General features: G+C 63.2%; 102 protein-coding genes, 1 tRNA gene and 3 pseudogenes (1 of these 106 only partly in view). 54 read left to right on the top strand and 52 right to left on the bottom strand.

Annotated elements, in window-relative coordinates; genetic code table 11:
- Positions 1–219: 219 nt before the first annotated feature.
- From FHS94_RS04885 to FHS94_RS04870, 5 genes are all read right to left on the bottom strand, one after another.
- Positions 220–540 carry a hypothetical protein gene (locus FHS94_RS04885; RefSeq protein WP_184055219.1) on the bottom strand — a complete coding sequence of 107 codons (321 nt, stop codon included), beginning with the start codon at positions 538–540 and terminating at the stop codon, positions 220–222.
- A gap of 122 nt (positions 541–662) precedes the next feature.
- Positions 663–1,157, bottom strand: a complete 495-nt coding sequence (locus tag FHS94_RS19115; RefSeq protein ID WP_221234544.1) for a hypothetical protein — start codon at positions 1,155–1,157, stop codon at positions 663–665.
- A gap of 1,386 nt (positions 1,158–2,543) precedes the next feature.
- A complete protein-coding gene (locus FHS94_RS04880) occupies positions 2,544–3,797 on the bottom strand; it encodes a S41 family peptidase (RefSeq protein ID WP_221234543.1) in 1,254 nt (417 codons plus the stop codon).
- Positions 3,798–3,888: 91 nt separating this feature from the next.
- Complete coding sequence (locus tag FHS94_RS04875; protein WP_184055215.1) at positions 3,889–4,365, bottom strand: MarR family winged helix-turn-helix transcriptional regulator; 477 nt, start codon at positions 4,363–4,365, stop codon at positions 3,889–3,891.
- 177 nt (positions 4,366–4,542) lie between these two features.
- The gene (locus FHS94_RS04870; RefSeq protein WP_184055213.1) at positions 4,543–5,433 is read right to left on the bottom strand and encodes a hypothetical protein; all 891 of its coding nucleotides are present in this window, start codon (positions 5,431–5,433) and stop codon (positions 4,543–4,545) included.
- A gap of 398 nt (positions 5,434–5,831) precedes the next feature.
- Here FHS94_RS04870 and FHS94_RS04865 point away from each other — a divergent pair, with 398 nt between their 5' ends.
- The 3 genes from FHS94_RS04865 (at position 5,832) to FHS94_RS04855 (ending at position 7,398) form a co-directional block, all read left to right on the top strand.
- Positions 5,832–6,470, top strand: a complete 639-nt coding sequence (locus tag FHS94_RS04865; protein ID WP_184055211.1) for a hypothetical protein — start codon at positions 5,832–5,834, stop codon at positions 6,468–6,470.
- An 87-nt stretch (positions 6,471–6,557) separates the two neighbouring features.
- The gene (locus FHS94_RS04860; RefSeq protein ID WP_184055209.1) at positions 6,558–6,920 is read left to right on the top strand and encodes a hypothetical protein; all 363 of its coding nucleotides are present in this window, start codon (positions 6,558–6,560) and stop codon (positions 6,918–6,920) included.
- A gap of 115 nt (positions 6,921–7,035) precedes the next feature.
- Positions 7,036–7,398 (top strand): hypothetical protein, encoded by a 363-nt coding sequence (locus FHS94_RS04855; RefSeq protein ID WP_184055207.1) that lies wholly within the window; start codon positions 7,036–7,038, stop codon positions 7,396–7,398.
- 18 nt (positions 7,399–7,416) lie between these two features.
- On the opposite strand, the gene FHS94_RS19110 is transcribed toward FHS94_RS04855, so the two are convergent.
- Together FHS94_RS19110 and FHS94_RS04845 are read right to left on the bottom strand one after the other, a co-directional pair.
- On the bottom strand, positions 7,417–7,647 hold the full coding sequence (locus tag FHS94_RS19110; RefSeq protein ID WP_221234542.1) for a hypothetical protein: 231 nt from the start codon (positions 7,645–7,647) through the stop codon (positions 7,417–7,419).
- Between the two features lie 291 nt (positions 7,648–7,938).
- Positions 7,939–8,382: a hypothetical protein gene (locus FHS94_RS04845; RefSeq protein WP_343055165.1), complete on the bottom strand. Its 444-nt coding sequence runs from the start codon at positions 8,380–8,382 to the stop codon at positions 7,939–7,941.
- A gap of 325 nt (positions 8,383–8,707) precedes the next feature.
- Here FHS94_RS04845 and FHS94_RS04840 point away from each other — a divergent pair, with 325 nt between their 5' ends.
- Entirely contained in the window at positions 8,708–9,235 is a 528-nt protein-coding gene (locus tag FHS94_RS04840) for a DUF2059 domain-containing protein (RefSeq protein ID WP_221234541.1), read from the top strand.
- Between the two features lie 1,802 nt (positions 9,236–11,037).
- Positions 11,038–11,304, top strand: coding sequence for a hypothetical protein (locus FHS94_RS19105; protein ID WP_221234540.1), 267 nt, complete (start codon positions 11,038–11,040; stop codon positions 11,302–11,304).
- 534 nt (positions 11,305–11,838) lie between these two features.
- Here FHS94_RS19105 and FHS94_RS04835 read toward each other — a convergent pair.
- The 3 genes from FHS94_RS04835 to FHS94_RS04825 all read right to left on the bottom strand — a co-directional run bounded on the left by FHS94_RS04835 (position 11,839) and on the right by FHS94_RS04825 (position 13,413).
- Positions 11,839–12,303, bottom strand: a complete 465-nt coding sequence (locus FHS94_RS04835) for a hypothetical protein (RefSeq protein WP_184055199.1) — start codon at positions 12,301–12,303, stop codon at positions 11,839–11,841.
- A 188-nt stretch (positions 12,304–12,491) separates the two neighbouring features.
- Positions 12,492–12,692 (bottom strand): hypothetical protein, encoded by a 201-nt coding sequence (locus FHS94_RS04830; RefSeq protein WP_184055197.1) that lies wholly within the window; start codon positions 12,690–12,692, stop codon positions 12,492–12,494.
- A 193-nt stretch (positions 12,693–12,885) separates the two neighbouring features.
- The gene (locus tag FHS94_RS04825) at positions 12,886–13,413 is read right to left on the bottom strand and encodes an Imm26 family immunity protein (RefSeq protein WP_184055195.1); all 528 of its coding nucleotides are present in this window, start codon (positions 13,411–13,413) and stop codon (positions 12,886–12,888) included.
- Positions 13,414–14,331: 918 nt separating this feature from the next.
- Here FHS94_RS04825 and FHS94_RS04820 point away from each other — a divergent pair.
- On the top strand, positions 14,332–14,877 hold the full coding sequence (locus tag FHS94_RS04820; protein WP_184055193.1) for a hypothetical protein: 546 nt from the start codon (positions 14,332–14,334) through the stop codon (positions 14,875–14,877).
- 599 nt (positions 14,878–15,476) lie between these two features.
- Here FHS94_RS04820 and FHS94_RS04815 read toward each other — a convergent pair.
- Together FHS94_RS04815 and FHS94_RS04810 are read right to left on the bottom strand one after the other, a co-directional pair.
- Entirely contained in the window at positions 15,477–15,935 is a 459-nt protein-coding gene (locus FHS94_RS04815; protein ID WP_184055192.1) for a hypothetical protein, read from the bottom strand.
- 390 nt (positions 15,936–16,325) lie between these two features.
- Complete coding sequence (locus tag FHS94_RS04810) at positions 16,326–16,496, bottom strand: hypothetical protein (RefSeq protein ID WP_184055190.1); 171 nt, start codon at positions 16,494–16,496, stop codon at positions 16,326–16,328.
- A 772-nt stretch (positions 16,497–17,268) separates the two neighbouring features.
- Here FHS94_RS04810 and FHS94_RS04805 point away from each other — a divergent pair.
- Positions 17,269–17,730, top strand: coding sequence for an anthrone oxygenase family protein (locus tag FHS94_RS04805; protein ID WP_246348349.1), 462 nt, complete (start codon positions 17,269–17,271; stop codon positions 17,728–17,730).
- A gap of 197 nt (positions 17,731–17,927) precedes the next feature.
- Entirely contained in the window at positions 17,928–18,275 is a 348-nt protein-coding gene (locus tag FHS94_RS04800; RefSeq protein ID WP_184055186.1) for a hypothetical protein, read from the top strand.
- Between the two features lie 138 nt (positions 18,276–18,413).
- Here the strand turns inward: FHS94_RS04800 and FHS94_RS04795 are convergent, their stop codons facing one another.
- Positions 18,414–18,782, bottom strand: coding sequence for a DUF4304 domain-containing protein (locus tag FHS94_RS04795; protein WP_184055184.1), 369 nt, complete (start codon positions 18,780–18,782; stop codon positions 18,414–18,416).
- Positions 18,783–18,926: 144 nt separating this feature from the next.
- Here FHS94_RS04795 and FHS94_RS04790 point away from each other — a divergent pair, with 144 nt between their 5' ends.
- The 3 genes from FHS94_RS04790 (at position 18,927) to FHS94_RS04780 (ending at position 22,334) form a co-directional block, all read left to right on the top strand.
- Positions 18,927–20,051, top strand: a complete 1,125-nt coding sequence (locus tag FHS94_RS04790; RefSeq protein ID WP_184055182.1) for a hypothetical protein — start codon at positions 18,927–18,929, stop codon at positions 20,049–20,051.
- Positions 20,052–20,962: 911 nt separating this feature from the next.
- Entirely contained in the window at positions 20,963–21,775 is an 813-nt protein-coding gene (locus FHS94_RS04785) for a hypothetical protein (RefSeq protein ID WP_221234539.1), read from the top strand.
- A gap of 4 nt (positions 21,776–21,779) precedes the next feature.
- A complete protein-coding gene (locus tag FHS94_RS04780; RefSeq protein WP_343055164.1) occupies positions 21,780–22,334 on the top strand; it encodes a methyl-accepting chemotaxis protein in 555 nt (184 codons plus the stop codon).
- Between the two features lie 350 nt (positions 22,335–22,684).
- On the opposite strand, the gene FHS94_RS04775 is transcribed toward FHS94_RS04780, so the two are convergent.
- The 3 genes from FHS94_RS04775 to FHS94_RS19610 all read right to left on the bottom strand — a co-directional run bounded on the left by FHS94_RS04775 (position 22,685) and on the right by FHS94_RS19610 (position 27,019).
- Positions 22,685–24,370 carry a methyl-accepting chemotaxis protein gene (locus tag FHS94_RS04775; RefSeq protein ID WP_184055178.1) on the bottom strand — a complete coding sequence of 562 codons (1,686 nt, stop codon included), beginning with the start codon at positions 24,368–24,370 and terminating at the stop codon, positions 22,685–22,687.
- Positions 24,371–24,461: 91 nt separating this feature from the next.
- A complete protein-coding gene (locus tag FHS94_RS04770) occupies positions 24,462–26,447 on the bottom strand; it encodes a TonB-dependent receptor plug domain-containing protein (protein ID WP_221234538.1) in 1,986 nt (661 codons plus the stop codon).
- A gap of 56 nt (positions 26,448–26,503) precedes the next feature.
- The gene (locus tag FHS94_RS19610; RefSeq protein WP_184055174.1) at positions 26,504–27,019 is read right to left on the bottom strand and encodes a YfiR/HmsC family protein; all 516 of its coding nucleotides are present in this window, start codon (positions 27,017–27,019) and stop codon (positions 26,504–26,506) included.
- Between the two features lie 165 nt (positions 27,020–27,184).
- Between FHS94_RS19610 and FHS94_RS04760 the strand changes: the two genes are divergently transcribed.
- The 4 genes from FHS94_RS04760 (at position 27,185) to FHS94_RS19880 (ending at position 30,670) form a co-directional block, all read left to right on the top strand.
- A complete protein-coding gene (locus tag FHS94_RS04760) occupies positions 27,185–27,346 on the top strand; it encodes a hypothetical protein (RefSeq protein ID WP_221234537.1) in 162 nt (53 codons plus the stop codon).
- Positions 27,347–27,482: 136 nt separating this feature from the next.
- Complete coding sequence (locus FHS94_RS04755; RefSeq protein ID WP_184055170.1) at positions 27,483–29,105, top strand: sensor domain-containing protein; 1,623 nt, start codon at positions 27,483–27,485, stop codon at positions 29,103–29,105.
- Between the two features lie 26 nt (positions 29,106–29,131).
- The gene (locus FHS94_RS04750; protein ID WP_184055168.1) at positions 29,132–29,575 is read left to right on the top strand and encodes a BLUF domain-containing protein; all 444 of its coding nucleotides are present in this window, start codon (positions 29,132–29,134) and stop codon (positions 29,573–29,575) included.
- 216 nt (positions 29,576–29,791) lie between these two features.
- Positions 29,792–30,670, top strand: a complete 879-nt coding sequence (locus FHS94_RS19880) for a BLUF domain-containing protein (RefSeq protein ID WP_184055166.1) — start codon at positions 29,792–29,794, stop codon at positions 30,668–30,670.
- Positions 30,671–30,740: 70 nt separating this feature from the next.
- Here the strand turns inward: FHS94_RS19880 and FHS94_RS19100 are convergent, their stop codons facing one another.
- Both FHS94_RS19100 and FHS94_RS04740 read right to left on the bottom strand, forming a co-directional pair.
- A complete protein-coding gene (locus FHS94_RS19100; protein WP_221234536.1) occupies positions 30,741–30,971 on the bottom strand; it encodes a hypothetical protein in 231 nt (76 codons plus the stop codon).
- Between the two features lie 244 nt (positions 30,972–31,215).
- Positions 31,216–31,332: pseudogene (locus tag FHS94_RS04740) on the bottom strand (IS481 family transposase); the annotation flags it as partial.
- Positions 31,333–32,112: 780 nt separating this feature from the next.
- Between FHS94_RS04740 and FHS94_RS04735 the strand changes: the two are divergent.
- Positions 32,113–32,343: a hypothetical protein gene (locus tag FHS94_RS04735; RefSeq protein WP_184055164.1), complete on the top strand. Its 231-nt coding sequence runs from the start codon at positions 32,113–32,115 to the stop codon at positions 32,341–32,343.
- A 52-nt stretch (positions 32,344–32,395) separates the two neighbouring features.
- Positions 32,396–32,752, top strand: a complete 357-nt coding sequence (locus tag FHS94_RS04730; RefSeq protein ID WP_184055162.1) for a hypothetical protein — start codon at positions 32,396–32,398, stop codon at positions 32,750–32,752.
- 15 nt (positions 32,753–32,767) lie between these two features.
- On the opposite strand, the gene FHS94_RS19605 is transcribed toward FHS94_RS04730, so the two are convergent.
- Positions 32,768–33,130 (bottom strand): MarC family protein, encoded by a 363-nt coding sequence (locus tag FHS94_RS19605; RefSeq protein ID WP_343055170.1) that lies wholly within the window; start codon positions 33,128–33,130, stop codon positions 32,768–32,770.
- Positions 33,131–33,264: 134 nt separating this feature from the next.
- Positions 33,265–34,269, bottom strand: coding sequence for an MBL fold metallo-hydrolase (locus tag FHS94_RS04720; RefSeq protein ID WP_246348346.1), 1,005 nt, complete (start codon positions 34,267–34,269; stop codon positions 33,265–33,267).
- A 79-nt stretch (positions 34,270–34,348) separates the two neighbouring features.
- Here FHS94_RS04720 and FHS94_RS04715 point away from each other — a divergent pair, with 79 nt between their 5' ends.
- Positions 34,349–35,278: a LysR family transcriptional regulator gene (locus FHS94_RS04715; RefSeq protein WP_184055158.1), complete on the top strand. Its 930-nt coding sequence runs from the start codon at positions 34,349–34,351 to the stop codon at positions 35,276–35,278.
- A gap of 368 nt (positions 35,279–35,646) precedes the next feature.
- On the opposite strand, the gene FHS94_RS04710 is transcribed toward FHS94_RS04715, so the two are convergent.
- Positions 35,647–36,039, bottom strand: a complete 393-nt coding sequence (locus tag FHS94_RS04710) for an STAS/SEC14 domain-containing protein (protein WP_184055156.1) — start codon at positions 36,037–36,039, stop codon at positions 35,647–35,649.
- Positions 36,036–36,455: a hypothetical protein gene (locus FHS94_RS04705; protein WP_184055155.1), complete on the bottom strand. Its 420-nt coding sequence runs from the start codon at positions 36,453–36,455 to the stop codon at positions 36,036–36,038. Before FHS94_RS04705 ends, FHS94_RS04710 begins: the two co-directional genes overlap by 4 nt.
- A gap of 319 nt (positions 36,456–36,774) precedes the next feature.
- On the opposite strand from FHS94_RS04705, the gene FHS94_RS04700 reads away from it, so the two are divergent.
- On the top strand, positions 36,775–37,719 hold the full coding sequence (locus FHS94_RS04700) for a 3-keto-disaccharide hydrolase (RefSeq protein ID WP_184055153.1): 945 nt from the start codon (positions 36,775–36,777) through the stop codon (positions 37,717–37,719).
- Positions 37,720–38,078: 359 nt separating this feature from the next.
- Here the strand turns inward: FHS94_RS04700 and FHS94_RS04695 are convergent, their stop codons facing one another.
- Positions 38,079–38,477 (bottom strand): winged helix-turn-helix transcriptional regulator, encoded by a 399-nt coding sequence (locus tag FHS94_RS04695; RefSeq protein ID WP_184055151.1) that lies wholly within the window; start codon positions 38,475–38,477, stop codon positions 38,079–38,081.
- Positions 38,478–38,570: 93 nt separating this feature from the next.
- On the opposite strand from FHS94_RS04695, the gene FHS94_RS04690 reads away from it, so the two are divergent.
- The gene (locus tag FHS94_RS04690; RefSeq protein WP_343055169.1) at positions 38,571–39,179 is read left to right on the top strand and encodes an FMN-dependent NADH-azoreductase; all 609 of its coding nucleotides are present in this window, start codon (positions 38,571–38,573) and stop codon (positions 39,177–39,179) included.
- Positions 39,180–39,215: 36 nt separating this feature from the next.
- Positions 39,216–40,070, top strand: coding sequence for a dioxygenase family protein (locus tag FHS94_RS04685; RefSeq protein ID WP_184055149.1), 855 nt, complete (start codon positions 39,216–39,218; stop codon positions 40,068–40,070).
- Between the two features lie 154 nt (positions 40,071–40,224).
- On the opposite strand, the gene FHS94_RS04680 is transcribed toward FHS94_RS04685, so the two are convergent.
- The 7 genes from FHS94_RS04680 to FHS94_RS04650 form a co-directional block, all read right to left on the bottom strand.
- Positions 40,225–40,998 carry an alpha/beta fold hydrolase gene (locus tag FHS94_RS04680; protein ID WP_184055147.1) on the bottom strand — a complete coding sequence of 258 codons (774 nt, stop codon included), beginning with the start codon at positions 40,996–40,998 and terminating at the stop codon, positions 40,225–40,227.
- Between the two features lie 149 nt (positions 40,999–41,147).
- A complete protein-coding gene (locus FHS94_RS04675) occupies positions 41,148–42,323 on the bottom strand; it encodes a zinc-dependent alcohol dehydrogenase (protein ID WP_184055145.1) in 1,176 nt (391 codons plus the stop codon).
- A 239-nt stretch (positions 42,324–42,562) separates the two neighbouring features.
- On the bottom strand, positions 42,563–44,182 hold the full coding sequence (locus FHS94_RS04670) for a recombinase family protein (RefSeq protein WP_184055143.1): 1,620 nt from the start codon (positions 44,180–44,182) through the stop codon (positions 42,563–42,565).
- Positions 44,175–44,828: a DUF2924 domain-containing protein gene (locus tag FHS94_RS04665; protein WP_184055141.1), complete on the bottom strand. Its 654-nt coding sequence runs from the start codon at positions 44,826–44,828 to the stop codon at positions 44,175–44,177. The genes FHS94_RS04670 and FHS94_RS04665 overlap by 8 nt, the downstream gene beginning before the upstream one ends.
- Entirely contained in the window at positions 44,825–46,291 is a 1,467-nt protein-coding gene (locus FHS94_RS04660) for an ADP-ribosylglycohydrolase family protein (RefSeq protein WP_221234573.1), read from the bottom strand. The genes FHS94_RS04665 and FHS94_RS04660 overlap by 4 nt, the downstream gene beginning before the upstream one ends.
- Entirely contained in the window at positions 46,284–46,988 is a 705-nt protein-coding gene (locus FHS94_RS04655; protein ID WP_184055139.1) for an NUDIX domain-containing protein, read from the bottom strand. The genes FHS94_RS04660 and FHS94_RS04655 overlap by 8 nt, the downstream gene beginning before the upstream one ends.
- A 56-nt stretch (positions 46,989–47,044) precedes the next feature.
- A complete protein-coding gene (locus FHS94_RS04650) occupies positions 47,045–47,653 on the bottom strand; it encodes a hypothetical protein (RefSeq protein ID WP_184055137.1) in 609 nt (202 codons plus the stop codon).
- Between the two features lie 528 nt (positions 47,654–48,181).
- On the opposite strand from FHS94_RS04650, the gene FHS94_RS04645 reads away from it, so the two are divergent.
- Positions 48,182–49,093, top strand: a complete 912-nt coding sequence (locus tag FHS94_RS04645) for an endonuclease/exonuclease/phosphatase family protein (protein ID WP_184055135.1) — start codon at positions 48,182–48,184, stop codon at positions 49,091–49,093.
- Here the strand turns inward: FHS94_RS04645 and FHS94_RS04640 are convergent.
- The 3 genes from FHS94_RS04640 to FHS94_RS04630 are packed head-to-tail and all read right to left on the bottom strand — an operon-like array spanning position 49,035 to position 53,205.
- Complete coding sequence (locus FHS94_RS04640; protein ID WP_184055133.1) at positions 49,035–49,805, bottom strand: copper homeostasis protein CutC; 771 nt, start codon at positions 49,803–49,805, stop codon at positions 49,035–49,037. The two genes, FHS94_RS04645 and FHS94_RS04640, sit on opposite strands and share 59 nt — an antisense overlap.
- Positions 49,802–52,216 (bottom strand): GH92 family glycosyl hydrolase, encoded by a 2,415-nt coding sequence (locus tag FHS94_RS04635; protein ID WP_184055131.1) that lies wholly within the window; start codon positions 52,214–52,216, stop codon positions 49,802–49,804. The genes FHS94_RS04640 and FHS94_RS04635 overlap by 4 nt, the downstream gene beginning before the upstream one ends.
- Positions 52,213–53,205, bottom strand: coding sequence for an ROK family protein (locus FHS94_RS04630; protein WP_343055163.1), 993 nt, complete (start codon positions 53,203–53,205; stop codon positions 52,213–52,215). The genes FHS94_RS04635 and FHS94_RS04630 overlap by 4 nt, the downstream gene beginning before the upstream one ends.
- A 267-nt stretch (positions 53,206–53,472) precedes the next feature.
- Here FHS94_RS04630 and FHS94_RS04625 point away from each other — a divergent pair, with 267 nt between their 5' ends.
- From FHS94_RS04625 to FHS94_RS04590, 8 genes and pseudogenes are all read left to right on the top strand, one after another.
- The gene (locus FHS94_RS04625; protein ID WP_184055129.1) at positions 53,473–54,702 is read left to right on the top strand and encodes an ROK family transcriptional regulator; all 1,230 of its coding nucleotides are present in this window, start codon (positions 53,473–53,475) and stop codon (positions 54,700–54,702) included.
- A gap of 64 nt (positions 54,703–54,766) precedes the next feature.
- The gene (locus FHS94_RS04620) at positions 54,767–56,686 is read left to right on the top strand and encodes a glycoside hydrolase family 2 protein (RefSeq protein ID WP_246348343.1); all 1,920 of its coding nucleotides are present in this window, start codon (positions 54,767–54,769) and stop codon (positions 56,684–56,686) included.
- A 219-nt stretch (positions 56,687–56,905) separates the two neighbouring features.
- Entirely contained in the window at positions 56,906–60,073 is a 3,168-nt protein-coding gene (locus tag FHS94_RS04615; protein WP_343055161.1) for a TonB-dependent receptor, read from the top strand.
- Between the two features lie 89 nt (positions 60,074–60,162).
- A complete protein-coding gene (locus FHS94_RS04610; RefSeq protein WP_184055125.1) occupies positions 60,163–61,227 on the top strand; it encodes a glycoside hydrolase family 43 protein in 1,065 nt (354 codons plus the stop codon).
- A 100-nt stretch (positions 61,228–61,327) separates the two neighbouring features.
- On the top strand, positions 61,328–63,616 hold the full coding sequence (locus tag FHS94_RS04605) for a GH92 family glycosyl hydrolase (RefSeq protein WP_184055299.1): 2,289 nt from the start codon (positions 61,328–61,330) through the stop codon (positions 63,614–63,616).
- Positions 63,565–65,058 carry a glycoside hydrolase family 125 protein gene (locus FHS94_RS04600; protein ID WP_184055123.1) on the top strand — a complete coding sequence of 498 codons (1,494 nt, stop codon included), beginning with the start codon at positions 63,565–63,567 and terminating at the stop codon, positions 65,056–65,058. The genes FHS94_RS04605 and FHS94_RS04600 overlap by 52 nt, the downstream gene beginning before the upstream one ends.
- A 294-nt stretch (positions 65,059–65,352) precedes the next feature.
- Entirely contained in the window at positions 65,353–67,668 is a 2,316-nt protein-coding gene (locus FHS94_RS04595) for a GH92 family glycosyl hydrolase (protein WP_184055121.1), read from the top strand.
- Positions 67,669–67,874: 206 nt separating this feature from the next.
- Positions 67,875–68,063: pseudogene (locus tag FHS94_RS04590) on the top strand (glycoside hydrolase domain-containing protein); the annotation flags it as partial.
- Between the two features lie 101 nt (positions 68,064–68,164).
- Here FHS94_RS04590 and FHS94_RS04585 read toward each other — a convergent pair.
- The gene (locus FHS94_RS04585; RefSeq protein ID WP_184055119.1) at positions 68,165–70,552 is read right to left on the bottom strand and encodes a GH92 family glycosyl hydrolase; all 2,388 of its coding nucleotides are present in this window, start codon (positions 70,550–70,552) and stop codon (positions 68,165–68,167) included.
- A gap of 188 nt (positions 70,553–70,740) precedes the next feature.
- Between FHS94_RS04585 and FHS94_RS04580 the strand changes: the two genes are divergently transcribed.
- Positions 70,741–73,392 (top strand): glycoside hydrolase family 31 protein, encoded by a 2,652-nt coding sequence (locus FHS94_RS04580; RefSeq protein WP_184055117.1) that lies wholly within the window; start codon positions 70,741–70,743, stop codon positions 73,390–73,392.
- A gap of 262 nt (positions 73,393–73,654) precedes the next feature.
- Here the strand turns inward: FHS94_RS04580 and FHS94_RS04575 are convergent, their stop codons facing one another.
- Together FHS94_RS04575 and FHS94_RS04570 are read right to left on the bottom strand one after the other, a co-directional pair.
- Positions 73,655–75,961: a GH92 family glycosyl hydrolase gene (locus tag FHS94_RS04575; RefSeq protein ID WP_184055115.1), complete on the bottom strand. Its 2,307-nt coding sequence runs from the start codon at positions 75,959–75,961 to the stop codon at positions 73,655–73,657.
- A 235-nt stretch (positions 75,962–76,196) separates the two neighbouring features.
- Positions 76,197–78,728, bottom strand: a complete 2,532-nt coding sequence (locus FHS94_RS04570; RefSeq protein WP_184055113.1) for a TonB-dependent receptor — start codon at positions 78,726–78,728, stop codon at positions 76,197–76,199.
- A gap of 117 nt (positions 78,729–78,845) precedes the next feature.
- Between FHS94_RS04570 and FHS94_RS04565 the strand changes: the two genes are divergently transcribed.
- From FHS94_RS04565 to FHS94_RS04535, 7 genes and pseudogenes are all read left to right on the top strand, one after another.
- On the top strand, positions 78,846–79,568 hold the full coding sequence (locus FHS94_RS04565; RefSeq protein WP_184055111.1) for a response regulator: 723 nt from the start codon (positions 78,846–78,848) through the stop codon (positions 79,566–79,568).
- 47 nt (positions 79,569–79,615) lie between these two features.
- Complete coding sequence (locus FHS94_RS04560; protein WP_343055160.1) at positions 79,616–80,932, top strand: sensor histidine kinase; 1,317 nt, start codon at positions 79,616–79,618, stop codon at positions 80,930–80,932.
- A gap of 416 nt (positions 80,933–81,348) precedes the next feature.
- Positions 81,349–84,666, top strand: a complete 3,318-nt coding sequence (locus tag FHS94_RS04555; RefSeq protein ID WP_221234534.1) for a glycoside hydrolase family 2 TIM barrel-domain containing protein — start codon at positions 81,349–81,351, stop codon at positions 84,664–84,666.
- A 14-nt stretch (positions 84,667–84,680) separates the two neighbouring features.
- Positions 84,681–85,089, top strand: a pseudogene (locus tag FHS94_RS04550) (IS6 family transposase); the annotation flags it as partial.
- Positions 85,090–85,144: 55 nt separating this feature from the next.
- Positions 85,145–85,861 (top strand): IS6 family transposase, encoded by a 717-nt coding sequence (locus FHS94_RS04545; RefSeq protein ID WP_184055105.1) that lies wholly within the window; start codon positions 85,145–85,147, stop codon positions 85,859–85,861.
- 231 nt (positions 85,862–86,092) lie between these two features.
- Positions 86,093–86,473: a MerR family transcriptional regulator gene (locus tag FHS94_RS04540; protein WP_184055103.1), complete on the top strand. Its 381-nt coding sequence runs from the start codon at positions 86,093–86,095 to the stop codon at positions 86,471–86,473.
- Positions 86,474–86,623: 150 nt separating this feature from the next.
- Entirely contained in the window at positions 86,624–87,364 is a 741-nt protein-coding gene (locus tag FHS94_RS04535) for a hypothetical protein (RefSeq protein ID WP_184055101.1), read from the top strand.
- A gap of 117 nt (positions 87,365–87,481) precedes the next feature.
- On the opposite strand, the gene FHS94_RS04530 is transcribed toward FHS94_RS04535, so the two are convergent.
- Positions 87,482–87,558, bottom strand: a tRNA-Arg gene (locus FHS94_RS04530).
- 61 nt (positions 87,559–87,619) lie between these two features.
- On the opposite strand from FHS94_RS04530, the gene FHS94_RS04525 reads away from it, so the two are divergent.
- Positions 87,620–88,369, top strand: a complete 750-nt coding sequence (locus FHS94_RS04525; RefSeq protein WP_184055099.1) for a queuosine precursor transporter — start codon at positions 87,620–87,622, stop codon at positions 88,367–88,369.
- On the opposite strand, the gene purQ is transcribed toward FHS94_RS04525, so the two are convergent.
- Both purQ and purS read right to left on the bottom strand, forming a co-directional pair.
- Positions 88,366–89,034 (bottom strand): phosphoribosylformylglycinamidine synthase subunit PurQ, encoded by a 669-nt coding sequence (purQ, locus tag FHS94_RS04520; RefSeq protein ID WP_184055097.1) that lies wholly within the window; start codon positions 89,032–89,034, stop codon positions 88,366–88,368. The genes FHS94_RS04525 and purQ overlap by 4 nt on opposite strands.
- Complete coding sequence (purS, locus tag FHS94_RS04515) at positions 89,034–89,264, bottom strand: phosphoribosylformylglycinamidine synthase subunit PurS (protein ID WP_184055095.1); 231 nt, start codon at positions 89,262–89,264, stop codon at positions 89,034–89,036. Before purS ends, purQ begins: the two co-directional genes overlap by 1 nt.
- Before the next feature lie 167 nt (positions 89,265–89,431).
- Between purS and FHS94_RS04510 the strand changes: the two genes are divergently transcribed.
- The gene (locus tag FHS94_RS04510) at positions 89,432–89,581 is read left to right on the top strand and encodes a hypothetical protein (RefSeq protein ID WP_184055093.1); all 150 of its coding nucleotides are present in this window, start codon (positions 89,432–89,434) and stop codon (positions 89,579–89,581) included.
- Between the two features lie 3 nt (positions 89,582–89,584).
- Here the strand turns inward: FHS94_RS04510 and purC are convergent, their stop codons facing one another.
- The 3 genes from purC to FHS94_RS04495 all read right to left on the bottom strand — a co-directional run bounded on the left by purC (position 89,585) and on the right by FHS94_RS04495 (position 92,592).
- Positions 89,585–90,364 carry a phosphoribosylaminoimidazolesuccinocarboxamide synthase gene (gene purC / locus FHS94_RS04505; RefSeq protein ID WP_184055091.1) on the bottom strand — a complete coding sequence of 260 codons (780 nt, stop codon included), beginning with the start codon at positions 90,362–90,364 and terminating at the stop codon, positions 89,585–89,587.
- A gap of 129 nt (positions 90,365–90,493) precedes the next feature.
- A complete protein-coding gene (kynU, locus tag FHS94_RS04500; RefSeq protein WP_184055089.1) occupies positions 90,494–91,708 on the bottom strand; it encodes a kynureninase in 1,215 nt (404 codons plus the stop codon).
- Positions 91,705–92,592: an alpha/beta hydrolase gene (locus FHS94_RS04495; protein WP_184055087.1), complete on the bottom strand. Its 888-nt coding sequence runs from the start codon at positions 92,590–92,592 to the stop codon at positions 91,705–91,707. Before FHS94_RS04495 ends, kynU begins: the two co-directional genes overlap by 4 nt.
- Positions 92,593–92,665: 73 nt before the next feature.
- Here FHS94_RS04495 and FHS94_RS04490 point away from each other — a divergent pair, with 73 nt between their 5' ends.
- The 5 genes from FHS94_RS04490 to FHS94_RS04470 all read left to right on the top strand — a co-directional run bounded on the left by FHS94_RS04490 (position 92,666) and on the right by FHS94_RS04470 (position 98,945).
- On the top strand, positions 92,666–93,862 hold the full coding sequence (locus tag FHS94_RS04490; protein WP_221234533.1) for a glycosyltransferase: 1,197 nt from the start codon (positions 92,666–92,668) through the stop codon (positions 93,860–93,862).
- A gap of 140 nt (positions 93,863–94,002) precedes the next feature.
- Positions 94,003–94,578 (top strand): PEP-CTERM sorting domain-containing protein, encoded by a 576-nt coding sequence (locus FHS94_RS04485; protein WP_184055085.1) that lies wholly within the window; start codon positions 94,003–94,005, stop codon positions 94,576–94,578.
- 93 nt (positions 94,579–94,671) lie between these two features.
- A complete protein-coding gene (locus FHS94_RS04480; protein ID WP_184055083.1) occupies positions 94,672–94,914 on the top strand; it encodes a hypothetical protein in 243 nt (80 codons plus the stop codon).
- A gap of 60 nt (positions 94,915–94,974) precedes the next feature.
- Positions 94,975–97,230 (top strand): DNA topoisomerase IV subunit A, encoded by a 2,256-nt coding sequence (parC, locus tag FHS94_RS04475; protein ID WP_184055081.1) that lies wholly within the window; start codon positions 94,975–94,977, stop codon positions 97,228–97,230.
- Between the two features lie 44 nt (positions 97,231–97,274).
- Positions 97,275–98,945, top strand: a complete 1,671-nt coding sequence (locus tag FHS94_RS04470) for a putative bifunctional diguanylate cyclase/phosphodiesterase (RefSeq protein WP_184055079.1) — start codon at positions 97,275–97,277, stop codon at positions 98,943–98,945.
- Here the strand turns inward: FHS94_RS04470 and FHS94_RS04465 are convergent.
- The 4 genes from FHS94_RS04465 to FHS94_RS04450 are packed head-to-tail and all read right to left on the bottom strand — an operon-like array spanning position 98,864 to position 101,784.
- Positions 98,864–100,087, bottom strand: a complete 1,224-nt coding sequence (locus FHS94_RS04465; RefSeq protein ID WP_184055077.1) for a CCA tRNA nucleotidyltransferase — start codon at positions 100,085–100,087, stop codon at positions 98,864–98,866. The genes FHS94_RS04470 and FHS94_RS04465 overlap by 82 nt on opposite strands.
- Entirely contained in the window at positions 100,078–100,671 is a 594-nt protein-coding gene (locus tag FHS94_RS04460) for a CoA pyrophosphatase (protein WP_343055159.1), read from the bottom strand. Before FHS94_RS04460 ends, FHS94_RS04465 begins: the two co-directional genes overlap by 10 nt.
- Positions 100,668–101,234, bottom strand: a complete 567-nt coding sequence (locus FHS94_RS04455; protein ID WP_184055073.1) for a DUF1285 domain-containing protein — start codon at positions 101,232–101,234, stop codon at positions 100,668–100,670. Before FHS94_RS04455 ends, FHS94_RS04460 begins: the two co-directional genes overlap by 4 nt.
- Positions 101,235–101,271: 37 nt before the next feature.
- Positions 101,272–101,784, bottom strand: a complete 513-nt coding sequence (locus FHS94_RS04450; RefSeq protein WP_184055071.1) for a GNAT family N-acetyltransferase — start codon at positions 101,782–101,784, stop codon at positions 101,272–101,274.
- A 113-nt stretch (positions 101,785–101,897) separates the two neighbouring features.
- Between FHS94_RS04450 and FHS94_RS04445 the strand changes: the two genes are divergently transcribed.
- Entirely contained in the window at positions 101,898–102,269 is a 372-nt protein-coding gene (locus FHS94_RS04445; protein ID WP_184055069.1) for a dihydroneopterin aldolase, read from the top strand.
- 22 nt (positions 102,270–102,291) lie between these two features.
- Here FHS94_RS04445 and FHS94_RS04440 read toward each other — a convergent pair whose 3' ends face one another.
- Positions 102,292–103,158 carry a hypothetical protein gene (locus FHS94_RS04440; RefSeq protein ID WP_184055067.1) on the bottom strand — a complete coding sequence of 289 codons (867 nt, stop codon included), beginning with the start codon at positions 103,156–103,158 and terminating at the stop codon, positions 102,292–102,294.
- Positions 103,159–103,370: 212 nt separating this feature from the next.
- On the opposite strand from FHS94_RS04440, the gene FHS94_RS04435 reads away from it, so the two are divergent.
- The 4 genes from FHS94_RS04435 (at position 103,371) to FHS94_RS04420 (ending at position 105,948) form a co-directional block, all read left to right on the top strand.
- Entirely contained in the window at positions 103,371–104,048 is a 678-nt protein-coding gene (locus FHS94_RS04435; protein ID WP_184055065.1) for an energy transducer TonB, read from the top strand.
- Positions 104,049–104,131: 83 nt separating this feature from the next.
- Positions 104,132–104,932: a MotA/TolQ/ExbB proton channel family protein gene (locus tag FHS94_RS04430; RefSeq protein ID WP_184055063.1), complete on the top strand. Its 801-nt coding sequence runs from the start codon at positions 104,132–104,134 to the stop codon at positions 104,930–104,932.
- Between the two features lie 98 nt (positions 104,933–105,030).
- Positions 105,031–105,498, top strand: coding sequence for an ExbD/TolR family protein (locus tag FHS94_RS04425; RefSeq protein WP_184055061.1), 468 nt, complete (start codon positions 105,031–105,033; stop codon positions 105,496–105,498).
- 24 nt (positions 105,499–105,522) lie between these two features.
- The gene (locus FHS94_RS04420; protein ID WP_184055059.1) at positions 105,523–105,948 is read left to right on the top strand and encodes an ExbD/TolR family protein; all 426 of its coding nucleotides are present in this window, start codon (positions 105,523–105,525) and stop codon (positions 105,946–105,948) included.
- Positions 105,949–106,448: 500 nt separating this feature from the next.
- Here the strand turns inward: FHS94_RS04420 and dcd are convergent, their stop codons facing one another.
- The 5 genes from dcd to FHS94_RS04395 form a co-directional block, all read right to left on the bottom strand.
- The gene (dcd, locus tag FHS94_RS04415; protein ID WP_184055057.1) at positions 106,449–107,003 is read right to left on the bottom strand and encodes a dCTP deaminase; all 555 of its coding nucleotides are present in this window, start codon (positions 107,001–107,003) and stop codon (positions 106,449–106,451) included.
- A gap of 82 nt (positions 107,004–107,085) precedes the next feature.
- The gene (locus FHS94_RS04410) at positions 107,086–107,799 is read right to left on the bottom strand and encodes an SDR family NAD(P)-dependent oxidoreductase (protein ID WP_184055055.1); all 714 of its coding nucleotides are present in this window, start codon (positions 107,797–107,799) and stop codon (positions 107,086–107,088) included.
- Between the two features lie 15 nt (positions 107,800–107,814).
- Complete coding sequence (gene purF / locus FHS94_RS04405) at positions 107,815–109,284, bottom strand: amidophosphoribosyltransferase (RefSeq protein ID WP_184055054.1); 1,470 nt, start codon at positions 109,282–109,284, stop codon at positions 107,815–107,817.
- A gap of 216 nt (positions 109,285–109,500) precedes the next feature.
- Positions 109,501–110,856 carry an FAD/NAD(P)-binding protein gene (locus FHS94_RS04400; RefSeq protein ID WP_184055052.1) on the bottom strand — a complete coding sequence of 452 codons (1,356 nt, stop codon included), beginning with the start codon at positions 110,854–110,856 and terminating at the stop codon, positions 109,501–109,503.
- 18 nt (positions 110,857–110,874) lie between these two features.
- Entirely contained in the window at positions 110,875–111,141 is a 267-nt protein-coding gene (locus tag FHS94_RS04395) for a DUF6356 family protein (RefSeq protein WP_184055050.1), read from the bottom strand.
- A 110-nt stretch (positions 111,142–111,251) separates the two neighbouring features.
- On the opposite strand from FHS94_RS04395, the gene hisI reads away from it, so the two are divergent.
- The 4 genes in view from hisI to FHS94_RS04375 are tightly spaced (at most 32 nt apart) and all read left to right on the top strand, a layout consistent with a single transcriptional unit that may run on beyond the window.
- Positions 111,252–111,614, top strand: coding sequence for a phosphoribosyl-AMP cyclohydrolase (hisI, locus tag FHS94_RS04390; RefSeq protein ID WP_184055047.1), 363 nt, complete (start codon positions 111,252–111,254; stop codon positions 111,612–111,614).
- A complete protein-coding gene (locus FHS94_RS04385; protein WP_343055158.1) occupies positions 111,611–112,108 on the top strand; it encodes a hypothetical protein in 498 nt (165 codons plus the stop codon). The genes hisI and FHS94_RS04385 overlap by 4 nt, the downstream gene beginning before the upstream one ends.
- Before the next feature lie 32 nt (positions 112,109–112,140).
- The gene (locus FHS94_RS04380) at positions 112,141–112,563 is read left to right on the top strand and encodes a MerR family transcriptional regulator (protein WP_184055045.1); all 423 of its coding nucleotides are present in this window, start codon (positions 112,141–112,143) and stop codon (positions 112,561–112,563) included.
- Between the two features lie 5 nt (positions 112,564–112,568).
- On the top strand, positions 112,569–113,766 hold the 5' portion of the coding sequence (locus FHS94_RS04375) for an acyl-CoA dehydrogenase C-terminal domain-containing protein (protein ID WP_184055043.1). It continues 605 nt past the right edge of the window; 1,198 of the gene's 1,803 nt are visible here — the first part of the coding sequence; its start codon is at positions 112,569–112,571; its stop codon lies off the right edge, out of view.

Genomic DNA, 113,766 nt, shown 5'->3' with positions numbered 1-113,766 from the left:
CACCTGGGGAGCGCTAAACTGATCCTGAAGGGCCGACTTTGGGCGTGATCAGACGTCACGACCGCGGCGGAGACATCATCCGCCATGGTCGCCAAAGTGCAAGGGAAAGCGTGGTCTGAGAAGACTCGTTCGCGCCCGATACCCATGCGATACCCGCAATTTCCGGCTCCGGGTGGATATGCGATGGGCAGCTCTGGATGGCCGGAACAGGGCAATCGACTATGCTCGGACGAGCACAAATCCCTGTTCCGTCATCGTCAGGTTCCCCTCGTCGCGAAGTTCGTCCTTCAGCTCGTTGATCGAGGGCGCACCTGCGACGATGATCCGAGACCAATCCGGGTAGTGCTCTTGGACGTTCCAGATCGACCGCAGTATCGCTCCACGGCTGAGCTCTCCGCCCTCCGGGGTGAACACAGCACTCCCAGCATCAAGGTCGGATTGCCGGTCAAACCATCGACGATTTTCGTCAGTATCCATGATCCAAACTGCGCCTGTCGCCTGCCCCTGAAAAGCGGCGTCGAAGATGATCGAGACTTCCATGTCGGCAGTGTGCTCGATGTGCGGACGGGCGGCAACGGCAGGGGTCAGGCCTGGCGGATTGGCTCGGGAATGGCGGGAAGTGGGCGAGAGCTGCCGTCCCAATTGGGATCGTATTTTGGAATTTAGGGCAAGGACGGGTCGTTGGCGATCAACACCTTTCCAACGGTTGTCTTCAATCGGAGGGCTGGTGAGACGGTAGGGTTCGTTGGATAGCTCCGACCATCAAATCGCAATCTCGCTTCGTAACCTTTGATGATCCCACCACCCGCGACGGTGACGCCCAGATCGCGCCATCTGTGCGTGGTGGTCGGCAGGACCCGGATCGGCGCACGGGTGATGGGAATATCCGAGACTTGTCGATAGCCGGCTGGTGTCAGGGACAGAACATAAAGGTTGCAACCTCCGCTCCCGCAGAGGTCGGATTGCTGGCCCCCGGCGGACGTGGACATAGCGTATACCACTGCTTCGGGCCGGTTATCGCCATTCAGGTCAACCAATGCGACGCTGTACCGAGTGAGGTGGTGGTCCTTCACAAAGGCCGCTACGCCCGGCGCCATCGGGGTGTTCACAGATGCCGCACTGAGGAGAACCAATACGATTGGCGAAATCACGGCCACGACTTCCAGCAGTTGCGGTGTAGTTCATAGCACCGCTTTGCCGTCTCCGCTTCCCGCAAACGAAGGGCGATCAGGACCGGCGATGCCGTCTCAATTGGGATGGTATTTTGGGACTGTGCGGATTGGTCGTTAGCGGAAGCCAGCGCCGAGGGCTTCACTTCTCCTCTCTTTCGTCCGTCTTCTTGCCTGGCCCAAACTCAGCTCGCAGGCCCACACCGCCGCCTCGCTGCAGACCAAACGACACCCCAGGGGCCAGTTGGACCCGCAAGGGCCTCGACAGGAAACCGTCCTGCTTTGGCGGGGGAAGAGGGCGGAGGCGGTACTGCTCGTTATCTCTCGGCCCACACACCACGACGTCGTCATTGTCCGAGGGACCAGGACAGCCCGGCTTGGGAGCGGCGAGCAGATTGATCGTCTCAGGCGGCGCTTGCGCTGGTGCGACCTCGGCTTGCTGCACGTCGATCAACGCCGTCTCCTGTAACGGGCCGTATACTCCGGGAGCTGTCCTCTGCAGCGTTCCAGCGCCTGCACGTACCATGATGCATACTACGGCGCCTACAGCAGAGCTGACGACGCTTTGGGCATCGGGGTGGACCCAAACGTCTGAGGGTGGGTGGACAGCTGACGGTCGTGTCAGGTGCGATCGTTCGTGGGCGGTTTGACTGTGAGGACCGCCACCGACCCGCGATCAGCTTCGATCACGCGCAAACGTATTGATGTACCGTCTTTTCTCGCGCCCACAACGAGCAGCCCTTTAGCGACGACCTGATACCCTGCACGCCTAGCGTTCAGAACATACTGATCTCTGAAGACAGCCGCGCTTTGCGGGCTCCTCAGCCCATATACGGCTGACTCTCCGCGAGCGCGCGGCTTCACGGTGATGTCCATGTTAGCCAGCGTAGTGCCCGCGGGCGGCATTACACCCGCGAGGGCGGGTGCCTCATTTCCCACGCGCGGAACCGGCGCGGGTGGGACCGCACTGGCGGTGCCACCACTAATTAGCGTCATCATCAGCGTAGCGATTGCGATAAATGTCATTGGACTGCTCTCTCCAGAACTTGTCCGTGACGCAAGGAAGAGGCCGGGGCCAAAATGAGCGCCTGACCTCTCGCCTATACGCGTTGTCCGCAATGTTGATATCCGCAATTGGGCGTGAGCCGACCGGCCGCTCTTAGAAGCAGCGTCCCGTTTGGGATGGTGTGGGACTGTCCGGGTTTGTGAGCAGTCCGAGAAGGCTGGACGCCGATCGACAGAAGCGGAGCCCGCTCACGCCCTAAGCAAGAAACGAGCGAGGCTGAATGGCCGATCCTGGGCGTTTCGGGGAACGCTCAGGAATGGCGACATCGGGCCCAACAAGGTGAACGCACCTGGCCGAAGTCAGGGCAGTTAATCGCCCGGACTTAGCGGCGCCAACGATGAAGCTATCACGATCTTGCCGTCATCTCTCACAACGAGCGCCATTTTCCGTCGGCCATTTGCAAACGTCAGCTTGTACTCATCCCCGCCGAGGGCGTCGGGCTTATTGAAGTTGGCCGATTGCAACGCGCCGAGGCTGGCGAGTTCAGCGCGAAAACGGGGGAGCACGGCTTCAACAGCGGAGGCAAATTGCGGCACCACAATGCCTTGGATTGTTCGACCACTTGCAATCGCGGCTAACAGGTTGCGTAGCGCCGCCTCCGACCCGGGCAGGGGATTCGTCCGCGGACCGAAGACTCGCTCCGTTGATGCTGAGGCAATTTCAGCAACCGGCTTCAGCCCCGCTCTTGTGAGCGCCGCGCCGAGCGCCAAATTGGCGGGAACGGGAACGTCTGGCCGAACGCCCACACCTTCCCAATTCTTCTTGGTGATCGGGTTTTCGGCTCGACCAAATGGGATTAGGGCAGTGATGCCGTGTCCGATGTCGACCGGGCCGACCGGATTAGCGCCACCCCCGGTCGTCTCGCCAATCAAGGTTGCTCGCTTGAGCGCCTGAACATCGTAAGCGAACTCCTCGCCCCCCGAAAAGGTATCACCGCTAGTGAGCACATAAACAGGCACTTTGAGGAAAGAGACCGGAGTGCGAACGCTCCGGAAGCTCTGCCTGGTCAGATTGGTCGTTTTCGCTGTTCGCGACACGATATCGTTGATCGGGCGATCCGGCGGGATCAGGAAACTCACAAGGTAGGCGACTGCCTCCGGGTCACCGCCCCCGTTGCGACGCACATCAATGATAAGGCTGCGACTTCCAGACAACGCGGACATCGCCGTATCGAGCACTCGCTTCGAGAAGCTCAGCTCTGGGAAGCCGACCACCTCAATATAGCCTACGCCGCCAGCCAGCTTATCCGCCCGCGTCACTCCTGCCTCAGCGGAAGGCATCTCGCGTGGCTTGCCTTCGGGAGGGGGGGCACCCATCGAGACGACGTTCAAGTGCTTGTCATGCGTGACGGCGGACGCGGCCGCGGACAACTGGCTGGCGAGTTCTGCCGGTGTCTTGACGTCGTTGTATTTACCTTCCGCCAAAGCGGCGGTAATCTTTGACGCCACGAGCTCGCCGCGCTCAGGGAAGACATACTGATCGCGCATCGCGCGTGCGAACGCCTCTACGATTTCGCGGCGTGTAGCCGCATCAAGGGTAGAGCCTGCTGCCGCCGTTGCCATCTGAGCAGTCGCGGGAGGCGAGGGCATCGCTAGCAAGAGTAGCGGCATTAGGACGAGGTTGCGACGGCGAGACACGTGTTGCTCCTTCGGTTCAGATGAGCTTTGCGAGACGTTTTGAGATCGGTGTGGCATCGAGCGCAGCGTCAAATTGATCGAGGATTGAGCTCACGGGCGCACCGATCTCCGCAAACACGTCATCAAACATCGCGCCGATCTTCGAATTGAAGTCCCTGAGCGCGACCGCCTCGCGACGCCCCTTTTCTGTTGGGCTCAGGACCCGCCTCCTTCCATCAGACGGGTCGGAGTTTATGTTGACCAAGCCGCGCTCCTGGAACTCGCGCGCCATGCGAACGATGAGCGGGTGGGATAAGCGAAGATGTCGCGAGATCTCGACAACTCCGATCTGTCGCTGGTCATCGATCAGCAGCAGCATCGAAGCGCCTCTTGGAGGGACGTCGAGGCCCATCTCTGAAAGCATAGTACCAACCTGATCGACCACACGGTCCGACGAGCGGCGTAGCCGGTGCGCCAGGAATGCGTTGCCGTGTGACTCGATGTAGTCAACCATCCAAGTGCCATGTCCGTTACCTGTTACGTGCCTCGTTACACACCTCATCGATGTTGGCTAGCCATCAATCGACGCAGTCCCGAAAACGAACGGCAACCGAGACGGCCGGGGCAGTCCCGATTGGGATGGTATTTCGGGAATCCGGGTTTTTCGACAACTGGTTGAAGCGGATGATGATTATGCCGGCAGATAGCCAGTTGCCTTCAGGAATGCGCGAAGCGCATCGGGAAAGCGCCTGAGGTGCTCCCTTGGGCAGCGGCCGTTCGGCCAGGCTGACACCGGTACATCGCAATGCTGCCAAAGATCGCGATTGCGTTCGTAGTGTTTCAGCATTGCCGCCCAAGCCGCCTTGAAGTGACCTGCTCTCGCAGCATCGGCCACATAGGCAGCACAGGCGCCGTTGCGCTCGGGGTCCTTAGACATGCAGAGCGGTGCCAGCCGTCTCATATCCGCGGCAAACACGTGACGCAGTGCCGGATCGCGGCTTTCGTCGACGAGCTTACCGTCTTTAACCGCGAACAGCTTCGGAGGACGAGGAGTGCAAGCATTACAGCCAAAGCGGGAGTCGAAAGCGCCATCCTCCAATTTAAGATCGAGGACACCGTCTCCGGATAGATCTGTTGGCGTGTCCGCTAGTGCACCTTGTAGATGAGCTCCGTCGCGACGGTCGAATTCTATCGCTCGATAACCTTGTTCGCCCGGAACCAAGATCTGAGCCGTCATGTCACCACCTGAGCCGCCATATTGGCTTTCGACGATGAGACCCGGGCGGGGGTCGCTTCGCTGAAAACGAACGACCGCTACGCGCGCGTACGCGCTTTGCCGATCGGTGCTGACCGAAAAATTTGGTACGCCTGGCGCGGTCACAATCACTGCGGCCTGATTGTTGTATCCCTCATAGGCGCAGGTGCTGTCGCCAACGGGTTGGGAGGGACATGGCAGCGCCTCGACGCGCACGCTTACGCCTCCCGAGCTGAAGTCCAGCGGTGCTTTCTTGTAAGAGGACCAAGTCTGGAACCGGCCCTCGGGCACCTCGACTGGTGCCGCGCCCAGCAGCAGAAAAGCCATTGCCACTTTGCAAACGCGCATGATCGCCTGCCCTCTCGAGACGTGGCTCGGCGAGCATAGTGAGGCAGCAAACCTGCGACTGCAATCAGGTTTAGAACGGTTCGTCGACGTCGAGATTTAAGCGAATCCGACGGCTGCCTCTCTCCCGCAAAGGGGGAGCGAGACGGCCGGGACCGTCCCAATTGGGATGCTGTTTTGGGACGGCAGCTCTCGCCCACTTGTGGTCGTTCCGGTAAAAAACTTGCAGTCTCGAAAGCGGACACCCGTTCATCACGAGGATGCGAAGCCGGCCATTCCTGATGCAAGAATCAAAAGGTGTGCATCACGGCAGAGGTGCAAAGCAGTGAGTCGGCTATCGACCCATTGCAGGTACCCGAAGCTGTGTGCTGAATGCTAGGATGGCCAATTATCTTAAACGATTGGGAACCCGGTTCGCACTGCTGGCGGCAGTACCCGCGATCGTGGGGTTTGTGTCGTCATGGTCGGCAGGGTTGGGGTTTCTGCTTTTCATTCTTGCGATCCCGGCAGCAGCCCTGATCCTACTCACCTACGCTTTGGTTTCTTTTGTCAGAGGCGTTCAACTTGGGCGGCAAGTCGATCCCCCAAGGAGAAAGGTTTTAGTTGTTGCCGCTGCACCTGTTGGTCTCGTGTGCACATTAGCCCTAGCTTGGCCATCACTTGCGGCTGGTAGCTTCAGCGGAAGTCTTTCGCGGCTGCTCGTGAATAAGAGCCAATATGAAGCCATTATCAGAAAAGCTCAGTCTCACCCAAGGCCCGACTGGTTCGCAGAAGACGAGGGTGTCACTTACTCAGTTGATGTGGGACCTCCCGTTCGGGTTGCGTTCAATCCAGCAGGTATGCTCGATAATTGGTCTGGCATCATATACGATCCTACCGGTGATGTGACGCTTGCCAGAGGCTTCGATCCGAAGTCTGGTCGATTCCTCGCTCCTGACCGCATTACCAAATTGTTCAACGGAGATCTGGTAAGCTGTCGGCACCTTTGGGGTAGTTATTACGACTGCTCATTCACGTAAAGCCGGACAGTCCCGAAATAGCATCCCAATCGGGACGGCAACTCGCGCCCAATTGCGGGCGTTCGTAATCGAGAGCATGATTGGATCATGCCAGAGAAGCCGCCTCAAACTCCGCAGCAGAAAAAAGCGCTGAGCCTCGCTCGCGATTGCCGCAATACCTACGGCAACAATCAAAAAGCCGCTCGAAAGGCAATCCCGTTGCGGAAAGCGCTGGAGAGCCGGAAGGTTCGCCACAAGAACAATCAGGCAATTTCGCGCGCGGATCGCTTGGACGAAGCTGCCCTCGATTTGGCGGAAAGCTCTGCTCGGCATGACGTGCATCGGCTGGGCGGTTGGAAAAAAGGCGCTGACGAACCTCTTGGCCTAATCATCGGCCGGGCTTTGACGGCTCGTGAGGAGCGCGTCGGTCGCAAGGTGAGGTCCCGCTTTGCTTACGGGAAGGCCGGCTAATTATCCAAACCAGGACAGTTCCAAATCACCATCCCATTCGGGACTGCTGGCGAGGCCAGAAGCCGAGTAGCGGACATCGGCGGGGCGCCTTAGGGTTTACCGGCCTAAGGGCTAGATGATCGGCTGGTTTAGAAAACGGAGGGAGCATCTACAGCCCGAAGCACTGTGGGTCGTATCGGTTGAGCCCTACCACGTTCAAGTCACCGACGACGCGGGCCGTACAACCACATTGGCCAAGTCCGACATGATTGGAGTGGCAATCGAGACCAACGACACAGGTCCATGGAGTGCTGACGTGTGGTGGCTCCTGTTCGGATGTGAGGGACAGCTCGCGTGTGCGTTTCCGCAAGGAGCGACCGGGGAGAGCGGCGCGCTCGATTACTTCTCGCGGCTTCCCGATTTCGATCACGGGCAGATGGTGAAAGCGATGGGCTCGACCGCGAACGCCGTGTTTCCGGTTTGGACCAAAGCCCGCTGACGCCCCATTCGCGGCTATTCAGCCGAGCCGAGTTCGCGCTTCGGTTGCGACGCTCTCATCTGCGTCGGAAGCCAAACGCTCACGCACAGCAGTGGGTGTTTTCGCGTTCGATGCGATGCGCTGCCGCACGGTTGGCGACGGATCGCGAGACAGCTGGCTAAATAAGTCAGCCGTCAGCTTACCCTTCTGGGCCACGGCGATCCGTACATCCTCGTCCTGATCGGCAGCTAAAAGGTTGAGGACGGACATGGGTACCGTCTTATTGTGAGCGACCCAGCGGCGCATCTCTGGATACGCTTGGACTACCTCCAACCAAACGCTTTCTGGTGCCTCATCCATCGCTGCTCGACGATACTCGTCAGGCTCGTCGCTCGTCCTGAGCCGGACAAATTCGTCAGCCGATCCGATCATGACCGACTTCTAACAGCAGAGATGCTGAATGTCCGCCAGCAGCCAACCCCCGGACAGTCCCAAAATAGCATCCCAATTGGGACGGTGGCTATCGCCAATAGCAGACGACGTTGGGCGCATAAGCGGTCGCTAGAACCGGTGCTTGCCGACGCCCCTTCCTGCCGCAGCTATGGCCCAGAAGAGCGCGCCGCCAGCTGCTCCCGCCAACCCAATCCCGCCGACAAACTGGGCGTTCATGAGCCAGCCGTAAGCCGTGAAAGATCCATTGATGATAGTGGCGTGGTCACCGATGCTTGCTTGATCGGGAGCGCTCACCAACGTGAGGAAGAGCCATGGAAGCGCTGCGACGATCGGCGCTGCGAGCGCGCAACTAATCAAACGCGGCTCGAAGTGTCGGCGGAGCATGAAGTAAGCTGGAACACCGAGCACCAGTGCTGGGGGATATGCGCCCACCAGCCCGTAAACCAGCGTTGATCGCCAGACCCGTTCCGTCATCGTGGGGAGGCCAGCATAAAGCGGCATGGCGAGCGCGACCGAGAGCGCTGCGAGGGCCGGGATGAAAAGGAAGGCCACAGCAACTCGCCAGCGCGGCGGATAGGTTCGCTCGGGGAGGCTCCTATACATGGCGACACGCTAGCCTTAGGAACATGACTGTCCAAGTGGCGCTCTTACAAAGCGGCCGGACCGCCAACCATCCAACTGCGACAGTCCCGGAATATCATCCCAATCGGGACGGCAGATCTCGCCCAAAGTCCGTCGTTTCAGACCGACCTTTTCGGTCCTGAAATCCGCCATTGGTGATGCAGAAATCAAAAAGTTTTGCATCAGCCATGCTTGGCAAGCTGTCGGTCGGCATCGCCCGTTGCGGACCTTGGGTATTCCGGTCCAAATTGACGGCATGAGCTTCTTATTATTCGGTATGGCAGCGCTGATGTCGATACAAAGCACAGGACCGGCGGATAAGAATGCGCCAGTCTCAACAATTGCTGTTGCTGCGCAAATAGAAGCGACACCAAGCGCCGCCAAGCTGCTCCTAATTCGACGTTTCCTCCGAGCGATCGGGCGGCAAGATCAACTTGATACAGGCAGCTTTCTTGAGCGCTACGCTATGCTAGGGGGAGCGATGTGGCAGGTGCAATCTGGATCGCAGCTTACCGAAACCCTGAAAGAGGGTTTTGAGAAGCGTATGAGTGCCCTCAAGACAGCCTACGCAAAGCATCGTTTGGAATATCAGCAGGCCTATGAGAGCCACGTCAATTGGGAGTTCACCGAGAACGAGCTTGCTGATATTGTAACCTTCTTAGAGAGCCCGGTAGGTAAGCACTATCTTGATGGGCGCTGGCGTATGGAGGCTTACGTCGGGACTAATACTGAGGACCTTGAAGAGCAGATTGTCATAGAAGCACAGGCCAGCCTTACCAAATAGCTGGCACCTGCTATCATTCCATATGCGACATTATGCAAAACTCGAAGGTTTTGCATCGACCAAAGAACGCCAGAGAACCGCGCCGTCCGCCGATGCGAAACTCTGATGCGTCCCACGCGGTACCCAGTGGCGGCTTTCCGATGGCGAGGTCCCGAAAGCGGCCGGACCGCTCTCCCCCCAAACCCGGACAGTCCCAAAATACCATCCCAATCGAGACAGCTTTGGCGTCTCGCTCACCCTTCCTTTTCGGGAAACCCGCAACGAGCCGCTTTCAGCATGATTGCCGTTCCGCCGTCGCCCACTTGCGGACGTTCGCTGCTCGATTATCGTCGAAGCCGAGGGAGACATCCTGCGAATGATCCGCTGCCTAACGTCGTACTTAGCTATAGCCTTAATGCCGCTACCTACGACCAGTTGTGGTGGAGGAGGTAGCAGCACTCAATTGCCAGACAGCGCGCCATTTCGCTACTTCGACGAGACACTGTATTTTCAGGAGGGCACCGTCGACGCCCGTATCGAACAAAGCGCTTCGCGCGCCGACCTCTCTTTTAGAAAAGGCGAAAGCTCTACCGGATGGACTAACGCGTATGCTCGATTATTGCTCGATGCTCCTCAGGCGGGTAGTAAGGTGAGCTATTTCATCGATCTCGGGCGCCATACCACTGGTAAGAGTTTATATGGTAGCTATTGGATTGGGTTTTCTAGTTATCCCCGTGACTCTCGTCGTATCGCAATCGGCAACCGGTATGTAATGTACTGTTCGCCGCCTTCGATGCGCTCTCATGGCTGCGCAGTCTTGCTGCGAAGCCTGCCACTTGCGGCTTTGCAGTTCACCGAGACGCCAACCACCTCCGCGGAAGCGCTCGCAATAGTCATGAAGGCGGAAGGTTTTCTAACGCGGGCAAAAGACGGTCGGAAGCGGACCGTCGGCTAATCATCTACAACAAGACCTTCGCGGAGTGCCACTCGTTCCTATTTCGGCGCGCAGAACGAGTTTTGGTAAGCCGCGCTCGTTCTCACTGGCCGATTCCAATCGGGACGGCTTATTGGGCACGTCGCCTTCAATCCTCATCGCTGATCCAGAATCGACCCGTCAGCCGAGGACTTGCTGGGCCGCCTTGATCCTGCATAATTGATCGATGAAGGCCGCTCACTTCGCGTTGCTGACCTTGGGAATGGTTGTCGCTTTCGTGCTCGGCGTCCAGACCGCTAGACCAGATCCCCTATCGGAACCCACATCGCAGGAGATTGCTGAGGCTCAACAGATCGGTGACAGGCTTCTTCCGCGAATGTGGTCGGGCATGTTCCAGAATCAGGCATGGCTCAAGGCACTGAGGCGGCGTGGCTACATATACTGTTACCAGAACCGGACCATCAGCCCAGATTGCGCGCGAGCGCAGGACGAGGCCATCCAGAATGTCTTCTTTGCTCTGACAATCTCGAAAGCGCAGCAGAGTATGGCCAACCAAAGTGAGCTATCACCTCGGGAGTTCGAGGTTGCACGAAACCCGGAGCTGCGGTCCACCGTCATTCGATACTGCTCTCGCCTATATGCAGATCACGGCCAACAAGATGTCCGGGTTCTCGCGGCTTGCCTCGGCAACCTATCAGACTTCTCTCCGCTGGTTGCCGTCCCGGTTCCCTAAGGGAGTGCGAACCCGCTTGGCGGAAATGGCGCCGGGCTCAAGTTCACCAATCCCAAAACACCATCTCAATTGGGATGGCAGCTCTCGCCTACTAGTAGACGTATGAGATTGGGCTAAGCTGTTGCTCAGCCGGCTCCAGAGTTTCGAGGACTAAAGGTGAAGGTGCCACGGTGGTATGTCTGGGAGCTCGCGATCTGGCTCGTGACAGGTCTCCCATTCCAGTGGTTCTTTACCGCCTTTAACGGGCTGTCCTTCTTTTCACTGCTCGATGCGCCGGGACCGAACGGGCCATCGGTACCGCTCTGGCTGTTCGCGGTGGCCTTCTTGTATCACCCGGTCCTGTTAGCTCCGGCGGCAATTTGGTCCGCCCTTTCGCCACACAAACCGCTCGACAGGGTCCGGCGCCGCCCCGAAGGCGACTAGAGAGACAAGATCCGGACAGTCCCGAAATAGCATGCTGTTTTGGGACGGTCCGGGTTAGGGTGACAGCTGACATGCGGGGTCAACCGCTTCCTGGATTGATTGCGCCTCTCCACCCGCCGGGCAGAAGCCGCAGCCGACTTCCGTGCCGCGCGAGCCACGCCTTGAGACACGCTTGGGCAGATGGTTCAGGCTGTTCCTGAAGGAACAGTCGCGCCTCTCCTAGCTGCTCGCTGGGGTACATGGAGATGCGTAGTTCTGTGATGCGGCAGGCCTTTGCGGCGTGCAAAACTTTCACAATGCTCGCGAAAGGTCCGGCGGCTATTGGGGCTTGGGGGGCGCTGGCCTGCGCGACCAGAGCGAGCATAAGAAGGACCCTCATGTTGTGACGGCTCCAAGGCAAAGATCGACTTTGCCCTAAAGGTCACCGCCGCAGCAATTGTGTGACAGGCAGCGGCGCGACCAGGTGGCGCCCAAATACCGGAAATGGGTGGCAAGCGGTCCGGCTCCCGAGACGAAAAAAAGTGGAAGCGGGCGTTACCCGCCCAGCATTTCTACACGTTCGTCCTCTGTGCAGAGCGCTATGGCAGCCAGCGTATGCTGTCCTTTGGCATGGGCGATGACGGCCAGAGTACCCCTGACAAGAAGCTCATCCTGTGCTTGTCCGAGGTCTCGTAACGCCATCGGGAGTATAGCAGTCCAGGCGCGTTCGTAATCCTGTTCGAGTTCGGAAGGGATCGGCGGGCTCCCCTTTGCCAGGCGCCCATCCTCGATCGACGCCACCAATGCGTAGGCGTTCCAGTCGGGCGCGTCTTGGTCCTTCATCAATCGCACTATCTCGCCAACCGCTGCATACGAGGCGGAGTTGACGGTGCCCTGATGGTAAAGCTGTTCCCAGAGTTCGAATGAAGCCTCTGCGGCCCTTCCGGTGCGCCAAGCCTCTACCGCGGGCCGGGGGTCGTAGGGTTCGCCGTACGCGCTTAGCCAAGAATGGTCGGCCACATATTACTCCGCCTACGAGCGTCCAGTTGTAACGCCAAAGCGGAAGCCGCGGAAAGACTGAGACTGGGGCGTTAGCTGCCGTCCCAATTGGGATGCTATTTTGGGACTGCCCGGGTGTGGGTAGAAAGCGGTCATAGAGCAGCTAAGGTGCCACCATGGCGCAAGCTCTCCTGATCCTGCTCATGGTGTCACAGGGCACTGCCGTGGATGTTTGGACGGGTGGCGATGATGAGCTGACCCAGCGCTTTGCGCATGCGCTTCGAGCCGCCACTCACCACATCCCGCCCAGCGACAATGACCGCCAGATACGAGCCCTGGTCGAGCAGATCGAGCCGTTGCGAAGTCGTAGGCTCCGTGTCGTGGTAAGCTTCGAACGCAATGGTAGACACATCGGAACTAGCCGGTGCACCGCGCGAGAGGACGATCTTAGCCTCTGCGTGGCTCGTGCTTCTGCTGCCGCCAAGCGGCTACTTGTGAAGATCCGATAATGGGCGCTTCTGGCTCACCCGCTTGGGAAAGTCGGTCGCCCGCCTCTTGCATGATTGACCGGTGGGAGCCGGTCACACTGCGGACACACGGGAGTTATTGCCCCAAGCGTGTTGCCCGGACCTTGCTATATGCGGGTGTAAGCTTGTCGTGGGTCTGGTTCCAAGTCTGGAAACCGTGCAACGCCTCAAATGCATCTTGGAAGAGAAGTGGCGTGCGGCTGAATTGATAGTCGAGTAGCTCGATTTCCGCTTGGCTAGCTTCGCCGACGAATGCTCCAGTCACGTCTGTTACATAAATTCTTCCATCCTGCTCTACCTTGAAGTTCGGGAACGGAATGCTTGGCAGCGGCAGGCTGCGTGCGATCACATTCCAATGACCGTGGTAGAAGAGGGAGTCCAACGTCCAGCCTGCGAGAGCAACGTCATCACGAACCACCCAGTTAGGGTCTGGGCGGCCGGCATGAACAGAACCAAATATGGCGATATATGGGGCACCACCATTCTTCAGGATCCCACGCTTAACTATGATGCCATACCCGAGGCGTCCGTCAGGCACGACTAATTCGAAGAGGTCGCCTTCATTGAGTGAAATGCGCTTACGGCGCGTCTTTTCGTCCGACATGGTAAGCACGTACTTAGTTCGAGAATGTTCAAACTCCAATCAGGCCAGGCATTCTCAGGTAAGGATAGCCTTCGGCCGCGCGAGCGGCTGACTTTGGAAGAAATGCGGAATGGCAGATTTGGGTGCGAATGGGAGGAATGCGGTCCGGCCGCTTTCGGGCCGTGACCTGCGGGAAGCAGACAGTCGCTGGCCTCGAGTTACCCGGACGGGCAACGGCTTGCTGGAACCAACGTGATGTTCCGGTACGAGAGAGCACGCTGGACGTCGCCGTCGTCGGTATTGATCGTTGCCGCTCCTTTGAAAGTAGCAGGAACCCCGTTGCCAGGAGAGCCAGTGTCCGCGCGCTGCACCGGAGCAGTTAGCGTGACGAGTACAAACGTACGAAGCTTTCTGGGACTGCCGTGGTTGAACCAAGTGGCTCCTTGGCTCCCGCTCCCCTCGAGAACACCGTCCGGGGTGGCGCCGCTTCCCGCTTTGATCCACCAGCCGCTCGGAATACGGCAGATCGACCGAAATCTGACGCCCCAGGTCTGGACCGCGAAAGCGCTGACGCTTTCCGTGTTCCTGAGGGGTATCGTTCCGATCGACAGCAGGTAGGTCCGAGGGTGATCGACGGGTGCTGCACCGATTGTCAGCAATGCCACAGGGAGCAGAGACCTCATTCGCTCAACCTGAAGGAGTGACCACTATCGAGCAACCTTATCTGCCGTTCTTAGGGCAGAGTCTGGGCGGATGCGGAAGGGCCGCTTTGGAGGCGGCAGGCTACGAACCGTCCCAATTGGGATGAAGGCGCTGGAACGGTCAGGCCCGATGGCACTTGCTGAATCCAGCAAAGCGAAAGGTCTGCTTAAGCGCTGAGTGAGTAAGGCCGAGCGAGCTGAGTAACTCGCGGAACTCACTCGACGGAGTTGTAGTGCGTTGTCCTTCCTGATCCGATCTTTCTGGTACAAGGTCGCGCTCTGGTCACTTCTGTGGCTGGTCTTGATCGGCGGTGTTGGAGCGCTCTTCAACCTGAGCGACATCAGAGATGATCACCGGCGCGCTGACCTTGCGAAACATGGCGAGCGCACAACTGGCATCCTTTCCAGCAAGGACAAATCTACTGGAACGAGGAGCGGACGCCGCTGCGGGGGCAAAGGCTGGCATGCCGTTGTCCAGTTTGCCCCTGCCAACGAGAAAACTCGGCGTATCTGCGTAAGTGATGATCTGCCGGCCGAGTACACGAGGTGGATCTCCTCCCGTCCGATGCCCGACGCACGGATCGGCATCGTCTACGATCCTAAGAATCCATCGCTCTTCTTCGTCACTTCGCCATCTGGTGGTGTGCCCCGGCAAAACCTGGACGGGATCTGGGCTAGCTGGCTCACGCAGACCATGATCCTGTTCGCGATATACAGCCTAGGAACCGCGTTCTTTCTCTGGAGGGGCAGGAAGATGATCGATGGTGCGTCGAACGGCCGGTAACCGCTCAGTACGAGGTGAAGCGAAGTTTGGGTTGGAAGCCTAGTAGCCTCCGAAGACGCGCTAGCGGAAAGCCGCGCGTCCTCGAAAGGGCAGGGCGATGGAGACGGACGGAGCCGTCCCGCAAGGGATCGAGTTTCGGGACTCGGTACCTCATCGCGATCGGCAGGATAGCGACAGGCAGACGTTGAGCCTCTATGCGCGTTGGCGTCTAGCTGGATCCACATCGAGCGGCAGTTTGCGAACGAGCGATCCCAGGACGCCGCCCAACAAAAGTACGGCCACTATCCAAAGGAGAGGCGCGCTTTCGCCGCCTTTCAACAAGGTGTGTGCTCCAACAGCCGCAAGGTAACCAAGGTCGCTGTATAGAAGGAAACGCACAAACATGTGGAGGCGAGGCGGCAACCGGTTCAGCATGATCAACTCCCGTAGGGAGAACGTCATAGTTTTGTTCGAGGTCCGCAGGCGCCAGATTGGCCGCCCCGCTTCTTGATCGTACGAGACGCTCACCCACCGTCCCATTTGGGATCGAGTTTTGGAATCCCAAGCTGGTAAGGATCAGCCTGCGTTCTTAGCGCTGCACATCGCTGCCCGAGGAAAAACTAGGAGCTCGCTACCTTTCGATCGCTGTCACCCTCAAGGTAGTTGAATGCCTTGTCCAGCCAGTCACTTGAGAACTCCCGCTCAACATTTGCAAACCGATCGAAGATGTCGTTGAGATATTCAGGCGTAATATCGCCAGTAAGCTTACCGTCCTGCCGGTCGCTACCGATTGCTCCTGAGAGATCGACTAATCGGTCGGTGAGGGGCGAGTCAGGTGGGGGAGGGTTGCCATCGTCGTCGAGGATCATTGTCGCACCATTCAGGACGACCAGATTCCATCCTGTCATTGCCTTGAAGGTTTCCACGTCACTTTGCTTGTACGCATCTGTGAGCGAGGCTGGGCCGACTTGACCGGACGTGGCCTTTTCAACCTTGCCTGACGCATATTCTGCTTGCGACTTCTTAACTGCTTGATTGATCCAGTCTCGGGCAGATGGAGCCTTAGTCAGTCCATTCATATCCACCGCAGGACCGGCAGTGATGTCGAGTAGCGCGGTGAAGCTGCTCGGAGCTAACAGCCCTCCACCCCCACTTGCCTTGGCGGTTTCGGCTGAGGTGACTTTCGTGGAGGACGGCGAAGAGACACCCTCCGATCGCGGAGCCTCCCGGGCAACATTCAGCTTCGCAGAACTAATCGCGGCCGGAGTATGCTTAGCAACTGAGCCTATCGTCATTGCGTCCCTCGCCTCAATCGCCAGCGGCGATCACGCTGGATCGCCGGCTGAGCCAAGAGATCAGCAGGTCGCAGCCGCGCCTTCTACCCATTATAGGGTAATTAATGGCGTTCCGGATTTGGTGACCTGCTGCTGTTCGCTCGATCCGCTGCGATGCCGACTTACGGACAATCACTAGCCCTGCCCGTGCCATCCCGTTTGGGACGACGCCGAACCGGGCAGTCGCTGCCCGAGCCACGCGAAAACCCGTGATGCTTCGGGAACATCGACATGGGGTGCTAAGTGGATCGTCTCCGCGCCATAGTCGAAGCGTACCGCACCCCATTGCTGCTTAATGAAAGGCATATACTGGGCTCCGTCGATCCCGTCTCCGGTCCATTGACGTGCATCTATCCGTAGTTGCGCGACCAGGCCGGTCCGGTATCGCCATGTGCGGGAAAACGGGCCAGCACGCCTGACAATCACCAACTCTCCTTGACGCACTGTTACGATGTCTACGCCTATGAGTTGGCCGGCCAGCGAAACCGATGTCCCAACTAACACTAGCACCCAGATAGCCAGCCAGATTACTGTCGCAGGGTCATCGATATGGGCCATCGCTGCTCTACCGCCCGCCCAAGCCCAGAGGAGTAACCAAGCTCCTAGGAAGGCCGATCCAAACCACGTCCGTCGAGCAGGCAGCCGGAGCTGCTCGACGCCTGCTTCCCGATCAATGCGATACTTTGGCCTGCCTGTCTCTACCACGCCCATGCTGATCCAGTACGGTAAGTGTCTGCCTAAGCTGCAGCAGTTAAGGTGACGTGAGCGGGGGGTGACCGTTTCCTGCCGTCCCACAAAGGAAGGGCCAGAGAGACGGCCGAGGCCGTCCCGTTTGGGATGGTATTTTGGGACTGTCCGGGTTTGGGTGGATTGCCGACTGACTGCTCTAGGGCGATACTGCGAAATCGGACAGTCTAGCGCTCCAAGCGGAGGTGAAATGGTTTCGAGGCGGAGCGTCACCCGTGCGTTTCTCTGGCTTGCTGTTCTAGTTGGGGGACCACTGCTCGGCGCCAAGCTGTTCGATCTCATAGTTCTCGCTGGAGCCTGGAGTGCTCGACCGCCAGCCTCCCTTGCCATGATGCCCTACGGGAAGGCCTGGCCTGTCGACACGGGCTTGTTCTTCATTCCGTTTTCGGCCGCGATGCTGGTCGCGGGCTTTGGAGCGCTTATAGCCGGATGGCGAACACCGTGGCGCTATCGCTGGCTTCTCTGCTTGCCCTCGATCGGTATTTTGCTCTTGCTGGTTTTAACTGTGGTCGCGTTCTGGCCCATGAACGCCGCGCTCTATTATCACGGCACTGGCTCGCCCAAAGACACGATCACGGACGCGCAGTCGATCGCCATGGCCCAACGCTGGGTTACACTTGATTGGGTTCGGGTCGTGGGCGCGAGCGCAGCCTTCGTCGCCCCTCTTCGGGCTCTTACTGCTCCATGGCCTCAGGATACCGCTCCAGTCGATCCGCCCATCGTGCGGGTCATGCTGGCGCTAGTTCTCGCTGGCGTGGCCGCTTTTATCGTCTGGTTCGTCACGAACCTGTAGCGGCAATCAGGCGCTTTCGGCCATGCTAGTTGTCCCGATTGGGATCGAGTTTTGGGACGACCGGTACGCGATCCCGAATTTCGAGGTTGGGTGGAGACAGGACGTTCCGCCTAGACATATGCGCCTTACGCCGCCGCTGTCGGCGAAAGCTGCCGTTAGCAATCGCCGACTAGAATGCCTCATCGAGGGGATGATTGATGATCATGCTTGTGGGGCTCGCTCTCTTTTTACAGGCGCAGAGCTTAATGCCCCCAGCGCAGCGGCTAAGTGAGCGCCTCTTCTATGCGGGCTTGTATCAGCAGGGTGCTATCTCATGTGATCGCAGGATCGCAAAACGGCAGCAACGGGAGTTCGATCGCCGCTTTGGCACCCGTATCGCGGCATTGAAGCGGAAAGACACGGCCAAATGGGGCGCAGACCCCGGATTTGACGCAATTGCATTGGGCCAATGCTCACGACCCACTGAAAGCGTGAGCGCGAAGTTTGAGACCGCCCTCCAGAAATTTGCCCTCGATCTCTCTGCCATTGAGCGCGAGTACCCCTGACCAGAGTTCACTCAGGGCGAGAGCTACTGTCCCGCAAAGGAGCGGCGAGATGTTATAAGCTGTCTCGATTGGGATGCTATCTTGGGACTGTCGGCGCAGAGGGCGCGAACGTCGCAAAATGGGGGAAGCGGACGTTGCTCATCCGTCGAGAAGACGGCGCAGCTCCACGCTGACGAGGCCTGACACCGAACGAGCAGCAAGGGCCGCCCGCAGGTCCCGAAGCGATTGTAGTCGGTCTGCCGCGTCGAACAGCGCATCTGGATCAGCCGCGCCAAGGTCCTCGGCTCGGGTGCGGAACATCATCTTGCTTTCTGCGAGGCTCTTCGGCTCCCCGAGCGCTAGCGGCCACATTCCGAAGTTGAGGTAGGTTTGGCTGCTCGACCAAGCCGACCCTTGCAGGTTTACAAGCTGCACGAAGTCGTCGGTGCGGCGCATCCAGTATGTCTTGCCCTTACGTTGAAAGCCACGCCGTAATGCGGTTTCGTCGATGGCTTGGGCGTCGAACATTTTGCGATGCTACAAGTCCGCCCAATGTCTGCAAGTGGGCGCTTCCGGCCGCGCTAACAGTCCCGATTGGGATCGGCCAGTGGGAACGGCAGCGGCTTCCCAATACTCTTGACAATATACGGGGCTCGATATCGAGCTTCAGCCATGCTCAGTATCCTGTTGCTGCTGCCCCAAGTCGCCAAGCCAGTCTCGTCGCCTCCTAACGACGTCGTTGTTGTGGGGCACCGCGCGGAGGATGATTTGGCCAAATGTCTGGCCCGCGCCTGCTCGCCCGCCGAGGAGGTGGAGGCGTCGCTTCAGGCATCGGTCGAGCAGTTCGCGGACGGCCGCTATAACGATGCTCAGCGGACACTTCAGAGAGCGATCAGGCGGAACCGCGATCACCAAGCGGAACTGCCCGGCCCGGTATCCAGCCTGTACGCGACGCTGGCAACGATCGCGGAGCATCAGGGCGACGAGGAACTCTGGCTTTCATCAGCACGTAGCAATGTTCGGGTGCTGAGACGCCACCTTGGCGCGGGTAGTGATGCGACTCTTGAGCAGCGGCTGGCCTTTGCCGACACGCTGATCGGGCTGGGAAAGCGGGCAGCCGCAGATGACGTGTGCAAGGATGTGCAGAGAAGCGCGGGTGAGCGCGGCCGAACCGGCCTTGCATCTAGCGCGGCGTTCCGACGCGCTTGGCTGGCGCTGCTCGGCCAGCAGGATCGGAAGGCTTCGCGTCTTGCCGACGAGGCGGTCCTTATCGCTGGCAGCGCCGATCGGACCATGGCTGACTTGCGGGAAATTGTGCGTGCGCGGATCGCTATTCGTCATGGCGACGCCGGTGCGCTTGACGCGCTCGCGGCGCGGTTGCGCCAGTCGACGTCCAAGCCGCCCGTCCTGCTGTTCGCGCCGCCAATCGACGACCCGAACTCGAAGTTGCTTTTCGCGGACGACCCTCGAGTTCGATTTGCCGATGTGGGTTACTGGGTCCAACCAAACGGGAGGACCGCGGGGGTCGAGGTGCTCCGTACATCCGGCCTAGGCCAATGGTCGCGCACCATCCTGAAACAGGTAAGCCAACGGCGGTATGTCCCGCTTGATGCTTCCCCTGGCCAGCCGGGCATGTACCGGATCGATCGGTTCACGGTGCGTGGCTCGTTCGGTACGCCGACCGGTAGTCACGTTTCTCAGCGCACCGGCGAGCCATCGATCCATATCGTCGATCTGACCGAGACTGACGCGATGAGCGTGGCTCGTCGCCAGCACTCGGAAGAAGGACCCCGGTGAGCCGAAAGCTACCGTTCCACAAAGAAACGGCGATCGGGACCGGCGATGCTGTCTCGATTGGGATCGGGCTACAGGAATACTCAAGACGGCAGTCAGCGAGCCCCTACCGGACCAAACTCCTGTTCAAGTCTTCGTAGCGTCGTTCCGAAACGATCCAAGGCAATAGCATGGTCACGGTCTTGGCTTCGCCCGGACATCCGCGGTATTGTACAGCTTGATGTGACGATGAAGTCAGAATCAGGACCCACCGTTGCGTCATGAAATCCGAGTAGTCTGCGTACTCGCTCGCCGTAACGCTCGTTGAATTGCGCTGTATAGCGCGCGCTTCGGTCACGATCGCAAAGACGACTGCCTTTCGCCGCCAGACTAGCATGATACAGCGTTTCGGACAGGTTCACCCGCTTTTGGACCATAGGGGCGGCTGTCGCTTGGGCCAGCATCAAAGCTGCAAACACTAACATCTGAGCGCCTCCCCCATACGGTGGCGGCATCCTAGCCACTACGAAGAGCAATTCTACGGCGCTCGATGCCCGCGCCCTCATTCCCAAAAACGAAGGTCGAGCGAGACTGCCGGCTAGCCAAGGCAGGGCCTCTCAGCCTCCAGCGGGGGCGTTTCCCAAAATCTGTTCCCGATTGCTTCTTCCCACAACTGGCGGTGAGAGATGGAATTACGGGACAGCCAACGTGTTTCGAAATTCCAGATTTCTGCAACAGCGAGGGAGCGGAAGCCCACGGGATTGTCAAAGCTCGCTGGCCGCCTTGGAGGACGAACCTGACCTCGACCATTCTGACCCTATCAGCAGCTTAGCAAGCATCGGGAGGTTACAGCTCTCTCGATATTAGCGTGATGGAAATCATAAGGTGCGAGAACCACACGAGAATCGTTGAGCAAATTTCGGTGAGGACCCGCCATGACGAACCCTTCCATGACGCGGGAGGTGCCACCGTTCGGAGATGCAAGCGCGTCCATGGACCTGGGCGCGAGGCTTGAGATGTTCGGCTTTGGCGCTGACGAGATCGCCCTTTCGGCAAAGATCTGGGAAATCCTGCAACCCGAGGCACAGCACATTGCGGAGGCGCACTGGCAGCAATGGTTACGCACCATCGGCGAGCAAGAGCATTTCCTAGGTCTTGATCGCCAGCGCCTCGTGCAACTCGGGACCGACCACCTTTGTAATCGCTACACGCGCGTAGGTGGCACGGAGTGGGTGCAATTCGCAGAGCGCACCGTAGCCGCTGCCATCGCAAATGGCATACCACTCACTGTACTGCTTTCCATGACATGCGTCTGGGCGTCGGACACGCTTGAGATCCTCGGTCGATGCTACGAGTGCTCGAAAGAGGAGCGACACAGGCTCAATGACGTGTTTGTCCGGCTTCGCTCACTCGAGTGCGATGTCTATGCCAGCCTGTACGCCTGGTACGTGGACTTCGGGGCTCGCCGCGAGCGTGACCGCCTCAGTGAGGAGTTTCAGGACGGCATCGGGGCGACGGTCGCGGCCGCGTCTCGCGGCGGGAACGCCCTGAGCAGCAATGCAGCAGGAGCGTCCTCCTCTACGCGCGGCATGCTCGTGAAGGCTAATGACGTCGCGGTAGCAGCCGAGCAGTCCGCCATCGCGATGCGAGACGCAGCTTCGACTGCCGGGGGGACTGATTCAGGCGATCGAGAAAGCACGAACAGAGGTGGAGGCGTCGGCGGAGATTGCCGCGCGAGCCAGAAATGAAGCAGTGCAGGCAGAGGACGTGGTGACGGCGCTCTCTGCCCACGCGAAATCGATCGAGAGCATCCTGGGTCTCATCCGCGACGTTGCCGGTCAGACAAACCTGCTCGCGCTGAACGCAACGATCGAGGCCGCTCGCGCCGGCGACGCTGGCCGCGGTTTCGCAGTGGTGGCCCAGGAGGTCAAAAGTCTCGCAAGCCAGACGGCACGCGCGACTGACAGCATTGCCGCAACGATTTCCACGATACAGGCCGCAACCCGCGATGCCGTTCAAAAGAATGCATCAATCAAAGCGATCGTCGCCGAGGTTCAGGCCTCTTCGGAGCGGATCCGGGCGGCCATGGAGGTTCAGGCGCAGACCGTCACTGCTATCACTGCCGCAGTAGACGAAACCGCGCTCTCAGCCGACAGCATGGCCAACAACATCGCTTGTATCCGGGAAGACACCAAGGCTGTGGCGGCAGAGATCGATACGCTTGGCCATGGGTTCTCCGCTGTGAACGACCTGCTCGTCGGCCTGGAGGCCCGCGCAGTTGCTTACGCAACGAAGGTAGCTGCGTGATCCCGCCGCCTCCATGCCATCCCGCCATACGAAGCGCTTCTAAGCAGCTCGGTTGAATGTCTAATCGGCGATGCAGCCATGCCAGCGAGAGTGCCACGGTATCATGTCGCGAATGCCTTAAAGTTGCGAACGCCTCGAAAGTCGCCCTTTTAGCACAGACACGGCCATAGTCAGCGCTAGCCGACGGTCCTGTCTGGCAATGTGCGGAGCGATTGGCCCGCAACGAGTATGTGCCAGTGCTGCGCCAGCGGTCTGACATGTTTTCGAACAAGGCCACTCAATCCTGGTCGATACCGAACGACTGGAGCCAGTCGGAGAGTAGCCACGCTCGCTCAGGACGGTCCGGGCTTTTAGCTAGCCTTGAGCTGCCGAGTGAAGGACTGTGCGTCCAAAGCTAAGGCCTTTAGCATGCGATCTAGACTTGCGCTTGCCAGACGTAGCCGCTGAACCGCAGCCATATTGCCTTCGGCGGAAGTCTTGATGCTGCTGCTGGCCTCGGTGAGCGTTCGAGTACGCTCGTGCGCATCGCTCATCAGAGCGTCGAGACGATCCGTTCCCTTGGTCTGATCTCGTGACATCTTGGCTACACGGCCGCATGCATCATCCATGCTGGCTATGAGCGTATTCAGATTATCCGTGCTATGCACGACACGGCCGATCTGCTGCTGCACTGCTTCGATTTGGTGGCGCACGTCATTGGTCGAGGCGCCGGTTCGAGTGGCCAGCGACTTGACCTCAGCGGCCACGACCGCAAAGCCGCTTCCGTTCTGGCCGGCGCGCGCTGCCTCGATCGTGGCATTAAGCGCCAACAGATTGGTTTGTTGTGCCACTGCTGCGATCACACCAACGATCTGCTCGATCTCGGCTGCTCGCATCTGCGATAGGGTCACAGCTTCTCGCGCGATGCGGGCGTGGTCGTTGATCGCCCGTGCCGCTGCGCTGGTTCCGGCGACCTCGTGGTCGATCTGGGTGAACGCACCTGCGAAGGAGCGGGCAGCTATGCTTGCCTCCCGCATCTCGCGGGCAAGGGATCCGGCAACCGTGTCGAGTGCGGCGGCTAGCCTGCGGCTGCCCTCAGCCGTCGCGTCCAAAGCCACAGCATTGCCTTCCAGCTCGGCCATAGCCTGCTGTGCTTCGCGGATGACCGCTGCAAGCTTGGCGTCGAAAGACTGCGCCAGGGTGCTCAGCGTATCGCGGCGCTGTCGATCGGCATTTTGCCGGACATGTTCAACCTCCGTGGTACTTCGCTCCTGCTCCAGCTGTGCTTCGTGCTGAAGGTCCTTGGCGCGCTTATCCAGCGCCTGCGCTTCGTGTCTCTTTGCCTCAAACGCCTCAAGCGCGGCGACTACCCCTCCTAGTTCGTCACCGCGGCGCAGCGCGACAAGGTTGATGCTATCGCCCCGCATGACTCCGGCAGTCGCGTCCGCAATTTGCGTGACCGAGCGCACCGTCGTCCGGCCTACGGCATAGGCCAAAAACAGCCCGACCAGGGTTGCGGCCACGACCGCAAGTGCCAGAACAACCATGAACAGGTGAGTTCTGAACATCGTGCTGGCCGCGCTCGCATTGGCGTGCGCAATGCCTCGCTGGGCGACTTGCCTGATGCGGGCCTGAACCTGGCTGGCGTTAGCCCGGAACGGGGCCACCATGCTGGCACTGCTAGCGAAGTCGAGTTCCAGCATCGAGGTGACCACTTCGACGGCAGAAGCATAGCGCTCAACATCGACAATGGTCCTCGCCAGTGCTGGGCGCGATTGGTCGTCGGCGCGATCGCGCAGGGCCATCAACTCGCCTCGGACCGCCTGTAGTTCTCCTTTGATGAGTGCGGATCGTGCAGGCACGTCGGTTGCTGGAGAGACCGCCTTGGTGACGAGAAGCCGGTATAAGTCGGTTTCCGCCCGCTCGAAGCGTGATGCCGCTGCGTTTAGCTGCGCAACGTCGCGCATGTCGCGTTTGACGACGCGATCAATGCTGCTCGCCGTTGCTAACAGCCCCACCATGCTGAGCGCGGCCAAGATTGCGAAGAGCGCCAGCATCAACGCTGGAGCGGCCGCAACTTTGACCACAATCGGCCGATCCGCCAGCCGAACCCGGCGTTCGAGCGCGTCGGAAAGTCGGTTCAGCATATCACAGGGAGACCCGCAGCCCCCCTCTTACGCGACGATCGGCCGGAATCGGGGAAACGGCAGCGCCCCCTGCGAGGGTGAGGTTTTCGCCCGCGGCGAACAGCTCCAAGCCAGGGTGTACCTTAAAGCCCGCGCGTGCGTCCAGCGCTACCGCCTCGTTCACAGGGGTCAGCAAAAGCTGAGGGGCGGTAGTAAAAGCAAACTGCCGGGTGGACGATGTATACCGACCGATTGCCGTCGCATACCAGCGCCCCGCATCATAGCCGAGTTCCAGGTTTGCCTTGTGACGTGGTGTGGTGGATTTGGGAGAGAGCGCAAACGGAGCTGGCGCAGTAATTGGTGGTAAGGTTTGATCAGTATGGGTGTATCTGTAGTTCGCCCGCCAGGACAGCGGGCCGTAGCGCCCCGACACAGCAGCTTCGGCGCCGTAGGTCGTGTAGCTACCGACCGCTCTGATACGAGACACCAGGAGCGGCGCCGGGGTCAGCACCAGGTCCAGCTGCAACCCATCGCCGGGCGTGGCGATGGCGTCCTCGGTTCGAGTCCAGAACGCGGTCGTTTCGAGGCGAACCTCGCCAATGGCTCGGTTGTACCCGACCTCGGCACTCCACACGGGAACTGGACGTGTTTCAGGCCGGCCGGCGATAAACACTGGTACGGGCGAGGGAGTCTGGATCGGAATGCGTAGGCCGAAGTCTGCCAAAGGCGGCAGCTGATACCCGCGCCCACCGTTCAGCCGGAGCTGTCCCGTTTCGCCCATCCGGATCACCGTGGCGGCGTTGAAGCTGAACCGGGTGAGGTCGCGATCGAAGGCAGATGGGGCATCGAACGCTGGCTGGACAATCACGCCAGATTGGCTGAGCGACAATCGGTCAAGCCGACCGGCCAGTGTCACTGTTATCGCCTCGGCGGGGTGCAGGTCAGCCATCAGGTTAGCCGATCCTACATCATAGGACACCGTTTGCGAGAATTGGGCCGGCGAACGCAGGCGGTTGTTGCGGTATTCTGCGCCCACTCGGAGGGTGTTGTTGCCGTCCAAGCGGATGAGCGCGGAGCCCTGGGCGACAATGATCCGGTTCGCGAACTTTGTGGCAGCGGTGTTGTCGACGTCACGGGTAGGAGCAGCCTCGCTCAGGCCATAGTCAGCGCGGAGCCAATTAGCGTAGGCTCCAAAGCTCAGCCCGCCCCAATCGGTATCGTGCTTCAGGCCGGCTGAGGCGTGACCAATGCGATAGTGCTGGTTCGAGATATATTGGCTCGGGAGATATTCCGCTTGCCGGTTCTCCGCATAACCGCCGTCCAGCGTCACTTCGGTTTGATCGAAGCGGCCCGTTACCGAGCCTGCCACATGATCCGACTGGACGTCAGGCACCATCTCGGGCGCAAGCAAGGGCGCACGGATCGCGCGTTCGTCCTCACGCAGGCGGCCGGCCGACAGTTTGACACCGATTTGCTCGCTGATGGGCAGCTGCAAGGCTCCAGCAACGCGGCTATAATCATGTCCGCCAAGCTCTGCGCTGGCAGTCAGAGAAGCCTTGTCTGATGACCGGCGGGTGATGATGTTGACGACGCCGCTTGCAGCGTTGAAGCCGAAGAGCGCGCTTGCGGGTCCGCGTATCAGCTCGATCTGCTGGATGTCCTCCAAGGCAACGCCCAGGAGGTTCCAGTTGGTCATGCCGTAATGGTCCAGGTAGACCTGCCGGCCGTCCACCAGCACGAGCAGCCGGGCGTTATAGGTTTGAACCCCGCCCCGAACCGCCACGTCGCTCTGCCCAGCGGTCCACCGGTTCACATCAATACCGGAATAGGTTTGCAGCAGCCCTGGGATGTCACGCGCGGGAGATCGGGCAATCTGCTCACGGGTGATGATCACAGCGCTGGCCGGGAGTTCCGACGCGCGCTGGGGCTTGCCGATGACGCTGGTCGTGACGGGCTCACCCATCAGCTCGGCCAAAGCCGAGTAGTCTACGGTCTGGGCCGCGGCCATCGAAGGTGTTGTTGCGCTAGCAAGAAGCAGGGCAACAATAAGGGATCGGCGCACGCTCAAATCTCTTTCACGAGCATGAGGAAAGCACTGCCAAACCGCACATTGGCGGCTCGGGCGGCAGCACGGCTAACGGTGATCTGCACCCGCGGGGTGCTCGAAATGCCAACCACACAGCGCGCTGCCTGGACGCAGGCCTGGTCCGAGGTGATCGTCACAACCGATCCGCGGGCGGCCGCAGCCGCAATACCAGGTTGTTCGTCGCGTAAGCCCGCCGTTACGAAAGCGGCGCGGTAGTTGCCCAGCGTTCCCAACGAGCTGATCGGCACCCGACGAGTGCGAATGGACGCGCGACCGGCTGCCACACCCCCGCCGATCGCACGCTCGATCGAGGTGGCATCCGCTTCGGACACCGCATTGCCGGGCTGGAACACGATAGCAGCTTGCACCGCGCCATTCGGCGGTGGCTGCAGGAATGACACAACGCGAGCCGCAACCTGCACGTTCAGCTCCGCCCCGGCCTGCCATGGCAGGGCTAAGAGAAGAAGTCCGCCCAGTAGGTTGCGCTTTCTCACGAGGTACTCCCTTGGTTAGCGGCGGAGTAACCAGCGCGTGTCACCAAGGAGTTAAGATGCTGAGGGCGGGGGTATTCCGCCTTAAGCTGGTGGTCACCATGCTTGTAACATCGACGGCAAGCGGGGCCGGGGTAGAGCGGAAATATGCGGGGACAGGTTATCGAGATGGCGGCCGAGCTGGCCGATGAGGCGGAGCCGACCGTTGCGGCCGCGCTGGCAAGGTTTCAGCAGATTACACCCTGCACCGCTCTCGAAGCGCAGCTATGGGTATCTGTAGCATTTCTGATCCGACGGCATGAACAATTGGCAGCCGACCTCACTTCCTGATGCTCGCAGCGTGAGCTCGGTTGTGACGAGACCAAAGAAATACAGGCGCCCGGACCAAGAAGCGCCAAGTCGGACAGTAACGGTTTCTTTCCTCACAACATCGTAGGGCCCTGAGAAAGGCAGGGGCTCAAGGGCGATGAAGCAGGACGTCAGACACAATCCCGAACAGGCTGTGACGTCCTCCGCTCGCATCCTGGAGTCCTTGCAGCATCCGGTCCTGGTCCTCGATGCGGCAGGTGAACTGATCTACGCGAATGCAACCGCGGCCGGCAGCTTTGGGGGCTGGATCGTCGGGCTATCGCTAACCGACATCTTTCCCGACTACCTCCGCTCCCCAGCGGCTGGTGATCATCCGACTTCGCTCCGGCTGACCACGCAAAAGGGTGAGGCTTTCGAGGCGCTGCTGAGCCCGTTGGGAGAGGGCGAAACATGCGTGAGCCTGTGGCCTGCCGCAGCCGTTCTCGATGAGCGCACGCCAGAGCGGGCCGACGATCTGACCGGCCTCGCCCTGCGCAACCCATTCATGGCAGCACTGGACCATGCTCTTGCCGGCGCAGACAACCGGGCGGGCTCGCTAGCCGTCCTCTGCCTCGATCTCGACCGGTTCAAGGTAATCAACGACACGCTCGGGCATGGGATTGGCGACCAACTGCTCAAGAAGGTCGCGGATCGGTTGCGGACGGCATGCCGGCGTGAGGATCTGATCGCGCGCTTTGGCGGGGACGAGTTCGTGATCCTGCAGCGCGGCATCACCGGCGTTGCAGATGCAGAGAGGCTTGCTGCCCGCCTGGTGGACCTGATCGGGCGGACCTATGTCCTGAATGGTCACACTGTGAACGTAGGCGTTAGCGTCGGGGTCGCACTGCGAGATGCCGGCCTGCAATCGCGCGACCTCCTTCGAAACGCCGATCTCGCGCTATATGAGGCCAAGCGCGCCGGCCGTGGCCGGTATCGCTTCTTCGAGCAGGGCATGGACCTGCAACTGCATGAGCGGCGCGAACTAGAGATCGATCTGCGCCGGGCGCTCGCGCTCAAGCAGTTCGAGTTGGCCTACCAGCCGTTCCTGGACCTATCGACCGATGCTGTGATCGGGTTCGAGGCGTTGCTGCGCTGGAACCATCCGGTTCGCGGCAAGGTGCCGCCATTGTCGTTCATCTCCGTCGCCGAAGAGAACGGCCTGATCGTCAAGATTGGCGAGTGGGTGCTGATGACCGCGTGCATGGCTGCGGCGTCCTGGCCCGGTGATCTTATCGTAGCCGTCAACGTGTCGCCGCTTCAGTTCAAGGCGGACACGCTCCTGACGACGGTTTCGACTGCGTTGGAACGTTCGGGACTGGCACCCGAGCGCCTAGAGCTTGAGATCACCGAGGGCGCGCTGCTGGCCGACACGGACAACGTGCTGGCCACGCTGCACTCGCTGCGAGCCCTCGGCGTGAAGATCTCGATGGACGACTTCGGGACCGGCTATTCGTCGCTCAGCTACCTCCAGAAGTTTCCCTTCAACAAGATCAAGATCGATCGCTCCTTCGTGTCCGGTGGAGGCGCGGACAGCGAGGCCATCCTACGCGCGGTATCAGGGTTGGGCAGCAATCTTGGCATGGCGATCACGGCTGAGGGCGTCGAGACGGCCGAGCAACTGGGTCGCATTCGCGAACAAAGCTGCACGCATGTTCAGGGCTACCTGACCGGGCGCCCGATGGCGCCGGATCAGGTCGAGCTGTTCCTGCAAGAGCAGCCGATCGCTCAAGTCACCAACTGATCTAACTTCATCCTGAGGAGGCGCCGATGTCGGCATCCATCTATCGCCTGGTTTATTATAGTCGCAATCACGTCGCGCTCGATGAGGTCGCCTTCGCGGCTGAAGTCGACGACATCCTGGCTAAGAGCCGCGCCAACAACGTGCGCGATGGCATCACCGGGGCACTGATGTTCAATGCAGGCTGCTTCGCGCAGGTGCTGGAAGGTCCACTCGACGTGGTAGAGGCGGCGTTCGAGCGTATTCAGCAGGACGAACGCCATGGCGAAGTGTCATTGCTTACTCTGGAGCCGATCGAGCGCCGTAGCTTCCCGAACTGGGCGATGGGATTCGTCGGCATGTCTGACGAGACGGCAAGTCGCTTCGCAGGTGTTGCTGCGGCCAGCGGCTTCGACCCGGCACACTTCGACGGCAACGACCTCCATACCATTCTACGCAATCTTGCCCTCGAAGAAGAGCGGCAAGCGGCGTAGTCGCTTACCAGAGCCTGCCCTTCCGAAGGTCGTAGCTGACGCAGAGCGGCCACACAGCCGGGACAGGCGTGCATATTGCGCGGAGTCCAAAGGTTCACAGCTGGTCCGCTTGTTTTTTACAAGACTCTGCTAGCGGGAACTCAGGATCCGCTGTTCGGGTTCGATTAACCGGCAGATTGCTGCTGTCCCGCAACTCAGGAGTAGCCGAGCTTAACTATGGTCAGTAGCACTCACCAGATCGTCTATCTTAGCCGGGCGACCCAACGCTTTAGCGAGCAGGCCCTCGCCGACGTTGAACTCAAGGCAGCTACTAATAACAGCCATGACGGAATCACTGGCCTGCTCGTCTATGACGGCATCCGCTTTCTTCAGGCTATCGAGGGTCCTGAGCCGGTCCTTCGCCAAACCATGAAGCGGATCTGCGCTGATCCCCGTCATCACGCGATCGACGTCGTGACCGATCGCAAAGTCGATGCGCCGCAGTTCGGCGACTGGGGCATGGTCCTCCGGCGGGCGGAACCGGGTACCTGCTCCCGGCGGTTCATTGCCGATTTGCGGGGCGAAGTTGAGCGGCTGAACAATCCAGCGCTCCAAGCCGTGTTCATTGGCTTTGCCCTGTTGGGCTGCCGACCCGGTCAGGTCGCTCTCTATTCGATCGGTCTCGTTTCCAAACGCGACTGCCGGGACCGATCAGTCACGGTCGCGACTATGACGTGCAGCAACGGCTCGCACTGCTCGCTCTCGACCTCAACACGCCAGTGGCCCTCATCAGCGAAGCCGGGATGCTCTGCCAGGTACATACCGAGTTGTCGCACAGCTTCGTTGCGCGGCATCGACGTCGTCACAATCGATCATAAGCTCGTCACGCTCTCGCCCGGAGAAAACCAATCTGTACTTCGGCATTCGGGCTCTCTCTTCCTTATCGGCGCACTACGCCAATCGGAACGGTCGTTCGTAGAAGCGGATGCTTGTAGCCAGTCCGGCAAGACCGGCAAGGCGCGCAAGAATTGGACGACAAGGTACCCTGACTGCGGCCTAAGCTCGCTGTCAGCCGACCAGCAGCGTCGTACTGATGTAGCACACCGGCACCCCTGAGATGCTTGCAGTCAGCGCGAGTGCCCCGAGAATCATGTTGCGAATATCCTGAGTTCTGCAACAGCCCAGTCTAGGTTGGCTGCCGGCTGTTACGTTCGGCCAACTCGCTTTCGAGGCTGGCGATCGCAGCGCCAAGCGCTTCCGTTTGCGTGCATGCAGGGTCTTGTCGCAGGCGCCTGGCTTCCTGCACCAGGTCGCGCCAGTAAGTCAGCGTGTCTTGGTACACGGGATGGCCGCGCAGCCGGCGAGCGCTTGCGAGAGCATTGTTGAGGTTGTCGATGATTGACCCATGGAGTTCCATAAAACACCGATAGCCTAGGCAGATTTCAAAGGGGAAGTTTGCGAGCTAATCCAGTAGCAGCCGCAACCGGACCGGCCCGTCGGCTCAGCGGATATGCTCTACCTTCAGGTTCTTGGCTTTTACCTTCTTCCACTCTCGATCGGCGGTCAGGGCGGGCACGCCGAGCTGAATGGCTAAAGCCAGGCAAGAGCCGTCGCCAAGACCACGCCCAAACCCTCTCGTCTGCGCGTGCAATGCTGCGGCAGAGCGTGTGGCGCCGGAAGGCGACCACGACGGCTTCCTCCTCGATCGTCAGCGAGGATGATCTTGGGTCCTTCGGACCCGTTGGTAGATCGGTCGTCGACCGGCGCTTCTTCCAGCGGCGCCGTGCCGAATGTCCGGTGTTGGGTGGATTTCGGCCTGGCCGCTTTTGGGCGGACGACCGAGAAACCGGCCGCTTGTTCAGGAAGCAGGAAAGCGGGCTCGATCGCCTGCCGAGGGCGTAATCAGACTGGCTGGCTTGGAGCGGTGAAGCGCTTTAAACGACCATTGGTTTGCGCCGGCTTTTACGTCAGCTACGCGGCTCAACGACAGCATAGGAGCGCACGGCCGCTCATCTCTGGCGGGAACAGTTTGACGCGGGTTTGTGACACCCGTGACCCCGCGCGAAACCGTGCACCAATGCGCAGTGTCAGAACCGACCGGTTATGACACCTGCTAAACACCTGCTTTTCGCTATCCACGTAAAAGGCTGCCTGTCGGCAATCGGCCCACTTGCTGCCGCGCGACGCGCCTTGGATAGACGTCCGCTCTTGGGAAGCGAGAAATCGGCTGTGAGCGTCCGCAGCTGGGTCAAGCTACCCGACCGCCATGCTCAAAGCGTGAGCCAGCAATCTTACTTCCTGATACGCGCCGGACGACCTCTCTGATCGCCTATGCAAAGGCGAAGTAGGTCAGCCAAACGGGGCAGGGCAAACCGGAACCAACCATCGCCCTCGCAACCGACGCACCTCATTCTGAGCGGCAGCTATCTGGACGGAATGGCCGCGGAGCTAGCAGGGCGACTTTGAGCCGTCGTTCTTGACGAACTGCAGAGCCATTCCAAATTCTTCCATCGGCCCGAAGAGCCACGAGAAATAGCGACAGGAAAGGAGGAATAGCCGTGTCGCAGCCCGTCTCGCGTCTTACCAATCCCTTCGATGTTGCGCGCCACCCGACCCTCGAACCCGAGGTGAAGCGCGCCATACTCGCCTCCTGGGCATCCGATGCTTCGGCAGTGCCCGACCAACCGGCATTGCGGCGTCCGGCCGACCTCGGCCGGACAGTGCCCGTCGACGATGTATTGGCGGCCCTGCGCGTCCTGGACGGCGCTCCACAGGCAACCTGGCATTGATCATGGGCCTGCTGACTACAGCACGCAGCGCGCCAGATTTGGCGGTGGGTTGATGCGAGGTCTGTCACAGCGCTGGCGCGAGCGCGGCGGCCGCACCGTTCGTCTCGCGCTGGCATTCGACGACATCATGGAGATCGCACTCGCGCTGCTGGTCCTGTCTCCGGCCGAGCTCGAAAAACTCGGCTGGAGCTTCGCAGATCGCAAGCGGCTGCTTGATCACTTCTTGGCCTCCGGCAAGGCGGCGCAGCGCACCGAACGGGCGACGCTCGGCGGGACTCTCCTCGAGTTGCGGCTGCCGCTACGCGATGTGTCCCGGCTGAAGACCTTCGTCCGCCGTGACCTGCCCAAAGCCGCTACCAACGCCGCCGTGCTTGACCGGCTCGGCGCGGCTCTCAATGCGATATCCTGAATTTACTGCCGGTTCTCAGGCCAGGAATGGCGCGCTTTCGAGCCCATCGAAGATGAACTGGATGGCAAGACCGGACAGCAGCACACCCGAGATCCGGCGCACCACATCCGCGCCCGTCGCGCCTAGTACCGTCACGAGCCGCTCGGCCGCGCGCATCGCCGCATAGGTGAGCGCGAGACAAACGACGATCATCGAGATCACCCCCGCGCCCTCGCTCCATTCCGCGGTTCTCCCCATCAGCAGCACCGCCGCGCACAGCGCGCCAGGACCAGCGACCAGCGGAAAGGCCAACGGGAATACGGCGATGTCGCCGGCTTTCTGGGGCCGCGCAGGTGAAGAGGTCGCTCTCCAGGAAGGCGGGGGAGGCCCCTCGTCCACACGGCTGCGATCACGCCGGTTATGGGTGAGACCCACACTGCCGGCTTGACGGACGTCCGAAGACCAGTCCGAGCGGGGGGCACGCGCAATGAGGCTGCTTCTCAGCGCGCTGGCGGTCTTGGCTCCGGCACCCGTCAGCGGGAGGTGCTTAGAACCGGCTTGGCCTTCAGGTCCGGCGCTGCCGAGCCAGGTTGCCGGTCCGCGAATTCGACCGGGATCCAGCCGTAGCCCGCTCCGTCGTGCGTGACGTGTCCGATTCCAGGAAAGGCAATGTGGGGCGCGGCGAGCAGCACCTCGTCCGCTGCGAAGCGTGTCAAGGCCTCGCGCCTGACCGCACGGGCGCGGTCCTGATCCTGGTCGAAGGTGATGGTGACGGTCGGCTGGGGCAGCTGCACCGCCGCGGCATGGACGATGTCGCCGACGAAGACGATCCTCTCTCCCTTGCTGGTCAGGACGTAAAAGGCGCTTCCGGGCGTGTGGCCGGGGTGCAGTTCCGCTACGATGCCTGGAAGGATCTCGCCCGTGGCCTCGAACGGTCTGACCCGACCTGCGTCCACGTATGGCCCCAGCGTCTTGCGGGCCTCATCGAAGTACCGCTGGTCGTAGCCGGTGCGCTTCGCGTTGCCGGCGTCAAGGAAGAAGTCGACGTCGGGTCGTCCGGCATGCACGATCGCGTTCGGGAAGAGCATTCGGCCGTTCCTGACCAGGCCCCCGCTGTGATCGGAATGGACATGGGTGAGCAGGATGTCCGTGATCTGGCCGGGAGTTACCCCGACGGCGGCAAGGGCCTGGGGCAGTCTGCCGCCATTGCCGGGACCGAAAACGTCTCCCGCCCCGGCGTCGACGAGAATGCGGCGTCCGCTGAGCTCAATCAGGTACGCGTTAATCGACGCCTCGGCGGGATTCGTTTGAAAGTTTTGGCGGAGGAGGTCGTCGATGCGCTGCTCCGTCGTCCCTCGGAGCAGTTGGTGCAGGTCGATCGGCACCGTACCGTCGGATAGCGCGGTCACTCGCGCGTCACCGATCATGAGGCGGTAGTTGGCGGCCACCTGCGCCGTGGCGTGCAGCGGCGCGGGTTGGGCGGCCGCCGGCGGCACCGAGACGACCGCGGCGGCTAGGAGAAGGGGTAGCAGGTTCATCATTTCACTCCAGCGATTGGCTGGATGCGAGGTAGACCTGCGCGTTATGAGTATAATGGCAATCTGAGGCAGGTCACTCATGCGTCACATGCAACGGTCCGGCGGAGTGCGGCTTGATCAAATCGAGGCGTTCGTGGCGGTGGCGGAACAGGGCGGCTTCGCTGCTGCGGGCAGGCTGCTGGGGCGTGACGCGTCCGCCGTCTCGCGTCGGATAGACGCGCTCGAGACGAGGCTTGGCGTGAAGCTGCTCTCGCGTACGACGCGCCTGGTCGCCCTCACGGAAGCCGGTGCGCTGTACCTTGACCGGGTCAGGACCGGGCTTTCCGCGCTTGCGGTCGCCGAGAGCGAGGCCATGGAGGGAGCCGTGGTGCCCCGAGGCCTCATAAGGATCTCGACGTCTCTCACTTTCGCGCGCCTCTGGGTCATTCCCTGGCTGCCCGGCTTTCTCGAGCGGCACCCGCTTGTCGAGGTCGAGCTTAATCATGGTGACCAGTTCGCCGATCTGGTTGCTGGAGGGTTCGATCTGGCGATCCGGATCGGCGAGCTCCCGGACAGCTCCCTGATCGCGCGACATCTCGCCAGCTTCGAAACCGTCCTCTGCGCCGCACCCGGCTACCTCGCCGAACACGGCGCGCCGCGACGGCCTGAGGACCTGCCGAGCCACCGCTGCCTCGGCCTGACCCAACCCCATCTTTGGCCCGAATGGCGGATGCGACGTGGCGTGGAGCGGAGGTCCGTGCGGGTCCAGGGGCAGCTTCGCTTCGACGATGGTGGAGCGATGGTGCAGGCCGCGGTGGATGGTGGCGGCATCGTGCTCGCGTCGGAATGGTCGAGCTGCCGCGAACTCGCGGACGGGCGGCTGGTCCGCGTCCTGCCGGACTGGCGGTACGACCGCGAGGGGGCGGTCCAGATCGTTCGGCCGCCAGGCGGGCTGCTGCCGGCGAGGACGCGACTCTTCATGGACCGGGTAGTCCAGGAGTTCACCCCGTCGCCACCGTGGGCCAGGTGACGCGGCGGATGCGAGGGCTTAAGGGAGCGGCGTTGGCGTGGGCGGCGCGTCAGTCTCCCGAGTCCTCTCTCAAATGTTCTAGTCGCCGTCTGCCGATCTTAGGTCGGTTTTGATCGGCCTGGGCTGAACCAAGTTGACGGTGATGTTCCTGGGGCCGAGCTCCCGCGCCATGCTGCCTGTGGCGGGCAGCTTGTCGAAGCCGTCGACCAACTCCTCGCCGTATCTGAGCTGTCCGCCAGTCAACTTGTCAGAATCGTGTCTGTGATCAGGTTTACTTTACTCGACACAGTCAAGTACCAGAACAACCAGTTGTGGACCGGGAAGCGGATCATCGGGCGATCCTGTGCACCGTTCTGAACGTCCTCGGATCAACTCGTCTTTAATCCGAGCCAAGCCATTGCGGAGTCTTCATCGCTGAAGACCTTGTGATCGACAGGGGAGCCGATGCGCGAGGCCTGCATCTTGGCCAGCGCACCAGGCACGAGCAACGCACATCGGGTAGCGTGAAAAGGCTTCAACTCAGCCAGCTGCGCTTGCTGCCGTTCAGCAACAGCCAAGGACTGGATCTGAAGCTCTCGTGTGTCGACCAGAATCGATGTCTCGCCGCCCAGCAGCTTGTTGGCTCGCATCTGCTGCGCAAGGATCGGCTCGTATCGATCCAGAACAGCCTCGGTCCAGAAGCCCCGCAAGGTAATCCGCAGGAACCGAAGCTGCGTATCAAGGTCGAAGCGCCAGAGCTCGTCGGCCGTGGTTTTGATCATGGTCGTTGTCCGATTGCGCGCACTGAAGCTTGGGCTTGGTAGCCATGTCCATCATGTGCGGAGAGCCACGTATCGGCAGCAGTCGGAGAGACAAACCGGTTGACCTGTTTGTGTTTGGAGAATCGCGCGAGCTGAACCTTGGCCAGACTGGACTCGACAACAACGGCAATCCGGTCGTCATCCCGGGTAACGAGCTTCTCTTCCAGCAACATGAGCCTCTCGACCGAGGCGTTTGGCAATGGCCCGACCTGACGCGAGTCGATGATGAGGCGAAGGCGTCCGAGATCGGCCCGCGCTTGTGCTGCCGCCTTGAGCAGCCGGCTCTCATCCTCGGCTATCTCTCGTGGGTCACACACGCGATGTACCACGACCTCAACTCGGCCTGCTTGCTCGTTGATCTCGATGCGGTAGCTCACAAACGACCTCGGCTGGTTGTAAGCCCGCCATCGGCCTTTGATCTGGCGGACCAGTTAAACAACCGATCCTGTTCGAGTCTTCGCCGGTCAGATGGCCTTAGTTAGGTGCTGCACGACCATCGTGCGAAGCTTGTCTTTCGGCTCCTCTTCAACCGAGCCCAGCTTTGGCCGCAGCCTCATCATGACCCCGCCTCGCCGAGCGGCCCTGCCGCGAACGCTGATCGATGCAAAGCTAATCTACCTTGAGCCCGTCGTCCGCGACTATGCGCCGCAGAGAGCGGCCTATAGGATCACCGCTTAGTCAGTCGGGGGAGAGGTCATGACGATCCGTCAGGCGCTATCGGCAGCGCTCTTGCTGGTGTCAGGATCGGCGCTGGCGCAAAGCTCCACGGAGCAGGCGCGAGCGATAGCCGACGAGCCGGCACCAACATCGCAGCGCTTGACCCTTGTTGATGTGCCCCGACCGACAAGCAAGGCGACGCAATTGTTCGACGGCCGCAGCCTGGCCGGATGGACGCCGTGGCTCGGCTATGCCGACCCGGCAATCACATATCGCGCGACTGCTGCCGACAAGCCGATCGGAATTAGTCGCAGCACGTCGGGCGATTTCGCGGTGCGACAGGTGGATGGCGGCCCGGCGATCTGGGTGAACGGCCGGACCTGGGGCAGCCTGGTGCATCGCGCGGACCTGGCCAATTATCACCTGCGGCTTCAGTACAAGTGGGGAAAGCGAACCTGGGCACCGCGTGAAACCCAGCCGCCTAACAATGGCCTGCTCTACCACACGCATGGTCGGCCAGGCGAGGTGTTCGGGACCTGGCGGCCGTCCGTGGAGTTCGAAATCATGAAGGGATCAACCGGCATGATCGTGATGGTCGGCACCAAGACCCGGGCGCACACCGACGCGTCGTTCGACCCCTCGCTGATCGCGCCGCACCTGCGCTTTCGCGTCGGCGGGCGCACCGTGGATATGATCAATGGCACCCCGACGTGGAATGTCGAAGCTGCTACCGATGCTGAACGTCCCGCAGGCGAATGGAACACGCTGGACCTCTACGTGCTCGGCGATCGGGCAGTGCATGTCGTGAACGGCGTGCCGGTCGCGGAGGTGCGTGACCTGGCGACCATCGCGGCTGACGGTTCGCGCCGGCCGCTCACGCACGGGCAGATCCAACTGCAATCCGAGGGTGCGGAAACCTGGTTCCGCAATATCATCGTGGAGCCGATCCGCTCCTTGCCACGGATCGTAGTCTCAGGAACCTGAACAGCAGCGCTGTGTCCGCCCGGCGCTTGGGCGGGGTCAGCCCCGCCCCAGAGCTTAGCCGGCGAGCCGCTGCGCGAACCGCGTCCTGCCCAGCCTAATCAGCTTGCGGCACTTCAACCAGAACCGGGCGATCAATGTCGTTGCCGCCCTTGATCAAGCCACGCGGAGCCCTGGAGGGAAAGACACGATTAGCCGTTCAGCCCCTATGGGCGGCGGCTTTGGGCAGAGCGCGAGGCCGGCCAGGATGGCCTGATTGGGTCTCGACAGCATCTGACTGCGCCACGCTCCTGCGGCAGGTTCAGGTTGAGTCGCCAGTCCTCTGTCGCTCCCGAGCGTCCGATCAACAGGCGGCTACCGGTTCAAGTGTCAGGTGATTTGGCGTCGAACATCGCCTGTGCCGCAGCGATCCGTCCGAGATGCTCGAAGGCCCAATCCCCGAGTATCTTGACCGGCCCTGCAAGGGACCGGCCAATGTCCGTCAGCTCATAATCGACCCGTGGCGGGATCGATGGTGTCACCGTGCGGGTCACCAAGCCGTCGCGTTCCATGTTCCGCAGGGTCAGGGTGAGCATCCGCTGCGAGATGCCGTCGATACTCCGCTTGAGTTCGTTGAAGCGGTAAGCGCGCTCGCGAAGCAAGATGATGATCAAGACTGTCCACTTGTCACCGATACGACTGAGCACCTGAGTGATCTTCAGGCAGGAACGCGTATCGCGCCGTTCCGCAGGGGTATGCGCGGCAAGTTCGGTCACATCCATGTGCCTCCGGTTACAAAATTGTGCGTTCTTGTGGGCCCGATTGGGTGGGCACATACCATAACCGAGGCAACAATCGGAACTGGTCCCATGTAAATCCTTCACATCGACAGCAGCATCACCGGCGCACAGTCCGTGTCGCGCCAACTCTCCGCGGATGTCGTCGGACGGCTCGGCGGTACCGCCAAGCATGAGGTGACCTATCGCGATGTGGCGGCTGACCCATTGCCGCACTTCACCGCCGTAACTGCGCCTTCGGCTCACCCTTTGTCGCAGGCAGTGCCCGTGCTCGACGCCGCGCAGCAGGCACAACGGGCGACCAGCGACGCGATCCTGGCCGAGTTCCTGGATGCCGATGTCATCGTCATCGGCGTGCCCATGTACAACTTCACCGTACCGTCCGAGCTGAAGGCCTGGATTGACCGGGTAATCGTGCCGGGAACGACCTTCCGGAAAGGCGAGGCCGGACCCGAAGGCCTGGCAGGCAATAAGCGGGTCATCCTCGCGGTCGCTCGTGGCGGCGTCTATGCAGCCGGGTCCCCCTTCGCACCCGCCGAACATGCCGAATCGCTCCTGCGTTCGCTGCTGGGCTTCATCGGGGTGACCGAGATTGAGACGGTTGTGGCCGAAGGGCTCAACTTCCCCGAAGCCCGCAACTCCGCGATTGCCTCCGCGCGCGACGCAGCCCGGCAGCTCGCTGCCTGATCCCCGGCCGACACTTCTCGCATCAGGCAGACCGCAATGGCATCCCAACGACTTCCGACTTACTTTCTGTCGCACGGCGGCGGTCCCTGGCCGTGGATCAAGGATCTACGTCCGGGTGCGTACGATCAGCTCGAACAGTCTCTTCACCATGTTCGCGCGGAGCTTGGCGAGCTGCCCCGCGCGGTGCTGATGGTGTCTGGTCATTGGGAGGCCGACCGGTTCCTGCTGTCCTCGGCAGCCCGGCCGCCGATGGTGTACGACTATTCCGGCTTTCCCGAGCACACCTACCGCATCCGCTACGATGCGCCGGGCGACCCTGCGCTGGCCGAGACTGTTCGCGCTATGCTCGACCGTGGGGGCGTGCCAACCGGGCTCGATCCGCAGCGTGGATACGATCATGGTACCTTCAGCCTGATGCACACGCTGTACCCGGAGGCTCAGCTGCCGGTCGTGCAACTCGCGCTCAAGGCCGACTTCGTTCCTGCTGAGCATCTGCGGGTGGGCGAGTTGCTGGCGCCGTTGCGCGACCAGGGTGTACTGATCATCGGCAGCGGCTTCAGCTACCATGACGTGCGCGGGATCATGAGCGGCAGAGGCAAGCTCGCGTCAGCGACATTCGACGCTTGGCTCGAGGAGACGCTCATCCACTCGGCGCCTGAAGACCGCACAAAAAGGCTGATCGATTGGTCAAGCGCTCCGGCCGCTCGCGCCGCGCATCCCCGTGAGGACCACCTCATTCCACTGATGGTCGCCGCTGGTGCCGCAGGCCGGGATGCGGGCGCGCGTGTTTATCACGAGGAAGCCTTCATGGGTGCGATTACCGCATCGAGCTACCGGTTCGGTGACCTGGTGGTGGCTGCGGCAGCGCACGAGCTGGAAGGGGCGAACTGAACGTCCGGCGCCTTCATCGCTCCCGCGCGGCGGCTCGCTGGTCAGCGCTGCGGGAGGCGTGGCACACTTAGCGCCTGAATGTACGGCTGGTTCCGGGACCACCCAGATCCGGCCCAAATGACCGCTTGTGGGTCGGCGTTACTCCTCGCTATTATCACTGTGTAGCTCTGAGGATGACCTCGACAGTCTCCTCCGGCATGTCCCACATCGGAAAATGACCGCTGGACTCGAACCAGTGCAGCTCTGCGGACGGGAACGCAGCTTTTGCGCGCGCCGCCTGACCCGGCAGGCAGAGCCTGTCGTGCCTGCCCCATCCGATCACGATCCGGCCAGTGCTGTCGGCAGCAGGACCGGTTTGCTCGGGTCCGGTCGCAAGGTCATGAACCAGCGCATCGAACGTCGGGGTCGTACTGAGACCGGTCAGCTCGGTCGCCACCAGCTGCGGATCAAGCGCCCAGGGATGCGCGGACAATTGGGCGAGCAGGGCAGTGCGCGAGGCTGCGTTACGGCTCAGCGTCGGCAGGGCGGGCCGGATCGCCCCCAACAAGCGGCCCGAGACGCCGATCGTGGTCTTGAAGAAGGTGCGCTCCCAACCACGCCAGAACCCACCCGGGTCAAGTGCGACGACGTTGCCGACGACGCCACGCCTCGCAAGTTCGAGCACCATCCGCGCACCCATCGAGCTGCCGACAACGTCGATCCCGGTCAGCTCGTGTTTCACGATATAGCGCTGGACGCTCCCGACCAGGCCGTCGAACGTCCCACTATCGTGCTCCGCAGGGGTCGCGCCATGTCCGGGCAAGTCGATCGCGATCACCGCTCGACCGGCGCTGAGCGAGTCTAGGATGGGGCTCCATGATAGTGAGCTTCCGCCCAGACCGTGGACAAGCAGCAGCTTGCGGCCGGAGCCGCGGTTGATCTGGTGCATCTCGTTCCATTTCGGTTATCTGCAACGGCTCAACGAGCACCGTCCGTGCATGGCACAACTTAATCTGGGAGCTGCCGTGCGCCGGTCGTCGCGGCGCTCGATCCTCAAAGAGGAGTCGCACGCCGCCACGACGATGAGGGATCGGCAACTCAGCCGTGGGGACGCATGACCACCTTGATAACGCCGTCCTCCTTGTCGCGGAACTTCGCGTACATCTCGGGCGCGTCCTCAAGGCTGGCCGGATGGGTGATAACGAAGCTGGGATCGATCTCCCCGGCGATGATCTTCTCCAGCAGCGGCTTGGTATAGCGCTGCACGTGGGTCTGGCCGAGTTTGATAGTCAGACCCTTGTTCATGGCCGCGCCGATCGGCAGCTTGTCGCCCATGCCGACGTAGACGCCAGGCACCGACACCGTGCCGCCTTTGCGGCAGCTCATGATCGCCTGCCGCAGCACGTGGACGCGGTCGGTGGCGAGGAACATCGAGGCCTTGACCTTGTCCATGACGGCATCGGCCGCACCGTGGCCGGCGGCCTCGCAGCCGACGGCGTCAATGCAGCTGTCGGGCCCGCGCCCCTTCGTCCGGGCTTGAAGCTCGTCATAGACGTCGGTTTCGGCGAAGTTGATCGTCTCGGCACCGCCGGCTTCCGCCATCGAGAGCCGCTCGGGCACCTCGTCGATCGCGATCACGCGGCCGGCACCCATCATCAGCGCGGAGCGGATGGCGAACTGGCCGACGGGACCGCAGCCCCAGATCGCGACCGTGTCCCCGGGCTCGATCTGGGCATTCTCCGCGGCCATGTAGCCGGTTGGGAAGATGTCGGACAGGAACAGCGCCTGATCGTCGGTGACGTTGTCGGGGATCTTGATGGGCCCGATGTCCGCCATCGGTACGCGGAGATACTCGGCCTGACCGCCGCAATAGCCGCCCAGCATGTGGCTGAAGCCAAACAGGCCGGCGGGCGAGTGCCCCATAGCCTTGGCGGCCATTTCGGCATTCGGGTTGGTCCGGTCGCAGGCCGCGAACAGACCCTTCTTGCAAAACCAGCAGTCGCCGCAGCTGATCGTGAACGGCACCACCACGCGATCGCCGATTTTCAGGTTGGTGACCTCGGATCCGAGCGCCACGACCTCGCCCATATTCTCGTGGCCGAGGATGTCTCCCGCCTCCATCGTGGGCTGGTAGCCGTCGAGGAGGTGCAGGTCCGAGCCGCAGATCGCGCAGGCGGTGACCTTGATGATCGCGTCGCGCGGGTGCTTGATCTCGGGATCCGCGACGGTGTCGACGCGGACGTCTCCCTTCCCGTGCCAGCAAAGTGCGCGCATGTTTCTTCTCCGTGTGAGCAGGAGCTCTGCCAGGATCGGAAAAGCGACTGAACCACCTCAACGTCTCGTCGCACGGAACGGGCTCGCATTTATTAGTCTATGTGAACGGACTTCCGGTTTTAAGCAGGAGTGAACGACACTCGAACGTCCGCAACTGGGTCCTTGGTGCCGCAGACCGGTCGGGAAGCTGGGCCCCGCTAGTGGCCGCTCGGCCATCAACTCCGGCTGGTCGTTCTTGCTCAGGCGAGCTGGGCAAAGAGCGCCCGCTGCTCGGGCCAGCTGGTTGGCAACGGCAGCATGGTCTTGAGCCTCGCAAGGCTGAGCTCGCGCGGCTGACGGCCCTCCACGATCGCGGTGACCAGATCAGGCGCCAGGAACGCCGCCCCAATCATCTGGCGGACATAGGCCTCGTTGATGTTCTCGGCGGCCGCGATGCTGGCGAGCGTGGTCGTGCCTCCGCTCGCCACCTGCTCGAACCAGCTGCGTGCCTGCGCGACCATTCCGATGAGTGCCGCATCTGGTGCATGCTGCACCATTCCCGGCACCACCAGCGACAGCCGCGCGCGAGCGCGGCCGATGCTCGCGGAAATGGTCAGCGTGCCCGTGCCAGCTACGCCCAGTCCGGCTAGGTCGAGCGTCAGCGTAACCGCGTCGTCGGTGACGACCACGACCGAGATCATCTGCTCTGCCAGCTTACGCCGTTGCTTGGCGTCGGCTTGGCCAAGCGCGTGTGCTGTCTCGGCTGCCTTGGCGAGGAGGGCAGGGGTGAGGAGGTCGAGGCTGGGCAGCAGGGTGGCAAGCTTGGCTGGCGCGGCAAGATGCTCGCACAGGGCATAGGCGACCAGCTCTTCGAGCTCCTCGGCAGGAATGCGGAGCTTGGGTCCCGCATAATAGCGGTACCGCCGCTTGCCCTTTTGCGTGTGAGTCGCGGTCAGCCGCTCGCCATCGGCATCGCGGACCAGCCCCGAGAGCATTGGCGGGACTGTGGCGGTGGCCGGCCCCTTGCGCTTGCGCCGGTTGGTGTTGAGCAACGCCTGGACCGCGTCGAACAGCTCGGGGATGACAATGCCTGTGTGTTGGCCGGGGAAGCGCTTCCCCTTGTGCCCGACCTCGCCGACATAGATCGGGTTGGCCAGGATAGAGTACAGCGAACCTCGCCCCAGCGGCGTGCCGCCACTGGTTGCGCCAGCCTTGGTGGTGCGCAGCTTGGAGCGGATCTGCCGCTGGTCTGCCTCGGCGACGAGGTCATCGACCGACTTGAGCGCGAGGTAGCGCGTGAACAGCTGGCGTACCTGTGCCGCCTCGGGCTCGTTCACCACCAGCTGACGGTCAACCACGTCGTAGCCGAGCGGGACTGCGCCACCCATCCACATGCCCTTGGCCTTGGAGGCGGCGATCTTGTCGCGAATGCGCTCGCCGGTCACCTCGCGCTCGAACTGGGCAAAGGAGAGCAGCACGTTGAGCGTGAGCCGCCCCATGCTGGTGGTGGTGTTAAACGCCTGGGTGACACTGACGAACGACACCCCATGGGTGTCGAACAGCTCCACCATCTTGGCAAAGTCGGCAAGGCTGCGGGTCAGCCGGTGAACCTTGTAGACCACCACCGTGTCGATCAGCCCGGCGGCAACATCGGCCATCAGCGACTTGAGGCCGGGCCGTTCCATGCTGCCGCCCGAAAAGCCACCATCGTCGTACGGCGTCGGCAACAGCTGCCAGCCTTCATGCTTCTGGCTCGTGACATAGGCTTCGCAGGCCTCACGCTGTGCGTGGAGCGAGTTGAACGACTGTTCGAGCCCCTCCTCGCTCGACTTGCGGGTGTACACTGCGCAGCGCACCCGCTTCCCCACAAGCTCAGCCATGCTGAGCAGCCTTGCCGGGGTAGGTCTTGCGGCGGCGCAGGCCAAAGAAGAGCAGACCATTCCAGTGCGTGCCCGTGATGTGCTTGGCGATTGCGGAGAGGCTGGCGAACGCCGCGCCCTCATAGGCGAAACCGGTTGTGGTCACCTCGACGACATGGGTCCGGCCACCATGAGCTTTGACGAGTCTTGTGCCGGGCACGAGCTGGCTCGACGCAGGTGGCAGCGGGGCAGAAGCTGTACGTGGGCCTCGCGATCTGGTGCGTGGTGCAGCATGTGTACTCGCAGGCGAGATGTTGCATGGCGCAGCATCTGTTGCGCCATGCGTCAGCGAAGTGGGGCATGGTGCAGCGTTCGCGGCTGCCTCAGAGTCGGCCGAGAGGGGCGCCGGCGCGAGCACGCCCGATCTTGCCTGGCGTGCTTCGCTCACCTGCCGGGCGGCAATGGCGAGGTCGCGAGCAATGGCGGGCGCGACATCGCCCGATGCTGCCATCTGTTCCTGCCAGGCGACCGCCTGCTTGATGAGCCAGGTCGCCCGCGGCGGCTCGGTCCCGAACAGCACGCGCCACCGCTCCCGCACATCGGCACTGGTTGAGACGGTTCTCGCGTCTGGCGAGGGGGAGGGGAGCGCGCGAGCCTTGCGGCTCACGCGAGCAGTGCCTCGGCAGCATGGGTCAGCCGCTCGCGCCAGGCGAGCTTGTCCAGCCATTCAGGCGGGATGCCGCTTGCACCGTACAGTGCACCGGCGAGTTGGCCGGTGATGGCCGCGACCGTATCGGCGTCATCTCCAAGGTTTACGGCGAGCAGCACGGCCGAGCGAAAGTCGCCCGTGCGGCCCACGCACCAGAGTGCCGCCTCGAGCGAGTGGACCACATAGCCCGATGAACTGATCTGGTTCCGGCGCTTGCCGCGCCAGCTCCCATCCAGGATGGCAGCAATAGCGGGAGAGGAACTCGGGCGAGGGCGGGAGAGTAGCTCGTCCTTGCTCATCCCACTGATCGCGTCGGCGAGCATGTCGGCAAAGGCAATGCACGCGTCGACCGCCTCGGGTGCGCCATGGGTCGTGCGGCTCTGCCTGGCGGCGACCGCGGCCAATTGTGTGCGGTCACGCCAGTGCCGGATCGCCACCGGTGCGAGCCGCATCAGCGAGCCGTTGCCCGCGCTCATCGGATCGGCAGAGCCAGCAACACCCTCGCCGGTCGCTTCGAAGCGGGCGAGCGCCTGTCTCGTCGTCACGCCAATGTCGAAGCACTGCCCTGTGCACGAGTAGGTGCCGCGCCGGTGCCAGCCGACAAAGCGGCGCATGAGATCTGCTTCGCTAAGCTGTGGGTCGGCTGCGAGGCTGTCAGCCAGCGCTAGGGCCATCGCCGTGTCATCGGTCCACTCGCCGGGCTTGAGGCGGAACGGACCACCCCCGACCATGTCGTTGAGAGGTGCGCCGGCATCGCGGCGGGTGAACTCGAGCGTGGTGCCGACCGCATCACCCACTGCGAGCCCGAGCAGGCTGCCAAAGGCGCGGTCGCTGGTAGCGGCCTCGCTTGGATTAGGGTGGTGTGCGGGCAAGGCCGTGAGCGTCAAGACGTAGCGCTCTTGCGCTGGTGTCTCGACGGCGCCGGGGCGAGCCGCCCGCATTGCCGCGAGCGCATCGGCGGGTGACCAGCCGCAGTCGACGAGCAGCCGGGATGCCACCGTTCCTGCTCGTCCGAGCCCGCCCTTGCAGTGGACGAGCACGTCAAAGCCAGCCCGCAACCGAGACCGCAAACTCGGGCCAAGCTCGGCCCAAGCCGTTTCGAACGCCGCGGTCGGTACAGAGACGTCGCGGATAGGCAGGTGCAGCCAGTCCATGTGCCGGGCGCGGACAGCATCCCCGAGCCCCTCGACCGACAGGCTGGTGAGCTCATGATCCTCAACCAGCGTGACCACCGCCACCGCGCCCCAAGCTGCGATGGCGGCAACATCGGTGTCCAGATCGCGGTCCCAGCAGCCGGTGAAGGCCGATGGCTGCTTCTTGCCGGGGCAGAAGGTGATCCCGACCCGGCCCATGCCGGCCCCCGCTGGCACGGCCGCGATCAGGAGAGGATGGCTCACGCTCGTGCGCACGGTGTTACGCATCGCCACGGCTGTGCTCCTCCTTCACGCGGTAGAGCTCTGCGGGGCGAAAGCCCTTGCCGGTTTCCATCTCACCCGTGGGCTCGATCCAGCCGCTTTCAATGAGGCGTTTGCGAAACGCGGGCTTGTTGAGCGGCCGGCCGCGCACAGCTTCGTGCACCTGTTGTAGTTCGCGAAGCGAGAAGCTCGGCTCGAGCAGGCCATAGCTCCAGGCGCTGTGATCGAGATGCGTGCGCAGGTCCCACAGTGCAGCCGCGACGATCTCATCATGGTCAAAGGGCAGCGCAAGCTTGCGCCCATTCCCTCCGCGCCAGACCTCATCGCGCAATGTCGCCAGCTGATGATTTTCGTCTAGCAAAACGCCCGCCTGCTCCCCAGGCAGCAGGGCCATGTAGCCGATGCTGATCACGCGCATGCGCGGGTCACGGTCGACTCGGCCAAAGCTCCTGAACTGGCGCACGGGGGTGACCACGCTGACCTTGTTGCGCAGCGCGCGCCGGGCTGCGTCGTCGAGATCCTCGTTCGCGCGCACAAAGGTGCCGGGCAGCGCAAAGCGACCGCGTGCCGGATGCTCGCCGCGCCGGACCAGCATGAGCTGGAGCGCGCCGGCCACCACCGTGAACAGCACCACGTCCGCTGTCACCGCGAGCGGGGTGAAGGCGGAAGCGTCGTAGCCGTCGAGGAACTCATGCTCGGTCATCACAAGCTGCTTAGACGTCAGCAGCATATACGTCAACAACGTCTAAGGTGCCGCCTTCATCCCAGCTGCGACCTGATCTGGTCGAGCATCGGCCCATGTGCCTCTGCCCAGGTGCGGAGCTCGCGGTCGAACTTCTCGTTGTAGATGGTGATCAGGCCATTGTGCTGATGGAGCCGCGCGCGGACCTGGTCGAGCTGGTCGACGACGTGCTCCTTCATCGGGCTGGGATCCTCGCTTGGGAGCACATCCTTGATGCGTACACTGTTCTCGCCAATGCTGCCGTTCAACTGTGCATCGAAGGCTCCGTCGAGCAGCTGAAGCCAGAGCACCCAGCTGCCGCTATAGGGCACCTTCGCATAGGCTCTGTGCCCTTGCTTGAAGTTGGGGTCCTCGCTTCTGAAGGCGACGGCTTCGCATTCCACCTCGATCGAGAAAGGCTGCTCGATGGTGAGCGGGGTGAGCCAAATCGCTGCGACCAGCGTGTCCGCAATGCATGCGTCCGTGAGATCGGGGCGGTCGACCAGCAAACGCCGCGCGTTCTGCGGCACATTGTCGATTGCGCGTCGGTGATAATCGAACAGCGCGCTGCTGTTTGCGAACAGCTTGGGGCCAAGCTTCAGCGGCTTTGGATGGTGGCGTCTCGCCAGACTACGCCAGGATGTCACGTGTCGTCGCCTCTCGTTGTGCGACGGTCCAATTAGGGCATCACATCGGGATTGGCGAATGCCCTTGAACTCAAGCGTCGTTCAGGCGGGCAGGCGGGCAAGGCTGGTCTTTGCGAAGTCGCTGGCCAATTCAGGGCGCCACGGTCCGCAGCTGACTTAGCGCAGCTCTGAATTAGGCCAAACACATGGGCCTGATCGCCGCCTTCCACGCCGGTGGCGGCCAGGCCCGCAAGCGTCTCCTACTGTCACCAGCAGCTGTTGCTCTGTCGTCAGCGAAAACCGGAAGGTTTGTGGCGGATTGACGGCGGCTCGTCAGAGCGCGAGCGGCTTCTTCTCGATGCGTTTGGCTAGTGGTCGGCTGGCAGAACTCGTAACGAGGCTCGCCTCGCCAAGTGATCGTGATGACAACCTTGTGTTTGCATTCGACATGCTCGACGGAGTGGGCCGGGAACTGGCTCGGGATGGCGGCCGAGGCACACCGATTCGATCTCGGCAAAGCGCTCGAGCTAGGCACCGTGAGGATTGTAGATGTTACGGCTCTTCTCTCGACCCGCCGCTGTCCTAATACTAGGCACGCTTTCCGCTTGCGCGCCTTCTTTGCGGGTTATGACGTTTAACGTCCGATACGCGTCAGATGACGGCCCCCATAGCTGGAGCGAGCGTCGTCCCGTCATGGTATCGCTGATCCGGAACGCTCGCCCCGATATAGTCGGGACTCAGGAGCTCCTTCAGCGACAAGGGGACGACATAACCCGCGCGCTGCCGAAGTACGTGTGGTTCGGCCGTGACAGGCGTGGTGAGCACACCGATGAACACATGGGAATACTCTATCGGCCTGATAGAGTTCGGCTGGTAGATAGGGGCGATTTCTGGCTGTCGGACACGCCAGACAGGCCAGGGAGCATGAGCTGGGGCACTGACCTGCCCAGGTTGGCAAACTGGGGTGTGTTCGAAACGCTTGGTCATCACCGTCGGCGGTTTGTCTTCGTCGACACGCATTTCGCGCATCGTGACCAGGATGCACATGCCCGGCAGCAAGCCGCGTCATTGATCCTTGCGCGCCTACCACAAATAGCAGCTAATCTGCCGCTCATCTTGGCGGGCGATCTCAATGCAGCTCCGTCAAGCGCCGCTTATTCGTCTCTAGCAGATAACTTCACTGATGCTTGGGCCGCCAGCAAGAGTCGTCTAGGTCCCGACAAGACCTTCCACGACTTCACCGGGATAGCGCAGGAGCGGATAGACTATCTGTTTCTTCGCGGTTTCAGGCCGGAAGAGGTGGTGACCGATACGTCACACGTCGGCACGGTCTATCCATCTGACCACTTTCCGGTCCGAGCAAAGCTCACTTTCAGTCGTCAAGCCGGCCTGGCGCCGAATGCTACGCACGGCGCGAGAATTCGTTCTCGATCACTTGCCGCAAAGCTCCCACTTCGCTGACGTTCGTCTGGCGCGGCGGCGCGGGAAGTTGAAGCACGTTATAAGCATCGGGCAAAGCAGGTCGAGCACGGCTGGCCGATGCGTGAAGATCCTGGACTCCTGAGGCCAGGACGATGGCGGCGTTTTCAGCACGCAATCCCGCGCCTGCCATGATACGGCAACGATCTGCCGATCGTTCCACCATTCGGGCAATCGTCGCTACGCCGGCGGGCGCACTTGTTGCGCCGCCGGAAGTCAGAATATAGTCGAAGCCAAGATCTATGGCGACCTCGACGGCCCCGACAGGATCTTCGACTACGTCGATTGCCCTGTGAAGCGTCAGTCGAACCGTGGCGCTGGTCTCTCGGATCGCGCCGACCCAGTTTGCGAGGGCCCGTGCATCAATCTTACCTTCGCGTACTGCGCCGAATACCAGTCCATGGACGCCCACGTCGATCAGTGCGCGGGCCTCTTGGACCGCGAGGGCCAGTTCCGTCGAGTCATAATCGAAGTCGCCGGCGCGCGGGCGCACCATTGCGTGAACCTTGAGACCTGCGGGTACTGCTAAGCCTAAAGAGAACTCCACCAGCGGGGTTGACGGCGTCAGTCCTCCCGCTGCCAACGCGGAGCAGAGTTCAATGCGGTCTGCACCGCCGGAGAGGGCGGCAACCACTCCGGCTGGCTCATCAACACAAATTTCCAGTCCGGGCCTAATCCGACGGTCAACCGTCATCTGCGCTGCCGGGAGCTAGGACCGCGGCAGCCTTCCGGACATTGCTGTTGGAACGAGGGAGGCGCACTCTCTACGTCGGCTCCCCAATCCTTGTCTGGGGCCGTTGACAATGAGAACTGCAAATGTCCTCCCCGCTGGATGAAGCTTGCGTCAAGCCAGGGTCGCTGGCTTTCTCTTCCGTTCACGCGCAACGAATGAACGTACGGTGCGTCCTTGGCTGCCGCCGGCGCTTCAATTCGGATCGACGCACCCGGACGTTCGATCTTTATCGAGGGAAAAAGAGGGCTGCCGATGACGAGGTCTGCGCGGCCGGGATAGGCTGGATAAAGTCCCATCGCGGCCCAGATGTACCAGGACGACATCTCGCCGAGGTCGTCATTGCCGGATATGCCAGCAGGTGTATTCGTCCAGATCCTCAGCATTGCCTCGCGAACGGCCGCTTGAGTCTTCCAAGGCGCTCCCGCAAAGTTATATAGCCACGGTGCAGCGATGGATGGCTCGTTGTCGAGTTCTGCGTGGAGCGGACCTGCTTTGGTCACGGCCCAGCGACCGGCGCTGTCATGGAAAAGCGAGTCCAATTCAGTCAGCGCTTTATCGCGGCCCCCGATAGCCTCGAACAGGCCTGCGGGATCGAATGGTACCATCCAGCGGTATTGGGCGCCGCTGCCCTCCACGAATTCATCGTCAGCCGCTGGATCGAACGGCGGCCAACTTCCATCCGCGCGTCGCGGCTGAATGTAGCCCGATTGCGGGTGAACAAGATTGCGCCACCAGCCTGCGCGCTCAAGGAACCGGCGCTCGTTCGTTTTGTCACCTACCATGCGCGCGATCTGGGCTACGCCGAAATCGGCAGCCGCTAGCTCAAGCGTGTCAGCTGCGGACCCCCATCCAGGCGCGCCCACCGGCATGTAGTGCAGTTTGAGCCATTGATCGAGGCCGGGGCGCTGTCCGACACAAAGGACGGGGCAGCCGGTGCGGCTTAGGTCCTTGGCCGTCGGCGTGGTAGCGGCTCGCAAAAGCGAGCGGTAGGCACCGCGCAAGTCGAAGTCGCGACCGCCGAAAGAGTAGATCGCGGCAATTGCAGGTGCAGACGGATCTCCGTTCATCACGCCAGTTGCGCCGGTCAGGTGCGTCCAGCGATCCCAAACTCCATGATTCTGCGACGCTTGGTTGAATAGCGATTGGGCGATGTCGGAGCCGACTTTCGGGTTCAGCAGGGTCACGAGCTGAAGCTGCGACCGATACACATCCCACCCTGAGAAGTTCGCGTATTGTGCGAGCTGCCCACGGGCAAGCCGATGCACGGTCCCGTCCATACCCGGGTAGCGACCGTCCACGTCACTGATCAGGCTGGGATCAATCAACGAGTGATACAATGCGGTCGTGAACACAGTGCGGTCGTCGTCCGCTCCTCCCGTCACGGCGATCTGGCCTAGCTGTCTATTCCATGCCGCGCGGCCCGCAGCTTGGGTCGTCTCGAAAGCGGTACCACTCGGGTTTTCTAGACGAAGGTTGGCCAGCGCGCCGGCCTCGTCGACGTAGGAAATGCCGATGCGTGCGGTGATCGTGCGCGTCTTGGCTGGATCAAAGCTTATCCAGCCGCCCGATCCCTTGCCGGAAACAGGAAACCCGGTGTCACCGTACCCTGTGCCACCCCTTGCCGTGGTAGCTCCAGGTTTCACCTCGTGGTCAGTCCAGGTGCCGCCGACCATAAAGTCCTGATCGAACTGAGCGACGAAGTGGAGAGTATAGTAGCTTTGACGGCGATCCGATGAAAGATAACCGCAGAAGTTGCCGCTGGTCACGGTACCTGAGACGGTTCGATGTGCCGCGTCGATGCGGATTGAGGCATCGCTGGATCCCACCTGGGTATCCGACGTTCGAAACAGGACGTTGGCGGCCCCGTCCTTTGGGAAGGTCAGGCGCAGCGCCCCCGTGCGAAGCGTTGCCGCTAAATCAACGTCGACGCCGTTCCCGAGGTGGGCCGAGTACGTTCCTGGGCTGGCGCTCTCTTTTTCATGGTCGAGATAAGCAGCGTAAAGATTTGCGTTCGCGCCGTCAGAGGGGGACGTTTTCACCTCTTTGGTTATCGGCATGATTGGTACGTCGCCGCCCGCGCCGGCACAGCCGCTGCCGGAGACATGAGCGAGCCCGAAGCCACGTACTCCGTTGGAGCGCCACTCATAGCCTCCGGGCGCTGCGGTCACCAGGCCGCTGCCAGGAAGCGGCGCCTCTTCCGGGCTGAACGAGACCATTCCAAAGGGCAAAACCGCGCCTGGAAATTCGTTGCCGCCGTTGGTCGTACCGATGAACGGATTCACCAAGCTGGCAGGGTCTTCAGCTGGACGTTCTTGCCCTATGGCGGCCGAAGCGGTGACTAGCAGGGCTGTGAGGGCGATCGTGCGTTTCATGGGCGGATCATCTCCTGTTGAGCATCGGCTGGCCGCTGAGCTCGCGCGGCGCAGGCGTCGGCGGCGAGCGCGATGGATCCAAGCGGCCCGGCTAGCTCGCCGAGCTCTGGCGGAACGATGTATGGGCCGGGAGGCAGGTCCATATAGCCGTTGAGGCTGTCTAGAAGCGCCGCGTTAACGCGATCGAGCAGGTGCGGCTGTGCTGTGGGCACGCCACCTCCGAGCGCAATCCGCATCGGCCCGCTGTTGCAGACCAGAGCATGGGCCATGGAAGCCAGCGCGGCCACTATGGGATTCCACAGCTGATCGTCCGGCGCTACTTGGCCGAGCACCCTGTTACCGAGCCTAGCCAATAGCGCGCTACCTGACGCGAGCCCTTCGACACAGTCGTCGTGGTAACGGCAGACACTCGGAACTAAGTCGTTTTGAAGACGCGGCACTCGGATGTGCCCTATTTCGCTATGGCCAATGCCGCGTGTCGGGCGTCCGTGAACAAGTAGTCCTACGCCGATCCCGGTGCCCACTGTCACATACGCGAAGTCGTCCAGCCCTCGTCCACTTCCCCAACGCCGCTCCGCCAGTGCTGCACCGTTAACGTCGGTGTCGAACCCGGTTGTAAGCTCAAGGCCGCCTGACAAAGAGCCGAGGACGTCGGCGCCAACCCAGCCCGGCTTGTTGGTGGCTAAGATGTGGCCGTAATCAGAGGATGTGCGGTTCAAGGCGATCGGACCGAAGGACGCAATGCCCAAGGCTTCGATGCCGGTCCTTTCACTCCAGCTTTCCAGGATGGCGCGGATTGCCGGCAACGTCTCGCCAGGTTGCGTGGTCGGCACGGTGTGCTGCTCAATCAGCGCTCGCGGACCGTAGGCGAGAGTGGCGACGCATTTTGTGCCGCCAAGCTCGACGCCAGCAAAGGGGAGCATTGATTCGCTGGTCGACGCCGAAGATTGTATTGAAGAGGTGCCGGATCGAAGCGGGTGCGGCACCACGCCGGGCTCAGGGGAGTTGCGCACGCGAATCTGCTCTCCTTCTGGGGGCTGAGGGCACGACGCCGAGTAGCTAGCGTCCAGATGGAACGGGGTGATAATTCATAAAGACGATAAATCAATTCAGAGGTAGGATCACCGCAGAATGTATCTAGCTTAAGGATGCTGGACACGCAGATCGAAGGGTGATTGCGATCGCCCTCTGCAGACAGGAACGGACGGAGGGCCGAGTAAATTGACGATTGGTAGGGCAAAGAGAGTACGCACCCAATGAGGCGTGCAGCTACAGCGCGATCGCGGCCGCAGCTCTCGGGTACCAACCTGGTCCGTGCTGCCGACCACAACCAGCGCGTGACTCTCCAAGCTATTCGGGTTGGCGGTTCGCTTACCCGCGTCGAGCTTGCCACGATCACCGGCCTGACTCCGCCGTCGATCGCCAACATCACCAAGCGGCTCTTGCAGGACGGCCTGATCGAAGAGGCTGGCCAGCGCAGGGGCGGTCGGGGCCAACCTCCGACAAAACTCGTGATCCGGCGGGACGGTTGCTTCTCGGTGGGCGTCAATATCGACCGCGATCACGTCACATTCGTGCTTGTCGACTTTTCCGGACAAACGCTCGCCCGAGTTTCGGAGGAGGTGTCCTATGCGATGCCTGGCGACGTCCGTGCGGCTTACCGCCGTGCCGTGTCGAGCATGCTTCGGTCCGCCAAGATCGATCGTAGCAAGCTGGTTGGTGTAGGGATCGCCGTGCCTGACGACCTCAGCTCAGTCGATCTGCCGGGCCGTCCAGGTGCTTACTCAGCCTGGGGAGACGTGAACTTTGGCGAGATGTTCGCCAAGCCACTTGAGCTTCCGGTCTTCGTCGAAAACGACGCGGCTGCAGCAGCGATGGGCGAGATGCAACTTGGGCTAGGGCAACACCACAGCAGCTTCTTTTACATCCTCATCTCCTCAGGCTTGGGTGGCGGGTTTGTCGTGGATCAGGGCTACGTTCGCGGGGCAAATGGGCGGAGCGGCGAGCTGGGCTTCATGCTAGCAGAAGACGGAACCGGAGCGCGCGAGCAGGTACAAAAGCTCGTTTCGCTGTCCGGACTTGCACGACTTTTGACGGAAGACGGTTTTACATTGGCGGACGTCGTGGCGCCTGGCCCTTTATCCGCTTCAGTCGGTGCAACGGTAGAGAGGTGGATAGAGAACGCGGCACGCGCTCTGTGCACGCCGTTGGCGGCCATCGATTGCCTGATCAATCCGGCTACGGTGCTGATTGGGGGACGCCTTCCAGGCGTGTTGGTCGAGCGCCTGGCCGAACGCGCCAATGAACTGATGAGGGTGCAGGGCACCTATGTTCCCGCAATCGCGCCGGTAGCTCGTGCGGCGCTATCAGAAGATGCTCCTGCCGTTGGGGCAGCTATTCTGCCATTCAGCCACTTCCTGCTGCCCAAGCAGGGCGCGCTTTGGAAGGTCCCCTCGGGAGAGGACGCAATCAGCATCGCGATGTGAACGCGAGAGAAGAGAGGGAGGTATGCGGGTGCTACCAGTGAGATTGCTTGCATTGGCTGCGGCCATGGCCGCCAGCGGGCTTGCTGCCCAGACGACGCCCGCCCCAACGGCCCCGACCGACAAGGTCTATTCCAGCCTGACTACCCGCTGGGGGCGCCAGGTCACTCCCGCCAATGCATGGCAGAGCTATCCGCGCCCGCATCTGAAGCGGGCGGCGTGGAAAAACCTGAACGGGCTGTGGGACTATGCCATTGCGCCGGCCAACGCGCCCCGGCCTGCGCGTATGGACGGCCAGATACTCGTGCCGTTCGCGGTCGAGTCTCAACTGTCCGGGGTCGGGCGGCGAGTGACTCCCGATGACCGCGTCTGGTACCGGCGCACATTCACCGTTCCGGCGGAGTGGCGCGACAGCCACGTCATGCTCAACTTCGGCGCCGTCGATTTTGCCGCAACGGTGTGGGTCAATGGGGCCGTGGTTGGTTCTCACCAGGGTGGATCTGACTCGTTCGGCTTCGACATCGCGGCCTTCCTCCGCCCGGGCGAGAACGAGGTGGTGGTGCAGGTCGCCGACCCCACATCCGCCGGCAGCCAGCCCCGGGGCAAGCAGTCACTGACGCCGAACGGCATCTGGTACACCGCGACAAGCGGGATCTGGCAGACAGTGTGGATCGAGCCGGTGCCCAAGCTGCACATCGCCGATGTGCGCGCGACGCCCGACATCGACCGCGGAGTAGTTGAAGTCGATGTCGCGCTGAGCGGCTGGGCCGAGGACACGGACGCCGTGCGGCTCACCGCAAGCGCGGGCGGCAAGCGGATTGCGTCAACCGTGATCCGGGCGAACCGGCACGCCAGCCTCAGCATCCCCGCCGCGCGGCTCTGGTCGCCCGACGATCCTTTTCTGTACGATTTGACGGCCGAGTTGGTGACCGTGCGCGATCCCTATGCCGGGCAGAGTGAGCGAGACCGTCACGCCTATGACGCGCGATTTACGGAGCGGGAACGAGACACCTACTCGACGGCGCAGGTTTCAGGAGCGCCGCGGGATCGCGTTGAGAGCTATTTCGGGATGCGCAAGATCGCGGTCGGGGCCGGCCCGGTGCGTGGCCAGCCGACTCTCCTCCTCAACAACAAGCCCGTATTCCAGAACGGGACCCTGGATCAGGGATGGTGGCCAGACGGACTGCTGACGCCCCCCAGCGAGGAAGCCATGAGGAGCGACCTCGTGTTCCTCAAGAGCGCGGGCTTCAACATGGTGCGCAAGCACATCAAGGTGGAGCCTGCCCGGTATTACTACGATGCCGATCACCTCGGGATACTGGTCTGGCAGGACATGCCGTCTGGAGGAGGGGAGGACCAGTTCGTCACCGGCTCCAGCCAGTCTCAGGCGGTGATGTCGGCCGACATGATGGCTCAGAACCAGAATGAGCTGACCCGAATGGTCGGCCAGCTGCGTGGCTTCCCCTCCATCGTCATGTGGGTCGTCAACAACGAGGGCTGGGGCCAGTACGACTCGGCCACCCTTGCCCGGTACGTGAAGGGCATGGATCCGAGCAGGCTGGTCAATGCGGACAGCGGCTGGCTCGACGTTGCTCCGGGCGTGTCCGACGTCTTCGATCTGCATACTTACGAAGATGTGCCGCACGTTCCCACGCGGCAGAGCGCGCGGGCGATCGTCATCGGCGAATATGGCGGGATCGGCCTGCCGGTCGACGGTCATGTCTGGCGACCGGGCAAGCGAAACTGGGGATACCAGACTGCGACCGACCGGCAGGACTACCTCGCCCGGTACCGCCGCAAGCTGACGGAGGTGATCCGCCAGGCTCGCGAAGAGGGCCTCAGCGCATCGGTCTACACCCAGACCACCGACGTTGAGGACGAGATCAACGGGCTACTCACCTATGACAGGGCGGTATCCAAAGCACCCGCCGCAGATCTCGCACGCATCGCCGCGCCGCTCTCAGAAGGCCGGCTCGTCAGCAAGTAGCGAGCCCGCTCCGCCTAGATTCCGGACCCGAACAGAAAGATTCTCACTCGGCTGGACGAGGCAACGCGTCGGCCGAGCAAAAATACACATCGGTCGAATTGACAAATTACTTTTATTATTGCGAACTGTGTCCAGTCGCTGCGTCGACCGAGGGGGTGGTCGCAGCAGTAACCAAGGACGGGACGCCACGGAGCATCCCGAACAGGAGGGAGTGGAACCGTGCCACAGATCGATATCTGCCGCGTCTCAGGATCACCGCGCCGCCGGCTGCTGCCCGCGCTGCTACTCAGCACCGGCCTGTGCGTCGGCCTTAGCGGCGTCGCGCAGGCCCAGCAGACTGACCAAAGTTCGGTTCCAGCGCCATCTTCGGCCCAGACGGGCGCAGCCCCGGCGAGCAACTCAGCTACGAGCATTCAGCAGACCGGGTCGCAAGCCGCGCAACCGAATGGCGAACCTTCGGGCCAGGTATCGCCGGACGAAGTTCCCGCTCCGCAGAACTCAGCCCCCAGTGACACGGGCGGCGACGTCGTCGTCACGGGTTACCGCGCCTCGATCGAAAGCAGCTTGGCGCAGAAGCGCGACGCCAACGCGTTCGTCGACGTGATCACGGCGGAGGATGTCGGCAAGTTCCCCGACAAGAACGTCGCCGACGCTCTCCAGCGCGTGCCGGGCGTAGTGATCGACCGGAGCGGCGGCGAGGGCAGTCGGGTCAGCATTCGCGGCCTTGCTGCCGATCTGACGCTGACCGAGCTCAACGGAAATTTCATTGCGCCGGCCGGTGGGGAGCCCTCGCGCTCATTCGATTACGTCCTGCTGCCGGCCAACCTGATCGGCAGCGTCGAGGTGTTCAAGTCGCCTGAAGCGCGGCTGGACGAGGGCGGCGTCGGCGGCGTCATCATCAACCACACGCGGCGTCCGTTTGACCTGAAGCCCTGGTCGGGCAATCTTCAGGCCGAAGGCACCTATGCCGACGTGACCCATAAGGTTGAGCCGAACATCTCGGGCCTGTTGTCGTGGCACAACGAGGACAAGACCTTCGGTCTGCTTGGCGGTGTAACCTACCAGGAGCGTACCAATCGCACCTTGAGCGCCGGCACCGAAAGCTGGCAGTGGTGGTCGGACGATGACACCAAGACGCCGGCGACCGACGTCAACGGCAATACCTATGCCAACAACAATGCCGTCACCTACTGGGGTGAGGGCACAACCACCCAGAGCGGCAAGCACTATAGCGGCTACTGGGCGCCCCAGTCGGTGGACGAGTTCGCCTTCATCGAGAAGCGCAAGCGCCTCGGCATCCAGGCGACGGCGCAGATGCAGCCCTTTGAAGGCATGAACATCACGGCGAACTATTTCCGGTTTCAGCTGAACGCCAACAACGTCAACCACACTCTCAAGATTCCCGAGTGGGGTTACGGCAACTTCTTCACTGACGCCAAGTTCGATCCGAGCGGCACCATCCTTCAGTCTGCCACTTTTCAGGTGCCGGCCGAGGGAACGGGGTGCCGAACCGTCACGATCAGCCCGACGACTGGCCTGCCTTCCAATCCATGCACCATGGAAACGCCTGCGATGCAGAGCACCTATGTGCGCCAGAAGTTCGTGTCTAACACCTTCGACGTCCACGGCGACTACACGCATGACCGGCTCGATGTCAGCTTCACGCTCGGCAAGACGAAGTCTACGGGCGGCCCGTCGTTCCAGTTCTTCGTTCAGGCCAAGCCGCGCCTGGTTACCGGTCGCGGCGCTGCTGGAAACGTGAACGGCAACCTGCTCAGCCAGTGGACCTTCAACGGCCAGTCAGTCGACATGACCTTTTCGCCGGAACTGCAGCAGAACCTGCAAAATGGCATTTCGCAGGTGGACCTTGGCTCGACCGGCTCGGGGTTCGCCAACAGCGAATTGTCGCAGCGGTACGCCCAAGTCGACCTGACGCGCCATTTCGACAGCTTCATCGACACGATCCAGATTGGCGGCAAGTGGCGGGATAGCAATATCCATCGCGAGACTGGCCGGTTCGAGTGGTACTCGGACGCAGCCAGCAAGCTGCGATATCAGGACACTGCCGGCGCGGCCGTGACCAAGCCCGAGTTCTTCCTTAACCAGCCGATCGGCAACATCGCAGGCGGTTTCTCGACCAACGTGTTCCCGGCCTTCAACATGCCAACCTATCTCGCTTATCTGAACTCGACCTATGGCGATGCGGTCCGGGTGCCCGAGCCCGAAAACCAGTACGACATCCAGGAGAAGATCTGGGCTGGCTATGCCCAGCTGAACTACAAGAGCGGGCCGGTGCGTGGGAACATCGGCCTGCGCATGGCCCACACCAAGCAGGGCGGCGTGTCGACCGACGTCATCAGCTACGAGAACGACTATTGCTTCAATGGTCCGGCCGGCGCCTTGGATCCGAACGTGCCGGTCGGCCCGGACGGCAACTGCCTGGTGATCCCGCGCGACGGCGATCCGGCGCGGGGTGTCCCCGCCCGTGAGGTGCGGGTGTTCAGTCCCAACAGCGAGAGCAAGAGCTACACGAACTGGTTGCCGAGCTTCAACATTTCATGGGATGTCACGCCCAACCTGCTGGTCCGCGGCGAGGCGTCGAAGGTCATCGCGCGCCCCAGCTTTGGTGATCTTGCCGGCCAGCGCTCGTTGACGTTCAATTCCGATCCATTCGTGTTCGACCGCGCGCAGTTCGGCGCGCGTCCGGGCTGGTTCGGCGGCGGTGGTAACTTCGACCTGAAGCCGTTCAGCGCTTGGCAGTATGACGCTGGCGTCGAATGGTATTTCCACCGGGGTTCGGTGGTCGGCTTCACCGCCTTCCGGAAGGATGTGAAGGATTTCGTGGTTCCGCTCGTGCTCGACATCCAGAGCGAGGTCGCGGGCCAGCAGGTCACCGTGCAGCAATATTCGACGCAGGCGAACGGGTCCAAGGCCGTGTCGCAGGGCGTCGAGGTCTATGCCCAGCACACGCTGCCTTTCGGCCTGGGTGCGCAGGTGAACTTCACCTATAACGACACATCGGCGGCCGACGTGTCGCTGAACGGAACTAAGGTCGGGACCTCGCCGCTGGTCGGTAGCTCGAAGACGCAGGTCAACGCGTCGCTCTTCTACGAGAACAAGCGGCTGCTGGTGCGCGGGTCGTACAACCGGCGGGGCGAGCGGGTCGGAGGGCTTGTCTCGGGCCTGAATGTCTACTCGGACCCTTATGAGCAGTTCGACCTCAACGCGTCGTACAACCTGTTCGAGAATGTTCAGTTGACGGCGTCGGTCATCAACCTGACCAAGTCTGAGGAGCGTTCGCATCTGGGCAACGACACCAAGGACCGCTTCGTTGGTAACGAGTATACCGGCCGCCGCTTCTACGCCGGCGCCGCGTTTAAGTTCTGATTACCCGGATGATCCGTTGATGCTGGGGCGGCGCCTGCGCGTGCCGCCCCACTCATATGAAGCCGGGACGACCCGGAAGGGAGAGGGAGATGAGGTTTCGCTTTCGCAGGCTTCTGGGGCTACTGGCCCTCGTAGCGCCGGTGATGGCTACGGCGTCCAATCCCATCGTGCCGGGCTGGTATGCCGACCCGGAAATTCGGGTCTTTGCCGGGCGGTACTGGATCTACCCGACCTACTCCGCCGATGCGGGCGCGCCCGACCGGTCGGCCCATTTCACGCCTACGCAGGTCGAGTTTCGCAAGCGGCACACCGTGCGCCCGTCCTATGCGTATCAGACCTTCTTCAACGCCTTCTCGTCGCCCGACCTGGTTCATTGGACCAAGCATCCGCACGTCCTCGACGTCAGCGGTGTATCATGGGCGGCCTATGCGGTCTGGGCGCCATCGGTGATCGAGGCGGGCGGCAAGTACTACATGTTCTTCGGCGCCAACGACATCCAGAGCGACCAGGAACATGGCGGCATTGGCGTGGCGGTCAGCGACAAGCCCGGCGGCCCGTTCAAGGACGCGCTCGGCAAGCCGCTAGTTGATGCATTCCACAATGGCGCGCAGCCGATCGACCCATTCGTGTTCCGTGACACGGACGGGCAAGTGTACCTTTACTATGGCGGTTGGCGGCACTGTAACGTCGTGCGGCTCAGCAAGGACATGCGCCGCGTCCTGCCCTATCCCGACGGGTCGACCTGGAAGGAGATCACGCCGCCCGGCTATGTCGAGGGATCGTTCGTGATCAAGCGGCGCGGCGTTTACTACCTGATGTGGTCGGAAGGGGAGTGGACCGGCTCCGACTACCGTGTCGCCTATGCCACCGGCCCCAGCGCGATTGGCCCATTCAAGCCGCGAGGGATCATCCTGCAGGAAGATTTGCGGGTCGCACGCGGCGCGGGCCACCATTCGGTGGTCAACGTGCCCGGCACCGACCGCTGGTACATCGCCTATCACCGGCGTTCGTTGAGCGACGAAATCGGGGAGCATCGCGAGCTTGCGATGGAGCGGATGAACTTCAATCCGGACGGCACCATCCGTCCCGTTGTGCTGACCAACAAGGGCGTCCTGCCCGAGCGGCTCCGCGGCCCGAAAAAGCCGGCTGCCTGAGCCTAGATCAAGAAGAGGAACACTCGTGAGCATTCTGTCCGCTAGACCGTTGCGGGCCGGCATCGCCGCCCTCTTCGCTGCCGCGTCCGTCCTCCCGGCGATGGTGCCTGCGATCGCCCAAGGACCGTCCCATGGCGCGACGGCCCGGGCGGGGGCGCTGTCCGACCTGATCAACCCGCTGATGGGCACCGACTCCACCTACGAATTGTCATACGGCAACACCTATCCGGCAGTGGCCGTCCCCTTCGGCATGAACTTCTGGACGCCCGTGACCGGAAAACCCGGCAGCGGCTGGGGGTATATGTACCATGACAACAAGATCAACGGCATCAAGCAGACGCACCAGCCCAGCCCGTGGATGAACGACTACGCCGCGTTCTCGCTCATGGCGGAAACGGGCGCGCTAAAGATCAAGGAGGATGAGCGCGCCTCCTGGTACAGCCACAAGGCCGAGGAGAGCCACCCTTACAGCTACAAAGTCTACCTCGCCGACTATGACGTGACCGCGGAGGTCGCGCCGACCAACCGCGCGGCGCAGTTCCGCTTCACCTTTCCCAAGGCGGACGACGCGCACATCCTGCTCGACGGATTGCCCGGCGGATCGATGGTCACGGTCGACCCGCAGCGTCGCCGCATCACCGGCTATGTGCGTAACAACCATGGTGGCGTGCCCGGTAATTTCCGCAACTACTTCGTCGCGCAGTTCGACCATGACTTTGCGGTCAGCCGCACCTGGGATGACAATTGGCAACTGACGAGCGACCGGACGCGCGAGGGCGGGCATGTCGGCGCGGTCGTCAGCTTCGCGACACGCGCGGGCGAGCAGGTCGGGGTCAAGGTCGCCTCCTCCTTCATCAGCGCCGAACAGGCCGAGCGCAATCTGAGTACTGAGGTCGGCAGCGACAGCTTCGACGCGACACGGGCAAAGGCGAAGCAGGCCTGGGACCGGGAGCTCTCCCGGATCCAGGTAACCGACCCCAATCTGGAAAACCGCCGCACCTTCTACTCGGCGCTGTACCGGATGCTGCAGTTCCCGCGCATGTTCTACGAGATCGACGCGCGCGGTCAGCCGGTGCACTACAGCCCATATGACGGGAACGTGCATCCCGGCTTCATGTACACCGACAATGGGTTCTGGGACACATGGCGCGCGGTGTTCCCATGGTTCGCGCTAATGTATCCCGAGCGCGACAGCGAAATCATGCAGGGGCTGGCCAACACCTACAAGGAGGGAGGCTGGCTGCCCGAATGGGCGAGCCCTGGATACCGTGACGTGATGATCGGGTCGAACTCGACCAACATCATCGCGGATGCCTATCTCAATGGCGTGCGCGGCTTCGATGTCGAAGCGCTCTACCAGGCGATGGTGAAGAACGCGACGACCAGCCAGGGTCGGCCGGTGGACAAGCGCGGCAACGTCGTCGGCGCGGTCGGTCGCGAGGGCGCGGAGCATTACAACCAGCTCGGCTACGTGCCCTACGACGTCGGCATTAACGAGAACGCCGCGCGTACGCTTGAATATGCGACGGCCGACTTCTCGCTGTCGCGCCTGGCCGCCGCGCTCGGCAAGACGGAGGACGCGCGGCTCTATGCCACGCGCGCGCAGAACTACCGCAAGCTGTTCGATGCGCAGACCGGCTGGATGCGCGGGCGCAATCGCGACGGGTCATGGGAAACGCCGTACAACCCCTACAAATGGGGTGATGCGTTCACGGAGGGCAACGCGCTCCATTATAGCTGGTCGGTAATGCAGGACGTGCAGGGCCTGATCGACCTGATGGGCGGGGACCGCAAATTCGTGGACCGGCTCGACTCCGTGTTCACCACGCCGCCGATCTTTGACGACAGCTATTACGGCCAGGTCATCCACGAGATCCGCGAGATGCAGATCGTGAACATGGGCCAGTACGCCCATGGCAACCAGCCGATCCAGCACATGATCTACCTGTACGACTGGGCGGGGGCGCCGTGGAAGGCACAATATCATGCGCGCGACATCATGCGCCGCCTCTATGCTCCGACCCCGGACGGGTACCCGGGCGACGAGGATAATGGCCAGACATCGGCCTGGTATGTCTTCTCCGCGCTGGGCTTCTACCCGGTCACGCCGACGGTGGGCCAATATGCGGTCGGCAGCCCGTTATTCCGCAACGTCCGCCTGACCATGCCCGGCGGCAAGGTGCTGACCATCGAGGCGCAGAACAATGGGCCCGACAATGTCTACATCCAGTCCGCTACGCTGAACGGGCGCCCGTACGACAAGCCCTGGCTGTCGCGGGAGGCGCTGCAGGCGGGCGGCACGCTGCGCTTCAACATGGGGCCGACGCCGAACAAGGCATGGGGCGCCCGCAAGGCCGACGCGCCCTTCTCGATGAGTGCGGCAAAGTGAGCGGCATCGGCACGCCCGACCGCCGTACGGTGCTGGCCGGGGCAGGGGCGCTGGCCTTGTCAACTGCGCTCCCCGCCGAAGCATCCGCGCAAGCCTTTGTCAGCAAGCGTCCGCCGGCCGGGCAGCGCCGTTTCATCAGCAAGGCGGTGGAGGCGGAGATCCGCCGTGTGAAGGCGAAGGTCGCCGATCCCGAGCTCGCCTGGTTATTCGAGAATTGCTATCCCAACACGCTCGACACCACGGTTGAGGCGAGCACCCTCGCGGGCAGGCCCGACACCTTCATCATCACCGGTGACATCAACGCGATGTGGCTGCGCGACAGTTCGGCCCAGGCGCAAACCTATGTGCATCTGGCGGCGCGCGACGCCGATCTGCGGCGGCTTTTCCAGGGGCTGATCCAGCGGCAGGCGCGCTGCATCCTGCTCGATCCTTACGCCAACGCGTACATGAAGGACCCTGCAGCCAAGTCGAACCTCGAATGGTCGCAAGTCGACGATACCGAGATGAAGCCGGGCGTGGCTGAGCGGAAATGGGAGATCGACTCCCTTTGCTACACCATGCGGATCGCGCACGCATACTGGACCAACACGCGCGACAAGACGCCGTTCGACGACACCTGGTCACGCGCGGCGCGGTTGGCGGTGGCGACGTTCCGGGTGCAGCAGCGCAAGGACGGTCCAGGCCCTTATCACTTCCAGCGCAAGGCCGCGGCGCCGACCGACAGCCTGCCCATGGCGGGCTTTGGTGCACCGACGCGCAAGGTCGGGCTGATCCATTCGGGGTTCCGCCCGTCGGACGATGCCTGCGTCTACCCCTTCCTGATCCCGTCCAACCTGTTCGCCGTATCCGCGTTACGCAAGGTCGCGCAGGTTCATCGTGAGACGCGCGGCGACGACGCTGCTGCCGTCGAGGCAGAGGCGCTGGCGACGGAGGTCGACGCTGCACTCCGCGCGCATGCGCTGGTGCCGGACGGCCAGGGCGGGCAGGTCTGGGCCTATGAGATCGACGGCTTCGGCAATTGGATCTTCATGGACGATGCCAACGTGCCAAGCCTGTCGGGCCTGGCGCTGATCGGCGCGGCGGCGCGCGAGGATGCGCTGTTCCGCCGCACCGCCGCGCTCGCCTGGAGCGCGCGCAACCCGTATTTCTTCGCCGGAACAGCGGCGCAAGGGATCGGCGGTCCTCACATCGGACAGGACATGATCTGGCCGATGTCGATCATCACCCATGCCATGAACAGCGACGATGACGCCGTCATTCGCCAGTGCCTGTCGTGGCTGAAGGCAACCCATGGCGGGACCGGCTTCATGCACGAATCCTTCAACAAGGATGATCCGAAGACCTTCACCCGGTCCTGGTTCGCCTGGGCGAACGGGCTGTTCGGCGACCTGATTCTGGACCTTGAACGGCGCAAGCCCGCGCTGCTCGCGCAGCAATACTGACTCTTAGTTCGATGCAGTTCGTCATGACAACGACAGGAGTTCCGTCATGACTATCGCCGAGCACGGCCAGCAGTCGGGTGAGAAGGGCACTGCCGTGCTCGGCGCTACCCTGCTCGACGCGGCGAAACAGCGCATCCCGAACCGCTCAGGCCCGACCTGTTCGTCGGTAGCGGCAAACATAGTCATGTCTCATGAGCCTATGCCTGCTCGGCAAGCTGATCCTCTATCTCGAACGGCGCAAGCCTGCGCTGTTCACCCGACCATATCGATCTTCCGTTCAACAGGAGCTCCGTCATGACCACCGCAAGCAGGCGCGAGTTGCTGGTGGGGAGCGGATTGGCCGCGCTCGGCGCCACGCTGCCGGGGGATGCCATTGCGGCGCGTCCCGATCCGCTGCGACCGGACCTGTTCATCGGCACAGGCGGGCACGGGCACACTTACCCTGGGCCGACGTTGCCGTTCGGGATGGTGCAGCTTGGCCCCGACACCGACAACACGCGTTGGGACTCCTGCTCGGGCTATCACCAGGGTGACGGCTCGATCATGGGCTTCTCCCATACTCACCTGTCTGGCACGGGTATCGGCGACATGCTCGACGTGCTGGTGGTGCCGACGCGAGGGCCGCTGGAACTGCAGGCGGGCGTGCTCGGCAAGCCTGACGAGGGTTATCGCCAGCGCTTCTCTGAAGAGCTAGCCGAGCCAGGCTATTATCGCGTGCGGCTGGAATCGGGCGTGCTCGCCGAACTCACGGTGACGGAGCGGACGGGGCTTCACCGCTACACGTTCCCACAAGGGCCGGGGCACCTGCTGATCGACTTCGCCCATGCCGTGGTCGACACTTGGGATAAGGGCACGCTGGTCGAGCAGGCGTCGCTGACGCTGTCGCCAGATGGCATGCTGACGGGCAGCCGGCGCGTGAACCGCTGGGCCAAGGGACGGCACATCCACTTCGCCATGCAACTGTCGCGGCGGCCGGATCGGGTGCAGTTCTTCAGCGAGGATCAGTCCCAGCCTGCCGGCGCGAATACCGTTACGGGCAAGCGGCTGAAAGCGGCCTTGTTCTTCGACAATGCCGGCGCTGCGCCGGTCCTGGTCAAGACCGGCATCTCCGCCGTGGACCTGGCCGGGGCTAGGCAGGCCCTGTCGACCGAGGCGCCGGGCTGGACCTTTGACGCGACACGACGGACGGCCGCGCGAACCTGGGCGCAGGCGCTCGATTGCATCCGTGTCGAGGGCGGCACGCCTGCACAGCGCACGATCATGGCAAGCGCACTCTACCATGCGCTGCTGTCGCCGACCTTGTTCACCGATGTCGACGGCCGTTATGTCGGGCTCGATCGCCAGGTGCACAAGGCCGCGGCCGGTACGCCCGCCTACAGCACCTATTCGCTCTGGGACACGTATCGCGCACTGCACCCGTTGCTGACGCTGGTCCGGCCCGAGATGGCGGAGCGCTTCGCCCGCGACCTTGTCCGCCAGACCCAGGAAAGCCCGACCGGCCCGCCCGTCTGGCCGCTGCAAGGTGTCGAAACCGCGTGCATGATAGGCTGGCACGCGGTGTCGGTGATGGCGGAAGCATGCGCCAAGGGGATCAAGGCGGACTACGCTGCCGCCTGGCCGCAGATCCGCCGGCGTGCGTTCGATCGCGACTTCCCGGACATCGACAGCACGCTCGGCCGCGGCTTCTACTACGACCTGGGCTTCATTCCGGCCGACAAGGTGTGGGAGTCGGTCAGCCGCACCCAGGAATATGCCTATGACGATTGGGCCATGGCGGTGCTCGCCGACGCTGCCGGCGCGCGCGAGGACGCGGCAACGCTACGCAAGCGCAGCCTGAATTATCGTAACGTCATCAGCCAGGAAGTCGGCTTCGCACGCCCGCGTTTCGCGGACGGCAGCTGGTGGACGCCCTATGACCCGATCCAGCTCGGCCACAATCCTGAGAAGCAGCGCGATTATACGGAGGCGAATGGCTGGCAGGCGACCTTCCTCAACCAGCACGATGTTTACGGCCTGATCGAGTTGTTCGGGGGCGACGCCGCTTTCGAGCGCAAGCTCGACGCGCTGTTCACTGCGCCTTCGACGCTGCCCAGGAACGCGCCACCCGACATCTCCGGGCTGGTCGGCCAATATGCGCACGGCAACGAACCCGACCAGCACGCTGCATATCTTTATGCCTATGCCGGTGCGCCGTGGAAGACGCAGGCCATGGTTCGCCGGCTGCTGACCGAGATGTACAAGGCGGACCCGGACGGCGTGATCGGCAACGATGATTGCGGCCAGACCAGCGCGTGGTTCATCCTGAGCTCGCTGGGCTTCTATCCGGTCGATCCGGTCAGCGGCGTGTACGTGTTCGGCTCACCCTTGTTCGACGCGGCGGAGCTGGACCTTGGCGGCCGCAAGCTCCGCATCCGGACCACCGGCAACGGGCCCGATGCGCCCTACATTCAGTCGGTGCAATGGAATGGGCAGCCCTGGACGCGCGGCTGGATCAGCCATGCGGACCTCGCCAAGGGCGGCGAGCTGGTATTCGCGATGGGCACCAGGCCGTCGCGCTTCGGCGCGGCGAAAGCGGATCGGCCGCCGTCATACGGGCGCGGTCCCGCCTGAATACACGACCCCGGAATGTGCAGCGTCCTTCCAGGAGAGAGGCGCTAGCTTCGAAAACGACCAGCGGCGTTGGAAAGGCTCACAGGCCGAGGTCTAGACGGGGGGCGGCCTCGGCGCCGCTGCCCGAGGCACGGTTCAGGTTGGCGTGGATCGTCAGTACAAGCGTTGCGCCGTCCTTCACCGGATGAGCGGAAGGAGAGCGCAAGCTTATCGTCCGCCCCAGCGGCACCAGTCCCGATCGGCCCTATACTCAAATGGTGACCTGGAACGGCCGCCCCTGGACGCGCGGCTGGATCAGCCATCCCGACCTGGTCAAGGGCGGCGAGTTGGCCTTTGTGATGGGAACCGCGCCATCCCGTTTCGCGACGGCCAAGCCGGTCGTCCCGCCATCATAAAGGCGAGGTCTCACCTGAGAACAAAAACCCCGGAAGGTGCAACGACCTTCCGGGGGAGAGCCGCCGGTTTGGGGAACGGACCAGCGGTATCGGAAAGCCGTTCAGCGGGCCGAGGTCATGGAAGGCGGCGCTGCACCGGGCGCGCTGCCCCAGTTCGGGTTCGGCCTCGGTCCCATGGTCAGCACCAACGTCGCGCCGTCCTTCACATCGGCATGGCTGAACCACGGCTTGGTCCAGGGCCGGCCGTTCAGGGTCGCTGATTGGATGTAGGCGTTAATGGGCGAGTTATTGCGCGCGACGATCTCCAGCGCCTTGCCATTGCCCATCTGAAGCCGGACGCGGTCGAACAACGGGCTTCCGAGCACGTAGACGTCGCTCGATGGGTCGACGGGGTAGAACCCCATCGCGCTCAGCACATACCAGGACGACGTCGCGCCCTGGTCGTCCATGCCCGGATAGCCATAGCCCGATGCGTCGCTGCCATAGAGCGTGTCGAGGATGCGCCGCGACAGCGCCTGCGTCTTCCAGGGCTGCCCACTCCAGGCGTAATAATAAGCGGCCTGCTGATCGGGCTGGTTGCCCTGCACATACTGCCCGATCATGCCCGTGCAGTCGCGGCAGATGCCGGTCGGGCGATAGGGCGTCGAGAAGAACTGGTCGAGCTTCGCGTTGAAGGCGGCGCGCCCGCCCAACGCGCCCGACAGTCCGTCAACATCGTGAGGCACCAGCCACAGCGTCGACCAGCCAGACGCTTCCTTCATCATAAAGTTGTAATAGGGCTCCTGCGGATCGAACGGAGCGATCCATTTGCCATCGGTAGTGCGTCCGCGGATGAAGCCGGTCGAGCGGTCGAAAACGTTGCGCCAATTGGCCGCGCGGCGGCGGAAGAGCTGGGCGTCGTCCTTCTTGCCCAGCCGGTCCGCGAACTCGGCCAGGGCATGGTCGTCCCAGGCGTATTCCAGCGTGGTCGCGGCGCCTGCCTTGCCGTCGGCATAGGGCGGGCTGGGATTGCCGGCGGGCACGATGTCCGAGATCCAGCCGTTCTTTATGTACTCGGCGAGATAGCCGCGGGGCCCCTTCGGGTCGGTCGCGTTCTTGCGCAGGTATTCATAGGCTGCGGCATAGTCGAACGGGATGCCGCGCCGCATCGCGCCCAGGTACAGGAACACCGCGTTGTCACCGTGGAACGAGGTGTTCATGTACCCACGCTCACGCGCCATCTCGAGCTCGGATTGCATGATGTCCTGCACGACCTCGGGCTCCATCAGCTCGAGCAGCACGATCTGGTTGCGACCGGTATCCCAGAACGGCACCGGGCCATAACGGTCGTGCGTGGCGGTCTGGACCTTGCCATTGGTGTCCGCGAACGGCTCGCCCTTCTTGGCGATCAGCCGCGGGCTGGCAAACGACTGGAACAGCGTCGAATAGAACAGCATCCGCTGCTTTGCCGTGCCGCCGCTGACCTGGACCCGATCAAGCAGGTTAGCCCAGGCGGATCGCGCCCGACCCCGGACCTGGTCGAAGTCCCAGCCCGGATTTTCTTCCCGGATGCGGCGCTCGGCATCGGCATAGCTGGTGCCGTGCGCCATCTTCACCATCACCGCCTCGCCGTCGCGGGTAGTGAAGTCCAAATAAGCGCCCGCGAAACTGCCCTCCACGGTGTTCGCGCCAGGAAAGCTGTCGCTGGTGCCGATGCCATAGCCGCGGGCGTCGCCCGGCGATTTGCGGAAGGTGCCGTGGCTGCGGAACGGCTTGGAGAATTGCGCGACGAAATAGCTGCCGTCCGGCGCGTCGCGGTCGCCGCGCCGGGTCGCGACGCCGCGCACCGTGCGATCGCCGACCACCTCGACCGAGCCGCCCCGGCCTGGCAGGTTGAGCACCAGATGTGACTGTTCGCTGGCGGGGAAGGTGAACCGCATCATGCTGGTCCACTGCGTCGCGGTAAGCTCGGCGCGGGTGCGGAACGTATCGAGAAAAACCGAGTAGTAGCCCGGCGCCGCCTGTTCCTTGGCCTTGTCATACGACGATTGGCTGCCGCCCGGCGGCACCGTCCAGTTGCCGACCACGGGCATGATCATCGGCTGCGCCCGACCGCCATAGGTGGGCCCGCCGCCGCCAGTGAAGCCGATCATGGTGGGGTTGGGGTAATGGTACGGCGTTTCGACGCCGGTCGGATAGGTCAGCGCGATGTTGTTGTTGACCGGCGCGGCCTCAACCGAGCTGTGAGGCAGCCGCGCGCCGGGAGAGGTCTGGCCCGAGTAGAGCGGCTCGCCCGGCGGGGGCGCGTTGCCGATCAGTTCCGGGCGGTCGAGAGGTGCCGTGCCGACGAGTGGATTGGCTGTCTCGACCGGTTCGCCACTTGATTTCGCGGACTGCCCAAAGGCCACGGCGGACCCGCTCGCAGCCAACAGCGTTGCAGTCGCGAGTAACGCCATTCGCGTGTGCCGCCAGCCTGTCTGCTCGAAATCGGAGTTCGCCTGGTAGTTCATACATCCGCTCCTGATGTCGGCATTTTCGCAGAGCAGCCGATCACCTTCAGCAGGCAATAAACAAATCATTTTGTCAATTCTATTCAACTGCGACCTTCACCGATAGGGTGCGGACAATGAACCATGGTTCACAGTGCCTGCCCGACGACTAGTCAGCGGACCGGGGAGCCTGGATAGGCGAGGAGCGAATGAAGCGTATCAGGTCCTACCTGGCCGGGACGGCCATTCTGCTTTCAGCTGCCGCATCGCCGGCCCTCGCTGCGCCGCCGTCCGTTGTGCCGGCGATGCATGGAAAAGCGGCCGCGGGCGCGATCATACAACGTGGGCAGGTGCGCTTCACAGTGCTCACGCCCGAGATGATCCGAATGGAATGGTCGCCGGACAGCCGTTTCGTTGACCAGCCTTCGCAGGTTTTCATCAATCGCGAACAGCCGGTACCTCGCTACAGCGTATCCACGCGTGGCGCGCTGCTCGTCATCGAGACCGAAAAGCTTCGGCTTAGCTACCGGTTGAACAGCGGCCGGTTCACAAAGGCGAATCTGCAGGTGGGCTCGCGCGCAGGCGCGCCGGCGTTCATGTGGCGCCCGGGCGACGTCGAAACAGGCAATCTCCGAGGTACGGCCCGTACGGTTGACCGGTACTCTGGCGACGTTCAAATCGACAGCGGCAAGCGTTTGGACCTGGGGCAGGGATTGCTGTCCCGCGATGGTTGGCACGTCGTCGACGACTCCCGATCATTTCTGCTGGACGACAGTCCATGGCCTTGGGCCAAGCTGCGCGCCTGTCGCGACTGCCAGGACCTGTACTTTTTTGGATACGGCCATCGCTATGAGCAGGCGTTGGGCGACTACGCCAAGGTCGCAGGGCGAGAGCCGATGCCGCCGCGCTTTGCGTTCGGCTATTGGTGGTCGCGTTACTGGAACTATTCCGACGACGAAATGCGGGGCCTGGTCGCAGACTTCGAGCGCTACCGAATCCCGCTCGACGTCATGGTTATCGACATGGACTGGCATCGGACGGACGGGCTGAGCTGGGACTCGAAGTACGTGAAGCGCGACGTGTTCGGGGAGTCGGTGGGCTGGACTGGTTACACCTGGAACCGCAGCCTTTTTCCTGAACCGGATCGGTTCTTGAATTTCCTACATGCGCACAAGTTGAAGACCACCGTCAATCTTCACCCCGCGTCGGGCATCCCGGCTAATGAGGAGAGCTACCCCGCCATCTCCAAAGCCATGAAGGTCGCCGACGGCAATCCAGTCCCCTTCGAGGCGGCAGACAAGGGCTTCGTTGAACAGTACTTCAAACTCACGCTCGATCCGCTACGCGCACAGGGCATCGACTTCTGGTGGCTCGACTGGCAGCAATGGCCCGAGTCCAAGCTGGTACCAGGGCTGTCGAACACTTGGTGGCTGAACTACGTGTTCTTCACGCAGATGCAGCGCACGAGCGCGGATCGAGGACTTATTTACCATCGCTGGGGCGGGCTTGGAAATCACCGTTATCAGATCGGCTTCTCGGGTGACTCAGTGATCTCTTGGCCGTCGCTAGCCTATCAGCCCTATTTCACCGCCACAGCGTCGAATGTGCTCTATGGATATTGGAGCCACGACATCGGCGGTCATTTCTTTGCCGAGAGCACGCCCGAGAGCGACCGGCACATTGATCCCGAGCTCTACGTCCGCTGGATGCAGTTCGGAGCCTACAGCCCGATCTTGCGCACGCACTCATCAAAGGAGGCTGGCCTGCGCAAGGAACCCTGGCGTTTCGCGCCTGAGGTGTTCGCCGCACTTCGCCATAGCATCGAGCAGCGTTATGCCATGGCGCCGTACATCTACACGGCGGCGCGGCAAGCCTATGATGGCGGCGTCTCGATCATGCGACCGCTCTACTACCAATGGCCCGAACAGCCCGAGGCCTATAGCACGCGCGGCGAGTACATGTTTGGCGACGACATGCTGGTCGCGCCGGTGACCGAGCCGATGAAGGTCGGGGTGGCGAGCGCCTCGATTTGGCTGCCGCCCGGGCGTTGGTATGATGAGAATCGCGGCGAACTTGTTGAAGGTGGCCGTCGCATCTCCCGCGACTATACGCTCGACGAGGTGCCCGTGTTCACACGCGCTGGTGCGGTTGTGCCGCTCAACCCGCCGTCGGTGCAGAAGCTTCAGGACATGGACAACGGCAGCGTTGTGCTGCGAGTCAGCCCGGGCGGGAAGAGCGTTTCGCGGGTTTATGCCGACGCAGGCAACAGCGAGGGCTATCGCAACGGCGAGTACAGCCTCACTCGGGTCGAGAGCGAGCGCGACCTGCGCCGGGCCACGCTGGTCGTTCATCCGCGTGAAGGACGCTATCCCGGTATGCTTGATACGACCCAGGTCACAGTCGAACTCCCGAGTGCCGCAATCCCAGAGCGCGTCGTCGTCAATGGCCGAGCCTACTCGCGGTCCGACGACGGGCAGGAGGGCAGCTGGAGCTACGACGGGACGGAACTGACCGCGAGGATAAAGGTCCCGGCGCAGTCGGCGAGTGAACCGTTGAACGTATCGGTGGCATTCGGAGAAACGCCGCCAGGCTTCAACGCGTTATTGTACCGCATGAAGCGCACAGCTGCGGCAGTCGCCTGGCTGAAAGAGCGCTGGGAACCGCCAACACCTCTGCCCGACGATCTCGCGCTCGCTGCGCAGCTCGGCCGCTTAATCGACTATCACCCGGAACGGATGGCGGCGCTGGTGCGCCAGTTCGACGCCAGGATCGGTGCGCTCGTAGCACAGGTGAATGCGTCCCACGCGAAAGCTGAGGTGAAGAAGGGGTTTGCTGCAATGATGCAGTCTGTTCAGCGGTGAGGTGGCGAGCGGGCACGGTTGAAGAGAACGAGAAGGCCTGACCCATCGAGGAGACGAGCCCGGCCGGTCAGCCGGACTGGGCCGTGCGCCGATCGCCAAGGGGACACCTCTCGAAACGCTGACTGACCCAACAGATTGCCTCGCTTGCAGATGCAACGGTGCAGCGGTAGCAATCGAGTTGCTGAGGTCAGGGATGCTCTTGGTAGGCCGGAGCAGCGTCGAGCAGCGCGGCATCCGCCGAAAACTCCCGCCGCGTCGGAGATCATTCGCGCGCGCTGCTCATTGAGTAGGGCCGCGCTGATCGGGCCGTACCCCAGCGCTTGTTCGGCAGCTTTTGCATGACGAAGCGCAACTCGCCGCCCGCCATGATCTCGTCATGGGTGATGTAGCTGCGTGTCAGCGGCCGCCCCTTAAGCGCTACCTGACCGACATAGTCGTTGCCCGGTGCCATCCCGTCCGCGACGACGGTGAAGCGCTTGCCATCGGGCAGGTTCAGCACCGCGCGTTCCACGAACGGACGACCGATCGCGTATTGCAGGCTGCCCGGCGTCACCGGATAAAAGCCGAGCCCGGTGAAGAACAGCCAAGCCGACATTTGGCCCAAATCGTCATTGCCCGACAGGCCATCGGGCGTCGGCTTGTACTGCGAAGCGACGATCTGCGTCAGCCGCGCCTGTGTCCGCCACGGCGCGCCGGCATGGTCGTAGAGGTAGGCGACGTGGTGGCTCGGTTCGTTGCCGTGAATGTACTGGCCGATCAGCCCGGCGATATCCTCGGCATGGCTGTAGTCGAGCTTGGAATTGTCGTAGTCGAACATCGCGTCGAGCTTGGCGACGGCCGCCTTGTCGCCGCCCATCGTACGGAACAACGCCTCCTGATCCTGCGGCACGAACCAGCTATACTGCCAAGCGTTGCCCTCCGTGTAGTCGGAGCCATAGTTGATCGCGGTAGGGTTAAAAGGCGTGCGGAACGCGCCCGATGCCAACCGGGCGCGGACAAAGCCGGTCTTCGGGTCGAAGCTGTTGCGCCAATTGCCTGCGCGAGCCTCGAACTGCTTGGCGACGTCAATGCGGCCCATCGCGCGTGCCATGCGGGCGATAGTCCAGTCGTCATATGCATATTCTACGGTCTTGGACGCTGCCTCCGGCTCGCGGTCGATCGGGACGTAGCCGAGCCGCTGATACTCGCCGAGGCCGCCGTACGGGGCATAGGTCGCGCTCGCGACCATGGCGTCGAGCGCCGCGTCGGCATCGAAGCCGCGGATGCCCTTCAGGTACGCGTCTGCGATCACCGGCACGGCGTGGTAGCCGATCATGGTCCAGGTCTCGCGTCCCTGAAACTGCCAGACGGGCAGGATGCCGTCGGGGCTGTAGCGGCGGCTGTCGATCAGCGATCGGACGATCTCGCTCGTGGTCTGCTGTGGTTGGACCAGGGCCAGCAGCGGATGCTCGGCGCGAAAGGTGTCCCACAGCGAGAAGGTGGAACGGAAGGTATAGCCGTCCGCCCTGTGGACCTGATTGTCCGGCCCGCGAAAGCGCCCGTCCGCATCCCCCGCGACCGAGGGTGCGAGCAGGCTGTGGTAGAGCGCGGTATACAGGCTCTTTGCCATGGGCGCGGGCGCCTGCAGGTCGACCGCGCCCAACGCCTGCGTCCAGGCCTGTCGGGTTGCGGCACGGATCTGGTCAAAGCCGCCCGCCTCGCTGTCGAGATTGGCTAGCGCGCCCGCTTCATCGACCGAACTGAGCGCGACCTTCACCTCTAGTGGCTGCGAAAGCTGTCCGAAGTCGAGCCGCGCCACCAGTGCCCGCCCGGCCCGCTCAGCGAGTGCGTCGCTGCCCCGGCCCGGTCCCTGAAAGCCCTTGTAGGTGACGTCCTTCTCCGTGCTGACGAACGCATGGCCGGTCAGCGGCGCCGAAAAGCGGATCGCAAAGAAGAGCTGCCGGTCGGGTGCCCAGCCGCGGGTCTGGCGCGTGCCGGTGAGGGTGCCGTCGGCGTGCAGCCGCAGCGACGACCACAGGATCTTGCCCGGGTAGTTGTAAAGCGAGGAACGCAGGTCGAGCACCAGATGCGCCGCCTTGCCTGCCGGGAACGCATAACGATGGACGCCGACACGGGTCCCCGCCGTCATCTCCGCGCGCACGCCCGCATCCGCCAGCGTCACCGCGTAGTAACCAGGTTGCGCGACCTCGTCGGCGTGGTTGAAGCGCGACCGGTAGCCCGATTCTGGCACCTTGGGGTCGCCCGGCTCCAGCGGCACCGCATCGCCCGACACCGGCATGACCAGGAAGTCGCCAAGGTCCGAATGCCCCGCGCCCGAGAAATGAGTGTGGCTGAACCCCTGAATGGTCGGGTCGTCATAGCGATAGCCCGCGGCATGGCTGTAGCAGTCGCGGATCTGGCAGCCCGTGTCGGTGTCCGGGCTCAGCTGCACCATGCCGAAGGGGGCGACGGCGCCGGGAAAGGTATGCCCTTCGCCGCCGGTTCCTATGAACGGGTCGACCTTGTCATAGCCCGAGGCAATCAGGGTCGGCGCAGAGAGCGCGAGCGCGGCAGCGAGGCGAAGCTTCATGGGCAAGTGCTAAACCGAAAGGCTGCTTCTCACCAATAGCTGATCCCTGGCAAAGGGCGGCGCCCTGCGCCGCGGGAGCCGATGCCCCAACTCGGCCGGGGCGTACAGACCCATTAACATGGCACTGGATGTGGCCCGCGCCAGCTCCTTCGTAAGCGCACGCAAAGCTCCGTGAAGGGGAGCCTTCGCGGGTCATCTCTGGCGCAGCAACCGAGGCTTCACCACCTGTTCCTCTTCAGAAAACATGCCGCAATCGAGCGCTGATCGTGCGGCCGAGCGGATTTAGATAGTTGTGCTGATAATTTAGCGGCGTCGTGCCGGAGTCATCGCGGACCCTTTGGCGCGCGTCGAAGAGGTTGGTCACGTCGAAGGTCAAACGCGTACTCTTCAGCCATCCCGGACTTTTGGAGCCGCCAAAACGCTCGGCGAGGTTGGCGAAGAGATGAAGGTCCATGGAGGCGAGGCTTCCGAACCGCAGTTGATCGGCCGCGCCCTCCAAGCCGCCAACCTCGGTCCCGCTGCGCCAAGTCGCTGAGAGGCGAATTCCCAGACCGCGCTGGAACGCGCCGGCTTCCAACTCGATCTCATGACGACGCCGACCGCCATCGGTACCTGTCGCGCCCCCATTGAGCAGATCGAGGGTTGGTAGTCCTTTGCGAAGAAGGAGGGAGTCCTCGAGATACCAGTTGTGGTATAGGCTTACGAACAGTCTACTTGAAGCGGTCATGATGTTGCGGGCGAACGCGCTTCCAGGCTGGGGGTGAAAGGTGAAGGTGCCGTTTGGCCCTGGCGTCATCTGCCCGATCTGATCGGCTGGTATCTGGATCATTCCGTCCGCCATGCCGGGCGGCACCGGGCCCAGCGGCTTTGTGAGATTGAGTCCCCATCGAAACTGCTTCTGACGGGAAGCCGCGAAGTTGATGGGACGCGCGTCTACCCGAAGCAGCCTCCCATCCTTGTCGCGGGTGAACCGATCCGGAAAGGCTCTTTCCACCTGGGGCGAGACGATCGGCAGGGCGGTAACGGGATTGTCGGTCTGCGCCGCGACGTAGTCGACGCTGAGCGTCAGGTTGATTCGCGACAACGGACGAGCGTTCAGACCCAACCTGACGACGTGACGTTCGTCGTTACGTAGGGTCGGGTTACCGCCGAAAACCTGCGTGACGTCCACCACTTCGCGCCGGGCGATATCGTAGGTGCGGACGTTGGGGGTGACCAGTGTCGGCCCCCCAAGCTGGTCGAGTGCCGGTGCCCCCTGCTCGCTGGTTCCCGAGGCGATAAAGCCGATGGCCCGGATTGGCGACCAGCTCAGACCAGCCCCGAACCTCCACATGGTGCCGGCGTCTGACAAGCGATCAATCGCGATGTTCGCGTTGGCCGAGATTCGGCCAAGCTTCGAGGGCCCGCGGTCGACGGAGTCGAGAAGCGGCAGATCGAGGTTGACCTGAAGCCCGCCCTGATCACGGTTGCGTTCCGATCGTGGCGACGTCGAGCCGTTCACCACTCGGGTCTCGAAGTCGTGGAACCGGACCCCTCCTTGGAAACTGGCCGACAGCGGGCCGGCCGGCAGATCCACGAGCGGGCCGGACATGACCAGGTCGGCACTTGCGACCGAGTCCGTCGAGCGAGCGTCGTCGCGTCGGCGGGATGGGGCGTCGAGGTCGGTCACCGTCCTGGTTGCGGCGCGATCATAGTTGCCAAGAGCGGTCCACTGCCAGCCGCCGCTCCGTCCGCTGAGAGTCGTGCCCAGATGCTCAGAGTCCTGATCGCTGCGGCGCCGGAGCGCGCCGCTTTCGCCAAGGCCAAGCAGGCTCCGGTTCCGGTTCGTCTCGGCGCGTCCGTTCACCGTCGCGGATACTTCGCCCAGCACATGCCCGCCAGCGACGCCATTAAGGACCAATTGCTTGGTGGAAGGCAGCAGTGTTCTGAAGGGTCCAAGTCCGGCCATGCCGGAGGCTTGCTGAATGCGTCGGTCGCTCTCGAGCAGTCGCGCGGAGCGATTGTAAGTTGCCCCGAAGCCGTAGCGGGTGTCGTTGCGGATCAGCAGGAAGTCGGCGTCCGCGTTACCTACCTCCCGCCCACCCTGGGTGGACGTGCTGAAACCCGCCTGGCCTATGCTCGACCGATATTGCTGAACGGTCACCACGTTCACGACCTTCTGATCCGCCCGGTAGCCGTACTTTAGCGCCACCTCTTCCGGAAAAATCTCCATACGCTCGATCGCTTCAGTCGGAATGCGCGCGATTTCGGAAGGGCTCGATACGCGCCGGCCATTCAGGAGGGTAACCGCGCCCTCGTCGCCCCGTCCACGATTGCTTTCCGTCTGTGGTCCGATTGCCGCCAACAGCGCCTCGACGTCGTCGGTGCCGATGGCCCTTATTTCGGCCGCGCGGAACGTCCTTTCGGGCCGAATGTCACCCAGGACGGACCCGCGAGGGCGCCGTCCAGCGACGATGACGTCTTCATCGCCACCATCGTCCGGGGTAGGCGCTGGTGGAGCCGGCGTCGAAGTCGGACCAATCTTCGGGGGTTCACCCAGCGCCTGCCCGGCTAGAGGCGCCGGCTTACTCGCGGGGGCGGCAGTGCCGGACTGCGCGGCGCGCTCGTCCGAAGGGGGAGTGGCCGCGGGCGACCCGGTCGGGCCCGATCCGATCGACGTCAACACGATCGGCGTCGCTACGCCAGGCTTGGAGGCCAGCTGCGCGGCGGCGCCGCTGGAACTTGTTCCGGCCAGCAGCCCCGCGAACAATGTTGCTTGGGCCCTCAAGTCCAATCTCCCGTCCTGCTCTCGGGGCGGTATCAGCGGCTTTGGGTAGCTTTGTGATGACGCTTCTGTAGCGAGCGATGACACGCAAATGCTACATGGCGCCGCTACGTCGTCGCCATGGAGTCAGCGGTCATCGCCACTAGCAGGATCCTCGTCGTCGACGACGACGCGAGCATCCGGGACGCGATTGCGGAATTTCTCGGTGGCCATGGCTTCGCCGTTCGGGCTGCCGGTGATGCAGCCGCGTGCGATCGGGAGATGCGGCAAGCGCCTGCCGATCTGATCGTCTTGGATGTGATGATGCCGGGCGAGGACGGATTGTCGTTGTGTCGTCGCCTGGCGCCGACCGGCGTTCCTATCCTGATGCTCAGTGCGCTCGACGAGGTGACAGACCGGATTGTGGGGCTCGAGGTCGGTGCGTGGGACTATCTCACGAAGCCGTTCGAGCCCCGTGAACTTCTGGCCCGGGTTCGAGCACTGCTTCGGCGGCCCGTGGCGGACAAGCCCGATCCGGAGCAAGCCAGGGGAGGCGCGACGTTCGGAGGTTGGTGGCTGAACGCCGAGGAACGGCGATTGCGCGATCCCGCCGGGCGTCCTGTCGCTCTGAGCGAGGGCGAGCATGCCCTCCTAGCCGCATTCGTTCGGAGCTCGGGACGGATCCTGACCCGAGACGCTCTGCTCGACCTCGCGCGCGGGTTGGATGTAGCGTCCTACGACCGAGCCATGGACATCGCAATAAGCCGCCTGCGTCGTAAGCTGGCCGATGCCGACCCCGCCCCGATCATTGAAACGGTACGCGGCGTCGGGTACCGTCTCGCGCCAGCGGTGCGTGCGGGGTGAGGCGCCCGCTAAGCGCGCTGATGTCGATCGGCGGCTTCGGAGTCGCCGTGGCCATCCTGAGCGTCGCGACGACCGGGACGATAGTCGTACTTGCGCCACCGCCGCCGCCGCTTCGGATGAGTGCGGCAGAAGCGCTTGCGGCTTTGCACCATCCCTCGCCCGAGTTCGAGCGAGAGGTGGCCGGCGAGCCGTTGCCCGGCACACGCGTGCCCCAATTGGAGGGGCTGATCGCGGTAGAACTGCATCGGGCACCGCGATCTGTCACAGTAACTTTGCTCGAAAAGGAAGAACAGGTCGGCATCCGCGCTCGTGAGAAAGGCTTCAGCGCGCCGTTTCCGGAGGACTCCATCGCCGGAGAGACCGTCATCTTCCGACAACACGGAAAGGGTCTGTTCGACATGATCGATCCGAGAAAGGAGCCCGACGCCTACCGGAAGTCCGCGCTCGGGCTGCTGCGGCCCGGCTTCGCGTTGAGCGTCCTGCGAAAGGATGGGAAGTGGCTGAACGTCCAACCTGTCCGGCCTTTCCTGACCGGGTGGCAGCGCAACATCGTCATGTCGCTCGCGATCACGTTGCTGCTGCTCATTCCCTTGGCGTGGATCTTCGCGCGCCGCCTGACGCGTCCGTTCCGCGCACTCGCCAGCTCACTCGGTGACAGCGCTGACGCAGTGCCCGAAGAAGGACCCCGCGAACTGCGCGAAGCCGCCGCGGCGATCGGCGCCATGCGCAAGCGACTGGCGACCGAGGCGGCGGAGCGTGCACGCATGCTGACTGCCATAGCGCACGACCTGCGTACGCCCATGACCGGCTTGAGATTACGCGTCGAGGCCGCGCCCGAACCTCAGCGCACGCGTATGATCGCCGACATCGAACGCATGCAGGCCATGATCGGCGAGGTACTAACGTTCGCGCGGGACGCGGCAGCTCAACCGGAACTACTGAACATTAAGCCAGTGCTCGCCGACATCGTTCAGGAGATGCAGGGACGCGGTTCGTCGTCTTGCCTCGTCCACGGCGAAGATGCGCTTGTGTCAGCACCGCCGCTCGCCTTCCGACGGGCAATCGAAAACCTTCTTCAGAATGCGATCGACTATGCGGGTGGCGGGGTTGTCTCCGTCGAGCGAACTGCCGCAAGCGTCTGCATATCGGTTTCGGATGATGGTCCGGGCATTCCGCTTGTCGACCGTGAGCGCCTGCTGCGCCCCTTTGAACGGGGTGACGCCTCACGTAATCGCGACACGGGAGGTGCGGGACTTGGCCTCAGCATCGTTCGCGACTTCGCCGCCCGAAACCGCGGAAGCTTCAGGTTGGCCGAGGCTACCAGCGGCGGAACGCTCGCGATCCTCCAGCTGCCCGCAGCCTAACGGCCTGGGGCAGGCGAGGGCGTCTGGCTGCCTCCGCCCGAGCGTGGTCGGCCCGAACGCTGAGCGCGGGGACCGGAGCGAGGGAGACGTTTGATTTATCGTGCAGTCGGTCTGCATCGTCGCCGTTAAGTTGGACCGAGTGGCCTACGAGGACGCGAGCGGTAGCACCCCTGAACGAAGGTGAGTCCGGGCTGACACGCTAAGAACGGAGTGCGACAGGACCGCCATGATCGAGAGGCAGTTGAACGGACCCGCCGCGGGGTCGGGTACGTTGGCAGCGAGATCGAAACCAGTGCCGCGGATTAGGTTGATGGATACTGGGCCGCAGATGACCTAGTGCGGATCAGCTCGTACAAGCCGTTTGAAATGCCAAAGGGTTCGTCGACAAGCGGACGCCAGTGAGCGGGGGGAATTGGATGCGTACTTGGGCTCCTTTTGGCATGAGCTATCTGTTGGTGATCGCGGTGGTGCCGGCGGTGGCTCAACAGAGGACCAATCCGATACCGCCCAGCTGGAAAGACGGGCCTCCCATCGCTCAGGCCAGCCCCGATCCGAAGCGCCCTTATCGCGAGTGGGAAGACCCGAAGACCTTCGAGGTCAATCGCGAGGCACCGCACGCCACGTTGTTCAATTACGAAGATCTAGCACGGGCCGAGCGCGGTAACCCGGCCGACTCCGCACGGCATCTCTCGCTCGATGGAACGTGGAAGTTTCACTGGTCACGCAATTCCTCCGAGCGGCCGGCCAATTTCTGGAAGCGTAGCTTCGACGTATCAAGCTGGAGTAACATCAAGGTGCCCGGCACCATCGAGGCACAGGGCTACGACCGACCTTACTACGTCAACATCGGTTATGCCTTTCCGATGAACCAGCCGCTGGTACCCGACGATTACGCGCCGGTGGGGAGCTATCGACGGACCTTCGACCTGCCAGCGAACTGGCGGGGGGACGACGTCTTTCTTCGCTTCAACGGCGTCGGCTCGGCCATTTATGTGTGGGTTAACGGCCACAAGGTCGGTTATTCGGAAAACACTAAGAACCCTGCCGAGTTTAAGGTGACCAAGTACCTCAAGCCCGGCGCCAACGACGTCGCGGTGGAAGTCTACCGCTACTCGGACGGCAGCTATCTTGAGGATCAGGATATGTGGCGCGTATCCGGCTTCGAGCGGCCCGTAGAAATGTTTGCCGTTCCCAAGGCATGGGTGCGAGATTACTTCGCCAAGGCAGGCCTTTCGGAAGGCTACCGGGACGGCACCCTCGACCTTTCAGTCGACGTCGCGCCCGGCGTCGGAGGGCAGGGCGCCTATAGCGTGGAGGCGATCCTTTCCGACAAGAGCGGGCAGACGGTGTGGAGCGAACGCCAGCCCGTCAACTTTGCGCAAGGTAAGAGCGGCAGCCTGCGGTTCAACACCCGCCTACCCAATGTACGGCGGTGGACGGCGGAAACCCCGAACCTTTATGGCCTGATGCTTGTGGTGCGCGACAATGCGGGCACAGTGCTTTCCGCGGTTCCCGGCCACGTCGGCTTCCGCGACATTGCTATTCGTGACGGTCAATTGATGGTCAACGGACAGCCGATCACTATTCGCGGCGTCAATATGCACGAGCACGATCCAGACACGATCAAGGTCGTGTCCGAGGAGACGCTGGAAGCTCGTATTCGCCAGATGAGGGCCATGAACATCAATGCGATCAGGACATCGCATTATCCCCAGCGTGCCGCCTTCTACGACCTTGCCGACCGATATGGCATGTATGTGGTTGATGAGAGTAACATAGAAAGTCACGGCTATTACGAGGCGGGCTTCGGGATAGGACCCGAAGAAAAGTGGCAGCTCGGCCACAAGCCCGAATGGGAAGCCGCCCATCTGGCGCGCATGGAGCAGCTCGTAGAACGCGACAAAAACCACCCGTCGATCATTGCCTGGTCACTTGGCAATGAAGCGGGTGGAGGGCCTGCCTTTCAGAAGATGTATGACTGGGCCAAGAAGCGCGACCCGACCAGGCCCGTGCAATATCAGGCGGCAGGCATGAAGCCGCCTTTCACCGACATGGTGGTACCCTTCTATCCCAATCAGGCGGCTATCGCGAAATGGGCGAAGGAGTTTCCACTGTCGCCCATCATCATGACCGAGTACTCCCACATGATGGGCAATTCCGGCGGCGACATCGCCGATCTTTGGGAAGAGATCCGCAAGCACCCGAACACGCAGGGTGGCTTCATCTGGGACTGGCTTGATCAGGGGCTGAACTACCATCATCCCGACGGATCGCTCTTCTGGGCCTATGGTGGCGATCCGGGCCCGCTGATGATTTCGCAAACACAGTCGCCCGAAAGCCTGCGCGGCAATTTCGTCGCCAACGGCATGATCGGCACCGATGGGCAGCCAAACCCGCATGCCTATGAGGTGCGCCATGTCTACCAGCCCGCGAGCTTCGCGGCGGTCAATGCTGCTGCGGGGACGGTGCGCGTTGCCAACCGGTTCGACTTCATCAATCTCGACCGCTTCGACATCGTATGTACGATGCTCGAGGACGGGGTTGAACAGGGCAGCTGTGGTCGGCAGAGCCTCTCCATCCCAGCTCGGGGTAGTGCTGCGTTCACTCTGAAGAGGGAAGCCGGGCAGCCTAAACCAGGCGCAGAATATGTTGCCCGCTTGGCGCTGGTCACACGCGAGGGCAGCCTTCCAATGACGGAAGCCGGCACCACCGTCGCAACTGACGAGATCGTGCTGCCGATTGTGCATGCTGCGGCGCCTGCCAAAGAAGCCGGCCAAATTACCCTGAGCCAGACCGGTGCAGAGTGGCAGATACAAGGACCGGGCTATGCTGCCCGATTCAACAGTGGCACCGGCGAGCTCGTCTCATTGCGCGGGCGCGGAGGCGAGCTAGTGGAGACCGCGCCTAAGCCCAATTTTTGGCGCCCCGTGACGGATAACGACATCGGGTGGGATGTTCCGGCAAAACTGGCTGTTTGGAAAGAGGCAAGCCTGAACCGCGCGCTCACCAGCTTCTCCGCGAAACGGCAGGGCAAAGGCGTCGACGTCCAGGCGCTCCAGACAGTGGGTGACAATGTCGCCTGGATACGCACGCGGTATCGTTTCGAGCCTACGGGCGACATCGTTGTGACCGAGACCATTGAGGATGGCCGCAAGGATCTGCCCGTATTGCCACGTTTCGGCTGGACGATGCGCATGCCTAAGGCGTTCAATGAGATCGCTTGGTACGGGCGCGGGCCGTGGGAAAACTATGCGGATCGCAAGACCGGTGCGATGCTGGGCCGCTACAAAGGTGCGGTTGTTGATCAATACTACCCTTACATCCGCCCGCAGGAGACTGGGAACAAGACCGATCTGCGCTGGATGGCCGTGACTGACAGTAACGGCAACGGGCTGCTGATCAGCGGAGCGCAGCCGTTTTCAGGTGCGGCCCTTGCGCTTGATCCGATGCACCTCGATTACGACCGCATCGCTCCCAACCGACATGGGCTGGACGTAAAACCGGAGAACTTCACCAATCTCACGGTGGACTATGCTCAAATGGGCGTAGGCGGTGACAATAGCTGGGGCGCGCAGCCGATGGCCAAGTATCAGCTGCCCTTCCGCCGTTACAGCTTCACGGCGCGGCTCCGGCCGCTCGCCCCCGGGGACGATCCGGCACAGATCGCGCGCACGAGACCACCGGGCACCGTCAAACCAAATGCACCGGCTGGTAAGCAGGACAGGGTAGGGTAGGATAGGGGGACTGCATGCCTCGCCAGCGCAAGCCTGATAGCCCGTTCCGCTACTAAACTCGTCACCCGAGGTGATCCGGCTGGTCGTGCTGATGTACGTGCGTTTCCGCTCAGCTTGCGGAACGTCGAGGACCTCCTGCTCGAGCGCGGCATCGATATCTGCCACGAGACGATGCGGCAGTGGTGGAACAGGTTTGGCCCGATGTTCGCGGGCGACATACGCCGCCAACGGGTGAGCCGGATGCGCGGCCTCCGGCACTGGCGGTGGCACCTGGACGAGATGTACGTAAAGCTGAATGGCGAGATGGTGCACCTGTGGCGAGCGGTCGACCACGAGGGCGAGGTGCTGGAGAGCTACGTCACTAGAACCCGCGACAAGGCTGCGGCTTTCACCTTCATGAAGAAGGCGCTCAAGCGCCATGGCGGCTCCGTCAAATGAATCGCACCGGCTGGTAAGCGGGACAGGGTAGGGCGGGCGCATGCCCCGCCCGCGTAAGCCTGACAGCCCGTTCCGCTACTTCAACTCGTCGCCTGAGGTGATCCGGCTGGTGGTGATGATGTACGTGCGCTTCCCGCTCTCCTTGCGGAACGTGGAAGACCTGCTGTTCGAGCGCGGGATCGACATCTGCCACGAAACCGTGCGGCTATGGTGGAACAGGTTCGGCCCACTGTTCGCAGGCGACATACGCCGGCAGCGGGTGAACCGAATGCGAGGCTTCCGGCACTGGCGATGGCACCTGGACGAGATGTACGTGAAGCTGAACGGCGAGATGGTCTACCTGTGGCGAGCGGTCGACCATGAGGGTGAGGTGCTGGAAAGCTATGTCACTAGAAGCCGAGACAAGGCTGCCGCTCTTACCTTCATGAAGAAGGCGCTCAAGCGCCATGGTAGGCCTGATGCGATCACTACCGATGGCCTGCGAAGCTATGGTGCAGCGATGAATGAGCTCGGCAATGCCGAGAAGCAGGAGGTGGGTCGCTGGGCCAACAACCGGGTGGAGAACTCACACCTGCCGTTCCGACGACGAGAGCGGGCAATGCTCAGGTTCCGGCAGATGAAGACGCTCCAGAAGTTCGCTTCCGTCCACGCCAACGTCCACAACCACTTTAGCCTCGAACGCCACCTCGTTGACCGCCAGACCTACAAGGAACGACGCTCCGCCGCGCTGGCGGAGTGGCAGAGCCTCGCAAGCTAGACGACCGTGCTCGTCAGGCGAACTGCATCCTGTGGAGACGAGTTCGCATTAGACTGACAGCACCATCAGGCTTGTTGACCGCCCACATCGCGGAAACGTCTAACCGCGAGCGGGAGCGCGGGCCCAGAGGCTGACCCATCAATCAATCGTAATCGTGCATGTCAGGCGGGAATTTGGGGCTTCTGCACTCCCCGCCTTCCTGCTTTTCATTGCAGAGTGTAGTGGTCACCGATGAACATCGGCGAGGCTGCTCGGGAGAGTGGCGTATCCCAGCGTATGATCCGGCACTATGAAAAGCTGGAGATAATCCCGGAGCCTCTGCGTCGGGCGAGCGGTTATCGAGAATATGGCGAGGCCGACGTTCAGCGCCTCCGCTTTATCGCGGATGCTAGGGCCATAGGTCTGCCGCTCGAGGAAATTGCCGAGTTGCTCCGGCTTTGGAGCGAGCCCGGATTAAGTGGGCGAGACATAAGCGTGGTCGCGCTAGCCTGTACCAAAGTGCTCGACGACAAAGCTGGTCAGATCGAGCGACTTAAATCTGCGCTGCTTGATCTCCTTGCACAAATCGAGATTGGCAGCAGGCCGGCGCACCCTCCGATGCCGCAGACCTGACGGCGGTTAGATCAAGGGTTTTGGCGTTGCCAGACGTCGCGGCGACTGCCTTCTTGCCATTCCAACCCTGACATGGTGTCAATGTGGTGGGGAACGGGAGCGATTCGCGCTTACGTTCCGACACGAAGGGCGAAAGGGAGGGGCAAGGTTATGGCTGATGAGGATCGCGGGTCTTTCATCGTAAAGCTGTGCGGGCGCGCCATGATCAACGGTGTTGCTTCTATACCGGTCGACGGGACCGCGAACCCGGGGAAGCGTGTGATCCCTACCACCCGAGCCGACTTGATCCGACTTGCCGAGGTCAGCGTGGAGACAGGCGTGAGGTTCGAGCGCGACAGCCTGTCCGGCGAGCCGATGGATTGGTTGCTTCGTCCGCGTCGATTGTTCGACGGCAGGGATGCCCTTGAGGCGTGTCTGGGTGAGGACGGGCATGATCGCGCATTGCTCGTGCATGGTATGGGTCTTGATCTCGATGCCGACGCTCGTGATCTGGAAGGCCTCTTCATGGACGGGTCGGATCTTACCGATAGTCCGGGCGATAACGTGATCTGCCTCCCTCATGACTTTCGGGACGGTCGTCCACGCGCACGATCGGGGCGTCGCCTGTTCACCTTCCAGATGATCGACGAGGTGGAGGGCGGGATCATCCAAGCCTTCGGTGCAATGATGGCATGGCATTGCATGGAGGTCCGGTCGCGTCTCCGTGATCGATATGGGGCGTCGCTTGCCGATAGGGCGGACGTGCTGGATGGCTTTGACGACAACTCTTCGCTCGTCGAGGCGCTGGTTTCGGAAACCGTCTCTGATATGCTCGAGCAGATCGCCGCCGATCCGACCTCGATGCTAGCGGATGGTCTCGATCTCAGGATCGAGCAGATGTTCGTTTCGTGAAGCCGCTGACTCGGCGGCCGCTTAGGGGACTAATATGCGACAGCCCCCCTGAATGGCCGCCGTAAGGCGGTTGTATGGGCGTGGTAAGGCGGTCCCAACAGGCGGCTGATCGCGCGATGGCGCGCCCGGTAGGGTTCGAACCTACGACCTCAAGCTTAGAAGGCTCGTGCTCTATCCAGCTGAGCTACGGGCGCGCGCGGGTTACCGCCTAGCGCGGATTGCGAAGGGGTGAAACGGGCTTCATGAAGTTGCGCCATGAACCAAGCCGATGACGCCCCGCTGCGGCGGGTCGATGCCGCCGCGATCCGGGGTGAGCATTTCCGCTATTACGACCTGGTGATGGTCGCTTTTGTCGTGATCCTGCTGCTGTCCAATGTGGTGGGGGCGGAGAAGCGGTCGGTCATCGACCTGCCGGGGATCGGGCCTTGGCCATTCGGGGCGGGTATCCTGTTCTTCCCGATTTCCTACGTCATCGATGACGTGCTGACGGAGGTATATGGCTTTGCCCGTGCGCGGCGCGTGATCTGGGCGGGGTTCGTGGCGCTGCTGTTCACCGCGATGATGGAGGCGACGGTGGTGCGCCTGCCCGTCGCGCCCGGCTGGACAGGGCAGGCGGCCTATGAACGGGTGTTCGGCGCCGGGTGGCGGATCATCGGTGCATCGCTGGTCGCCTTCTGGGTGGGCGACTTCCTCAACTCCGCGGTGCTCGCCCGGATGAAGGTGTGGACCAACGGGCGCTGGCTGTGGACCCGGACGATCGGGTCCACGATCATCGGGGAAGGCGCGGACAGCCTGATCTTCTACCCGCTCGCCTTCTACGGGCTGCCCGACTGGCCGATTGCGGCGCTGGGCGCGGTGATGGCGAGCCAGTTCGTCCTGAAGGTGAGCTGGGAAGTGATCCTAACCCCCGTCACCTATGCCGCGGTCGGCTTCCTGAAACGGCGCGAAGGGGTGGACGTGTTCGACCGCACCACCAGCCTGTCACCCTTTGCCGCGCGCGTTTAGGCGCCCACCGCCTCGACCAGACCCTCGAACAGTCGGCGACCGTCGGTGCCCCCATGCGCCCCTTCAATCCGACGTTCAGGGTGAGGCATCATGCCGAGCACATTGCCCGCGGCGTTGATGAGCCCGGCGATGTTGCGCGCGGAGCCGTTGACGTCCTCGCCATAGCGGAACGCGACCCGGCCTTCGCCCTCCAGCCGGTCCAGCGTCTCGGCGTCGGCGAAGTAGTTGCCGTCGTGGTGGGCGACGGGCACGCGGATCGTCTCGCCCGCCTCATAGCGTGCGGTGAATGACGTCTGGGCGTTGTCGACGACCAGCGGCACGTCGCGGCATACGAAGTTGAGGCCGGCGTTGCGCATCAGAGCGCCTGGCAGCAGCCCCGCCTCGGTCAGTACTTGAAAGCCGTTGCACACGCCGAGCACCGGCAGGCCCTTGTTCGCCCCCTCGACAACCGCGCGCATCACGGGGGAGCGTGCCGCGATTGCGCCGGAGCGCAGGTAATCGCCATAGGAAAAACCGCCCGGCACGGCGACCAGCCCGACGCCCTCGGGCAGGTCCGTCTCGCCGTGCCACACCATGGCAGGCTCGGTTCCGGTCACCTCCCGAAGTGCCACCGCGAGGTCGCGATCGCAATTCGAGCCCGGAAAAACGATAACCGCGGTCTTCATCAGAGACGCTCGATCCGGTAGTTTTCGATCACCGTGTTGGCGAGAAGCTGGCGGCACATGCCGTCGAGCTGCTCGTCCGTTGTGGTGTCGGCTACCTCGATTTCGAACAGCTTGCCCGCGCGAACGTCATCAACGCCTTCAAAGCCCAGGCTGCCGAGCGCATGGTGGATTGCGCGCCCTTGCGGGTCCAGCACGCCGGGCTTGAGCGTGACAAAGATTCGAACTTTCATGACGGATCGGTTCCCGGCTGGTGGCGCGCTCGCTATGCCGCCACGCCAGCGGGGGGGCAAGCTTCGCGTCGCCTTAACCATCGCCGACAAGGAGTCGTTGGCCGGCGACGTATATGGAGCAAGCCCGGCGTGTCGTGCTTCCGCGGCGTGGCCGAGGGGAGAACGCCATGGCCGGACTAGCCATGATCATGTTCATCGCGCTGTTTGCGTTTGGCAGTCAGTATTTCGGCTGGGAAGATGCAGGAGGGCAGATCCAGCTCGCGCTGTTTTCCGCCTTCCTGTTCGGGATCATCTGCGGCTACCGCGTCAACAAATAGGGCCTACTTGCCCCGCCGCTTGCGATGGGCGTCCATGTCGAGAACCGCCGTCTCGCCACCTTCGGGCAGAAGCCCGAGCCGCCGCGCGACTTCCTGATAGGCTTCGACCTCACCGCCCATGTCGCGGCGGAAACGATCCTTGTCGAGCTTTTCGCCGGAGGTCATGTCCCACAGCCGGCAGCAATCGGGGCTGATCTCGTCCGCCAGGATGATCCGGCCGTAGTCATTGTCCCAGATGCGGCCGAATTCGAGCTTGAAGTCCACAAGGCGGATGCCGACGCCCGCGAATAGCCCGGTCAGGAAGTCGTTCACGCGAATCGCCAGGTCGGCGATGTCGTGCATTTCTTCCTGGCTCGCCCAGCCGAACGCGGCGATGTGCTCGTCGGTGATCATGGGATCGCCGAGTTCGTCCGATTTATAAGCGTATTCGATGATCGTGCGGGGAAGCTGGGTGCCTTCCTCGATACCGAGGCGCTTGGACAGAGTTCCGGCCGCCACGTTGCGGACCATCACCTCGACCGGCACGATCTCCACCTGCCGGATCAACTGCTCGCGCATGTTGAGGCGGCGGATGAAGTGAGTCGGTACGCCGATCAGGTTCAGCAGGGTGTAGATGTGCTCGGAAATGCGGTTGTTGAGCACGCCCTTGCCGTTGATCGTGCCCTTTTTCTGCGCATTAAAGGCAGTGGCATCGTCCTTGAAGTACTGGATCAGGGTGCCAGGTTCGGGACCCTCATAGAGGATCTTGGCCTTGCCCTCGTAAATCTGGCGGCGGCGAGCCATGCTGATTCCCCTGAAGCAATGTGGCCCCGAGCGCCACGCAATGCAGTCTCGCGTAGCCGGGGCCAGGTTCGCCCCGCGCTATAGGGAAAGGGGATTGGGGGTGCAATCGGCGGCAGCGTGCCGAAGCGATCAGGTGACGGCGGCGCGGACCTGGTAAGCGGGATCGCTCCACGCCTCGGTCGCAACCGCCTCGCGAAGCAGGTCGCCCGCCCGCCAGACGTCCTGATGCGACAGGTAAAGCGGGGTCAGGCCGAATCGGATAATGTCGGGGTCGCGGAAGTCACCGATCAGCCCCTTTGCGATCAAAGCCTGACAAAGCGCATAGGCATGTGGATGGCGAAAGCTGATATGACTGCCACGTGCGTTCGGAGCGATTGGCGACACGCACTCCAGCCCGACGGCGGCGCCCGCCGCGTGCAGGATGTCGAACAGCTGGGCGCTCTTTGCCCAGAGCTGGGCCAGGTCGACGTCCGCCCAGACATCGATTCCCGCCTCCAGGGCCGCCATGCCGAGTACCGCGGGCGTACCGGCGAGCCAGCGCGTCATGCCCGGGGCGGGTCGGTATGCATCCACGAAGGCGAAGGGCTCGGCATGACCCATCCAGCCGGACAAGGGACTTGCCAACCGGTCCTGCCACCGTCGCGCCACATAGAGGAACGCCGGCGCTCCCGGGCCGCCGTTCAGGAATTTGTACCCACACCCCACGGCAAGATCCGCCCCGGCGCCGCCTAGGTTCACCGGGATCGCACCGGCGGAGTGACTGAGGTCCCAGAGCACTAACGCACCCGCGGCGTGGGCCGCACGCGTCAGCGCGTCCATGTCCCAACGCTCCGCCGACTTGTAATGAGTATGGGTAAGCAGCAGCACGGCGGTGTCGGGACCCAATGCGCCTTGCACGTCGCCCCGCGCCACGACCTTCAGGCTCGCGCCCGGAACGCAGCCGATTGCTCCTTCGGCGATGTGGAGGTCGGTCGGGAAGTTGCCGGCCTCGCTCAGGATCACGCGGCGTGCCGGATCGGCGCGCAGGGCGGCGACGAGCAGCTTGAAGAGGTTGGCGGAGGTGGAGTCGCCGACGATCACCTCGTCCTGCTCCGCACCGATCAGGCGAGCGATCTTGCCCCCGACCCGGCGCGGCGCGTCCATCCAGCCTTCGTTCCAGCTGCGGATTAGCCGTTCGCCCCATTGCTGGGTGGTCGCGGTGGCAACGGCCTCTGCCGCTGCACGGGGCAGTGCTCCAAGTGAGTTGCCGTCCAGATAAAGAACGCCCGGTGGCAGGACGAAGCGGTCGCGCAACGGGGCAAGGGCGTCAGTGGCGTCGAGGGCCCGCGCTTCTTCCAGGGTCATTTCGCGAGAGCCGCCCGGATGAGCCGCTTGGCCTGTGCCCAGGCTGGGGTTTCCGGGGCGATCAGTTCGACGTGGCCGGTCGCGGCGATTGCATGGAGTGTAGCGCTATCGCCCGCCGCCTTGGCGCGCTGCACGTAATCGGTGGCAAAACGGAACGGAATGATGCCGTCCTCGTGCCCATTGACCAGTTGCTGATCGGCACCGAGGGGCAGCAGGCGCGGTATCGACGTGTCCGCGAACGGATCGGCGCGGCCGCTGCCGACAAGTTTGCTCACCACGTCCGTTCCGCAGCCATTGTCCGGGCTGCGGCTGGTCGCCTCCAGATCCGGCAGGCCGCCAAGGCTGATGACGTGGCGGATCGCAATGGGGTGCGCTGAATGAAGGGGGCCGGTGGCCGCAATCCGGTGGCGTGCCGCGAGCCACAAGGCCAGGTGTCCTCCCGCCGAATGCCCGACAGCGACGAGGTTGTTGAGGTTGAGGTGGTATTGCTTCGCCTTGGACCGCAGCAAGTCGGCCGCCGTCGCCGCATCCTGGAACGTGCCGGGGTAGCCCCCGCCGGCGCGGTCCACCCCGCGATAGTCGATGTTCCAGACGGCGATGCCGGCGCTGCGCAGGTCGGCGGCGATCCAGTTCATCAGGCTGCGATCGGCGATGTCGCTTTGCCAGCAACCCCCGTGCACCATCAGCACGACCGGAAAGGGGCCGGGGCCCGCCGGCGTCCAGACATCGACCCGCTGCTCCAACGCCGGGCCATAGGAGATCGTAGCATCCGCAGCAGGACGGGGCCGTGTGATCAGGTCGGGCCAGGTAAGAAGCTTTGGCGAGTCGGCGGCCATGGCAGGTGCCATGACAAGCATCGCAGCGAGTGCAAGGCGAACGATCATGCTCGCACCCTTGGCATAATTGGGATGGCGGGCGAAGGGGCGCCGGGGAGCATGGCATTAAGGATCGTCCGCTATGGACGGCATCATGAAGGTGCTTGTCCTGTCCAGCCTGTTCCCTAACGAAGCGCAGCGGCGACACGGGATTTTCATCGAGCATCGCATCGCCCATACCTACACCGCCGAGGACGAAGTTCGGGTGGTCGCGCCGGTACCTTGGTTCCCGTCCACCTCGCCGCGTTTCGGAGCATGGGCCGACTTTGCCCGCGCGCCGCGGCAGGCAAGCCGGCGTGGGGTCGAGGTCGCTCACCCCCGTTATCCCGTGCTGCCAAAGGTCGGCCAGACGCTTGCGCCCTGGCTGATGGCGGCAGCGCTGGCGCGGCCCATAGCGCGGCTTCGCGAGCGGTTCGATTTCGACGTGATCGACAGCTATTACCTCTACCCCGATGGGGTTGCGGCGGCGCTGTTGTCGCGCTGGTTCGACCGGCCTTTCGTGATGAGCGCGCTTGGTACCGACGTCAGCCTGATCCCTGATTGGGCGCCGAGCCGGGCGATGATCCTTGATGCGGTGCGGCGGTCGGCGGCAACCACCGCCGTGTGCAAGGCGCTGGCGGACAGATTGGTTGAGCTCGGCGCACCGGCGCAGAAGCTCCACGTGGTAGAGCATGGCGTCGACCTCGACCTGTTTCGCCCACCCGTCGATCGCGATGGCTTGCGCCGGCAAATGGGCCTGCGTGGCCAGGTGGTGCTGTCCGTCGGGCACCTGATCGATCGCAAGGGGCACGACTTTGCGATCCGGGCGGTGGCAGGCTTGCCCGGCGTCACGCTGATGATCGCAGGCGACGGCCCGCGCGAGGCGGCTCTGAAGCGCCTTGCGGCCGAACGTGGCGTGGCCGACCGCGTCCGCTTCCTCGGCCATGTCGATCAGGCCCAGTTGCCCGCCCTGTACGGGGCGGCCGATGTGACCACCTTGTGCTCGGACCGGGAGGGGATTGCCAACGTGCTGCTGGAAAGCATTGCGTGCGGAACGCCGCTGGTCGCGACGCCGATCTGGGGTTCGCCGGACGTGGTGCGGGTACCCGAGGCAGGACGCCTCGCTGCCGAGCGTTCGGTCGAGGCGATCCGGGCGGCGCTGGCCGGGTTGTTGGCGGATTTGCCAAATCGCGCGCTGACCCGCCGCTACGCCGAGCGGTACGACTGGGCCGAAACGGGGCGCCAGCATCGGGCATTGCTGGCGCGTGCGGTGTCAGACCATGGTAAAGGCCGAGCGTAGAAACAGAACCCGCGAATCCTAAGCTGATCGCCCTCAAGGAGCGTGCAAGTCTGAGTTCCTGGATCAGCAACACGGCGGTGGTCACGATGCGCGGATTGTTCGGCTCTATGCTTGCCGTGGCTCTTTTGGGAAGCACCACGGTGCCAGCCAGCGCGGAGTTGTTGAGCTACAAATATTCGGGAACCGTGACGAAGGCGACGAACTTCGAACCAAGCATCCCCGAACTACCGCCCGCGACCACTCATCCGGGCGAGACGTTCCGCGGCAACTTCTCCTTCGACACCGATGACGTCGTGTATGACGAAGGGGAGGGCTATTATTTCGTACCGTTGACCAGCGTGAATTTCGCGTTGCCCGACGAGGACTTCTACGAGGACTTCTCCGGCCCCGGCGGGCAAGTGTTCAGCAGTCCCACGCTGGGTACGACAGAGGTGCAGGCGGGCAGGGCCGATTATCAATATCGGCTGAACCTGCTGTTCAACACGGGCGGCGGCCCATTCGACCCCAAGTCGCTCGCCGGCAAGAACGCGTCCATGCAGTTCACCGACTATGGCCCGAACGGGTTTCAGGTTGAGGGCGTGGCCATGGTTGCACCCGTGCCCGAGCCGGCGACTTGGCTGGCGATGCTGCTGGGCGTGGTGTTGGCCGGGCTGGCAGCACATGCGCGCTCCTCGCGAGCGGCACCTCGGCCGCGCCCGGAACCGGCACTTTGCTGATCCCGTGATTCGCTCGTCGGCTGGTCATTGAACGCGGCACTTGAACCAGCCCCGCGCGTTGGCGGCAGTCAACAAACACGGGACTAAAGCGCCATGCCGATCCGGACCATCTTCGCCGCCGCCGCCCTGTTGACCCTGGCGACGCCGGTCGTGGCACAGGATCACCGTGCCGGCGCCCGCGACCCCGTGGCGGAGAAGTACGCGAACAGCCGCCAGTACCGTGGCGAACCGCGCGGCAACGAGAAGTCACGCGGCCTTCGCTGCCACATCGTAGGCAAGGGCCGCGCTGCCCACCGGGTGTGCCCGCGACCGATGCGGGGTGGCCGCGCCCGCTGACCTGGTAGAACAGACGTGGAACTCGCCTAGCGACGCGGGGGCTGCTATCACCCCCGCGACATGGCCACTGACCTGACCGATCCGTTCGACTCTCCCCAGGTTGGAGTGTTCGACGCCCCGTTCGATTCCGCGTTGTCCGAGCGCTATCTTGTGTACGCGCTCTCGACGATCACTGCGCGGTCTCTGCCTGACGTTCGCGACGGGCTGAAGCCGGTGCATCGCCGGCTGCTCTGGGCCATGCGGTTGCTCCGGCTCGATCCGGCATCGGGGTACAAGAAGTGCGCGCGCGTCGTCGGCGACGTCATCGGCAAGTACCATCCGCATGGGGACCAGTCGGTGTACGACGCCATGGTCCGCCTGGCGCAGGACTTCGCACTGCGATACCCGCTGGTCGACGGCCAGGGCAATTTCGGCAACATCGACGGCGATAACGCCGCCGCCTATCGATACACCGAGGCTCGCCTGACCCAGGTCGCGATCGACCTGATGGACGGGCTGGACGAGGACGCGGTCTCGTTCCGTCCGACCTACAATGGCGAGGAGCAGGAGCCCGAGCTGTTCCCCGGCGCTTTCCCTAACCTGCTCGCCAATGGGGCAAGCGGGATCGCGGTCGGCATGGCGACCAGCGTTCCGCCGCATAATGCCGCCGAGTTGCTCGATGCGGCAATCGCGCTGGTGGACGACAGGCAGGCCGACCCGCTCACCTTTGTCAGCGGTCCGGACTTCCCGACGGGTGGGCTGGTGGTCGATCCGGCCGCCGTGATCCGGGAGGCCTACGCAACCGGCCGCGGTTCCTTTCGCGTTCGCGCCCGCTGGTCGGTCGAGCGGGAAAAAGGCGGCGGCTGGCAGGTCGTCATCACGGAAATCCCGTATGGCGTGCCGAAGGGCAAGCTGATCGAGCAGATTGCGGCGCTGATCAACGACAAGAAACTGCCGATCCTGGCGGACGTCCGCGACGAGTCGGATGCAGAGGTGCGCATCGTCCTTGAACCGCGTTCGCGCACGGTGGATGCGGGCGTGTTGATGGACGGGCTGTTCCGGCTGACCGACCTCGAGAACCGCTTCAGCCTCAACCTCAACGTACTCGACAAGGATCGCACGCCGAGGGTGATGAGCCTTCGCGAGGCGCTGCTCGCCTGGGTTGACCATCAACTCGTGGTGCTGCGCCGGCGAAGCGAGCATCGCCTGGCGAAGATCGCGGACCGGGTGGAACTGCTCAACGGCTATCTGGTCGCGTACCTGAACCTAGACCGCGTGATCGAGATCATCCGTACCGAGGACGAGCCTAAGGCGGTGATGATCGCCGAGTTCAGCCTGACCGACCGGCAGGCCGAAGCGATCCTCAACATGCGGCTACGCTCATTGCGGCGCCTGGAAGAGTTCGAAATCCGCGGCGAACGCGACAAGCTGGAGAAAGAGCGCGGGGACCTGGAAACGCTGCTCGGGTCGGAGACGCGGCAGCGGTCGCGGCTGAAGCGCGACCTTGGCCGGGTGCGCAACCGGTACGGGCCGGACACGGCGCTGGGCAAGCGACGCACCACCATCGAAGAGGCGGCGCCCGCGCGCGAGATCCCGCTGGAGGCGATGATCGAGCGCGAGCCGATCACCGTGATCCTTTCGCAACGGGGCTGGATCCGGGCCATGAAGGGCCATGTGGACCTGTCCGCATCCGAAACCTTGAAGTTCAAGGAAGGGGACGGGCCGGCCTTCGCCTTTCACGCCCAGACGACTGACAAGCTGCTGCTCGTCGCCGAAAACGGCCGCTTCTACACACTGGCTGCCGACCGGTTGCCAGGTGGGCGCGGCTTTGGTGAGCCGGTGCGGGCGATGGTTGACCTGGATGGCGGCACGGCGATTGCCGGGTTGCTCGCGGCGCGTCGACAGGACCGGCTGCTTGTGGTCGCCAGCGATGGCCGTGGCTTTGTCGCACCGGTGGCGGAGGTGATCGCCGAAACACGCAAGGGCAAAACGGTGCTGACGCCGCGACCCGGCGCGACGCTCAAGATCGTGCGACCGATCGCGTCCAGCGACGATTACGTCGCCGCGATCGGCGACAACCGCAAGATGCTGGTGTTTCCGCTAGCCGAGTTGGTGGAAATGACGCGGGGGCAGGGCCTCCAGTTGCAACGTTATGGGGATGGCGGTCTGTCTGACGCCATCACCTTCCGATATGCCGAGGGCCTGACCTGGCCGATGGGCGGCGATACCGGACGGGTGCGGACGGAAGCGGATCTGGGCGCATGGCGAGCAGCCCGGGGCGCGGCGGGGCGTATGCCCCCGACCGGGTTTCCGCGCGACAACAAATTCGCGACCTGAGCAAGCTTTAGGCCGCATTAACCGTTACGCCATAGACGGGCCGCATGGACTTCGGCCCATCCCTTCGCGTCCACGCGAGCCCGGTGGAGATCACCGAAGCGGGCATGGAACTCGTCCCGCTTCCCGCCGCGATCCTTGTTCGGCTGGGCGACCGATTGCAGATCACGGGTGCGAACAGCTGTTTCCGGCAGGCGCGGGTGGGTGAGGACCTGATCGCTCACCTCCGCGACAGCATCGAACGCTTTCTCGCGGGCAACGAGCTGCGCGCGACCATTGATTGGGCGCAGGGAGACCTGATCGAGGGCCGGTGCTTCCGCGTCGAGCTCGCCCGGTCCGCGACCGGGCGCCACGATCGCTGCATGGTGACCCTGATCGACCAGACGGCGCAACTCGAATCGGAACGAAGCCGGAAGCGCGAAATGACGACCGACAGCCTGACCGGGCTGCCGAACCGCGAAGGCTTTGTGGACCTGATCGAGCAGGCTGCGGCAGACCATCCCCACCTGGCAGTGCTGGTAGTGGACCTCGCCCGTTTCGGCCGTTTCAACGCGTGCCTTGGGTCCCTGTCGGGCGATGAACTGCTGATCACGGTTGCCCGGCGGCTGCGCGGGGCCCTGCGCGCGCGCGACACGCTGGCGCGCATCGGTGGCGACGAATTCGGGATCCTGATGCTGATCGAGGATGGGCCGGAGGACGCTCACCAGGTCGCACGCCGCATCCAGCGTGCTCTTACGACGCCCTTCAGGCTGACCGACTACGAGATCGGCGTTGAATGCTCGATCGGCATCGCCTTCGGCAGCGACGCGGAAGGTGACGTCGAGGAGATGATCCGGCACGCCCAGTTTGCCGTGAAGCGGGCCAAGGCGTCCGGCGCGACCCAAACCTATCAGCCGCAAGCCTTTGCCATTGTGCGCGAGCAGTTCGGGATCGAAACCGCGTTGCGGCGTGCGGTGGACGACCAGCGGCTAAGGCTGTGCTTCCAACCGATCCATGACCTTGCCACTGGACAGCTCGTTTCGTTCGAGGCCCTGGCGCGATGGACCGACGATCAGGGACGCACGATCACGCCGACCCGCTTCATCCCGGTCGCGGAAGAGTCGGGGTTGATCGTCCCGCTCGGGCGATGGGCGCTTGCGGCTGCGGCCGACACGCTGGCCGAGTGGGACCGGGCCCAGGGGGGCGATTGCGGAATCCGAATGGCTGTGAACCTGTCGGCCATACAGTTGCAACGTGATCAGGTGCCGGCAGCAGTCGAGCAGGCGTTGGCGGCGGCGGGCGTTTCTCCCTCACGCTTCACGCTGGAACTGACAGAAAGCGCGATCGTCACCGATCCCGATCGGATCGCGACAACGATGCGCCAGCTTAAAGATCTTGGCACGACGCTGGCGATGGATGACTTTGGGACCGGCTATTCGAACCTGTCCTATTTGCAGAAGCTGCCGATCGACATCCTCAAGATGGACCGCAGCTTCGTGACCGGCATGCTGGCCGACCGCGACAAGATCGCTATTGTCCGCGCGATCCTGAGCCTGGCGCAAGCACTGGGCAAGCGCACCACCGCCGAGGGGATCGAAACCGTTGAACTGGCCCAGACGCTTGCCGCGATGGGCTGCGACTATGGGCAGGGATATGCCTATGCCCGGCCGCTGGAGGCCTCCGATGCGCTGACGTTATTGGCCTCGCGAACCTCGGCTGCGACCGCGTCCGCGATCTGATTGACGCGAGGGGAGGGCGGGAAGCCCTCCGCGATCCAGCGCCGTTCCACTTCCTTCAGCGCCGTCGCCACAGCCGGGCCCTTGTTGATGCCGCGCGACACCAGCGCGCCGCCGCTCAGCGGAAGCCTTGGGACGTCCCACCCAATCAGTGGCGCGGGGTCCTCCGCCGCAAGCAGCAGCCGATCAACCGCTGACGTAATGCCGACGCGATAGGCCAGGGCGAGCGGGCCTTCGTCACCGGGACCCCCGGTTGCAGCCTGAAGCCGCTTGCGATCGGCGTTTGAGAGTTTTAGTCGCGCGCCGACCGACTCGGCCGCCTCCGCCGGCAGGAGTGCGGCCAGCCGGCGAATGGAGTCTGCCGCGACGTCCGCCGCAGACTCGGCCGCCGCAAGACGAGCCAGGCGTTGAGCCCCGTCCAGGTCGATCTCCGGGATCACGGGAAGCAGAATACCGCGCTCCACCATCAGCTTGGTCACTGGCACTGCCGACGCTGTTACCAGCAACTTCAACAACTCGCCCGCGATCCGCTCCCGCGACAGGGCCATTAGGTCGCGGGCTCGCGCGGTGCAGGCCTCCAGTCCCTCGGGGTCGACTGCGTCGCCGAACCGCGCGTGAAAGCGGAAAAAGCGCAGGATCCGCAGATGGTCCTCAGCTATACGCTGCAGCGGGTCGCCGATGAAGCGCACGCGCCGGTCGGCAAGGTCGCTCAGCCCGCCAAAAAAGTCGGTCACGGCGCCCGTGACCGGGTCGGCATAAAGCGCGTTCATGGTGAAGTCCCGACGCGCGGCGTCCTCGCGCCAATCGCTGGTGAAGCCAACAATCGCGTGCCGGCCATCCGTGGACAAATCTCGGCGCAGCGTCGTCACTTCTACCGGCCGTCCGCCGTCCAGCACGGCGGTGACCGTGCCGTGCGCCAGTCCGGTCGGCACCGCCTTGATCCCGGCTTCCCCGAGCAGCCGCATCACCGCTTCCGGTTCATGGCGGGTGGCGAGATCGACGTCCGCAACCGGAACGCCGAGCAGCGTGTCGCGCACCGCGCCGCCTACCACGCGCGCATCGCCTTGTTCCGCGCCCAGGATGCGGGCCAGCGCCGCCAGCCCGTCGAACTCGTCCCAGCGTGCCGGAGGTATTGTCATGTCCATTGCAGCCGCCGTGACAGGTTCAAGATGATCGCAGCCGTAGCGCCCCAGATGCGGCGTCCTTCCCAATGTATTTCGTGAAATTGGCGGACCCGACCGCGCCAGGTTGCGCTGGCTGCCTGGTGATTGGCAGGGTCGAGCAGGAAGGAGAGCGGCACCTCGAACACCGCGGCCACCTCCGCTTCGCTTGGGAGAAGCGGCAGGTCGGGGGCGACCACGCCGATCACTGGCGTGATCTGATACCCGCTGCCGGTGCGATATTGTTCGGCGGTGCCGAGCACGCGCACCGCGGCGGGGGGCAGGGCGATCTCTTCCTCCGCTTCACGCAGGGCGGCGACCACGGGGCTGCCATCCTGCGGATCGATCCGGCCTCCCGGGAACGCGACCTGCCCTGCATGTTGGCGCAATGTGTCCGTCCGCTGGGTCAGGATCACGCCGGGTTGTGCCCGGTCGGTAATGGCAATCAACACGGCGGCCGGGGTAAGCGCCGCCACCGGCTCTGGCGCCCCGTCATCCGCAACGAAAAACGGAAGGGGAGGCTGGGCCTGGCTTGCAAGGGCGTCGGCCAGCCGTTCGGCCAGGCTCACGCGCATGCCTCCATCGCGAAGAACGCACCGCCGCTCCAGATCCCAAGCCGCCCATCCGGGCCCGGCATGGCTCGCTCTGCCAATTCATAGAAAACGGACCGGACGACCAGCGCCTCGAGCCCGGCACGGACCAGAAGATAAGGGCGCGGGCCATCCGCACGGTCGTCGAAGCGGAGCGGGTGTTCGGGGCCGGCCACGACCAACTCACCCGTGTTCAGGCGAAAGGCGAGCTGCGCTTCAACGCCGTCGCCCTCCGCCTTGCATTCAACGGCTACAAAGGGTGCGTCCTCAACGGCGATGTCGAGCTTCTCGGCTGGCGTGACGAGAACGAAACGGCCGTCCTGTTCGCGACGAAGGATGGTCGAGAACAACCGGACCATCTCAGGCCGTGTGATTGCCGAACCCTGGTGGAACCAGGTGCCGTCGCGCGCGACGCGCATCTCGCTGTCGCCGCAATGGGCAGGGTTCCAGCGCTCTACCGGGGGCAGCTTCGCTTCAGCGGCCAACCGGGCGACATCTGCAAGGCTCAGGCTGGACAGGTCGGGCGGGGGCGGCATCGGCATCGAGCCGCAGGTAGGGAAGGGCTGCCCTTGCGTCCAGTCAGGCAGCCGGGACGGGGGTGGTCAGCGCCGGACCGAGTTGTCCGGCTCCAGCCGGCACTCCCGCGCCACGCGCGAGCAACCGGTGCCGCTCCACCGGGCCGGGCAACCGCCATGACCCTGTTAGCGCGGCGTCGAAGCCGAAGAAGCGGCCGTAATATTCCGGGTCACCGATCAGCATCAGGGGCTGCTCGTCGCCAGCCGCGGCAAGGGCACGGGACACCAGCGCTCGTCCGATCCCGTCACCTTGTCGCGCAGGGTCGACGGCAACCGGGCCAACCATGACCAGATCGGTACGGCGTCCGGCGTCATCGAGAAAGCTTATCGGCCAGCACTGGATGGAGCCGACCAGAACCTCGCCATCGATCGCGGCGAAGCTCAGATCCGGGACTGCGACGGCCGCGCCCCGTACCTTGTAGGCGGTGCGTGCGTGGCGGTCGGGACCGAATGCCCGGTCGAGCAGATCCTCAACGGCGGCGGGATTGACGGTGCCGATGGGCACGAGTTCGATCACGGTAAGTCCTTATCGTGCCCGCGACGCACGCGGGCGGGGCGCTTTAGCTCGCGATGAGTGGGACAGAAAGCGTCGCCTTTGACATGGCGGGCGGGCTGATACAGGCGCAGGGCATGAACGACAGCCTTCAACTTGAGGTGCATGACGTCGAGGTACAGGTGCTGACCGGCATCTACTCGGAAGAAACGCATCTACCCCAGCCACTCCGGATTTCGATCACGGCTGACTTGGACTGCCCTCGGCGTTTCGATCCCGACACGCCGCTGTCGGCTTCCAAGAACTACCTGGACCTGAAACGCGCGGCGAGCGATGCCCTGCCCGCCGGGGTCCACTTTACGCTGATCGAAGCGGTGGCGGACCACATTTGCGAAACGTTGTTCCTGGGCGACCCGCGGGTGCAACGGGTCGCGGTCAAGATCGTGAAGCTGGCTATCGCGGAGGCGGGTGAGTCGATCGGGATGACGCTGGTTCGCCACCGGAGTTAGGTTTCGTTCGGCTCAGCGCGACTCAGGACCGTGTTCGGCGGCACGGCCCCAGCGAACTGCGCACGAATCGGTAGTCGTCCTGCGCCGCGGATGCGTCATCCGGAGCAAGCTCTGCAGTGCTGCGAGCAGGCAGCGACTGGGGCAGACCGCAGGCGAGCCGGTACCACAGCAGCGAGTTGGGGCGGGGCGGGGCCGCTGCCTCGTCCACGACCTCGGACAACGCCACCGCCCAGCGGCGCTGCTCGCCCGGCCGGGTGAGCACGCTCAGCGACACCGGGCGATTGTCGGCAGTCGACAAAAAGATTTGCGTTTCACCCTCGCCGGGCAGGGACCCCGGGACGTGAAAGGCGTTACCCACGCCAGTAATCCGCGGCGGCGTTTCGGCCGACACCGCTTCTGCAGCGACCGCGCGAACGGTTGCGTCCAGCGGGGCACTCCAGGGTTGCTGACCATCGGGAGCGGACAACTGCAACTGACCGGACGCGGCAGCCCCGGAGCGCGCGAACGCTAGGACGCGCATCTTCTTCAGCTTCGGCAAACGCCCATCCGGGCCGGGCGGAAGGTCGACCACATAGCCGATTCGCGGCGGCACTCCGCCGGCACCCCGGATCAGGGCGGTGACGTCCGCTTCTATATAGAATCGGGTGCGCCCAGGCGCGACATTGGTCGCCTCGGCTCCCTTGATCCGGCTCGCGGAGCGGACCGTTGCATCGAGGATGACAGGGCTGCCGAGTACCAGATCGGCAACGTCGGCGTAGGACAAGGCGCCTGGCGTGGCGGCAGGAACGCTCGCCTGGGGTACCGCGCCAGTTGGTAAGGATTGTGGCAGCCCAGGGGCAGCGACGGTGGCGGAAAACAGGCCGAGGGCCGTCAAAAATCGGCTAATCATGATCAATCGCTACGCCACTGTGCCTGAATGCGACAGAAATAAATCGCGATGGAGGCATGTGATGGTCGTATATGACTGACAAATGGTTTGCGTGAGCGAAGGGCTGGCGGTAGGAATTAGGCGCCGCCAGACGGACGCTGCCGCCCGGTAGCGAGCAATTCCGCGCCGCCCGCCGGAGCGGCAGGCCGGCCGAGAAGGAGTTTCGTTGCTGAATGGCCTACACTGACCAGAAGATGTCCGGGGGCAAGATCGGGGCGATTGTCATCGTCGCTCTGATCCATGTCGCCCTGGGCTACGCCTTCATCACGGGGCTTGCGAGCAACTTCGTGAAGCAGGCGACGCAAAAGCTGGATACGTTCAACGTGGACGAGCCGCCGCCGCCTCCGCCGGAGGATCCGCCGCCCCCGCCACCTGACCAGCCCAACCTGCCGCCGCCGCCGACCACGGTAGTGACGCCGCCGCCGATCATCCAAACGCCGGTGCCCGCGCCGGTGATGCAGACGACGACGGTGATTCCGCCACAGCAGCCGACGTCGCCCCCGGCGCCGCCTGCTCCGCCGTCTCCGCCGGCCCCTCCGGCCGCCCCGGTGATCAGCCAGCAGGCGTCATCAAAGGGTACGCCGCAAAGCTGGTACAGCACTGACGATTACCCTGCTTCTGCGCTTCGCGCCGAAGCGGCGGGCCGCGTCACCGTGCGCGTCACTGTGGATGCCAACGGTCGCGTGTCGTCCTGTTCGGTCACTGGATCGAGCGGCAATCGCGACCTGGACGACACGACCTGTCGCGTTGCGCAGCGTCGTGGACGGTACACGCCGGCCAAGGATCAGTCGGGGAACCCGATCCAGAGCACGTCTAGCTATAGCGTGCGGTGGGAAGTGCCCAAGGAATGACGCGGGTGGCGGGGCCTGGCCCCGCCGCCTGTCGGACTTGCCAGCTTTTGCGAATGCAATCTTTCTAAAGGAACCCTGAAACCATGATCACCACCATTCTGGCCGCGGGCGGGACCGCTGCCGCCACGGAAAACCAGTTCGGCCTCCAGCAGGCGCTGCGTGAAGGCGGCCTGATCTCGCAGTCGGTCTTCACCATCCTGGTGCTGATGTCGGTTGTGTCCTTCTACATCCTCTTTTCCAAGCTGTTCGAGCAGCAGAAGATCCTGAACCAGGCGAAGCGCGTGCGTCAGGGTTTCTGGAGCTCTGCCAACCTGCGTGAAGGTTCGGCCAAGCTCGAGAAGAACTCGGCCTACAAGCAGCTGGTCGACGACGGCCTGACCGCTCAGGAGCAGCACTCGCGTCTGACCGATCCGGTTGAAGCTCATGACTGGCTGCACGGCTCGCTCGCTCGCTCGGAAGCGCAGATCAATTCCAAGCTCGGTGGTGGCCTGGCGTTCCTGGCGACCGTGGGCGCGACCGCGCCGTTCATCGGCCTGTTCGGCACCGTGGTCGGCATCTACCGCGCGCTGATCAAGATCGGTGCGTCGGGCGATCCTTCGATCGACAAGGTCGCCGGTCCGGTCGGTGAGGCTCTGATCATGACCGCACTCGGCCTGGTCGTCGCTGTTCCGGCGGTGCTCGCGTACAACTGGCTGCAGCGTCGCAACAAGTCGATCTCGGAAGACCTGTCGGCCTTCTCGAACGACGTGCTGGGCTTCCTCGCCTCGGCAGGTGCGGTGAAGCCGACGTCCGCCACGGCAGCAGCTCGTCCAACCCCGGCAGCGGCTCGCCCGACGCCTGGCACGACCACGGCCGGTGCGGCCGGCGCCGAGAAGCGCTCGTAAGCAAAAAAGGGGCGGGAGCGCCGCGGTGGCGCTCCTGCAACCCGCCGGCCCGACGGCAGCGCCAGAGGGTCGGCAATGAAGGATAGGATGACGCCCTTATGGCGATGAGCACAGGTGGAGACTCCACCGAGAAGCCGATGTCGGACATCAACACGACGCCGCTGGTGGACGTCATGCTGGTGCTCCTCATCATCTTCCTGATCGCGGTTCCCGTCGCCGTGCATACGGTGAAGGTGAAGCTGCCCGACGTCCGCTACGACCCGACCACCACCAAGCCAGAGAACGTCTCGCTGTCCGTCCAGAGCGGCGCGAGTGGCAACTGCGAAGTGTACTGGAACACGTCGCCGGTCACGCACGACGAGCTGCTCACCCGCGCGGTGGACAAACTCAAGGCGGAGATCGCGCGTCAGGGCGGCGTCAATGCTGCCGGGCTGGAGCTGCCGGAAGTGCATATTCGCGGCGACGTGAACACGCCTTACCGCTGCATCGGCGCGACTGTTTATACGATGCAGCAGGCCGGCTTTGCCCGCGTCGGCTTCATCTCCCAGCCCGCCGTTGGCGGCTGACCGCGCAGGATCAGGAGAACTACCATGGCAATGAGTGGCGGCCGCGACGACGGCGAGCCGATGATGGAAATGAATACGACGCCGTTGATCGACGTCATGCTTGTGCTCCTCATCATGTTCATCATCACGCTTCCGATCCCGACGCACGCGGTGAAGGTCGATCTGCCGGTCAATTCCAAGACGCCGCAGAACCCGATCGACTCCGAGAAGAACAAGGTCACGATCGCTGCCGATGGCGCGATCGCGTGGAACGGTTCGCCGGTGAACGAGCTGACCCTGCGTCAGTATCTCGATACAACGGCAGGCATGAACCCGGAGCCGGAGTTGCACTTCCAGCCCGACCCCGCAGCGAAGTACGAGGTCGTTGACCGTGTTCTGGCGGTGATCAAGCGGTCCAACGTGACCAAGCTGGGCTTCATCGGTAACGAGCAATACCGCAACGACTTCTGATCCTAGCGGTGTCGACAAGGATCAGGGCGGTCCCGCGGGGCCGCCCTTTCTTGTATGTGGCGCCAGTCGGTGTGAATCGAGCCGCGGAAAAGGTGGGTGTTCGAGAGTGCCTTCCAGGCAGGGCCATGAGGCTGCCGAGGATCGACCATAGGCGCAATTGAACGCGTACAGATCGTGCCGTACCCGGCGGCTTAGCCGTGACCCATGTCGGCAATGCCCCTCGAGAGCTTGTCCGCTCATGTTGAGCCTTACGGCAGAGTGGAGAGATATGTTGCGGGGCAGCTGTCCCGAGATGGGCCGTAGGGCGGCATCCACTCGGACAATCCTGCGATATTGGGCGGCGGTAATCGCACCAACAGGCCTGTTGTCGGAGCGGCTTGCGGATGAGCGAGACTGAACCGCCGTCCAGACCAAACCGGACCATCGCTGTCGGTCAACTCACCCCAGCAGCGCGCCGTTGGGCGATGTAGCACAAGCGACGCCCTTCAACTCGCCGGCTCTTACAACCGCGGAAGTGTCACGCCCCGCTGGCCCATATATTTGCCCGCACGATCGGCGTAGCTCGTTTCACACGGCTCGCTGCCGGCCAGGAACAGGAACTGGCACGCTCCCTCATTGGCATAGATCTTTGCGGGCAGGGGCGTGGTGTTCGAGAACTCCAGCGTCACATGGCCCTCCCACTCGGGTTCCAGCGGTGTCACGTTCACGATGATCCCGCAACGGGCGTAGGTGGACTTGCCAAGGCAGATGACCAGAACGTCGCGCGGCACGCGGAAATACTCGACGGTCCGCGCCAGCGCAAAGCTGTTGGGCGGAATGATGCACACGTCCGTCTTCCGGTCGACGAAGCTGTTGTGAGCGAAGTCCTTCGGGTCGACGAGCGCGTTGTCGACGTTGGTAAAGATCTTGAACTCATCGGCGACGCGGGCGTCATAGCCATAGGAGGACAAGCCGTAGGAGATGCAGTTCTCCCGCCGCTGCGCCTCCACGAAGGGCTCGATCATACCCTCGCCCAGCGCTCGCTCGCGAATCCAGCGGTCGGCCATAATGCTCATTCAGGGATCCCGTTCGTGATCGTCGCCGAAAGCCACCTGCCCCGGTTCAGGGCGCTCCACAAGCCTGAGCGCCTTGGGGAAGTCAGGCCTCGACGCGCTCACGATGACCGGGTTCGAAGCCGGCAACCGCGAGACGAACGATGCCGTCGGCCACGGCCTCGGGCGGCTTCACGGTCTTGGGGTCCTCACCGGGGTAAGCACGCTCCCGCATCGCGGTGCGGGTCGCGCCAGGATCAAGGATCGCAACGCGGACACGGCTGATCGCTGCCATCTCGTCGCCATAGGCCTCCAGCAGCGTTTCGAAGGCGGCTTTAGTCGCGCCATAGGCACCCCAATAGGCGCGTGGCGCGCGGCCGACGCTGGAGGTGACGCCGATCACCCGCGCCCCCGAAGAGCGACGCAGGAGCGGGTCGAAGGCAGCGATCATCGCCGCCTGTGCGCTGACGTTCAATGTCAGCAAGGACGCCAGTTCCTTGGGGTCGATCGCCGGAACCGCTGACAACGATCCGAGCTGGGCGGCGTTCAATACGAGGATGTCGAGCGCCGGCCAGCGCTCACCCACAGCAGCGGCGAGGCGAGCGATCGAGTCGCTCTGCGCCAGGTCCAGCGGCGCAATCGTGGCAGAGCCGCCGGCGTCAAAGATCTGCTGTTCGATGCTTTCGAGCCCCGACGCGGTACGCGCGGTCAGAACCACATGCGCGCCACGCGCGGCCAGGGCCAGTGCGGTCGCGGCGCCGATACCACGGCTGGCGCCGGTCACGAGCGCCAAGCGGCCGGCGAGGGAGGTGTCAGTCATGGAAGCAGCGAAACCTTACGAGACGCGTTCGGCGAGCATCGCGAACTGATCGACGTCCGCGCTTTCGTCCTGGTCGGTGAGGGTGGTGGGATAGTCGCCAGTGAAGCAGGCATCGCAATGGCTGGGCCGAATGTCTGCGCGCCGGGCCTCCCCCAATGCCTTGTAAAGGCCATCGATCGAAACGAACGCGAGGCTGTCGGCGTGGATGAAGTCAGTCATGCCGCCCAGGTCCAGCTTGGCCGCGAGCAGCTTCGCGCGTTCGGGCGTGTCGACGCCGTAGAAGCAGCTGTGACGGGTCGGTGGCGAGGCGATCCGCATATGCACCTCCGCCGCGCCCGCATCGCGCATCATTTGCACGATCTTAAGGCTGGTGGTGCCGCGAACGATCGAGTCGTCGACCAGCACAATCCGCTTGCCCTTGATCAGGGCGCGATTGGCGTTGTGCTTGAGCTTGACGCCGAGGTGTCGGACCTGGTCGCCAGGCTGAATGAAGGTGCGGCCGACATAGTGAGAGCGAATGATGCCGAGTTCGAACGGGATACCCGATTGCTGGGCAAAGCCGAGCGCAGCAGGAACGCCCGAGTCGGGAACTGGAATGACAAGGTCCGCCTCTACCGGCGATTCGATCGCTAACTGCGCGCCAATGTTCTTGCGAACGTCGTAAACAGAGCGGTCGCCCTCGATCGAGTCGGGGCGCGAGAAGTAGACCCATTCGAAAATGCATGGACGCGGAAAGCGCTGAGCGAAGGGGCGGATCGAGCGGATCTGGCCGTCCTGAACGATCACGAGTTCACCCGGATCGATCGCGCGTTCAAAGGTCGCGCCGACCACGTCGAGCGCCACGGTCTCACTGGCGAAAATAACTGCATCGCCGAGTCGGCCCATGACCAACGGGCGAATGCCGAGCGGGTCGCGGCAAGCGATCATGCCCTCTGGCGTCATTACGATCAGCGAGTATGCGCCCTCCACCTGCTTCAGCGCGTCGATGAAGCGGTCGAGCAGCGTGCGGTAGCTGGACGTCGCGACGAGGTGGATGATCGTTTCGGTGTCGCTGGTCGATTGAAAGATCGAGCCGCGACGAACCAGATCGCGGCGTAGCTTCATCGCGTTGGAGATGTTGCCGTTGTGCGCGATCGCGAAACCGCCCGACTGAAGCTCCGCATAAAGCGGCTGGACGTTGCGGAGCGCCGTTTCGCCGGTGGTCGAGTAGCGGACGTGCCCTGCTGCCACGGTGCCCGGAAGCGAGCGGATCACGTCGTCACGGTCGAAACTGCCCGCGACATGGCCCATGGCGCGGTGCGTATGGAACTGCCCGTGGTGGAATGAGGTTATGCCTGCCGCTTCCTGCCCCCGATGCTGGAGCGCGTGGAGGCCGAGCGCGACCAGCGCTGACGCGGCATCGCTGCCGGCCACGCCGAAAACACCGCACTCTTCACGGAGCGTGTCGCCGTCCGCGTCTGATTCGAAGGGATGGGTGGTGAGCATAGGTCCCGCCGCTGGTGTGAGCCGGCATATAGGGACGTGTCATCCATTTGTCGTCCCCCGTTCGGGCCAGTTCCTCTCCTTGGTCCGAAATCGGCAAAGCGGCGGCAGGCAAGGTCGACGGAAAACCAAGAACTTCTGGCTGATTTGACGTTCGGAAAGGCCGGTGCCCGTTCGTTGAGGATGGCTGGGCCGAGCAACAGCGTTGAAACCCGGTCCCTAAAGCCCCTCGCCCTCGACCCAGTGCGCGTTCGACAGGCGGCGGGCAAGGTTCCAGGTCTGAACCCGGATGTCGGGCACGGCCACGATCTCCCAGAACGCGCCACGCGTCATGGGGCCAAGTGCATACAGCCAATCATTTGCTTTGCCGTCCGCTGAAACGGTGTGGGCCCCCTGATCGACGTCGATCCCGAGTCGCGCCTCGTCCGGGCGGATCACCCCGCGTTCGGTGAGGCGGGCGAGCAGCGGTTCCGTGCTGCGGAGCAGGTCACCTTGCGGCCCGGTGCAGTTGACGATCCGGCGCACGGCAAGGGTCTGGACCATATCCGCGCCGCGAGGGCGCCAATCGAGCCGGATCCCGCCCTCGACTTTCGACAGGGCAATCGTACGACCGGCCACGACTCTCAGTTGCCCGCGCGCCTTCATCGCGTCGACCCGGTCGGCAACCGAGGGAGCGAGCCGGTGGCGGTGGACGTCCCACCACGGGCGCAGATGCCGCAGGAAACGGCCACGTTCGGGCTCGGACGCATTGGCCCAAAGCGCCTGCGTAAAGGGCCGAAGTTCGTCCACGGCATTGCGCCAGCCGATCGTCTCTGCGCGATCTCGAGTGGCGTGCAGCAGCGGGGATGCGGCAGTATCCGGCCGCTGGGCAAGGCGCGTCCAGGCGGGCGATGGCGCTTCGTGGCGGCGCGGCAGCAGGCCACGGCGGGAGAGGGCGATGATCCGCCCCGTGAAGCCGCGCGCTTCGAGCTGAAGGGCAACGTCCACCATGGTCAGGCCAGTACCGATCAGCACCACCGTATCGTTGGCGTCGAGGCCGTCGGCGAGCGATGGGTCCCAGGGGTCACCCTTGTAGACGTCCATCGACAAGCCCTCGGCGGGGTAGCCGGGCGGATCGTGCGGGGGCAGGTTGCCGATCGCGAGCACTGCCGCATCGGCCTCCAGCGTCTCCCCGTTCGTGAAGGACAGCGTGACGCGGCGGTCGTGGCGAAGAATGTCGGCGACATCGCGCTGGATGATCCGCAGCCGGTCACCCGCGGTTTGCCGCGCCTCCTCCAGCAGCTCACAGAGGTATTCGCCATAGGTGAGACGCGGGACAAAGGCGGCGCTGGCGTTGGCCACGCCGCGCCCTTCCAGCCAGCGCACGAAGTGGTCGGGTTCGTCGGGCAGCGCGCTCATGTTGGAAGCGCGTACGTTAAGCAGGTGGCTGGCATGGGCGGCGCCATAAGCGAGCCCGAGGCCCGGCTTGACCGCACGTTCGATCAGCGTCGCGCGTGGGCCGCCGTGACGGAGCAGGTTGATCGCCTGAAGCGAGCCGGAGAAGCCCGCCCCAACAATCGCAATGTCGTGAATCATCTAATAGGTGGCCGGCCGTCAGATCTCATAGGTCAGCTGCCAGGGCGACTCGCGCGGGATATGCTGCTGGACGGCGCCACCTGGCGTGCGCGCACTCATGGTGGCGTGGAGGCGGCGTACAGTATTGCTTCCCGTTCGGGTGAAAAGCGCCGGCACGATCGCGTGGATCAGGCAGGCGACGCCCCCGGCGACCATGGCAATGCCGAAGCGTCCCGCGACGAGTGCGTGTTCGCCATAATGCTCACCAACGCTGCGCGGGTGGTCGAGGAAGAGCCTGTCGAGCATGACCTTGGTTTCTCCGTTTGGCTGTAGCCTATCGTGTAGTGCGGGCGAGGCCAACAGGCTGACGGTGCAATCGGGTTGGAGCGGGTTCTTACGGTAGCTATGAGGGGCGAATGGATACTGGACGCGACAAGACCCTGGCCCTGAACCCCCGATACGATGCCGCTGGGCTGGTCACCGCAGTCGTTCAGGATGCGACCACGCGTGAGGTGCTGATGGTCGCGCATATGAACGCCGAAGCGCTGGCAGCGACGCGGGAGACGGGGGACGCGCATTTCTGGTCCCGCAGCCGGGGGCGACTGTGGAAGAAGGGCGAAAGCTCAGGAAACGTGCTGCGAGTGGCCGATCTGCTGATCGACTGTGACCAGGACGCCGTGCTGGTGCTGGCAGAGCCGGCCGGCCCAGCCTGCCACACTGGTGCGCGGAGCTGCTTCTATCGGCGGATAGAGGGCGACGCCTTGGTCCGGACGGCGTGAAGTCAGCGGTCCTGTGCGCCCTGACGCTGGCTCTGGGCGCATGTGGCGAGCCTCAGCCGGCGACCCCCGACGCTAACCCGGGCGCTCGGCTGGAGGCGGCGGCGACCGGCGCCGGCCTGATCCCCGATCCGCGCCATGCCAGCCTGACCGGGTCCTGGGCGCTCGATACCGACCGCGCCTGTGTGGTGCCTGGGAACAAGGGGGTGAGCCGGATCGGTCTGCTGGTGGACTATGGGGATGGGCAGGGCTGTGCCGCGAGCGGTACGGTGGAGCGCGATGGTGAGCAGCTGACGGTCAAGGCGGGCCGCTGCACGGTCAAGGCACGCTTCGATGGCGAGCGGATGGTATTTCCGCCGGACCTGCCAAAGGACTGCGCGGCCCTGTGCACGGGGCGGGCGTCGCTCGAATCATTCACGGTCGAGCAGTTAAGCGGGTCGGCGTCGGAAGCCGCGACCCTGCGTACGCCACGCGGTCAACCGCTGTGTACAGGTTGACGTTGACGTAAACGCAAAGTAGAAGGCGAAGCATGGCGACGATTTCCGCCCATGCTCCGATCACGCCGCGCGCCGACCGGGACGCTTACTCCATTTCCGACCTGTCCGCCGAGTTCGACGTAACTCCCCGCGCGTTGCGCTTTTACGAGGATGAAGGGCTGATCGCGCCGGAGCGGCGCGGTACGCAACGCATCTATTCGCACCGCGACCGCGCACGGCTCGCCTGGATCCTGCGCGGTAAGCGTGTGGGTTTCTCGCTGGGTGAGATCCGCGAGATGATCGACTTGTATGACCTGGGCGATGGCCGACAGGCGCAGCGCGAACTGACGGTGGAGCGTTGCCGTCAACGGATCGCGACCTTGTGCGACCAGAAGCGCGACATCGATGCAGCCATTGCCGAATTGACCGACTTCATCTCGCTGGTCGAGGCCAGCGCCGAACCCGCAAAGGCCTGAACTCCATGCCCCAATATACGCCCCCCGTTCGCGATACCCGCTTTGTGCTCGAGCATGTTGTCGGGCTGGATCGGCACGCCAATCTGCCGGGCTTTGCCAACGCTACGCCCGATACGGTTGATGCCGTGCTGGAAGAGGGCGGGCGCTTCGTTGCCGAGGTGCTGTTCCCGCTGAACCAGGTCGGCGACAGCCATGGCTGCACGCGGCACGAGGATGGCCGCGTGACCACCGCGCCCGGGTTCAAGGAAGCATACAGCCAGTTTGTCGAATCGGGCTGGGGCACGCTGTCCGCGCCCGAGGCGTATGGCGGGCAGGGGATGCCGCACGTTGTCTCGACCGCGTTCCAGGAGTATATGATTTCCGCCAACATGGCGTTCGCGATGTACCCGGGGCTGGCCCATGGTGCGATTGCGGCGCTGCTGGCGAAAGGCAGCGCAGAGCAGCAGGAGAAGTACGTTCCTCGGATGGTGTCAGGCGAATGGGGCGGCACCATGAACCTGACGGAGCCGCAGTGCGGCACCGACCTGGGGCTGATCCGCACTCGCGCGGAGCCGCAGGCTGACGGGTCCTACAGGATCACCGGGACCAAGATCTTCATTTCGGCGGGCGAACATGACCTGACCGACAACATCATTCACCTGGTGCTCGCCAAGACGCCGGGAGCGCCCGACTCATCCAAGGGTATCAGCCTGTTTGTCGTGCCAAAGGTCATGGTGAACGACGACGGCTCGCTGGGTGAACGTAACGCGGTCAGCTGTGGCTCGATCGAGCACAAGATGGGCATCCACGGCAATGCGACCTGCGTCATGAACTATGACGGGGCGACTGGCTGGCTTGTCGGGGAGGAGATGAAGGGCCTCGCCGCCATGTTCATCATGATGAACGCCGCGCGCCTGGGCGTGGGGCTTCAGGGGCTGGGCGTCGCAGAAACGGCGTACCAGAACGCGGTCCATTATGCCCGCGACCGGCGCCAGGGCCGGGCACTGACCGGTCCTGCTGAGCCGAACGAAAAGGCGGACACGCTGTTCGTCCACCCGGACGTGCGGCGGATGCTGATGGAGGCCAAGGCACTGACCGAGGGCTTGCGCGCGCTATGCCTGTGGGGCGCCTTGCAAGTCGATCTGGAGCACCAGGCCGCCGATGAGGGCGAGCGCCAGATGGCGGCGGACCTGATCGGGCTCCTGACGCCGGTGATCAAGGGCT

The organism is Sphingomonas aerophila, from assembly GCF_014199305.1.
Classification (GTDB): domain Bacteria; phylum Pseudomonadota; class Alphaproteobacteria; order Sphingomonadales; family Sphingomonadaceae; genus Sphingomonas; species Sphingomonas aerophila.
This window is presented reverse-complemented; position numbering and strand designations above follow the sequence as displayed.

Bases quoted from the DNA above. Each gene is read 5' to 3' on its own strand.
- FHS94_RS04885 (WP_184055219.1), bottom strand. From the start codon at position 540: ATGGAAGTCTCGATCATCTTCGACGCCGCTTTTCAGGGGCAGGCGACA.
- FHS94_RS04880 (WP_221234543.1), bottom strand. From the start codon at position 3,797: ATGGCAACGGCGGCAGCAGGCTCTACCCTTGATGCGGCTACACGCCGC.
- FHS94_RS04875 (WP_184055215.1), bottom strand. From the start codon at position 4,365: ATGGTTGACTACATCGAGTCACACGGCAACGCATTCCTGGCGCACCGG.
- FHS94_RS04870 (WP_184055213.1), bottom strand. From the start codon at position 5,433: ATGGCTTTTCTGCTGCTGGGCGCGGCACCAGTCGAGGTGCCCGAGGGC.
- FHS94_RS04865 (WP_184055211.1), top strand. From the start codon at position 5,832: ATGGCCAATTATCTTAAACGATTGGGAACCCGGTTCGCACTGCTGGCG.
- FHS94_RS04860 (WP_184055209.1), top strand. From the start codon at position 6,558: ATGCCAGAGAAGCCGCCTCAAACTCCGCAGCAGAAAAAAGCGCTGAGC.
- FHS94_RS04855 (WP_184055207.1), top strand. From the start codon at position 7,036: ATGATCGGCTGGTTTAGAAAACGGAGGGAGCATCTACAGCCCGAAGCA.
- FHS94_RS19110 (WP_221234542.1), bottom strand. From the start codon at position 7,647: ATGTCCGTCCTCAACCTTTTAGCTGCCGATCAGGACGAGGATGTACGG.
- FHS94_RS04840 (WP_221234541.1), top strand. From the start codon at position 8,708: ATGAGCTTCTTATTATTCGGTATGGCAGCGCTGATGTCGATACAAAGC.
- FHS94_RS04825 (WP_184055195.1), bottom strand. From the start codon at position 13,413: ATGTCGGACGAAAAGACGCGCCGTAAGCGCATTTCACTCAATGAAGGC.
- FHS94_RS04815 (WP_184055192.1), bottom strand. From the start codon at position 15,935: ATGAATGGACTGACTAAGGCTCCATCTGCCCGAGACTGGATCAATCAA.
- FHS94_RS04810 (WP_184055190.1), bottom strand. From the start codon at position 16,496: ATGCCTTTCATTAAGCAGCAATGGGGTGCGGTACGCTTCGACTATGGC.
- FHS94_RS04805 (WP_246348349.1), top strand. From the start codon at position 17,269: ATGCCCTACGGGAAGGCCTGGCCTGTCGACACGGGCTTGTTCTTCATT.
- FHS94_RS04800 (WP_184055186.1), top strand. From the start codon at position 17,928: ATGATCATGCTTGTGGGGCTCGCTCTCTTTTTACAGGCGCAGAGCTTA.
- FHS94_RS04795 (WP_184055184.1), bottom strand. From the start codon at position 18,782: ATGTTCGACGCCCAAGCCATCGACGAAACCGCATTACGGCGTGGCTTT.
- FHS94_RS04790 (WP_184055182.1), top strand. From the start codon at position 18,927: ATGCTCAGTATCCTGTTGCTGCTGCCCCAAGTCGCCAAGCCAGTCTCG.
- FHS94_RS04785 (WP_221234539.1), top strand. From the start codon at position 20,963: ATGACGAACCCTTCCATGACGCGGGAGGTGCCACCGTTCGGAGATGCA.
- FHS94_RS04775 (WP_184055178.1), bottom strand. From the start codon at position 24,370: ATGCTGGCGCTCTTCGCAATCTTGGCCGCGCTCAGCATGGTGGGGCTG.
- FHS94_RS04770 (WP_221234538.1), bottom strand. From the start codon at position 26,447: ATGGCCGCGGCCCAGACCGTAGACTACTCGGCTTTGGCCGAGCTGATG.
- FHS94_RS04760 (WP_221234537.1), top strand. From the start codon at position 27,185: ATGGCGGCCGAGCTGGCCGATGAGGCGGAGCCGACCGTTGCGGCCGCG.
- FHS94_RS04755 (WP_184055170.1), top strand. From the start codon at position 27,483: ATGAAGCAGGACGTCAGACACAATCCCGAACAGGCTGTGACGTCCTCC.
- FHS94_RS04750 (WP_184055168.1), top strand. From the start codon at position 29,132: ATGTCGGCATCCATCTATCGCCTGGTTTATTATAGTCGCAATCACGTC.
- FHS94_RS19880 (WP_184055166.1), top strand. From the start codon at position 29,792: ATGGTCAGTAGCACTCACCAGATCGTCTATCTTAGCCGGGCGACCCAA.
- FHS94_RS19100 (WP_221234536.1), bottom strand. From the start codon at position 30,971: ATGGAACTCCATGGGTCAATCATCGACAACCTCAACAATGCTCTCGCA.
- FHS94_RS04730 (WP_184055162.1), top strand. From the start codon at position 32,396: ATGCGAGGTCTGTCACAGCGCTGGCGCGAGCGCGGCGGCCGCACCGTT.
- FHS94_RS04720 (WP_246348346.1), bottom strand. From the start codon at position 34,269: ATGAACCTGCTACCCCTTCTCCTAGCCGCCGCGGTCGTCTCGGTGCCG.
- FHS94_RS04715 (WP_184055158.1), top strand. From the start codon at position 34,349: ATGCGTCACATGCAACGGTCCGGCGGAGTGCGGCTTGATCAAATCGAG.
- FHS94_RS04710 (WP_184055156.1), bottom strand. From the start codon at position 36,039: ATGATCAAAACCACGGCCGACGAGCTCTGGCGCTTCGACCTTGATACG.
- FHS94_RS04700 (WP_184055153.1), top strand. From the start codon at position 36,775: ATGACGATCCGTCAGGCGCTATCGGCAGCGCTCTTGCTGGTGTCAGGA.
- FHS94_RS04695 (WP_184055151.1), bottom strand. From the start codon at position 38,477: ATGGATGTGACCGAACTTGCCGCGCATACCCCTGCGGAACGGCGCGAT.
- FHS94_RS04685 (WP_184055149.1), top strand. From the start codon at position 39,216: ATGGCATCCCAACGACTTCCGACTTACTTTCTGTCGCACGGCGGCGGT.
- FHS94_RS04680 (WP_184055147.1), bottom strand. From the start codon at position 40,998: ATGCACCAGATCAACCGCGGCTCCGGCCGCAAGCTGCTGCTTGTCCAC.
- FHS94_RS04675 (WP_184055145.1), bottom strand. From the start codon at position 42,323: ATGCGCGCACTTTGCTGGCACGGGAAGGGAGACGTCCGCGTCGACACC.
- FHS94_RS04670 (WP_184055143.1), bottom strand. From the start codon at position 44,182: ATGGCTGAGCTTGTGGGGAAGCGGGTGCGCTGCGCAGTGTACACCCGC.
- FHS94_RS04660 (WP_221234573.1), bottom strand. From the start codon at position 46,291: ATGCGTAACACCGTGCGCACGAGCGTGAGCCATCCTCTCCTGATCGCG.
- FHS94_RS04655 (WP_184055139.1), bottom strand. From the start codon at position 46,988: ATGACCGAGCATGAGTTCCTCGACGGCTACGACGCTTCCGCCTTCACC.
- FHS94_RS04645 (WP_184055135.1), top strand. From the start codon at position 48,182: ATGTTACGGCTCTTCTCTCGACCCGCCGCTGTCCTAATACTAGGCACG.
- FHS94_RS04640 (WP_184055133.1), bottom strand. From the start codon at position 49,805: ATGACGGTTGACCGTCGGATTAGGCCCGGACTGGAAATTTGTGTTGAT.
- FHS94_RS04635 (WP_184055131.1), bottom strand. From the start codon at position 52,216: ATGAAACGCACGATCGCCCTCACAGCCCTGCTAGTCACCGCTTCGGCC.
- FHS94_RS04625 (WP_184055129.1), top strand. From the start codon at position 53,473: ATGAGGCGTGCAGCTACAGCGCGATCGCGGCCGCAGCTCTCGGGTACC.
- FHS94_RS04620 (WP_246348343.1), top strand. From the start codon at position 54,767: ATGGCCGCCAGCGGGCTTGCTGCCCAGACGACGCCCGCCCCAACGGCC.
- FHS94_RS04610 (WP_184055125.1), top strand. From the start codon at position 60,163: ATGAGGTTTCGCTTTCGCAGGCTTCTGGGGCTACTGGCCCTCGTAGCG.
- FHS94_RS04605 (WP_184055299.1), top strand. From the start codon at position 61,328: ATGGTGCCTGCGATCGCCCAAGGACCGTCCCATGGCGCGACGGCCCGG.
- FHS94_RS04600 (WP_184055123.1), top strand. From the start codon at position 63,565: ATGGGGCGCCCGCAAGGCCGACGCGCCCTTCTCGATGAGTGCGGCAAA.
- FHS94_RS04595 (WP_184055121.1), top strand. From the start codon at position 65,353: ATGACCACCGCAAGCAGGCGCGAGTTGCTGGTGGGGAGCGGATTGGCC.
- FHS94_RS04585 (WP_184055119.1), bottom strand. From the start codon at position 70,552: ATGAACTACCAGGCGAACTCCGATTTCGAGCAGACAGGCTGGCGGCAC.
- FHS94_RS04580 (WP_184055117.1), top strand. From the start codon at position 70,741: ATGAAGCGTATCAGGTCCTACCTGGCCGGGACGGCCATTCTGCTTTCA.
- FHS94_RS04575 (WP_184055115.1), bottom strand. From the start codon at position 75,961: ATGAAGCTTCGCCTCGCTGCCGCGCTCGCGCTCTCTGCGCCGACCCTG.
- FHS94_RS04565 (WP_184055111.1), top strand. From the start codon at position 78,846: ATGGAGTCAGCGGTCATCGCCACTAGCAGGATCCTCGTCGTCGACGAC.
- FHS94_RS04555 (WP_221234534.1), top strand. From the start codon at position 81,349: ATGCGTACTTGGGCTCCTTTTGGCATGAGCTATCTGTTGGTGATCGCG.
- FHS94_RS04545 (WP_184055105.1), top strand. From the start codon at position 85,145: ATGCCCCGCCCGCGTAAGCCTGACAGCCCGTTCCGCTACTTCAACTCG.
- FHS94_RS04540 (WP_184055103.1), top strand. From the start codon at position 86,093: ATGAACATCGGCGAGGCTGCTCGGGAGAGTGGCGTATCCCAGCGTATG.
- FHS94_RS04535 (WP_184055101.1), top strand. From the start codon at position 86,624: ATGGCTGATGAGGATCGCGGGTCTTTCATCGTAAAGCTGTGCGGGCGC.
- FHS94_RS04525 (WP_184055099.1), top strand. From the start codon at position 87,620: ATGAACCAAGCCGATGACGCCCCGCTGCGGCGGGTCGATGCCGCCGCG.
- purQ (WP_184055097.1), bottom strand. From the start codon at position 89,034: ATGAAGACCGCGGTTATCGTTTTTCCGGGCTCGAATTGCGATCGCGAC.
- purS (WP_184055095.1), bottom strand. From the start codon at position 89,264: ATGAAAGTTCGAATCTTTGTCACGCTCAAGCCCGGCGTGCTGGACCCG.
- FHS94_RS04510 (WP_184055093.1), top strand. From the start codon at position 89,432: ATGGCCGGACTAGCCATGATCATGTTCATCGCGCTGTTTGCGTTTGGC.
- purC (WP_184055091.1), bottom strand. From the start codon at position 90,364: ATGGCTCGCCGCCGCCAGATTTACGAGGGCAAGGCCAAGATCCTCTAT.
- kynU (WP_184055089.1), bottom strand. From the start codon at position 91,708: ATGACCCTGGAAGAAGCGCGGGCCCTCGACGCCACTGACGCCCTTGCC.
- FHS94_RS04495 (WP_184055087.1), bottom strand. From the start codon at position 92,592: ATGATCGTTCGCCTTGCACTCGCTGCGATGCTTGTCATGGCACCTGCC.
- FHS94_RS04490 (WP_221234533.1), top strand. From the start codon at position 92,666: ATGGACGGCATCATGAAGGTGCTTGTCCTGTCCAGCCTGTTCCCTAAC.
- FHS94_RS04480 (WP_184055083.1), top strand. From the start codon at position 94,672: ATGCCGATCCGGACCATCTTCGCCGCCGCCGCCCTGTTGACCCTGGCG.
- parC (WP_184055081.1), top strand. From the start codon at position 94,975: ATGGCCACTGACCTGACCGATCCGTTCGACTCTCCCCAGGTTGGAGTG.
- FHS94_RS04470 (WP_184055079.1), top strand. From the start codon at position 97,275: ATGGACTTCGGCCCATCCCTTCGCGTCCACGCGAGCCCGGTGGAGATC.
- FHS94_RS04465 (WP_184055077.1), bottom strand. From the start codon at position 100,087: ATGGACATGACAATACCTCCGGCACGCTGGGACGAGTTCGACGGGCTG.
- FHS94_RS04455 (WP_184055073.1), bottom strand. From the start codon at position 101,234: ATGCCGATGCCGCCCCCGCCCGACCTGTCCAGCCTGAGCCTTGCAGAT.
- FHS94_RS04445 (WP_184055069.1), top strand. From the start codon at position 101,898: ATGAACGACAGCCTTCAACTTGAGGTGCATGACGTCGAGGTACAGGTG.
- FHS94_RS04440 (WP_184055067.1), bottom strand. From the start codon at position 103,158: ATGATTAGCCGATTTTTGACGGCCCTCGGCCTGTTTTCCGCCACCGTC.
- FHS94_RS04435 (WP_184055065.1), top strand. From the start codon at position 103,371: ATGGCCTACACTGACCAGAAGATGTCCGGGGGCAAGATCGGGGCGATT.
- FHS94_RS04430 (WP_184055063.1), top strand. From the start codon at position 104,132: ATGATCACCACCATTCTGGCCGCGGGCGGGACCGCTGCCGCCACGGAA.
- FHS94_RS04425 (WP_184055061.1), top strand. From the start codon at position 105,031: ATGGCGATGAGCACAGGTGGAGACTCCACCGAGAAGCCGATGTCGGAC.
- FHS94_RS04420 (WP_184055059.1), top strand. From the start codon at position 105,523: ATGGCAATGAGTGGCGGCCGCGACGACGGCGAGCCGATGATGGAAATG.
- dcd (WP_184055057.1), bottom strand. From the start codon at position 107,003: ATGAGCATTATGGCCGACCGCTGGATTCGCGAGCGAGCGCTGGGCGAG.
- FHS94_RS04410 (WP_184055055.1), bottom strand. From the start codon at position 107,799: ATGACTGACACCTCCCTCGCCGGCCGCTTGGCGCTCGTGACCGGCGCC.
- purF (WP_184055054.1), bottom strand. From the start codon at position 109,284: ATGCTCACCACCCATCCCTTCGAATCAGACGCGGACGGCGACACGCTC.
- FHS94_RS04400 (WP_184055052.1), bottom strand. From the start codon at position 110,856: ATGATTCACGACATTGCGATTGTTGGGGCGGGCTTCTCCGGCTCGCTT.
- FHS94_RS04395 (WP_184055050.1), bottom strand. From the start codon at position 111,141: ATGCTCGACAGGCTCTTCCTCGACCACCCGCGCAGCGTTGGTGAGCAT.
- hisI (WP_184055047.1), top strand. From the start codon at position 111,252: ATGGATACTGGACGCGACAAGACCCTGGCCCTGAACCCCCGATACGAT.
- FHS94_RS04380 (WP_184055045.1), top strand. From the start codon at position 112,141: ATGGCGACGATTTCCGCCCATGCTCCGATCACGCCGCGCGCCGACCGG.